Annotated in this window: 107 protein-coding genes and 1 tRNA gene (1 of these 108 cut by a window edge); 73 read left to right on the plus strand and 35 right to left on the minus strand. The window is 66.7% G+C overall.

Features of this window, described 5'->3' with window-relative positions; all coding sequences use genetic code 11:
• Window positions 1–458: 458 nt before the first annotated feature.
• Complete coding sequence (locus DIE15_RS23980; protein WP_057926866.1) at window positions 459–1,616, minus strand: porin; 1,158 nt, start codon at window positions 1,614–1,616, stop codon at window positions 459–461.
• Between the two features lie 277 nt (window positions 1,617–1,893).
• Between DIE15_RS23980 and coq7 the strand changes: the two genes are divergently transcribed.
• From coq7 to lpxC, 18 genes are all read left to right on the plus strand, one after another.
• The gene (coq7, locus tag DIE15_RS23985) at window positions 1,894–2,520 is read left to right on the plus strand and encodes a 2-polyprenyl-3-methyl-6-methoxy-1,4-benzoquinone monooxygenase (protein ID WP_057926865.1); all 627 of its coding nucleotides are present in this window, start codon (window positions 1,894–1,896) and stop codon (window positions 2,518–2,520) included.
• A 386-nt stretch (window positions 2,521–2,906) separates the two neighbouring features.
• Window positions 2,907–3,335, plus strand: coding sequence for a division/cell wall cluster transcriptional repressor MraZ (mraZ, locus tag DIE15_RS23990; protein ID WP_006400450.1), 429 nt, complete (start codon window positions 2,907–2,909; stop codon window positions 3,333–3,335).
• Window positions 3,336–3,358: 23 nt separating this feature from the next.
• On the plus strand, window positions 3,359–4,300 hold the full coding sequence (rsmH, locus tag DIE15_RS23995) for a 16S rRNA (cytosine(1402)-N(4))-methyltransferase RsmH (protein ID WP_124834534.1): 942 nt from the start codon (window positions 3,359–3,361) through the stop codon (window positions 4,298–4,300).
• Window positions 4,297–4,638, plus strand: a complete 342-nt coding sequence (ftsL, locus tag DIE15_RS24000) for a cell division protein FtsL (protein WP_057926863.1) — start codon at window positions 4,297–4,299, stop codon at window positions 4,636–4,638. Before rsmH ends, ftsL begins: the two co-directional genes overlap by 4 nt.
• Window positions 4,635–6,482 (plus strand): penicillin-binding protein 2, encoded by a 1,848-nt coding sequence (locus DIE15_RS24005; RefSeq protein ID WP_057926862.1) that lies wholly within the window; start codon window positions 4,635–4,637, stop codon window positions 6,480–6,482. Before ftsL ends, DIE15_RS24005 begins: the two co-directional genes overlap by 4 nt.
• Window positions 6,479–8,017, plus strand: a complete 1,539-nt coding sequence (locus DIE15_RS24010) for a UDP-N-acetylmuramoyl-L-alanyl-D-glutamate--2,6-diaminopimelate ligase (protein WP_124834535.1) — start codon at window positions 6,479–6,481, stop codon at window positions 8,015–8,017. The genes DIE15_RS24005 and DIE15_RS24010 overlap by 4 nt, the downstream gene beginning before the upstream one ends.
• A complete protein-coding gene (gene murF / locus DIE15_RS24015; RefSeq protein ID WP_124834536.1) occupies window positions 8,014–9,420 on the plus strand; it encodes a UDP-N-acetylmuramoyl-tripeptide--D-alanyl-D-alanine ligase in 1,407 nt (468 codons plus the stop codon). Before DIE15_RS24010 ends, murF begins: the two co-directional genes overlap by 4 nt.
• A gap of 16 nt (window positions 9,421–9,436) precedes the next feature.
• The gene (gene mraY / locus DIE15_RS24020) at window positions 9,437–10,606 is read left to right on the plus strand and encodes a phospho-N-acetylmuramoyl-pentapeptide-transferase (protein WP_006752439.1); all 1,170 of its coding nucleotides are present in this window, start codon (window positions 9,437–9,439) and stop codon (window positions 10,604–10,606) included.
• A 28-nt stretch (window positions 10,607–10,634) separates the two neighbouring features.
• Entirely contained in the window at window positions 10,635–12,143 is a 1,509-nt protein-coding gene (gene murD / locus DIE15_RS24025; RefSeq protein WP_124834537.1) for a UDP-N-acetylmuramoyl-L-alanine--D-glutamate ligase, read from the plus strand.
• Entirely contained in the window at window positions 12,140–13,423 is a 1,284-nt protein-coding gene (gene ftsW, locus DIE15_RS24030; protein WP_124834538.1) for a putative lipid II flippase FtsW, read from the plus strand. The genes murD and ftsW overlap by 4 nt, the downstream gene beginning before the upstream one ends.
• On the plus strand, window positions 13,420–14,523 hold the full coding sequence (gene murG, locus DIE15_RS24035) for an undecaprenyldiphospho-muramoylpentapeptide beta-N-acetylglucosaminyltransferase (RefSeq protein WP_057926858.1): 1,104 nt from the start codon (window positions 13,420–13,422) through the stop codon (window positions 14,521–14,523). Before ftsW ends, murG begins: the two co-directional genes overlap by 4 nt.
• On the plus strand, window positions 14,520–15,917 hold the full coding sequence (murC, locus tag DIE15_RS24040) for a UDP-N-acetylmuramate--L-alanine ligase (RefSeq protein ID WP_124834539.1): 1,398 nt from the start codon (window positions 14,520–14,522) through the stop codon (window positions 15,915–15,917). The genes murG and murC overlap by 4 nt, the downstream gene beginning before the upstream one ends.
• 1 nt (window position 15,918) lies before the next feature.
• Complete coding sequence (locus DIE15_RS24045) at window positions 15,919–16,860, plus strand: D-alanine--D-alanine ligase (RefSeq protein ID WP_057926856.1); 942 nt, start codon at window positions 15,919–15,921, stop codon at window positions 16,858–16,860.
• Between the two features lie 19 nt (window positions 16,861–16,879).
• Complete coding sequence (locus DIE15_RS24050; RefSeq protein WP_057926855.1) at window positions 16,880–17,632, plus strand: cell division protein FtsQ/DivIB; 753 nt, start codon at window positions 16,880–16,882, stop codon at window positions 17,630–17,632.
• Window positions 17,633–17,658: 26 nt separating this feature from the next.
• Window positions 17,659–18,891, plus strand: coding sequence for a cell division protein FtsA (gene ftsA / locus DIE15_RS24055; protein WP_044844232.1), 1,233 nt, complete (start codon window positions 17,659–17,661; stop codon window positions 18,889–18,891).
• Window positions 18,892–19,002: 111 nt separating this feature from the next.
• On the plus strand, window positions 19,003–20,199 hold the full coding sequence (gene ftsZ, locus DIE15_RS24065) for a cell division protein FtsZ (protein ID WP_057926854.1): 1,197 nt from the start codon (window positions 19,003–19,005) through the stop codon (window positions 20,197–20,199).
• A gap of 200 nt (window positions 20,200–20,399) precedes the next feature.
• Window positions 20,400–20,906: a peroxiredoxin gene (locus DIE15_RS24070; RefSeq protein WP_057926853.1), complete on the plus strand. Its 507-nt coding sequence runs from the start codon at window positions 20,400–20,402 to the stop codon at window positions 20,904–20,906.
• A 240-nt stretch (window positions 20,907–21,146) separates the two neighbouring features.
• A complete protein-coding gene (gene lpxC, locus DIE15_RS24075; RefSeq protein ID WP_057926879.1) occupies window positions 21,147–22,064 on the plus strand; it encodes a UDP-3-O-acyl-N-acetylglucosamine deacetylase in 918 nt (305 codons plus the stop codon).
• Between the two features lie 76 nt (window positions 22,065–22,140).
• On the opposite strand, the gene DIE15_RS24080 is transcribed toward lpxC, so the two are convergent.
• Entirely contained in the window at window positions 22,141–22,620 is a 480-nt protein-coding gene (locus DIE15_RS24080; protein ID WP_057926852.1) for a DUF721 domain-containing protein, read from the minus strand.
• A 267-nt stretch (window positions 22,621–22,887) separates the two neighbouring features.
• Between DIE15_RS24080 and secA the strand changes: the two genes are divergently transcribed.
• From secA to DIE15_RS24100, 4 genes are all read left to right on the plus strand, one after another.
• Window positions 22,888–25,686 (plus strand): preprotein translocase subunit SecA, encoded by a 2,799-nt coding sequence (gene secA, locus DIE15_RS24085; protein ID WP_057926851.1) that lies wholly within the window; start codon window positions 22,888–22,890, stop codon window positions 25,684–25,686.
• A 143-nt stretch (window positions 25,687–25,829) separates the two neighbouring features.
• Window positions 25,830–27,071 (plus strand): bifunctional glutamate N-acetyltransferase/amino-acid acetyltransferase ArgJ, encoded by a 1,242-nt coding sequence (gene argJ, locus DIE15_RS24090; protein WP_057926850.1) that lies wholly within the window; start codon window positions 25,830–25,832, stop codon window positions 27,069–27,071.
• 19 nt (window positions 27,072–27,090) lie between these two features.
• Window positions 27,091–27,960 carry an ATP-binding protein gene (locus DIE15_RS24095; RefSeq protein ID WP_057926849.1) on the plus strand — a complete coding sequence of 290 codons (870 nt, stop codon included), beginning with the start codon at window positions 27,091–27,093 and terminating at the stop codon, window positions 27,958–27,960.
• Window positions 27,957–28,415, plus strand: a complete 459-nt coding sequence (locus DIE15_RS24100; RefSeq protein ID WP_124834540.1) for an NUDIX domain-containing protein — start codon at window positions 27,957–27,959, stop codon at window positions 28,413–28,415. The genes DIE15_RS24095 and DIE15_RS24100 overlap by 4 nt, the downstream gene beginning before the upstream one ends.
• A gap of 61 nt (window positions 28,416–28,476) precedes the next feature.
• Here DIE15_RS24100 and DIE15_RS24105 read toward each other — a convergent pair whose 3' ends face one another.
• From DIE15_RS24105 to DIE15_RS24145, 9 genes are all read right to left on the minus strand, one after another.
• Window positions 28,477–28,677 carry a DNA gyrase inhibitor YacG gene (locus DIE15_RS24105; protein ID WP_124500212.1) on the minus strand — a complete coding sequence of 67 codons (201 nt, stop codon included), beginning with the start codon at window positions 28,675–28,677 and terminating at the stop codon, window positions 28,477–28,479.
• Window positions 28,678–28,705: 28 nt separating this feature from the next.
• On the minus strand, window positions 28,706–29,461 hold the full coding sequence (gene zapD / locus DIE15_RS24110; protein ID WP_057926847.1) for a cell division protein ZapD: 756 nt from the start codon (window positions 29,459–29,461) through the stop codon (window positions 28,706–28,708).
• Between the two features lie 109 nt (window positions 29,462–29,570).
• Window positions 29,571–30,179, minus strand: coding sequence for a dephospho-CoA kinase (coaE, locus tag DIE15_RS24115; protein ID WP_124834541.1), 609 nt, complete (start codon window positions 30,177–30,179; stop codon window positions 29,571–29,573).
• Window positions 30,180–30,263: 84 nt separating this feature from the next.
• Window positions 30,264–31,175, minus strand: a complete 912-nt coding sequence (locus DIE15_RS24120) for an A24 family peptidase (RefSeq protein ID WP_124834542.1) — start codon at window positions 31,173–31,175, stop codon at window positions 30,264–30,266.
• Between the two features lie 45 nt (window positions 31,176–31,220).
• Window positions 31,221–32,435 carry a type II secretion system F family protein gene (locus DIE15_RS24125; RefSeq protein WP_124834543.1) on the minus strand — a complete coding sequence of 405 codons (1,215 nt, stop codon included), beginning with the start codon at window positions 32,433–32,435 and terminating at the stop codon, window positions 31,221–31,223.
• Window positions 32,432–33,709, minus strand: a complete 1,278-nt coding sequence (locus DIE15_RS24130; protein WP_124834544.1) for a GspE/PulE family protein — start codon at window positions 33,707–33,709, stop codon at window positions 32,432–32,434. The genes DIE15_RS24125 and DIE15_RS24130 overlap by 4 nt, the downstream gene beginning before the upstream one ends.
• 82 nt (window positions 33,710–33,791) lie before the next feature.
• Window positions 33,792–35,081 (minus strand): HlyC/CorC family transporter, encoded by a 1,290-nt coding sequence (locus DIE15_RS24135; RefSeq protein WP_082664715.1) that lies wholly within the window; start codon window positions 35,079–35,081, stop codon window positions 33,792–33,794.
• A gap of 150 nt (window positions 35,082–35,231) precedes the next feature.
• Window positions 35,232–35,308, minus strand: a tRNA-Pro gene (locus DIE15_RS24140).
• A 148-nt stretch (window positions 35,309–35,456) separates the two neighbouring features.
• A complete protein-coding gene (locus DIE15_RS24145; protein WP_006752232.1) occupies window positions 35,457–36,452 on the minus strand; it encodes a polyprenyl synthetase family protein in 996 nt (331 codons plus the stop codon).
• Between the two features lie 210 nt (window positions 36,453–36,662).
• Here DIE15_RS24145 and rplU point away from each other — a divergent pair, with 210 nt between their 5' ends.
• The 4 genes from rplU (at window position 36,663) to proB (ending at window position 39,769) form a co-directional block, all read left to right on the plus strand.
• A complete protein-coding gene (rplU, locus tag DIE15_RS24150; RefSeq protein WP_006025184.1) occupies window positions 36,663–36,974 on the plus strand; it encodes a 50S ribosomal protein L21 in 312 nt (103 codons plus the stop codon).
• Between the two features lie 24 nt (window positions 36,975–36,998).
• Window positions 36,999–37,262: a 50S ribosomal protein L27 gene (rpmA, locus tag DIE15_RS24155; RefSeq protein ID WP_006476999.1), complete on the plus strand. Its 264-nt coding sequence runs from the start codon at window positions 36,999–37,001 to the stop codon at window positions 37,260–37,262.
• A 186-nt stretch (window positions 37,263–37,448) separates the two neighbouring features.
• Window positions 37,449–38,561 carry an Obg family GTPase CgtA gene (gene cgtA, locus DIE15_RS24160; RefSeq protein WP_057926841.1) on the plus strand — a complete coding sequence of 371 codons (1,113 nt, stop codon included), beginning with the start codon at window positions 37,449–37,451 and terminating at the stop codon, window positions 38,559–38,561.
• Between the two features lie 89 nt (window positions 38,562–38,650).
• Window positions 38,651–39,769, plus strand: coding sequence for a glutamate 5-kinase (proB, locus tag DIE15_RS24165; RefSeq protein WP_057926840.1), 1,119 nt, complete (start codon window positions 38,651–38,653; stop codon window positions 39,767–39,769).
• A 110-nt stretch (window positions 39,770–39,879) separates the two neighbouring features.
• Here the strand turns inward: proB and DIE15_RS24170 are convergent, their stop codons facing one another.
• Both DIE15_RS24170 and DIE15_RS24175 read right to left on the minus strand, forming a co-directional pair.
• On the minus strand, window positions 39,880–40,488 hold the full coding sequence (locus DIE15_RS24170; RefSeq protein WP_057926839.1) for a CNP1-like family protein: 609 nt from the start codon (window positions 40,486–40,488) through the stop codon (window positions 39,880–39,882).
• Between the two features lie 13 nt (window positions 40,489–40,501).
• On the minus strand, window positions 40,502–41,149 hold the full coding sequence (locus DIE15_RS24175; RefSeq protein ID WP_057926838.1) for an RNA pyrophosphohydrolase: 648 nt from the start codon (window positions 41,147–41,149) through the stop codon (window positions 40,502–40,504).
• A 218-nt stretch (window positions 41,150–41,367) separates the two neighbouring features.
• Between DIE15_RS24175 and DIE15_RS24185 the strand changes: the two genes are divergently transcribed.
• A complete protein-coding gene (locus DIE15_RS24185) occupies window positions 41,368–43,104 on the plus strand; it encodes a proline--tRNA ligase (RefSeq protein ID WP_124834545.1) in 1,737 nt (578 codons plus the stop codon).
• Between the two features lie 21 nt (window positions 43,105–43,125).
• Complete coding sequence (locus DIE15_RS24190) at window positions 43,126–43,728, plus strand: MarC family protein (protein ID WP_012363042.1); 603 nt, start codon at window positions 43,126–43,128, stop codon at window positions 43,726–43,728.
• A gap of 77 nt (window positions 43,729–43,805) precedes the next feature.
• Here DIE15_RS24190 and DIE15_RS24195 read toward each other — a convergent pair whose 3' ends face one another.
• Both DIE15_RS24195 and ffh read right to left on the minus strand, forming a co-directional pair.
• Window positions 43,806–44,357 (minus strand): hypoxanthine-guanine phosphoribosyltransferase, encoded by a 552-nt coding sequence (locus tag DIE15_RS24195; RefSeq protein WP_057926836.1) that lies wholly within the window; start codon window positions 44,355–44,357, stop codon window positions 43,806–43,808.
• 94 nt (window positions 44,358–44,451) lie between these two features.
• Window positions 44,452–45,819 carry a signal recognition particle protein gene (ffh, locus tag DIE15_RS24200; protein WP_124834546.1) on the minus strand — a complete coding sequence of 456 codons (1,368 nt, stop codon included), beginning with the start codon at window positions 45,817–45,819 and terminating at the stop codon, window positions 44,452–44,454.
• Window positions 45,820–45,908: 89 nt separating this feature from the next.
• Between ffh and DIE15_RS24205 the strand changes: the two genes are divergently transcribed.
• The 7 genes from DIE15_RS24205 (at window position 45,909) to DIE15_RS24240 (ending at window position 53,844) form a co-directional block, all read left to right on the plus strand.
• The gene (locus DIE15_RS24205; RefSeq protein WP_057926834.1) at window positions 45,909–46,802 is read left to right on the plus strand and encodes an inner membrane protein YpjD; all 894 of its coding nucleotides are present in this window, start codon (window positions 45,909–45,911) and stop codon (window positions 46,800–46,802) included.
• 13 nt (window positions 46,803–46,815) lie between these two features.
• Window positions 46,816–47,118, plus strand: coding sequence for a PP0621 family protein (locus DIE15_RS24210; protein WP_124834547.1), 303 nt, complete (start codon window positions 46,816–46,818; stop codon window positions 47,116–47,118).
• Window positions 47,115–47,705, plus strand: a complete 591-nt coding sequence (gene ampD / locus DIE15_RS24215) for a 1,6-anhydro-N-acetylmuramyl-L-alanine amidase AmpD (protein ID WP_057926832.1) — start codon at window positions 47,115–47,117, stop codon at window positions 47,703–47,705. The genes DIE15_RS24210 and ampD overlap by 4 nt, the downstream gene beginning before the upstream one ends.
• Before the next feature lie 452 nt (window positions 47,706–48,157).
• Window positions 48,158–51,151, plus strand: a complete 2,994-nt coding sequence (locus DIE15_RS24220; protein WP_124834548.1) for a ribonucleoside-diphosphate reductase subunit alpha — start codon at window positions 48,158–48,160, stop codon at window positions 51,149–51,151.
• A gap of 363 nt (window positions 51,152–51,514) precedes the next feature.
• Window positions 51,515–52,726 (plus strand): ribonucleotide-diphosphate reductase subunit beta, encoded by a 1,212-nt coding sequence (locus DIE15_RS24230; RefSeq protein WP_057926830.1) that lies wholly within the window; start codon window positions 51,515–51,517, stop codon window positions 52,724–52,726.
• An 82-nt stretch (window positions 52,727–52,808) separates the two neighbouring features.
• Window positions 52,809–53,135 (plus strand): hypothetical protein, encoded by a 327-nt coding sequence (locus DIE15_RS24235; RefSeq protein WP_124834549.1) that lies wholly within the window; start codon window positions 52,809–52,811, stop codon window positions 53,133–53,135.
• A 28-nt stretch (window positions 53,136–53,163) separates the two neighbouring features.
• Complete coding sequence (locus DIE15_RS24240) at window positions 53,164–53,844, plus strand: histone H1-like DNA-binding protein (RefSeq protein WP_124834550.1); 681 nt, start codon at window positions 53,164–53,166, stop codon at window positions 53,842–53,844.
• Window positions 53,845–54,066: 222 nt separating this feature from the next.
• On the opposite strand, the gene DIE15_RS24245 is transcribed toward DIE15_RS24240, so the two are convergent.
• The 10 genes from DIE15_RS24245 to DIE15_RS24290 all read right to left on the minus strand — a co-directional run bounded on the left by DIE15_RS24245 (window position 54,067) and on the right by DIE15_RS24290 (window position 62,302).
• Window positions 54,067–54,540, minus strand: coding sequence for a glycine zipper 2TM domain-containing protein (locus tag DIE15_RS24245; RefSeq protein WP_057926828.1), 474 nt, complete (start codon window positions 54,538–54,540; stop codon window positions 54,067–54,069).
• A gap of 19 nt (window positions 54,541–54,559) precedes the next feature.
• Window positions 54,560–55,498, minus strand: a complete 939-nt coding sequence (locus DIE15_RS24250) for a carbohydrate kinase family protein (RefSeq protein ID WP_057926827.1) — start codon at window positions 55,496–55,498, stop codon at window positions 54,560–54,562.
• A 92-nt stretch (window positions 55,499–55,590) separates the two neighbouring features.
• Window positions 55,591–56,094: a thiol peroxidase gene (gene tpx / locus DIE15_RS24255; protein WP_057926826.1), complete on the minus strand. Its 504-nt coding sequence runs from the start codon at window positions 56,092–56,094 to the stop codon at window positions 55,591–55,593.
• Between the two features lie 72 nt (window positions 56,095–56,166).
• A complete protein-coding gene (locus DIE15_RS24260; protein ID WP_124834551.1) occupies window positions 56,167–57,513 on the minus strand; it encodes a DUF3426 domain-containing protein in 1,347 nt (448 codons plus the stop codon).
• 45 nt (window positions 57,514–57,558) lie between these two features.
• Window positions 57,559–58,461 (minus strand): 50S ribosomal protein L11 methyltransferase, encoded by a 903-nt coding sequence (gene prmA / locus DIE15_RS24265; RefSeq protein ID WP_057926824.1) that lies wholly within the window; start codon window positions 58,459–58,461, stop codon window positions 57,559–57,561.
• Between the two features lie 2 nt (window positions 58,462–58,463).
• Complete coding sequence (accC, locus tag DIE15_RS24270; protein ID WP_124834552.1) at window positions 58,464–59,831, minus strand: acetyl-CoA carboxylase biotin carboxylase subunit; 1,368 nt, start codon at window positions 59,829–59,831, stop codon at window positions 58,464–58,466.
• A gap of 85 nt (window positions 59,832–59,916) precedes the next feature.
• Window positions 59,917–60,384: an acetyl-CoA carboxylase biotin carboxyl carrier protein gene (accB, locus tag DIE15_RS24275; protein ID WP_057926822.1), complete on the minus strand. Its 468-nt coding sequence runs from the start codon at window positions 60,382–60,384 to the stop codon at window positions 59,917–59,919.
• A 64-nt stretch (window positions 60,385–60,448) separates the two neighbouring features.
• On the minus strand, window positions 60,449–60,901 hold the full coding sequence (aroQ, locus tag DIE15_RS24280) for a type II 3-dehydroquinate dehydratase (RefSeq protein ID WP_057926821.1): 453 nt from the start codon (window positions 60,899–60,901) through the stop codon (window positions 60,449–60,451).
• A gap of 194 nt (window positions 60,902–61,095) precedes the next feature.
• Complete coding sequence (locus tag DIE15_RS24285; protein WP_057926820.1) at window positions 61,096–61,650, minus strand: TlpA disulfide reductase family protein; 555 nt, start codon at window positions 61,648–61,650, stop codon at window positions 61,096–61,098.
• Between the two features lie 7 nt (window positions 61,651–61,657).
• Entirely contained in the window at window positions 61,658–62,302 is a 645-nt protein-coding gene (locus tag DIE15_RS24290) for a hypothetical protein (RefSeq protein ID WP_057926878.1), read from the minus strand.
• 233 nt (window positions 62,303–62,535) lie between these two features.
• Between DIE15_RS24290 and mpl the strand changes: the two genes are divergently transcribed.
• The 18 genes from mpl (at window position 62,536) to DIE15_RS24385 (ending at window position 82,467) form a co-directional block, all read left to right on the plus strand.
• Window positions 62,536–63,921: a UDP-N-acetylmuramate:L-alanyl-gamma-D-glutamyl-meso-diaminopimelate ligase gene (gene mpl / locus DIE15_RS24295; protein WP_124834553.1), complete on the plus strand. Its 1,386-nt coding sequence runs from the start codon at window positions 62,536–62,538 to the stop codon at window positions 63,919–63,921.
• The gene (locus DIE15_RS24300; RefSeq protein WP_124834554.1) at window positions 63,918–64,487 is read left to right on the plus strand and encodes a YqiA/YcfP family alpha/beta fold hydrolase; all 570 of its coding nucleotides are present in this window, start codon (window positions 63,918–63,920) and stop codon (window positions 64,485–64,487) included. The genes mpl and DIE15_RS24300 overlap by 4 nt, the downstream gene beginning before the upstream one ends.
• A gap of 81 nt (window positions 64,488–64,568) precedes the next feature.
• Window positions 64,569–66,659, plus strand: coding sequence for a ribonuclease catalytic domain-containing protein (locus tag DIE15_RS24305; protein WP_057926817.1), 2,091 nt, complete (start codon window positions 64,569–64,571; stop codon window positions 66,657–66,659).
• Entirely contained in the window at window positions 66,656–67,522 is an 867-nt protein-coding gene (gene aroE / locus DIE15_RS24310) for a shikimate dehydrogenase (RefSeq protein ID WP_124834555.1), read from the plus strand. Before DIE15_RS24305 ends, aroE begins: the two co-directional genes overlap by 4 nt.
• A 14-nt stretch (window positions 67,523–67,536) precedes the next feature.
• The gene (mtgA, locus tag DIE15_RS24315) at window positions 67,537–68,274 is read left to right on the plus strand and encodes a monofunctional biosynthetic peptidoglycan transglycosylase (protein WP_124834556.1); all 738 of its coding nucleotides are present in this window, start codon (window positions 67,537–67,539) and stop codon (window positions 68,272–68,274) included.
• A 427-nt stretch (window positions 68,275–68,701) separates the two neighbouring features.
• On the plus strand, window positions 68,702–70,312 hold the full coding sequence (locus DIE15_RS24320; protein ID WP_124834557.1) for a S10 family peptidase: 1,611 nt from the start codon (window positions 68,702–68,704) through the stop codon (window positions 70,310–70,312).
• A gap of 84 nt (window positions 70,313–70,396) precedes the next feature.
• Entirely contained in the window at window positions 70,397–70,801 is a 405-nt protein-coding gene (locus tag DIE15_RS24325) for a hypothetical protein (protein ID WP_057926813.1), read from the plus strand.
• Window positions 70,802–71,137: 336 nt separating this feature from the next.
• Entirely contained in the window at window positions 71,138–72,037 is a 900-nt protein-coding gene (locus tag DIE15_RS24335; RefSeq protein WP_124834559.1) for an IclR family transcriptional regulator, read from the plus strand.
• Window positions 72,034–73,059 carry a 2-dehydro-3-deoxygalactonokinase gene (locus DIE15_RS24340; RefSeq protein ID WP_124834560.1) on the plus strand — a complete coding sequence of 342 codons (1,026 nt, stop codon included), beginning with the start codon at window positions 72,034–72,036 and terminating at the stop codon, window positions 73,057–73,059. The genes DIE15_RS24335 and DIE15_RS24340 overlap by 4 nt, the downstream gene beginning before the upstream one ends.
• 22 nt (window positions 73,060–73,081) lie before the next feature.
• Window positions 73,082–73,759: a 2-dehydro-3-deoxy-6-phosphogalactonate aldolase gene (locus DIE15_RS24345; RefSeq protein WP_057926810.1), complete on the plus strand. Its 678-nt coding sequence runs from the start codon at window positions 73,082–73,084 to the stop codon at window positions 73,757–73,759.
• Window positions 73,759–74,538: an SDR family oxidoreductase gene (locus DIE15_RS24350; protein WP_124834561.1), complete on the plus strand. Its 780-nt coding sequence runs from the start codon at window positions 73,759–73,761 to the stop codon at window positions 74,536–74,538. Before DIE15_RS24345 ends, DIE15_RS24350 begins: the two co-directional genes overlap by 1 nt.
• A gap of 100 nt (window positions 74,539–74,638) precedes the next feature.
• Window positions 74,639–75,634, plus strand: a complete 996-nt coding sequence (locus DIE15_RS24355; RefSeq protein WP_057926876.1) for an arabinose ABC transporter substrate-binding protein — start codon at window positions 74,639–74,641, stop codon at window positions 75,632–75,634.
• Between the two features lie 67 nt (window positions 75,635–75,701).
• Window positions 75,702–77,213, plus strand: coding sequence for an L-arabinose ABC transporter ATP-binding protein AraG (gene araG, locus DIE15_RS24360; protein ID WP_124834562.1), 1,512 nt, complete (start codon window positions 75,702–75,704; stop codon window positions 77,211–77,213).
• A 90-nt stretch (window positions 77,214–77,303) separates the two neighbouring features.
• On the plus strand, window positions 77,304–78,320 hold the full coding sequence (gene araH, locus DIE15_RS24365) for an L-arabinose ABC transporter permease AraH (protein WP_057926808.1): 1,017 nt from the start codon (window positions 77,304–77,306) through the stop codon (window positions 78,318–78,320).
• A 23-nt stretch (window positions 78,321–78,343) separates the two neighbouring features.
• Complete coding sequence (locus DIE15_RS24370; RefSeq protein ID WP_124834563.1) at window positions 78,344–79,159, plus strand: SDR family NAD(P)-dependent oxidoreductase; 816 nt, start codon at window positions 78,344–78,346, stop codon at window positions 79,157–79,159.
• 74 nt (window positions 79,160–79,233) lie between these two features.
• Window positions 79,234–80,295, plus strand: a complete 1,062-nt coding sequence (locus DIE15_RS24375) for an aldose 1-epimerase (protein ID WP_124834564.1) — start codon at window positions 79,234–79,236, stop codon at window positions 80,293–80,295.
• 39 nt (window positions 80,296–80,334) lie between these two features.
• Window positions 80,335–81,162: an orotidine-5'-phosphate decarboxylase gene (pyrF, locus tag DIE15_RS24380; protein WP_047899773.1), complete on the plus strand. Its 828-nt coding sequence runs from the start codon at window positions 80,335–80,337 to the stop codon at window positions 81,160–81,162.
• 246 nt (window positions 81,163–81,408) lie between these two features.
• A complete protein-coding gene (locus tag DIE15_RS24385; RefSeq protein ID WP_124834565.1) occupies window positions 81,409–82,467 on the plus strand; it encodes a haloacid dehalogenase-like hydrolase in 1,059 nt (352 codons plus the stop codon).
• Window positions 82,468–82,515: 48 nt separating this feature from the next.
• Here DIE15_RS24385 and DIE15_RS24390 read toward each other — a convergent pair whose 3' ends face one another.
• Genes DIE15_RS24390 through thiL form a run of 3 tightly spaced genes read right to left on the minus strand, consistent with a single transcriptional unit; the run spans window position 82,516 to window position 84,582 of the window.
• Complete coding sequence (locus DIE15_RS24390) at window positions 82,516–83,016, minus strand: CinA family protein (protein ID WP_057926804.1); 501 nt, start codon at window positions 83,014–83,016, stop codon at window positions 82,516–82,518.
• Window positions 83,017–83,048: 32 nt separating this feature from the next.
• A complete protein-coding gene (locus DIE15_RS24395; RefSeq protein WP_057926803.1) occupies window positions 83,049–83,594 on the minus strand; it encodes a phosphatidylglycerophosphatase A in 546 nt (181 codons plus the stop codon).
• Window positions 83,584–84,582 (minus strand): thiamine-phosphate kinase, encoded by a 999-nt coding sequence (thiL, locus tag DIE15_RS24400; RefSeq protein ID WP_124834566.1) that lies wholly within the window; start codon window positions 84,580–84,582, stop codon window positions 83,584–83,586. Before thiL ends, DIE15_RS24395 begins: the two co-directional genes overlap by 11 nt.
• A gap of 179 nt (window positions 84,583–84,761) precedes the next feature.
• Between thiL and DIE15_RS24410 the strand changes: the two genes are divergently transcribed.
• From DIE15_RS24410 to DIE15_RS24420, 3 genes are all read left to right on the plus strand, one after another.
• Window positions 84,762–87,062: an NADP-dependent malic enzyme gene (locus DIE15_RS24410; RefSeq protein ID WP_057926801.1), complete on the plus strand. Its 2,301-nt coding sequence runs from the start codon at window positions 84,762–84,764 to the stop codon at window positions 87,060–87,062.
• Window positions 87,063–87,442: 380 nt separating this feature from the next.
• Window positions 87,443–87,874, plus strand: coding sequence for a ribonuclease (locus DIE15_RS24415; protein ID WP_057926800.1), 432 nt, complete (start codon window positions 87,443–87,445; stop codon window positions 87,872–87,874).
• 16 nt (window positions 87,875–87,890) lie between these two features.
• The gene (locus DIE15_RS24420) at window positions 87,891–88,454 is read left to right on the plus strand and encodes a barstar family protein (protein WP_057926875.1); all 564 of its coding nucleotides are present in this window, start codon (window positions 87,891–87,893) and stop codon (window positions 88,452–88,454) included.
• Between the two features lie 124 nt (window positions 88,455–88,578).
• On the opposite strand, the gene DIE15_RS24425 is transcribed toward DIE15_RS24420, so the two are convergent.
• From DIE15_RS24425 to speE, 3 genes are all read right to left on the minus strand, one after another.
• Complete coding sequence (locus DIE15_RS24425; protein WP_057926799.1) at window positions 88,579–89,346, minus strand: 16S rRNA (uracil(1498)-N(3))-methyltransferase; 768 nt, start codon at window positions 89,344–89,346, stop codon at window positions 88,579–88,581.
• A 17-nt stretch (window positions 89,347–89,363) separates the two neighbouring features.
• On the minus strand, window positions 89,364–89,780 hold the full coding sequence (locus DIE15_RS24430; protein ID WP_057926798.1) for a glyoxalase/bleomycin resistance/extradiol dioxygenase family protein: 417 nt from the start codon (window positions 89,778–89,780) through the stop codon (window positions 89,364–89,366).
• A 236-nt stretch (window positions 89,781–90,016) separates the two neighbouring features.
• Window positions 90,017–90,874 carry a polyamine aminopropyltransferase gene (speE, locus tag DIE15_RS24435; RefSeq protein ID WP_057926797.1) on the minus strand — a complete coding sequence of 286 codons (858 nt, stop codon included), beginning with the start codon at window positions 90,872–90,874 and terminating at the stop codon, window positions 90,017–90,019.
• 216 nt (window positions 90,875–91,090) lie between these two features.
• On the opposite strand from speE, the gene tkt reads away from it, so the two are divergent.
• Both tkt and gap read left to right on the plus strand, forming a co-directional pair.
• Window positions 91,091–93,163, plus strand: coding sequence for a transketolase (gene tkt / locus DIE15_RS24440; protein WP_124834567.1), 2,073 nt, complete (start codon window positions 91,091–91,093; stop codon window positions 93,161–93,163).
• Window positions 93,164–93,250: 87 nt separating this feature from the next.
• The gene (gene gap / locus DIE15_RS24445; RefSeq protein ID WP_006485712.1) at window positions 93,251–94,261 is read left to right on the plus strand and encodes a type I glyceraldehyde-3-phosphate dehydrogenase; all 1,011 of its coding nucleotides are present in this window, start codon (window positions 93,251–93,253) and stop codon (window positions 94,259–94,261) included.
• Between the two features lie 75 nt (window positions 94,262–94,336).
• On the opposite strand, the gene DIE15_RS24450 is transcribed toward gap, so the two are convergent.
• Window positions 94,337–95,227, minus strand: a complete 891-nt coding sequence (locus tag DIE15_RS24450; RefSeq protein WP_124834568.1) for a LysR family transcriptional regulator — start codon at window positions 95,225–95,227, stop codon at window positions 94,337–94,339.
• 151 nt (window positions 95,228–95,378) lie between these two features.
• Between DIE15_RS24450 and DIE15_RS24455 the strand changes: the two genes are divergently transcribed.
• The 4 genes from DIE15_RS24455 to DIE15_RS24470 all read left to right on the plus strand — a co-directional run bounded on the left by DIE15_RS24455 (window position 95,379) and on the right by DIE15_RS24470 (window position 99,852).
• On the plus strand, window positions 95,379–96,152 hold the full coding sequence (locus DIE15_RS24455) for an SDR family NAD(P)-dependent oxidoreductase (protein WP_057926874.1): 774 nt from the start codon (window positions 95,379–95,381) through the stop codon (window positions 96,150–96,152).
• 156 nt (window positions 96,153–96,308) lie between these two features.
• Complete coding sequence (locus DIE15_RS24460; RefSeq protein WP_057926794.1) at window positions 96,309–97,757, plus strand: MFS transporter; 1,449 nt, start codon at window positions 96,309–96,311, stop codon at window positions 97,755–97,757.
• Between the two features lie 69 nt (window positions 97,758–97,826).
• Entirely contained in the window at window positions 97,827–98,783 is a 957-nt protein-coding gene (locus tag DIE15_RS24465) for a 2-hydroxyacid dehydrogenase (RefSeq protein WP_124834569.1), read from the plus strand.
• A gap of 10 nt (window positions 98,784–98,793) precedes the next feature.
• Window positions 98,794–99,852 carry an L-idonate 5-dehydrogenase gene (locus tag DIE15_RS24470; RefSeq protein WP_124834570.1) on the plus strand — a complete coding sequence of 353 codons (1,059 nt, stop codon included), beginning with the start codon at window positions 98,794–98,796 and terminating at the stop codon, window positions 99,850–99,852.
• 93 nt (window positions 99,853–99,945) lie between these two features.
• Here DIE15_RS24470 and DIE15_RS24475 read toward each other — a convergent pair whose 3' ends face one another.
• Complete coding sequence (locus tag DIE15_RS24475) at window positions 99,946–101,145, minus strand: MFS transporter (protein ID WP_124834571.1); 1,200 nt, start codon at window positions 101,143–101,145, stop codon at window positions 99,946–99,948.
• Window positions 101,146–101,457: 312 nt separating this feature from the next.
• On the opposite strand from DIE15_RS24475, the gene cynR reads away from it, so the two are divergent.
• On the plus strand, window positions 101,458–102,348 hold the full coding sequence (cynR, locus tag DIE15_RS24485; RefSeq protein WP_124834572.1) for a transcriptional regulator CynR: 891 nt from the start codon (window positions 101,458–101,460) through the stop codon (window positions 102,346–102,348).
• A gap of 57 nt (window positions 102,349–102,405) precedes the next feature.
• Here the strand turns inward: cynR and DIE15_RS24490 are convergent, their stop codons facing one another.
• Window positions 102,406–103,128 carry a FadR/GntR family transcriptional regulator gene (locus DIE15_RS24490; RefSeq protein WP_173938496.1) on the minus strand — a complete coding sequence of 241 codons (723 nt, stop codon included), beginning with the start codon at window positions 103,126–103,128 and terminating at the stop codon, window positions 102,406–102,408.
• A gap of 213 nt (window positions 103,129–103,341) precedes the next feature.
• Between DIE15_RS24490 and DIE15_RS24495 the strand changes: the two genes are divergently transcribed.
• From DIE15_RS24495 to DIE15_RS24505, 3 genes are all read left to right on the plus strand, one after another.
• Window positions 103,342–104,661 carry a C4-dicarboxylate transporter DctA gene (locus tag DIE15_RS24495; protein WP_057926873.1) on the plus strand — a complete coding sequence of 440 codons (1,320 nt, stop codon included), beginning with the start codon at window positions 103,342–103,344 and terminating at the stop codon, window positions 104,659–104,661.
• 103 nt (window positions 104,662–104,764) lie between these two features.
• Window positions 104,765–105,772 (plus strand): allantoicase, encoded by a 1,008-nt coding sequence (alc, locus tag DIE15_RS24500; RefSeq protein ID WP_124834573.1) that lies wholly within the window; start codon window positions 104,765–104,767, stop codon window positions 105,770–105,772.
• Between the two features lie 14 nt (window positions 105,773–105,786).
• Window positions 105,787–106,311: an ureidoglycolate lyase gene (locus DIE15_RS24505; protein ID WP_124834574.1), complete on the plus strand. Its 525-nt coding sequence runs from the start codon at window positions 105,787–105,789 to the stop codon at window positions 106,309–106,311.
• A 260-nt stretch (window positions 106,312–106,571) separates the two neighbouring features.
• Here the strand turns inward: DIE15_RS24505 and fur are convergent, their stop codons facing one another.
• Window positions 106,572–107,000 (minus strand): ferric iron uptake transcriptional regulator, encoded by a 429-nt coding sequence (fur, locus tag DIE15_RS24510; RefSeq protein ID WP_011350926.1) that lies wholly within the window; start codon window positions 106,998–107,000, stop codon window positions 106,572–106,574.
• Window positions 107,001–107,142: 142 nt separating this feature from the next.
• On the opposite strand from fur, the gene DIE15_RS24515 reads away from it, so the two are divergent.
• The 7 genes from DIE15_RS24515 to holA all read left to right on the plus strand — a co-directional run.
• Entirely contained in the window at window positions 107,143–107,940 is a 798-nt protein-coding gene (locus DIE15_RS24515; protein WP_057926786.1) for an outer membrane protein assembly factor BamE, read from the plus strand.
• 65 nt (window positions 107,941–108,005) lie between these two features.
• Window positions 108,006–108,803 carry a 4-hydroxy-tetrahydrodipicolinate reductase gene (dapB, locus tag DIE15_RS24520; RefSeq protein ID WP_057926785.1) on the plus strand — a complete coding sequence of 266 codons (798 nt, stop codon included), beginning with the start codon at window positions 108,006–108,008 and terminating at the stop codon, window positions 108,801–108,803.
• Window positions 108,804–108,822: 19 nt separating this feature from the next.
• The gene (locus tag DIE15_RS24525; RefSeq protein WP_124834575.1) at window positions 108,823–109,491 is read left to right on the plus strand and encodes a MotA/TolQ/ExbB proton channel family protein; all 669 of its coding nucleotides are present in this window, start codon (window positions 108,823–108,825) and stop codon (window positions 109,489–109,491) included.
• A gap of 24 nt (window positions 109,492–109,515) precedes the next feature.
• Window positions 109,516–109,971: a biopolymer transporter ExbD gene (locus DIE15_RS24530; RefSeq protein WP_057926783.1), complete on the plus strand. Its 456-nt coding sequence runs from the start codon at window positions 109,516–109,518 to the stop codon at window positions 109,969–109,971.
• 276 nt (window positions 109,972–110,247) lie between these two features.
• Window positions 110,248–112,842 carry a leucine--tRNA ligase gene (leuS, locus tag DIE15_RS24535; RefSeq protein ID WP_057926782.1) on the plus strand — a complete coding sequence of 865 codons (2,595 nt, stop codon included), beginning with the start codon at window positions 110,248–110,250 and terminating at the stop codon, window positions 112,840–112,842.
• Between the two features lie 38 nt (window positions 112,843–112,880).
• Window positions 112,881–113,432 carry an LPS assembly lipoprotein LptE gene (gene lptE / locus DIE15_RS24540; RefSeq protein WP_057926781.1) on the plus strand — a complete coding sequence of 184 codons (552 nt, stop codon included), beginning with the start codon at window positions 112,881–112,883 and terminating at the stop codon, window positions 113,430–113,432.
• A gap of 18 nt (window positions 113,433–113,450) precedes the next feature.
• Window positions 113,451–113,464: the beginning of a DNA polymerase III subunit delta gene (gene holA, locus DIE15_RS24545; RefSeq protein ID WP_057926780.1), read on the plus strand. The gene runs 1,081 nt beyond the window's last position; only the first 14 of its 1,095 coding nucleotides appear in the window; its start codon is at window positions 113,451–113,453; the stop codon falls past the right edge of the window.

Raw genomic sequence — 113,464 nt, forward strand, 5'->3', positions numbered from 1 at the left:
CAAAAAACAGCACGTCAATGCTGTGGGCTTTTTGAGGTTTGCCCGGCGCGGCTCCCATCATGGGGCGGGATCTTTCCCATCCGCGACCCCGGATAGATTCGAGCAAGTCCACTTTAGGTCAACACTGCCTCGATTGCAAAAATCGGGCTGACCATAGATTTGTCTGGGATGCCGGCATCGGAGCTGCGGCGCACCGATTCGGCTATCGCCGGAACGACGCGGGTTCGACCGGGTGCGGTGCGGCTGACGGAGCGCCTCAGTCGAACTGCCCGCGTCGCATGGCGCGGCACCTCGATGAATGCCGCGGGCAGTCGGCAATCGCGTTGATCGGGCACCGCGAACGGTACGTTCCATGAATGCGGTGAGCGGCGACCATTCTGATCACCGCTTCCCAACCCCAAAAGGAAAAAGGCGCCCGAAGGCGCCTTCAATATGCTGCGGCTTGTCAGGCAAGCTGATTAGAACTTGTGACGGATGCCGACGCGCGCTGCGACCTGGTTGCTGGTGGTCGACGGGTCGAGGCCGTTGATCGAAGCGTGTGCCTGAACGACGTTGCCAGCCGAGTCGAGCGCGTTGCCCGATGCGTGCTGGTACACGCCGATCACGTAGACGTCCGTGCGCTTCGACAGGAAGTAGTCGACGCCCAGCGAGCCTTGATGGTACTTGGCTGCCGAGTTGCCGTCGATCTTGCTGCCTTGCGTGTAGTCATACGCGGCGCCGACGATCAGCGCCGGGGTCAGCTGATACTTGAAGTTGATTTCGCCGTTGTTGAACGTCGCGGTCTGGTCCACGAACGGACCAACCGAGAAGCCCTTGAACTTCGTGTTCGAGTACGTCGCGCCGATCGTCGCTGCGCCGAACGTATACGCGCCGCCCGCGCCGATGACCTGATACGTGTTCGCGCTGTTCGCATACGCGCCGTAGACCGGCGACGACACGGCCGTCGCGGCAGCCGACGCACCGGTGTTGAACATGCCGCCGAAGTTCGCCGGCGTGCGTGCGTTCAAGTAGCCGACACCCAGGACGAGCGGGCCGTTGTTGTAACCGGCGCCGAGCGACCAGACCTGGTTCTTCGAGAACTGGCCAGCCTGGCCACCGAAGCTGTACATGCCGCCGAACGTGAAGCCGCCGTAGCTCGGGCTCATGTACTTGACGGCGTTGTTCACACGGTACGCGTTGTTGAAGTTGTCGAGGTCGCCCGGGTGAGCGGCGATGTAGCCGCCCCACTGGTCGCCTGCCTCGAGCGGGCCGACGAAGTCGACGACGGAGTCGTACTGACGACCCAGCGTGACCGTACCGTACTGGCTGGACAGGCCGACGTAAGCCTGACGGCCGAACATCAGGCCACCCTGGCCGAGCTTGCCGGAGTTGACGTCAAAACCGTTCTCGAGCACGAAGATCGCCTTCAGGCCGCTGCCCAGATCTTCGGTGCCGCGCAGGCCGAAGCGGCTGCCTTGCATCACGCCGCTTGCCAGACCGTACAGGTGGCCGCCCTTGGCGTTGTTGTTGAAGATGAGGCCTTCATCGATGATGCCGTAAAGCGTCACGCTGCTTTGCGCGTGGGCTGCGCCAGCAAACGCGCCCAGCGCGACGAGCGCGAGAAGCGACTTTTTCATTAGCGGATCTCCAAGAATCACTGAATTTTTTTGGCGGGGCGGATAGTTATGTTGTGTCGACGGGCCCCATCAACTTCGCAAGAAGTCGGACGTAATGTAGCAAAGCCGATTTTTCCGACAAAGCGAAATGCCGTTGCTCAAGGTCACCATGTTTCCTTTATGCAACAATGGTTAAAATCACGGGTTAACCGCAATTTCCGCTGAATAATCAAGTCGGTTACGCAGTGGAGCACGTGCCTTTGCCGCCCGCGGCAGCACACGCAGCCAGGAGAACAGGATGGTGTTGGATGAACTGATCAGCGAATTCGATCGCGGCTTGCGATCGCTGACCGGCATTAGCCGGATGAGCCGCCCGGTGCCCGTGCCGGCGGAGCCGCCGACCGGCGAACTGACGCCCGCGGAGCGCACGCATGCCGCCGGGCTGATGCGGGTGAACCACGTCGGCGAGGTCTGCGCGCAGGCGCTTTATCAGGCGCAGAAGCTAACTGCGCGCTCGTCGTCGTCGAAGGCGATGTTCGAGGAGGCCGCGCGCGAGGAGGAGGATCATCTCGCATGGACCGCGCATCGGCTGAAGGAACTTGATTCGCGCCCGAGCCTGCTCAACCCGCTGTGGTACGCTGGCGCGCTCGCGATCGGCGTCGCGGCCGGTACGCTGGGCGACAAGGTCAGCCTCGGCTTCATGGCGGAGACGGAGCGTCAGGTCGAAAGCCACCTCGACGGGCATCTGTCCGAACTGCCGGCGACCGACACGGCGTCGCGCGCGATCGTCGAGCAGATGCGGCTCGACGAGGTGAAGCACGGCAAGGCCGCGACCGACGCCGGCGGGATGGAGTTGCCGCTGCCCGCGCGGATGCTGATGCGCGCCGCGTCGAAAGTCATGACGAGCACTGCGTACTATCTCTGACATTCGGGCCGGGGCGACGCACGACGCCGCCCTGGTTCGCCGTCCCGATACCGCCCGTTTTCTCCGCGTTTTCCCGCCCCCGAAAGCCCCGTCCGCACGCCAGTCTGGCCCGCCTTTCTCACGTATCACCTTCACAAGTTGCACTAGCTCATTCATTTATAACGTTTTTTGGAATGAGGGGCAGCATGAGCATGTGCGCGTAAGTCCTTGTTCTAACTAACAAAATTCGTCAAAAAACCGGGCCGCTCCCTTGACCGTGCCAAACCCTTCCTCTAAAGTGGGAGACAGTGTGAGAAAGTGTATTTTTGTGTGATTTGGCGGGCTATTCCGGCTAAATTCTTGATCGTTGAGCGGGTGCTTCGGTGCCCTGAACGGGAGAGCGGAAAGTGTTCCAAGGGGCGTCGGCGCTGACGCTCGATGCGAAAGGGCGGATGTCGGTGCCGGCTCGCTATCGCGAAGCGCTGCAAGGACAGGCAGAGGGACGGGTGACTGTGACCAAGCACCCGGACGGCTGCCTGTTGCTGTTTCCGCGCCCCGAATGGGAAGTATTTCGCGCCAAGATCGCCGCACTGCCGATGGATGCCCATTGGTGGCGGCGGATTTTTCTCGGCAATGCGATGGATGTCGATCTCGACAGCGCGGGCCGGATTCTCGTATCGCCCGAGCTGCGGATGGCGGCCGGACTGGAAAAGGAAGTCATGTTGTTGGGAATGGGTAGTCACTTCGAGCTGTGGGATTCGCAGACCTACATCGCGAAGGAGCAGGCAGCGATGGCGCAGGGCATGCCCGACGCGCTGAAGAACTTTACGTTCTGATTGCGGTGACGGAGACGCCCGCGATGGGAAATGAATTGCAGCATCGGACCGTGTTGCTGGACGAAGCGGTCGAGTCGCTCGTGACGCGGCCGGACGGCATCTATGTCGACGGCACATTCGGGCGGGGCGGTCATAGCCGTGCGGTACTCGCGCGGCTGGCGCAGGCCGGCCGGCTGATCGCGTTCGACAAGGATCCGAGGGCGATCGAGACAGCGCAGCGCATCGAGGATGCGCGCTTCTCGATCGTGCATGACAGCTTTGCATCGATGCGCGACGCGCTTGCGGCGCGCGGCATCGAGAAGGTGTCGGGTGTGTTGCTGGACCTGGGCGTGTCCTCGCCGCAGGTGGACGATCCGGCGCGCGGCTTCAGCTTTCGCGCCGATGGCCCGCTGGACATGCGAATGGATCCGACGCGTGGCGAGTCGGCGGCCGAGTGGCTCGCACGGGCTTCGGTGCAGGAATTGACGGAGGTGATACGAGATTATGGGGAAGAACGGTTTGCTTTTCAGATTGCAAAGGCGCTTGTTGCTCGCCGGGCAGAGTCCGACCGTCTTGGGCCTCTCGACACCACGGGCGAGCTTGCCCAAATCGTGGGTCACGTCGTCAAAACCCGTGAGAAGGGCAAGGATCCGGCAACCCGCACCTTTCAGGCTATACGGATTCACGTCAATCAAGAGCTTGCGGACCTGCAAGTCGTACTAGACGCTGCATTGTCGTTGCTGGAGCAAGGGGGGCGGCTGGTGGTCATCAGCTTTCATTCACTCGAGGACCGGATCGTCAAGCGATTCATGCAGGCGCACGCAAGTGCACCTGCGGTCGATCGTCGCCTGCCGATCCGTGCCGTCGACCTCCCGAGCCCACCGCTCAAGATAATCAGCCGTCAGTTTCCGAGCGAAGCGGAAGTCGTCGCGAATCCGCGCGCCCGGTCGGCCGTGATGCGCATCGCGGAGCGCGTCACGCCATGAGCCGCTTCAACATCTTCCTGCTGATCATCGTGATGGGCTGCGCGCTGTCGGTCGTCAACTCGACGAACCAGCAGCGCCAGATCTTCATTCAGCTGCAGCGCGCGCAGTCGCAGGAGCGTCAGCTCCAGCAGGACTACGCGCAGCTCCAATATCAGCAGAGCGCGCTGTCGAAAACCTCGCGCATCGAGCAACTCGCGAACGATTCGCTGAAGATGCAGCCGATCACGACCGGCCGTACCCAATACCTGACGCTGCCGCCGGGCGCCGTGAAGGCGATCGACGCGCCGATTCCCGCTTCGGCCGACGCGGCAGCCAAGGGCAACGGAGGCGCGCGATGAAGCCGTCGCAAAAGCGCCAGGACGTGAAATTCTCGTCGAGCCCCGTGCTCGGCGTGCATCTGCCGATGTGGCGCTCGAAACTCGTCGTGTTCATGCTGTTCATGGCGTTCGTCGCGCTCGCCGCACGGGCCTTCTGGATCCAGGGGCCAGGCAACGCGTTCTATCAGAAGCAGGGCGAAAGCCGCTATCAGCGCACGATCGAGCTGCCGGCCACGCGCGGCAAGATCCTCGACCGTAACGGGCTCGTGCTCGCGACGAGCCTGCCCGTGCGCGCGATCTGGGCGATTCCGGACGCGGTGCCGGACGATCTCGACACGAACAAGGTCAGCCAGCTCGGCAAGCTCCTCGGCATGACGCCGAAGGAACTGCGCGTGAAGCTGTCGGAAGACAAGGGTTTCGTCTACGTGAAGCGCCAGGTGCCGATCGACGTCGCGGACAAGGTCGCTGCGCTCGACATTCCCGGCATCTATCAGCGCAACGAGTACAAGCGCTTCTATCCGGAAGGCGAGATCACCGCGCACCTGATCGGCTTCACGAACGTCGAGGACGAAGGGCAGGAAGGTGTCGAGCTCGGCGACCAGAAGATGCTGTCCGGCACGTCCGGTGTGCGCCGCGTGATCAAGGATCGGATGGGGCACATCATCGAGGACGTCGCCGAACAGATCCCGCCGCACAACGGGACGGACGTCGACCTGTCGATCGACAGCAAGATCCAGTACATCGCGTATGCGAACCTGAAGGCTGCCGTCGAGAAGTTCAAGGCGAAGGCCGGCGCGGCGGTGGTCGTCGACGTGCGCACCGGCGAGGTGCTCGCGCTGGTCAACTATCCGACCTACAACCCGAACGACCGTACGCGCCTGACGGGCGAGCAGCTGCGCAACCGGATCCTCACCGACGTGTTCGAGCCGGGCTCGATCATGAAGCCGTTCACGGTGTCGCTCGCGCTCGACCTGCATCGCGTGACGCCGAACACCCTCGTCGAGACGGGCAACGGGCACTTCGTGCTCGACGGCGCGCCCATCACCGACGATGCGGGCTTCGGCACGCTGACGGTCGGCGGTGTGATCCAGAAGTCGAGCAACATCGGCGCGACGAAGATCGCGATGACGATGCGGCCCGAGGAAATGTGGAACATGTATACGAGCATCGGCCTCGGCCAGGCGCCGAAGGTCGGCTTCCCGGGCGCAGCGGCCGGTCGCTTGCGTCCGTGGAAGAGCTGGCGCCGCATCGAACAGGCGACGATGTCGTATGGCTATGGCCTGTCGGTGTCGCTGTTCCAGCTGGCGCGCGCGTACACCGCGATCGCGCACGACGGCGAGATGATGCCGGTCACCATTTTCAAGACCGACCCCAATCAGCAGATCACGGGCACGCAGGTATTCGCGCCGACCACCGCGCGTGAAGTGCGCACGATGCTCGAGACCGTGGTCGCGCCGGGCGGTACGTCGCCGGATGCGGCCGTGGCGGGGTATCGCGTCGGCGGCAAGAGCGGTACCGCGTACAAGCACGAAGGCCACGGCTACACGCGCAAGTACCGCGCGTCGTTCGTCGGGATGGCACCGATGCCGAACCCGCGCATCGTTGTCGCAGTGTCGGTCGACGAACCGACCGCCGGCAGCCACTTCGGCGGCCAGGTGTCGGGCCCCGTATTCTCGGCGATCGCGGGCGATACGCTGCGCGCGCTGAACGTGCCGCCGAACATGCCGATCAAGCAGCTCGTCGTGTCCGACGACGCACCGGGCGCGCCCGCTGCGACGGGGCCGCAAAAGCTGGCCGCAGGCGGCGGCGCGAAGCATATGATCGTATCCAGCACGACACGTAATTCACCAGGAGTTGTTCGATGAGCGCCGCTCGCAGTTCTCATCCGGCGCATCAGCAGATCGCAGCCGCGCTTGCGTGGCTGCGCCAGCATGTGGCCCCCGCGGCGCAACTGCATGCCGACACGCGCAGCCTTCAGGCGGGCGACGTGTTTCTCGGCTATGCGGTCGACGGGGCAGACAATCGCGCCTTCATTGCCGATGCCGTTGCACGTGGCGCGGCCGCCGTGCTGTATCAGCCGGAAGGCCTCGCGGCCGCGCCGGCCGTGCCCGTCGCACTCGCGGTGCCGGCGCTCGACCAGCTGGCCGGCGAGATCGCCAGCGGCTGGTACGGCGACCCGAGCGACAGCCTGCTCGCGGTCGGCGTGACCGGCACGAACGGCAAGACGTCGTGCACGCAATGGATCGCCGCCGCGCTGACGGCGCTGCACCAGCCGTGCGCGGTGATCGGCACGCTCGGCACCGGCATGCCGGGCCAACTGGTGCCCACGGGCTTCACGACACCGGATGCGCCGCAACTGCAGCGCAGCCTCGCGCAACTGCGCGACGCCGGCGCGAAGGCCGTCGCGATGGAAGTGTCGTCGCACGCGCTGCATCAGGGCCGCGTGAACGGCACGGCATTCGACATCGCCGTCTTCACGAACCTCACGCAGGATCACCTCGACTATCACGGCACGTTCGACGCGTACGAAGCCGCGAAGGTGAAGCTGTTCGCGTGGCGCGGCCTGCGCACGGCAGTCGTCAATCGCGACGACGCGGCCGGTCGCCGCCTGCTCGAGAAGCTGGCAGGCCGTGTGCGCACGATCGCATACGGGATCGGCGACGCGCAGGCGCCTGACGCCGACCGCGAACTGGTCGCGCTCGACGTGCGCGCGACCGCCATAGGCACGGCATTCCGCCTGCGCTCGTCGTGGGGCGACGCGGACGTCGAGGTCGGCACGCTCGGCGTGTTCAACGTCAGCAACCTGCTCGCGGTGCTCGGCTCGCTGCTCGCGGCCGACGTGCCGTTCGACGCGGCGGTCGCGGAAATCGCACGGCTCGAGTCCGTCAACGGCCGCATGCAGCGCCTTGGCGGCCGGCTGCAGAACGACGAACCGCTGGTCGTGATCGACTATGCGCACACGCCCGATGCGCTCGAGAAGACACTCGACGCGCTGCGCCCGATCGCGGCCGCGCGTGGCGGCCGGCTCGTCTGCATGTTCGGCTGCGGCGGCGATCGCGACACGACGAAGCGCCCGCTGATGGGCGCGATCGCCGAGCGGTTCGCCGACGAAGTCGTCGTCACGAGCGACAACCCGCGCAGCGAAGATCCGCAGCGCATCATCGACCAGGTCATCGCGGGCATGACCGCACCCGATCGCGCACGCCGCATCGAGGATCGCGCGAGCGCGATCCTGCAGGCCGTGCGCGGCGCCGCACGCGAGGATGTCGTCGTGCTGGCCGGCAAGGGGCACGAGGCAACGCAGGAAATCATGGGCAAGAAGCGCACGTTCTCCGATCAGGATCACGCACGGCTCGCGCTCGCGGCACGCGCGACGCACGGCAAGGGAGGCGGCGAATGACGATGCTCAGTCTCGGCGAAGCCGCCCGCCTGATTCCCGGTGCCACCGTCCACGGTGATCCGGACACGACGTTCGAGCGCGTGTCGACGGACAGCCGCACGGTCGGCACTGGCGACTTGTTCGTCGCGCTGAAGGGCGAGCGCTTCGACGCGCACGACTTCCTCGGCGACGTGGCCGCGCGCGGCGCAGCCGCGGCGCTCGTCGCGCACGTGCCGGCGGGGCTCGCGATGCCGGTTGTCGAGGGCGGCGAAACGCGTGCCGCGCTCGGCGCGCTCGCGCATGGGTGGCGCAAGCGCTTCGCGGTGCCGCTCGTCGCAGTGACGGGCAGCAATGGCAAGACGACCGTCAAGGAAATGATCGCGTCGATCTTTGCCGCGGCAGTCGGCGCCGACGCGCGACTGGCGACGGCCGGCAACCTGAACAACGACATCGGCGTGCCACTGACGCTGCTGCGCCTGTCGGGCGCGCATCGCGTCGCGGTGATCGAGCTCGGGATGAACCACCCGGGCGAGACCGAGATCCTCGCGCGCGTCGCGGCACCGACCGTCGCGCTCGTCAACAACGCGCAGCGCGAGCACCAGGAATTCATGGCGACGGTCGAAGCCGTTGCGCTCGAACACGCGGCCGTGATTCATGCGCTGACGCCGGACGGCGTCGCGGTGTTTCCGGCCGACGATGCGTACGCCGGCATCTGGCGCGTCGCGGCGACCGGCAACCGGATTCTCGATTTCGCGCTGCACGATGGCGAACGGCAGGTCGAAGCGCAGGTCACGGGCCGTCTGCACGGCGGCGAGCTCGCGATCGACACGCCGTCCGGCGCAGTGACGATGCGACTGCGCGCGCTTGGCGAGCACAACGCACGCAATGCATTGGCGGCTACGGCGGCGGCGCTCGCGGCCGGCATCGAGCTGGCTGCGATCAAGCAGGGCCTCGAATCGTTCGAGCCGGTCAAGGGTCGTCTGCAGGTCCGGCAGGCGGACGTCGGCAGTCTCGCGGGCGCGACGGTCGTCGACGACACCTACAACGCGAACCCCGACTCGATGCGCGCGGCGATCGACGTGCTGGCCGCGCAACCGGCACCGCGCGTGCTGGTGATCGGCGACATGGGCGAAGTCGGCGACGAAGGTCCGGCATTCCACCGCGAGATCGGTGCGTATGCGCGCGTGCGCGGCATCGATGCGCTGTTCGCGCTCGGCGATGCGTCGCGCGATGCATGCACGGCGTACGGCGACACGGCTCGCCATTTCGGCGACGTCGGTGCGCTGGTGACGGCGCTGCTCGCGGCGGGCTACGGCGCGCAGGCGACGGTGCTCGTGAAGGGCTCGCGGTACATGAAGATGGAGCGCGTGGTCGACGCGCTGACGAACCAACCCGCGGCGGGCACGGTGCCCGCCGCACACTGAGTAGAAGGAAGGAAGCATGCTGCTGGCGCTGGCGCAATGGCTGCAAGGAGACGCAAGCTTTTTGCGCTTGTTCACGTACCTGACGTTCCGTGCGGTGATGGCTACCATCACCGCGCTCGGGATCGGGCTCGTGTGCGGACCGTGGGTGATCCGCAAGCTGACGCAAATGAAGGTCGGTCAGGCCGTGCGCAAGGACGGCCCGCAGAGTCACCTCGTGAAGTCCGGCACGCCGACGATGGGCGGCGTGCTGATCCTGATCGGCATCGCGGTCGCGACGCTGCTGTGGGGTGACCTGACGAACCGTTTCATCTGGATCGTGATGCTCGTCACATTCGGCTTCGGCGTGATCGGCTGGGTCGATGACTATCGCAAGGTCGTCTACAAGGACCCGCGCGGGATGTCGTCGCGCGAAAAGTATTTCTGGCAGTCGGTGATCGGGCTTTTTGCGGCCGTCTACCTCGCATTCAGCGTGTCCGAGGCGAACAACGTGCGCGTGTTCGACCTGTTCATGGCGTGGGTGAGGAGCGGCCTGTCGATGGGGCTGCCCGCGCGGGCCGACCTGATGCTGCCGTTCCTGAAGTCGATCAGCTACCCGCTGGGCGTGTGGGGCTTCATCGTGCTGACCTACTTCGTGATCGTCGGCGCGAGCAACGCGGTGAACCTGACCGACGGTCTCGACGGCCTCGTGATCATGCCGGTCGTGCTGGTCGGCGGCTCGCTCGGGGTGTTCGCGTACGTGATGGGCAGTTCGGTCTATTCGAAATACCTGCTGTTCCCGCACATTCCGGGCGCGGGCGAACTGCTGATCTTCTGTTCCGCGATGGGCGGGGCAGGGCTCGCGTTCCTCTGGTACAACACGCACCCCGCGCAGGTGTTCATGGGCGACGTCGGCGCGCTGGCGCTGGGCGGCGCGCTTGGCACGGTCGCGGTGATCGTGCGCCAGGAAATCGTGCTGTTCATTATGGGCGGCATCTTCGTCGCGGAAACGCTGTCGGTGATGCTGCAGGTGTCATGGTTCAAGTACACGAAGAAGCGTTACGGCGAAGGGCGACGCCTGCTGAAGATGGCGCCGCTGCATCACCATTTCGAATTGTCTGGCTGGAAGGAAACGCAGGTGGTGGTGCGTTTCTGGATCATCACGCTGATGCTGTGTCTGTTCGGTCTGTCCACCCTCAAGTTGCGGTAAAGGAAAGGTAACAAGGATGTCTGGCGAGATGTTTGGAGATCGGCAGCGGCCGATGGTGCTCGTACTGGGGCTCGGTGAATCGGGTCTCGCGATCGCGCGGTGGTGCGCGAGGCACGGGTGCCGGCTGCGTATTGCCGATACCCGCGAGGCGCCGCCGAACCTTGCCGCGCTGCAGGCCGAAGGCATCGATGCGGAGTTCGTCGGCGGGCCGTTCACGCCCGCGCTGCTCGACGGCGGCGTCGAGATCGTCGGGCTGAGCCCCGGCCTGTCGCCGCTCGAACCGGCACTCGCGGCGCTGGTCGCGGCCGCGAACGAGCGCGCGATCGCGGTGTGGGGTGAACTGGAATTCTTCGCGCAGGCGCTGCGCGCGCTCGGCACGAGCGGCTACCAGCCGAAGGCGCTCGCGATCACCGGTACCAACGGCAAGACCACGACGACGAGCCTCACGGGCCTGCTGTGCCAGCGTTCGGGCAAGAAGGTCGCCGTCGCCGGCAACATCAGCCCGGCGATGCTCGATCGGCTCGCGGGCGCGATCGACGAGACGGCGCTGCCCGACGTCTGGGTGCTCGAACTGTCGAGCTTCCAGCTCGAGACGGCGCGCACGTTCGCGCCCGATGCGGCTGCGATTCTCAACATCACGCAGGATCACCTCGACTGGCACGGCAACTTCGACGCGTATGCGGCGGCGAAGGGCCGGATCTTCGGTGCGACGACGACGCGCGTGCTCAACCGCGACGATGCGGCCGTGATGAAGTTCGCGCCGGCGGCAGGCGCCGCGGATGCGGCACGCACGATCACGTTCGGCCTGAACGAGCCGACGCAGGACGGCGACTACGGCCTGTCGCGCGACAATGGCATCGCGTGGCTGGTCGAGGCGGTCGACCGCGACGCGCCGGACGAGACGACGAGCCGCAGGCGCAAGCGCGACGGCGCGCATACGCCCGACATCGCGCAGAAGCGCCTGATGCCGGCCGACGCGCTGCGAATCCGCGGGCTGCACAACGCGGCGAACGCGCTGGCCGCGTTCGCGCTCGCGCGTGCGATCGACCTGCCGGCCGCGCCGCTGCTGCACGCGCTGCGCGAATACCGCGGCGAAGCGCATCGCGTCGAAGTGATCGCGACGATCGACGACGTGGACTACGTCGACGACAGCAAGGGAACGAACGTCGGCGCGACGGTGGCCGCGCTCGATGGGCTTGCGCAGAAGATCGTGCTGATCGCGGGCGGCGACGGCAAGGGTCAGGATTTCGCGCCGCTCATCGCGCCCGTCGCGCGCTGGTGCCGCGCGGTGATGCTGATCGGCCGCGACGCGCCGGCGATTCGCGACACGCTCGCCGAAACCGGTGTGCCGCTCGCGGACCACGCGACGCTCGAAGATGCGGTGCGTGCCGCCGCCGATCTCGCCGAGCCGGGCGATGCGGTGCTGCTGTCGCCTGCCTGCGCGAGCCTCGACATGTTCCGGAACTACGCCCATCGCGCGGATGTGTTCCGCGCGGCGGTGGATGAAATCGCCATCGACAAAGGAGCGACGCCATGAGCTGGTCCGATCGCCTCGTCTCCCGTTTCAACGACCGGCGCGACACCGGCGGCAATGCCGCGGGCGGCCGCGTCTCGTCGGCCACGCGCGCCGCGACCGGCGGCCTCGCGAGCGTCGTCAACGGCGTGCGGCCGAGTCGCTCGCGGATGCTCGACTTCGACTACTCGCTGCTGTGGGTCGCCATCGCGCTGCTCGGGCTCGGCGTCGTGATGGTGTATTCGGCGTCGATCGCGATGCCTGATTCGCCGAAATACGCGTCGTATCACGACTACGCGTTCCTGATGCGCCACGTGATCTCGCTGGTCGTCGCGTTCATCGCGGCCGTGATCGCCTTCCGGGTGCCCGTGTCGACCTGGGACAAATACGCGCCGCATCTCTTCCTGATCGCGCTGGTCAGCCTCGTGATCGTGCTGATCCCGCACGTCGGCAAGGGCGTGAACGGTGCGCGCCGCTGGATTCCGCTCGGCATCACGAACATGCAGCCGTCGGAAATCATGAAGCTCGCGGTGACGATCTACGCAGCGAACTACACGGTGCGCAAACAGGAGTACATGCAGAGCTTCGCGAAGGGCTTCCTGCCGATGGCGTTCGCGGTCGGTCTCGTCGGCGCGCTGCTGCTGCTTGAGCCGGACATGGGCGCGTTCATGGTGGTCGCCGCGATCGCGATGGGCGTGCTGTTCCTCGGCGGCGTGAACGGCAAGCTGTTCGGCGGCCTGGTCGCGACGGCGGTCGGCACCTTCACGATGCTCGTGTGGCTGTCGCCGTGGCGTCGCGAGCGGATCTTCGCGTATCTCGATCCGTGGGACGAACGCTACGCGCAGGGCAAGGCGTACCAGCTCACACACTCGCTGATCGCGTTCGGCCGTGGTGAGTGGTTCGGCGTCGGCCTCGGCGGCAGCGTCGAGAAGTTGAACTACCTGCCCGAAGCCCATACCGACTTCATCCTCGCGGTGATCGGCGAGGAACTCGGCTTCGTCGGCGTGCTGGTGGTGATCCTGCTGTTCTACTGGATCGTGCGCCGCGCGTTCGAGATCGGCCGCCAGGCGCTCGCGCTCGACCGCACGTTCGCGGGCTTGATGGCCAAGGGCATCGGCATCTGGTTCGGGGCGCAGACCTTCATCAACATGGGCGTGAACCTCGGTTTGCTGCCGACCAAGGGCCTGACGCTGCCGCTCGTGAGCTATGGCGGCTCGGGCATCCTGCTGAACTGTGTTGCGCTCGCCGTACTGCTGCGGGTCGACTATGAAAATCGCGTGCTGATGCGGGGAGGGAAGGTATGACCGCGTCGCAACGCACGCTGATGGTGATGGCAGGCGGCACCGGGGGCCACGTGTTCCCGGGGCTCGCGGTCGCGCACCGGATGGAGGCGGCGGGCTGGCGCGTCGTATGGCTCGGCAATCCGGCCGGGATGGAAGCGACGCTCGTGCCGAAGCACGGCATTCCGATGGAATACGTGCGCTTCGGCGGACTGCGCGGCAAGGGCCTGAAGACCAAGCTGACGCTGCCGTTCAACCTGCTGCGCGCATGCTGGCAGAGCCTCGGCGCGCTGCGCCGCGTGCGGCCGGACGTCGTGCTCGGGATGGGCGGCTACATCACGTTCCCGGCGGGCGTGATGACCGCGCTGTCGGGCCGTCCGCTCGTGCTGCACGAACAGAATTCGATCGCCGGTCTCGCGAACAAGGTGCTCGCGAAATTCGCGAAGCGCGTGCTCGTCGCGTTCCCCGGCGCACTGCCGCACGCGGAATGGACCGGCAACCCGATTCGCGCGGAACTTGCGCGCACGGAAACACCCAAAGCACGCTATGCGTCGCGCAGCGGTCCGCTGAACGTGCTGGTGGTCGGCGGCAGCCTGGGCGCGGCCGCACTGAACGAAGTCGTGCCGCGTGCGCTGGCGCTGCTGGCGCCGGGCGAGCGCCCGCGCATCGTGCATCAGGCCGGCGCGAAGCACATCGACGCGCTGAAGGCGAATTACGAAGCGGCCGGTTTCTCGGGCGGCGACGACGTGCGGCTCGTGCCGTTCATCGACGACATGGCGACCGCGTACGCGGCGGCGGATCTCGTGATCTGCCGTTCCGGCGCGATGACGGTGTCGGAGATCGCGGCGGTGGGCGTGGCGGCACTGTTCGTGCCGTTCCCGTATGCAGTCGACGATCACCAGACGACCAACGCCGCATTCCTCGCCGATGCGGGCGCGGCGGTGCTGGTGCAACAACGCGACCTGTCGGCGGAATTGCTCGCCGACTGGCTGCACGGCCAGTCGCGGGCCTCGCTCGCGGACATGGCGGAGCGTTCGCGCTCGCTGGCAAAGCCCGAGGCTACCGACGAAGTCGCGCGCGTCTGCGCGAAGGTGGCTGGCGCGAACCTGGAAATACTGCAATGAAACACATCGTCAAACATATTCATTTCGTCGGGATCGGCGGCGCGGGCATGAGCGGCATCGCCGAAGTGCTCGTCAACCTCGGCTACGAGGTCAGCGGCTCGGACCTGTCGCGCAACGCGGTGACCGATCGTCTCGAGGCGCTCGGCGCGCGGATCGCGATCGGCCACGACGCGGCGAACATCGAGGGCGCGAACGCGGTCGTCGTGTCGACGGCCGTGCGCTCGGACAACCCCGAAGTGCTGGCCGCACGGCACCAGCGCGTGCCGATCGTGCAGCGCGCGGTGATGCTCGCTGAGCTGATGCGCCTGAAGCAGGGGATCGCGATTGCCGGCACGCACGGCAAGACCACGACGACGAGCCTCGTCGCGAGCGTGCTCGCGGCGGGCGGCCTCGATCCGACCTTCGTGATCGGCGGCCGGCTGATCAGCGCCGGCGCGAACGCGCGACTCGGCACGGGCGACTTCATCGTCGCCGAGGCCGACGAGTCGGACGCGTCGTTCCTGAACCTGTATCCGGTGATCGAAGTCATCACGAACATCGACGCCGACCACATGGACACCTACGGCCACGATTTCGCGCGGCTCAAGCAGGCGTTCATCGAATTCACGCAGCGCCTGCCGTTCTACGGCAGTGCGGTCGTGTGCGTCGACGATCCGAACGTGCGGCAGATCATCCCGTTCATCTCGAAGCCGGTCGTGCGCTACGGGCTGTCGCCGGACGCGCAGGTGCGCGCGGAAGACATCGACGCGCGAGACGGCCGCATGCACTTCACGGTGATCCGCGAAGGCCGCTCGCCGCTCGCGGTGGTGCTGAACCTGCCGGGCCTGCACAACGTGCAGAACGCGCTCGCGGCGATCGCGATCGCGAGCGATCTCGGCGTGTCGGACGACGCGATCCAACTGGCGCTGGCGGAATTCAACGGCGTCGGTAGGCGCTTCCAGCGCTACGGCGAGGTGCCGAGCGCGGACGGCGGCCAGTACACGCTGATCGACGATTACGGCCACCACCCGGTCGAGATGGCCGCCACGATCGCGGCCGCGCGCGGCGCGTTCCCGGGCCGCCGCCTCGTGCTGGCGTTCCAGCCGCACCGCTATACGCGCACGCGCGACTGCTTCGACGACTTCGTCAACGTGCTGTCGACGGTCGATGCGCTGGTGCTGACGGAAGTCTATGCCGCTGGCGAAGCGGCGATCGCGACGGCCAACGGCGACGCGCTGTCGCGTGCGCTGCGCGCGGTGGGGAAGGTTGACCCGGTGTTCGTCGCGACGGTCGACGACGTGCCGGACGCACTGGTCAGGGTCGCGCTGAGCGGCGACGTGGTGATCACGATGGGCGCGGGTTCGATCGGCGGCGTGCCGGCGAAGCTCGTGCAACACACACAACAGAAGGCATGACATGAGCGGGATCGATCCGAAACGTTTCGGCAAGGTGGCGGTGTTGTTCGGCGGCGAATCCGCCGAGCGCGAGGTGTCGCTCACCTCGGGCCGCCTCGTGCTGCAGGGCCTGCGCGACGCGGGCATCGACGCGCATCCGTTCGACCCGGCCGAGCGGCCGCTATCGGCGCTGAAGGATGAAGGCTTCGTGCGCGCGTTCAACGCGCTGCACGGCGGCTATGGCGAGAACGGCCAGATCCAGGGCGCGCTCGATTTCTACGGGATTCGCTACACGGGCAGCGGCGTGCTCGGTTCGGCGCTCGGCCTCGACAAGTTCCGCACGAAGCTTGTGTGGCAGCAGACGGGCGTGCCGACGCCGCCGTTCGAGACGGTGATGCGCGGCGACGACTACGCGGCGCGCGCGACGGACATCGTCGCGAAGCTCGGCCTGCCGCTGTTCGTGAAGCCGGCGAGCGAAGGCTCGAGCGTCGCGGTGCTGAAGGTGAAGACGGCCGACGCGTTGCCCGCCGCACTGTCGGAAGCCGCGACGCACGACAAGATCGTGATCGTCGAGAAGAGCATCGAAGGCGGCGGCGAATACACCGCGTGCATCGCCGGCGATCTCGACCTGCCGCTGATCAAGATCGTGCCGGCGGGCGAGTTCTACGACTACCACGCGAAGTACGTCGCCGACGATACGCAATACCTGATTCCGTGCGGGCTGCCGGCCGAGCAGGAAGCGGAGCTGAAGCGCATCGCGCGCCGCGCGTTCGACGTGCTCGGCTGCACCGACTGGGGCCGGGCCGACTTCATGCTCGACGCCGCCGGCAACGCGTATTTCCTGGAAGTGAACACGGCCCCCGGGATGACCGACCACTCGCTGCCGCCGAAGGCCGCGCGCTCGATCGGCATCGGCTATTCGGAGCTGGTCGTGAAGGTGCTGTCGCTTACGCTCAACGACTGACGCAGGAACGGAACGACGTATGTGGAACAACGTTCGCCAACTCAACCTTGCCGCCAGCGCGCTGTACGCGCTGCTGCTGCTCGTGTTGGCGGCGGCCGGCTGCTACTGGCTGATCCAGCGTCCGACGTTCGCGCTTCGCGAAATCCGGATCGACGGCGACACCGAGCACATCAACACGCCGACAGTGCGTGCGGGCGTGGTCGGCCGGCTGAAGGGCAATTTTTTCACGGTCGATCTCGACACGGCGCGCGCCGCGTTCGAGCAGATGCCGTGGGTGCGTCACGCGAGCGTGCGCCGGGTGTGGCCGAATGCGCTGGCTGTCACGCTCGAGGAGTACAAACCGCTCGGGACCTGGGGCAGTGCGCAGCTCGTGAGTGTCGACGGCGAGCTGTTCACCGCGAACCAGGGCGAACTCGATCAGGAACTGCCGGCGTTCGATGGCCCGGAGGGCAGTGCGAAGGAGGTCGTCACGCGGTATCGCGACTTCACGAACTGGTTTGCGCCGCTGAAGGCGGCGCCGGAGGAAGTGACGCTGTCGGCGCGCTACGCGTGGACGGTGAAGCTGTCGAACGGCATGCAGGTCGAGCTGGGCAAGGAGCGCACCAGCGAGACCCTGCATGACCGGAGCCAGCGCCTCGTCGCCGCATGGCCGGCCGTCACGGAGCGTTGGGGCAACGACATCGAGTACGCGGACCTGCGTTATCCGAACGGATTCGCGATTCGTGCGGCAGGCATGCGGTTCCTGACCGATACCGACAAGCGCAAGAAGTAACGAGAGATCACACGCAAGAGCACTTTATGAGCAAAGACTACAAGGATCTGCTGGTTTCCCTCGACATCGGCACGTCGAAGGTGGTGGCCATCGTCGCCGAGCTGAAGGGCGAAGGCCATTACGAGGTGATCGGCCTCGGCCAGAGCGAATCGAAGGGTCTGAAGAAGGGCGTGGTGGTCAACATCGAGGCCACCGTGCAGTCGATCCAGCGCGCGCTCGAGGAAGCCGAGCTGATGGCCGACTGCAAGATCACCAACGTGTTCACGGGGATTGCCGGTAGCCATATCCGCAGCTTCAACTCGAGCGGGATGGTTGCGATCAAGGACAAGGAAGTCACGCAGACCGACGTCGCGCGCGTGATCGAGACCGCGAAGGCGATCAACATCCCGACCGACCAGCAGGTGCTGCACATCCTCACGCAGGAATTCATCATCGACGGCCAGGAGGACGTGCGCGAGCCGATCGGGATGAGCGGCATCCGGCTGGAAGTGAAGGTGCACATCGTGACGGGCGCGGTCAGTGCCGCGCAGAACATCGTCAAGTGCGTGCGCCGCTGCGGGCTGGAAGTGAACGACCTGATCCTGCAGCCGCTCGCGTCGTCGCTGGCCGTGCTGACGGAAGACGAGAAGGATCTCGGCGTGGTGCTGGTCGACGTCGGCGGCGGCACGACCGACATCGCGATCTTCGCCGAAGGCGCGATCCGTCATACCGCGGTGATTCCGATCGCCGGCGACCAGATCACGAGCGACATCGCGATGGCGCTGCGCACGCCGACGCCGGACGCGGAAGACATCAAGGTCGGCTACGGCATTGCCAAGCAGGCGCTCGCCGACCCGGACGAGATGGTCGAAGTGCCGGGCCTCGGCGAACGCGGTCCGCGCACGCTGTCGCGCCAAGCGCTCGCCGCAGTGATCGAGCCGCGCGTCGAGGAACTGTTCTCGCTCGTGCAGCAGGTCGTGCGCGAGTCGGGTTACGAAGAACTGCTGAGCTCCGGCGTGGTCATTACCGGCGGGGCTTCGATGATGCCGGGCATGGTCGAGCTCGGCGAAGACATTTTCCTGAAACCGGTGCGCATCGGCGCGCCGGAATATGCAGGCGGCCTCGCCGACGTGGTGCGCAATCCGCGCTACTCGACGGCGATGGGCCTGCTCGTCGAAGGCAGTGCCCAGCGCATGCGTGGCCGCAAGGTCGCCGTGCAGTCCGGCAACGCGGGGCAGATCTTCTCGCGGATGAAGGAATGGTTCCTGAGCAACTTTTGACGAACCGAATCGAAATTCGCGCTGGTGCCGGCGGCTGGCGCGCGACAGGGGGTTGCCCGATCTCCTGCCGAATAACGGCCGAGTAGCTTTATTCTCTTGACGGAGGCAACAATGGAATTCGAAATGCTGGAAACCGAAACCAACGGCACCATCATCAAGGTGGTCGGCGTTGGCGGCGCTGGCGGCAATGCCGTCCAGCACATGATCAACCGCGGCGTGCAGGGCGTCGACTTCATCGTGATGAACACGGATGCACAGGCGCTGTCGCGTTCGCGCGCATCGTCGGTGATCCAGCTGGGCAACACGGGCCTGGGCGCCGGTGCGAAGCCGGAAATGGGCAAGGCGGCGGCGGAAGAGGCGCGTGAGCGCATCGCCGATGCACTGCGCGGCGCGCACATGGTGTTCATTACGGCCGGCATGGGCGGCGGCACGGGCACGGGCGCAGCGCCGGTGGTCGCGCAGATCGCGAAGGAGATGGGCATCCTGACGGTTGGCGTCGTCAGCAAGCCGTTCGAATTCGAAGGCGGCAAGCGGATGCGCGTCGCGGAAGCAGGTTCGCAGCAACTGGAGGATCACGTCGACTCGCTGATCGTCGTCCTGAACGACAAGCTGTTCGACGTGATGGGCGATGACGCCGAGATGGACAAGTGCTTCCAGTGCGCGGACGACGTGTTGAACAACGCGGTCGCAGGCATCGCCGAAATCATCAATGTCGATGGTCTCGTGAACGTCGACTTCGAAGACGTGAAGACGGTGATGGGCGAGCAGGGCAAGGCGATGATGGGCACGGCGACGGTTGCCGGCGTCGATCGCGCACGCCTCGCGGCGGAACAGGCCGTGGCGAGCCCGCTGCTCGAAGGCGTCGATCTGTCGGGCGCGCGCGGCGTGCTGGTCAACATCACGTCGAGCCGTTCGCTGCGCCTGTCGGAAACGCGCGAAGTGATGAACACGATCAAGAGCTACGCGGCGGAAGATGCGACGGTGATCTTCGGTGCGGTGTACGACGACGCGATGGGCGATGCACTGCGCGTGACGGTCGTGGCGACGGGCCTGGGCCGTGCGGCGAAGAAGCAGCAATCGGCTCCGATGACGCTGCTGCGCACGGGTACCGACAACCAGCCGGTCAGCGCGGTTTCGCACGGCTATGCGCAGCCGCAACACGTCAGCACGGCCGACTACGGCGCGCTCGATACGCCGGCGGTATGGCGCAACTCGCGCGAAACCGCGGCATCGCACGTGCAGGCGCTGCAGGAGAAGGGTGTCGACACGTACGACATCCCGGCTTTCCTGCGCAAGCAGGCTGACTGACGACGCACACACAGGCGAAGCCGCGGCGCAATCGCCGAGATTGCCGCGGTAACGTCGGCGTGACGGATGCCACGGACCACGACAGGCCGCGTCGGATGCGACGCCGGGCCGGGAGACGTGCCCTCTTCGCATGAGCGGAGCGGGATGGGACGTGCTGTCCGCAATACGCTGAAAAACCGTATCGCTATGAGGGACCAGCCATGATTCAAGTGGGCGACGCGCTGCCCGACGCGCAACTGTTCGAGTTCATCGACGACACGCGCGAAGGCTGCACGCTGGGGCCGAATGCCTACAGCGTGCGCGACCAGGTTGCAGGAAAGCGGGTGGTGATCTTCGGATTGCCGGGTGCTTTCACGCCGACCTGCTCGGCGCAGCATGTGCCGGGCTATGTCGAGCACGCCGAGCAACTGCGCTCGGCGGGCATCGACGAGCTCTGGTGCGTGTCCGTCAACGACGCATTCGTGATGGGCGCATGGGGACGTGATCTGCACACCGCGGGCAAGGTGCGCATGATGGCGGACGGCAGCGCTGCTTTCACTCATGCGCTGGGGCTGACGCAGGATTTGTCCGCGCGTGGCATGGGAATCCGTTCCCTGCGCTACGCGATGGTGGTCGACGACGGTGTGGTCAAGACGCTGGCCGTCGAAGCGCCGGGCAAGTTCGAAGTGAGCGATGCGGCGAGTGTGCTCGCGACGTTGACGTCCTGATTGTGCGGTGCGCCGTTGCCTGCCGGCAACGCTGCTCACCAGCCTCAGGTCAGTTGTAACACGGGTCGATGACCGGAAACGCCTCCGTTCCGGGCATCGGCCCGTCCCGTATCGATGCGGGTAAACAGTCGAAACAGATTGATACGCGGTTTCAAACAGCGTTGAATAGGGAATTACGCTATAATCCCACCTATCGAATATAGCTCCTGATTGATATTCTCAATCAAGATGAAGAACACCATGCTGAAGCAGCGCACCATCAAATCGATCGTGAAGACCGTGGGCATCGGTCTCCACTCGGGCCGCAAGGTCGAACTGACGCTCCGCCCGGCTGTGCCGGGCACGGGGATCGTATTCTCGCGTGTCGACCTGCCCACGCCCGTCGACATTCCGGCATCCGCGATGTCGATCGGCGACACGCGCCTCGCGTCGGTGCTGCAGAAGGATGGCGCGCGCGTGTCGACCGTCGAGCACCTGATGTCGGCGTGCGCCGGCCTCGGCATCGACAATCTCTATGTCGACGTGACGGCCGAGGAAATCCCGATCATGGACGGCAGTGCTGCGTCCTTCGTGTTCCTGATCCAGTCCGCCGGCATCGAGGAGCAGAACGCGCCGAAGCGCTTCATCAAGGTGAAGAAGCCGGTCGAAATCCGCGACGGCGACAAGTTCGCGCGTCTCGATCCGTTTTTCGGTTTCAAGCTGAAGTTCACGATCGACTTCCGTCACCCGGCCGTCGACAAGACCGGCCAGGAACTCGAGGTCGACTTCGCGAACACGTCGTACGTGCGCGAGATCGCGCGTGCGCGCACGTTCGGTTTTGCCCACGAAGTCGAAATGATGCGTGAGCTGGGCCTCGCACGTGGCGGCAGCATGGACAACGCGATCGTGCTCGACGAGTACCGGATCCTGAACAACGACGGACTGCGCTACGACGACGAGTTCGTGAAGCACAAGATGCTCGACGCGATCGGCGACCTGTACGTGGTCGGCCATCCGTTGCTGGCGTCGTACACGGCGTACAAGTCGGGTCACGGGCTGAACAACGCGCTGCTGCGCGAGCTGCTCGCGCATGAAGACGCGTACGAGATCGTCACGTTCGACGATCCGCAAGCTGCGCCGAGCGGCTTCGCGTTCGACACGCAGACAGCCTTCGCCTGATCGGCGTCCGGCACGAGCGATAAAAAAAGCGACCTTCGGGTCGCTTTTTTGTTGGGCAGCGCGGCCGGAAGCCCCTTCAGCGCGACGATTTCGCGCCGTGCCGCGCAGCCATACGCGCGAGCGCGGCCTGCAGCGGCGACGGCTCGAGGTGATCGGCGAGCTCGCGCAACGCGGTAGCGCCAACGGTCGTCATGCGCGCCTGCTTGACGTGCGGCGGCTCCGGCGCGTCCTTCGGCCGCACGCGCACGCGCAGCGCCGAGACCGGCCAGCCACGCTTCTGGAGATCGGCGAGCAGGCGCGGCTCGACCTGCCGCAGCCGGGCAGCGAGCGCATTGTGCGCGGCAAAGAGGGTCAGTGTACCGTCCTTGATGGAGCCCGGTTCGACATGACTGGCGAGATAGTCGGGCAGGAGCGCGGTGAGGTCGCGCTGCAGCGACGCAACCTGTTCGACACCGGCGCGCAGTGCCGCGAACGCGTCGGTGCGGTTGAGCACTTCGGACACGGGTTGCGGGCGATACGCGGGGAGCGGGCCGAAACGCTTGGAAAATCGGTTCATCGAGGCATTCTTCGGGCGTGCACGGGCGCAGACGTTGATGCCGATTGTACCCGCGCCGGCTCGCGCACGGGCGGCTTTCGGGCCGCGTGTCCGGTTGCCAGCGCGGGTTCGGCGCGCGGCGTGAGTCCAGCCGGGACACGGGCGCATGCTTTCCCGCGTGCTAAAATTCCTCGTTTGATTCCACTAATTCGCTAAGCCGCCGAGGCTCGGGCGTCGGGGCGCGCAACACGCGCCGGGCGCCGGTGCTGCGACGCAGGATCCGATCCGATGACAACCGGTTTTCTCCAGAAAATTTTTGGCAGCCGCAACCAGCGGCTCGTCAAGCAATATCAAAAGACCGTCGCGACGATCAATGCGCTCGAAACGCAGATCGAGAAGCTGACGGACGACCAGTTGCGCGGCAAGACGGATGAGTTCCGCCAGCGGATCGCGGGCGGCGAGTCGCTCGACAAGCTGCTGCCCGAGGCGTTCGCGGTCTGCCGGGAGGCGAGCCGCCGCGTGCTGAAGATGCGCCACTTCGACGTGCAGATGATCGGCGGCATGGTGCTCCACTACGGCAAGATCGCGGAGATGCGCACCGGCGAGGGCAAGACGCTCGTCGCGACGCTGCCCGTGTACCTGAATGCGCTGGCGGGTCGCGGCGTGCACGTCGTGACGGTCAACGACTACCTCGCGCAGCGCGACGCCGAATGGATGGCGCGCCTCTACAACTTCCTCGGTCTGTCGGTCGGCATCAACCTGTCCGGCATGGAGCACGATCAGAAGCAGCAGGCCTACGCGTCGGACATCACCTACGGTACGAACAACGAGTTCGGCTTCGACTACCTGCGCGACAACATGGTCTACGAGACCGACGCGCGCGTGCAGCGGGCACTGAACTTCGCGGTCGTCGACGAAGTCGACTCGATCCTGATCGACGAGGCGCGTACGCCGCTGATCATCTCGGGCCAGGCGGAAGATCACACCGAACTGTACGTGCGGATGAACGCGCTGCCGCCACTGCTCGAGCGCCAGATCGGCGAGGAGAAGGCCGACGGCACGGGCGTGGAGAAGCCGGGCGACTACACGCTGGACGAAAAATCGCGCCAGGTGTTCCTGACGGAGTCGGGCCACGAGAAGGCCGAGCGGCTGCTCGCCGAGTGGGGCCTGATCGGCGAGGGCGAGAGCCTGTATGCGCCGCAAAACATCACGCTGATGCACCACGTGTACGCGGCGCTGCGCGCCCACACGCTGTTCTACAAGGACCAGCACTACGTCGTGCAGAACGGCGAGGTGGTGATCGTCGACGAATTCACGGGCCGCCTGATGGCGGGCCGCCGCTGGTCCGATGGCCTCCACCAGGCGGTCGAGGCGAAGGAGCACGTGAAGATCCAGAGCGAGAACCAGACGCTCGCATCGATCACGTTCCAGAACTACTTCCGGATGTACGCGAAGCTCGCGGGCATGACGGGTACGGCGGACACCGAAGCGTACGAATTCAACGAAATCTACGGCCTCGAGACGGTCGTGATCCCGACCAACCGTCCGCCGAAGCGGATCGACAAGCAGGACCAGATCTACAAGACGGCCAAGGAGCGCTACGACGCGGTGATCCGCGACATTCGCGAGTGCTACGAGCGCGGTCAGCCGGTGCTGGTCGGCACGACGTCGATCGAGAACTCGGAACTGCTGTCGCACCTGCTGAAGCAGGCCGGGCTGCCGCACGAAGTGCTGAACGCGAAGCAGCACGAGCGTGAAGCCGCGATCGTCGCGGAAGCTGGTCGCCCGAACCGCATCACGATCGCGACCAACATGGCCGGCCGCGGTACCGACATCGTGCTCGGCGGCAACGCCGAGAAGCAGGCCGCGTTCATCGAAGCCGACGAAGCGATTCCGGCCGACGAAAAGGCCCGCCGCATCAAGCAGCTGCACGACGAGTGGGAAACGCTGCACGAACAGGTGAAGGCCGCAGGCGGCCTGCACATCATCGGCACCGAGCGTCACGAATCGCGCCGGATCGACAACCAGCTGCGCGGCCGTGCGGGCCGTCAGGGCGATCCAGGCTCGTCGCGCTTCTACCTGTCGCTCGATGATCCGCTGCTGCGCATCTTCGCGGGCGACCGCGTGCGCTCGATCATGGATCGTCTCAAGATGCCGGAAGGCGAGGCGATCGAGGCCGGCATCGTCACGCGTTCGATCGAATCCGCGCAGCGCAAGGTCGAAGCGCGCAACTTCGACATCCGCAAGCAGCTGCTCGAATACGACGACGTGTCGAACGACCAGCGCAAGGTGATCTATCAGCAGCGCAATGAACTGCTCGAAGCGCACGACATCACCGAGACGATCGCGGCGATGCGTCACGGCGTGATCACCGAAGTCGTCCGTCAGTTCGTGCCGGAAGGCAGCATCGAGGAACAGTGGGACGTGCCCGAGCTGGAGGAAGCGCTGCGCAACGACTGGCAGCTCGACCTCGCGATCCAGGAAATGGTGAACGAGTCGTCGTCGATCACGGCCGAGGAGATTCTCGAAGCCGTGACGACCGCCGCCGACGAGCAGTACGAGGCGAAGGTCGCGATGGTCGGCCGCGAATCGTTCAGCGCGTTCGAGCGTTCGGTCATGCTGCAGACGGTCGACCGCCTGTGGCGCGAGCACCTCGCGGCGCTTGACCACCTGCGCCAGGGTATCCACCTGCGCGGCTATGCGCAGAAGAACCCGAAGCAGGAGTACAAGCGCGAAGCGTTCGAGCTGTTCGCCGCGATGCTCGAGGCGATCAAGCAGGAAGTCACGCGCATCGTGATGAACGTGCAGATCCAGTCGCCCGAACAGCTCGAGGAAGCCGCCGAGCAGATCGAGGAGCGCAGCGGTCATCTCGAGAACGTCGAATACCAGCACGCCGACTACGCGGAATCCGGTGCGCCGGTGGCGAACGTTGCAGCCGCCACGGCGGCCGCCGCGACGGCCGACATGGTCGGTAGCGCGATGACCCACAGCGGCCCCGGCGGCGAAATGCCGAAGGTCGGCCGCAACGACCCGTGCCCGTGCGGCAGCGGCAAGAAGTACAAGCAATGTCACGGGAAGCTGTCATGATCGGCGGCGGCGCGCATTCGCGTGCCGCTTCGTTCGCAGCTTCGAGTCAGTGACGTGAGTTGCGGCGGCCCGCTCGTGCGGCCGCCGGTTCTTCCAATCGATGCCGGCGCGTGCCGGCATTTTCCATCCGGCAGGTGTGCCCCATGGCTGTCAATTTTCCGTCGATCGATCCCGCCCAACTGCATCCCGTCGCCGGCGTCACGCTCGGCTGGGCGGAAGCGAACATCCGCAAGCCGAATCGCAAGGACGTGCTGGTCATTTCCGTCGACGAAGGGGCGACGGTCGCCGGCGTATTCACCGAGAACCGCTTTTGCGCCGCACCCGTGATCGTGTGCCGCGAGCACCTGGCCAAGGTGCGTGCGGGCGGCGCGGGCATCCGCGCGCTCGTCGTGAATACGGGCAATGCGAACGCGGGCACCGGTGAGCCGGGCCTCGCGAACACCCGCGAAACCTGCGCGGAACTCGCACGCCTCGCAGACATCGACGCTGCACAGGTGCTGCCGTTCTCGACCGGCGTGATTCTCGAGCCGCTGCCGATCGACCGCCTGAAGGCAGGGCTGCCGGCTGCGCTCGCGAACCGCAAGGCCGCGAATTGGTACGACGCCGCGCAGGCGATCATGACGACCGACACGCTGCCGAAGGCCACGTCGCGTCAGGTGACGATCGACGGCCACACGGTCACGCTGACGGGTATCAGCAAGGGCGCGGGCATGATCAAGCCGAACATGGCGACGATGCTCGGCTTCCTCGCGTTCGATGCGAACGTCGCGCAGCCGGTGCTCGACACGCTCGTGAAGGAAGTGGCCGACCGCTCGTTCAACTGCATCACGATCGACGGCGATACGTCGACGAACGACTCGTTCATCCTGATCGCGTCGGGCAAGAGCACGCTGCCCGCGATCACGTCCACCGACTCGCCGGCCTATGCGGCGCTGCGCGACGCGGTCACGCAGGTCGCCCAGGTGCTGTCGCAACTGATCGTGCGCGACGGCGAAGGCGCGACGAAATTCATGACCGTGCAGGTCGAAGGCGGCAAGAGCGTCGCCGAGTGCCGCCAGATCGCATACGCGATCGGTCATTCGCCGCTGGTGAAGACGGCCTTCTACGCATCCGACCCCAACCTGGGCCGGATTCTCGCGGCGATCGGCTACGCAGGCGTCACCGATCTCGACGTCGGCAAGATCGATCTCTATCTCGACGACGTGCTCGTCGCCAAGGCGGGCGGTCGCAACCCGGCCTACCAGGAAGAGGACGGCCAGCGCGTGATGAAGCAGAGCGAAATCACGATCCGCGTGCTGCTCGGCCGCGGCGACGCGCAGGCTACCATCTGGACGTGCGACCTGTCGCACGATTACGTGAGCATCAACGCGGACTACCGCTCCTGATCGGGAGCGCTCGGACGACATGGACAAGCTCGAACAGTTTCTGACGCGTGCCGAAGCATTGCTCGGCCGCCTCGAGGGGATGCTGCCGCCCGCACCGGCGGCTGTCGACTGGAATGCCGCCACCGCGTTCCGCTGGCGCAAGCGCCAGGGGCGCGGTTATCTGCAGCCGGTGCCGGCAGCGTCGTCGATTACCCTCGGCGACCTGCACAACATCGACCGGCAGAAAGGGCTGATCGAACAGAACACGCGACAGTTCGTGCAGTGCAAGCCGGCGAACAACGTGCTGCTGACCGGTGCGCGCGGCACCGGCAAGTCGTCGCTGATCAAGGCGTGCCTGAATGCGTATGCGAAGGACGGGCTGCGCCTGATCGAAGTCGACAAGGACGACCTGCACGATCTCGGCGACATCGTCGAGCTGATCTCGCAGCGTCCTGAGCGGTTCATCGTGTTCTGCGACGACCTGTCGTTCGAGGAGGGCGAATCGGGCTACAAGGCGCTGAAAGTCGCGCTCGACGGCTCGATCGCCGCACAGTCCGACAACGTGTTGATCTACGCGACGTCGAACCGCCGCCATCTGCTGCCCGAGTACATGAGCGACAACGAGTCGTACAAGCATCTGCCGGACGGCGAGATCCACCCCGGTGAAGTCGTCGAGGAAAAGATCTCGCTGTCGGAGCGCTTCGGCCTGTGGGTCAGCTTCTACCCGTTCAAGCAGGACGACTATCTCGGCATCGTCGCGCACTGGCTGCGCCATTTCGGCTGCGCGGACGCCGAGATCGAGACGGCGCGCGGCGACGCGCTCGTCTGGGCGCTCGAGCGCGGTTCGCGTTCGGGGCGTGTCGCGTGGCAGTTCGCACGCGACTGGTCGGGCCGCAAGGAGCAGGCATGAGCATGGATTCCGCAGCGGGCGCCGTGCGCGCGCCTGACGGCCGCAAGGTGACGGAAGTCGCGGTCGGTGTGATGGTGCAGCCGGACGGCCCGGTCGGCGGCTGCCGCTACCTGCTCGCGCAGCGGCTGCAGGGCAAGCCGTACGAAGGCTACTGGGAATTCCCGGGTGGCAAGCTGGAAGCCGGCGAGAGCGTCGAGGACGCGCTGGCGCGCGAACTGCACGAGGAACTCGGCATCGTCGTCACGGCCAGCCACCGCTGGCATACGCTCGAGCACGATTATCCGCACGCGTATGTGCGGCTCTATTTCTGCAAGGTGACGGGCTGGACGGGCGAGCCGCACAGCAAGGAAGGGCAGGCGTTCGTGTGGCAGCAATTGCCGGTCGACGTCGCGCCGCTGTTGCCGGCGGCGCTGCCAGTGCTGGAACTGCTCGAGAAGGAAGCGGCGTCGCAATGACGCCGCGGCGGCCCGTCTGAAAAGCGGGCCATATCCGCGAACGGACGATGCCGCGTGCCGCTCAGCTGTCGTGGCGGCCGTCGGTGCCGTCTTCCTCCGACGACGGACCTTCGTCGGAGGATCCGCCGATCCGATACTTTTCTGCGGCCCATGCCCCGAGGTCGAGCTGCTTGCAGCGGGCCGAACAGAAGGGGCGGAACTTGTTTTCAGGCGTCCAGCGCACTTCTGCGCCGCACGAAGGACATTTCACAACAGTAGTCATACGAAAGCGTCGAGCCGGCGCACGGCCGTTACAGATTGCACAGGGTCAGATGGAACGGTACGTCGATGTCCACCGCGCGCGGCCGCACGTCGCCGTCCTGCATGGTGAACCGTACCCACAGCATGTACTTGTTGGCGCTCGCTTCGGGAATCACGCGCAGCTCAGGCGGCACGCGTACCTGCATCAGCTGGTAGGTGCGCCCCGACAGCATTTGCTGGTAGCTGCCCTGCATCGCCATCACCTTCGACGCCTGACCCGATTCGCGCGCGAGCCGCAGCACGATCGCCGCCGCGTCGCGCAGCGGCAGCAGCGGCATGATCCATTTCGCGATGTCCTGGCGCCGCTGTTCGGCGGGCCATTGCTGCCATGCATAGTATGACGGCAGGTCGAACTTGCACGTGCCGCCGGGAATCACCGCGCGGCTGCGAATGCTGGCGAGCCACTCGTTGTCGACCAGATGCTGCCCGGTCTTGCCCTGCATCTGCGCAAGATTGGCGAGCGTCTGCTCGATTTCGCCGAGGACGGCTTCGAGCGCATTCTGTTCGATGCCCGGATTGCCGCGAAAGGGAGCGAGCGTCTGGCGCTGACGTTCGAGCTCCTTCATCAGATCCGATTTCAGGTCCGCGCGGCCCGTGACCTCGGCGATTTCGAACAGCGTCGTCAGCGCGACGTGGTGTTCACGCGGGTCCTCCTGAGCCAAAAAGAACGCGAAGCGCTCGAACAGGTCTTCGAGGCGCAACAGCGTGCGAATTCGCTCGTTGAACGGATACTCGTAAAGAATCAAGCGCGCTCGCCTCTCGGGTAGGGATTGAAACAATGCAGGACATTCTAATGCTCACTCTCTACCCTAGCAACGCACCAATTTCGTACACCATCACGATCGCGCGCGGCGGTCAGTGCGCGGCGGCCGCAAATTCGAGATAGCGTTGGTGCAATGTATCGACCTGCGCGGCGAGTGCACCGGGTGTTGTCGCATCGTTGACGATCACGTCGTCGGCTGCCGCGAGACGCGCTTCACGCGTCGCCTGTCTTGCGATGATCGCTTCGACCTGTTCGCGCGTGAAATCATTGCGCCGCATCACACGTGCAATCTGCGTTTCGACCGGACAATCGACGACCAGCACGCGATCGCTTCGTGCCTTCCAGTTACCTGACTCCACGAGCAGCGGCACGACGAAGATCACGTACGGGCCCTGCGCTTCACGAGCCTCGCGATCGGTCTCCGCGCGGATCAGCGGATGCGTGATTGCTTCGAGGCGCCGGCGTGCGTCGTCGTCGCTGAAAATCAGTGCGCGCATCTTCGCGCGATCGAGCGAGCCGTCGGCCGCGACGAAGTCCGGTCCGAATGCGTGTTCGATCGCCGGCATCGCGAGACCGGCCGGTGCGGTGATACGGTGCGCGATCAGGTCGGTATCGACGAGCGATGCACCGCGTGCGGCGAACATATCGGCGACGGTCGTCTTGCCACTGCCGATGCCGCCGGTGAGTCCTATTGCAAACATGTGAGCCTCCGCCGGGTCGCCGCGGGGAAGCGAGTCGCTTCTCCACGACGCAGCGAACAAAGCGGACGCGGGCGGTGCGTCATGTCAGCCGCCGAGCGCCGAATAGAAAGGGGTACCGAAAAACAGCGTCGCGACGCCGCCTGCTGCGAGGAAAGGGCCGAACGGAATCGGCTCCTCGAAGCGCATGCGCCCGCGCCAGGTCGCGACGAGCCCGACGATCGCGCCCGTCACCGCGGCGAACAGCACGACCTGCGGCAGCGCGGCCCAGCCCATCCATGCGCCGAGCGCGGCGAGCAGCTTCAGGTCGCCGAAGCCGATGCCCTCGATGCCGCGCAGCCATTTGAACAGCCAGTAGATCGACCACAGGAACAGATAGCCAACCATCGCGCCGACCACGGCCGAGCGCAGCGACGTAAACGTGCTGCCGAGATTCAGTGCGAGCCCCGCCCACAGCAGCGGCAGCGTCATCGAATCGGGCAGGTAGCCGGTCCGGATATCGATCGCGCTCATCGCCAGCAGTGCGGTGCAAAGTCCGAACGCGGCGAGTGCGGCGGCGGTGGGGCCGAACGCGGCGAGCGACCCGGCGGCGAGCAGCGCACCGGCGAGCTCGACGAGCGGATAACGCATGCCGATCGCATGGCCGCACTGGCGGCAGTGCCCGCGCAACATCAGGTAGCTGACGAGCGGGATGTTCTCCCAAGCACGCAGCACGTGACCGCAGTGCGGACATGCGCTGCGCGGGCGCCACAGATCATAGTGCGGCGGATAGCCGTCGTCCGGCGCCGGGCTCGGGTTGCCGGTCGCTTCGGCGATTTCGGCCTGCCATGCGCGCTGCATCATCACCGGGATCCGGTGCACGACGACGTTGACGAAGCTGCCGACGCACAGACCGAGCGCGACGGCGAATGCATACTGCACCGCGGGCGGCAGCATCGCCAGCGCGAGCAACGTGCCTTCGGGCGAATCGAAAACGGTGGTCAGGGGCACGGGCGTCATGGGGCTCGGGTTCGGGCTTGAAAGGCGACAGAATCGGTTGCGATGCTACACCACGTTGCCCAGCTGAAGGATGGGCAGATACATCGCGATCACGAGGCCGCCGACGAGTGCGCCGAGCACGATCACGATCAGCGGCTCGCCGAGCGCGGCGAGCGCATCGAGGCGGGCGTCGAACTGACGCTCGCAGAGCGCGGCGATGTCGGCGAGCATCGTGTCGAGTGAGCCGGTTTCCTCGGCGACGGCGATCGGTTGCACGACGTCGTCCGGGAAGCAGCCCGCAGCGTGCATCGCATCGGCAAGACGTGCGCCGCGCAACACGCGCGTCGCGATCTGCACGGTGGCCTGTTCGAACACCGGGTGGCCCGCAGTGCGTTCGAGCGTGGCGAATGCATCGGCGAGCGGTACGCCGGCACCGAGCAGCGTGGCAAGCGAGCGGCACCAGCGCGCGGTCGCGAACCGCGTGAGCGCGCTGCCGACAAGCGGTGCGTTCAGCACGTGCCGCGCGACCGTATAGTTCAGCGATGGCGAGCGCCGCAGCGTGTGGCGTGCGGCGAGTCCCGCCACTGCGGCGCCGGCGACGAACGTTCCGCCCCAGGCCGATGTCGCGGAAGAAAGGGCAAGCAGCGCGCGGGTCGGTGCCGGCAGTGTCGCGCCGAAGCCGTCGAAGATTTGCTGGAACGTCGGCACGACCCATACCATTAGCGCGGCCGAGATCGCGAGCGCGAACACGATGACGGCGACCGGATAGGCGAGCGCGGCACGCAGCTTGCGCCATTGCGCGTCGGCGCGTTCACGGTGCTCCGCGACGCGGGTCAGCACGGTGTCGAGTGCGCCCGATGCTTCGCCTACCTCGATCAGTTGGCGATACAGCATGCCGAACTGCGCCGGATAGCGCGCAAGCGCGGTGGCGAAGCGCTGCCCGCCGACGATCTCGCGTGCGAGGCCTGCGGCGATGCGCGGCAGCCCGCCGCGCGTGCGGGTGCGGGCGAGCATCTCGAGCGATGGTGCAAGCGGCAGTCCGGCCTGCAGCAGGCTCGCGAGCTGGCGCGTGAAGCGCGTGACCTCCCGTGCGCCGACCGCAGGTGGCCGGGCTGTGCCGCGGATGTCAAGCGACAGCACTACGACGCCGTCGCGCGCGAGCGCGGCACGTGCGGCGGCTGCGTCGAATGCGATGACGTTCCCGCGGCACGGCGTGCCGTCGCGACGACGGCCGCGCCACGCGAAGCGGGTTTCGGGCGGCGGCATATGCATCGCGATCATGCGTCAGGCGTCGCGGACAGCGCTTCCGCGACGCTCGTCGTGCCGTCGCGAACGTGCGCGAGTGCCGCGTCGCGCAGACTGCGCACGCCTTCGTCCGCCGCGCATTGCGCCAGCGCAACGACGCTTGCGCGCGCGACGATGCGTTCGGCCATCTCGGACGAAACCGGCATGGTCTGGTGCAGGCCGATCCGGCCTCGATAGCCAATACCGTGACAGACGGCACAGCCGCGCGCGACGAACGGGCGCCATCCGGATGCCAGCGCTGCCGGATCGCAGCCCGCATCGCGTAGCGCGCGCGCCGGCGCGTCCGAGCGTACACGGCAGGTGACGCACAGACGCCGCACGAGACGTTGCGCGGTGACAAGGCGCAGCGCGGCTGCCAGGTTGTACGGCGCGACGCCGATGTCGAGCAGTCGCGCGACGGCTGCCGGCGCGTCGTTCGTGTGCAGCGTCGACAGCACGAGGTGCCCGGTCTGCGCGGCCTTGATCGCGACGTCGGCTGTCTCCGCATCGCGGATCTCGCCGACCATGATGACGTCCGGGTCCTGCCGCAGCAGCGCGCGCAGCGCAGTGGCGAAGGTGAGCCCGGCCTTCTCCGCCACGCCGACCTGGTTGATGCCGTCGAGCTGAATCTCGGCAGGATCCTCGACCGTGCATACGTTGTGCGCGTTGCGATCCAGCATCTGCAGCGCGCAGTAGAGCGACAGCGTCTTGCCGCTGCCAGTGGGGCCGGTGACGAGCACGAGACCGTGCGGCGCGCGTATTGCGGCCTCCATCGCCGCGGCCTGCCGCGCGTCGAAGCCGAGGCGCGTGAGCGTGAGATCGGGCGGCAGCGTTTCGAGGCGGCGCAGCACGAGCTTCTCGCCGAACAGCGTGGGCAGCGAGCTGACCCGGTAGTCGCCTCGCAGGCCGCCGTCGACCGCGATGCGCAGCCGGCCGTCCTGCGGAAGCCGGCGCTCGGCGATGTCCATGCGGGCGAGCACCTTGATTCGTGTCACGAGCGCGTCGCGCAGATGAGCAGGTGGCCGCGCGTGTTCATGCAGGACGCCGTCGATGCGCAGGCGGATGCGCCAGCCCGCTTCGAACGGCTCGACGTGGATGTCGGACGCATCGCGCACGCGGGCGGCGTGAAGCGTGTCGGTCAGCAGCCGTACGGCGGGCGAGTCGTCGAGTTGCGTCGCATCGAGCGAACGGGGTGTTTCAGCGGGCGATGCGTCGGTAGCGACGGGCGGCCGCTGCGTGCGCAGCGGCGCTCCGGGAGATGGGAAGTGCATGTGAGCCGGCGCTCGGCCGCCTGTTGATCGTGACCGGCAAATGGTCGCGTATCGCGAGTGGCGCCGACAGTCGGCCGTTCGGCTAGCGCGTTGTGGCGCGTGAGCGTGTGCTGCGTGGCTTGAAGAGCTTGACGGTACGCACGGCCTGGTCGTCGCTGCGCATGACCTCGAGCATCACGTCGCGGATTTTCAGGCACACGTCGCCTTCGGGAATTTCCTCGAGGATCTCGAGGATCAGGCCGTTCAGCGTCTTCGGTCCGTCGGTCGGCAGCTGCAGGTGCAGCCAGCGGTTCAGTTCGCGCAGCGGCGTGCTGGCGGCGACGATGCATTCACCGTTCTCGTCCCAGCCGCCCGTACGCTCGCCGCGCGGCATCGACGTCGTGAATTCGCCGATCAGCTCCTCGATGATGTCCTCGGGCGTGACGAGCCCCTCGAGTTCGCCGTACTCGTTGACGACGAGCGCCGTGCGCTGCCGGCTTTCCTGGAAATACTGGAGCTGCTGGACGACCGGCGTGCCCGATGGCACGTAGTACGGTTCGGCGAGCAGCACGCGCAACGTTTCGCGATCGAAATCCTGGTTGTGCAGCGCGGTGAGCGTCTTGCGGACGTGCAGCACGCCGAGCACCTTGTCGATGTCGCCTTCGTAGACGACCAGGCGGTTGTGATAGCAGGTCTCGAGCTGATGCAGGACGTCGTCGAGCGGCGCGTAGAAGTTGAGCGACTCGATCTGCCGGCGCGGCACCATCACGTCGTCGACCGTGATGTTCTCGAGGTCGAACAGGTTGAGCAGGATGCTGCGGTGCTTGGTCGGCATGAAACTGCTCGACTCGAGCACGATCGCGCGCAGTTCGTCGGCCGACATCCGTTGGTCGCGGCCCTTCTTCGTATTGATGCGCAGCGCCCAGAGCACGCCGTTCGCGAGCGCGTTGACGAACCAGACGACCGGCTTGAACACGCGCATCAGTGGCGCGATCACGAGACTCGCGGGCAGCGCGATGCGCTCGGGAAAGGTCGCGCCGACGATCTTCGGCGCGATTTCCGCGAACACGATGATCAGGAACGCGACGATGCCGGTTGCGATCGACAGTGCGAGGTTGTTACGGCCGAACGTGTGCAGTGCGAGCGACGTCGTCAGGACCGGGATGATCGTGTTGAACAGGTTGTTGCCGATCAGGATCACGCTGAGCAGCAGGTCGGTGCGCGTGAGGAGACCCTGCGTGGTTTTCGCGCCGAGCACGCCCTGGCCGGCGAGATGCTTCAGCCGATGGCGGTTGAGCGCCATCATCGCGGTCTCGGAAATGGAAAAGAAGCTGGAGCAGAGGAGAAGCAGGAAGACGGCGCCGATTTGCGCCCATAAGGGAATTTGGTCCACGCGTCAGAAGGGGCAGTGAAGGACAGGGATGAAGGGAATATAGCAGAGGCCGACGGCCGGGATGTGTCGTGCGTGGCACGAGGGTTCGTGAGACCGGGCGAAAAGAAGGCAAAAAAAAACCGTGCACACGGTGCACGGTTTTTTCAAATCTGGTCGGGGTGAGAGGATTCGAACCTCCGGCCTCTACGTCCCGAACGTAGCGCTCTACCAGGCTAAGCTACACCCCGATTTTTTGCTCTTCCAACTTCGCTTTCTTCGTGAAGATCGCTGCGTCGTCTCAAGCAAGAACGTAACTATAACGATGTTTTTTCGAAAAGGGAATACCTTGATGAAAAAATTTTTGGGGCAAGGTATCGCCTCTCGTTCGCGACGCGTTTACGACTGTCGCGACGTCGAGTACGAGCACAACGCGAGCAGGCTTTCCTTGTAGATCGAATCCGGGAACGCGGTGATCGCGGCAGCAGCGGCCTGTGCTTCCTGGCGTGCACATTCGAGCGTATGGTCGAGTGCGCCCGAACGCGTGATCGCGTCGAAAATCGTATCGAAGCGATCGGTGCCGCCTTGTTCGATCGCCTCGCGTGCGAGTGCCGACTGTTCAGGCGTGCCGCGTTCGATCAGATAGATGAGGGGCAGCGTCGGCTTGCCTTCGCGCAGGTCGTCGCCGGCGTTCTTGCCCATTGCTTCGGCCGTGCCCGCGTAGTCGAGCCAGTCGTCCATGATCTGGAACGCGGTGCCGATCCGGCGGCCGTATTCGGCCGCCGCGGCTTCGGTCGGCGCATCGGCGCCGGCGAGCACCGCGCCCAGGCGCGCCGATGCTTCGAACAGTTTCGCCGTCTTGTAGCGGATCACCTGCATGTAGCGCGTCTCGTCGACGTCCGCGTCGTGCATGTTCAGAAGCTGCAGCACTTCACCTTCGGAAATGATCGTCGTCGCTTCCGACAGGATTTCCATCACGCGCATCTTGCCGACGCCGACCATCATCTCGAACGAGCGCGAATAGAGGTAGTCGCCTACCAGCACGCTCGCTGCGTTGCCGAACAGCGCGTTGGCCGTCTGGCGGCCGCGCCGCAGTTCGGACTCGTCGACGACGTCGTCATGCAGCAGCGTGGCGGTGTGGATGAACTCGACGACGGCGGCCAGCACGTGCCGCTGGTGCGACGTCTCGCCGAGGGCGCCGGCGACGAGCAGCAGCAGGGCCGGACGCAGCCGCTTGCCGCCCGCGCCGATGATGTACTCGGCGATCTGGTTGATCAGCAGCACGTCGGACGCGAGGCTTTGCCGGATAACGCGATTCACCTGCTCCATGTCGCTGGTGATCGGAGCGAGCAGGTGGGCGGCGCTGAGGGTGGGGGAGGCGGTGGACGACGACATGATGATCGAAATGGGTGATGCGGCGGATTATAAGTCGAATCCGCGATATCCCGGTCTGTCGGACGTGCCTGCACGGTGATTTTGGCCGTCCGGCCGAGGCTCGCGCGCGGCAATCGCGGATCGGCTTTGACTTGGGTGCTAACCCCATGTATAATCACGTGTTTTCCGCGCGTGGTGTGCGGAAAAATTGGATCCAGAGTGAGGTTCTCAATGTACGCGGTCATAAAAACCGGCGGCAAGCAGTACAAGGTTGCCGTTGGCGAAAAACTCAAAGTAGAACAGATACCGGCTGACATTGACGCTGAAATCACGCTCGACCAGGTTCTCGCAGTGGGCGAAGGCGAATCGATTAAGTTCGGTACGCCGCTGGTCAGTGGGGCTTCCGTCAAGGCCACCGTTGTGTCGCACGGTCGTCATGCCAAGGTCACCATCTTCAAGATGCGTCGCCGGAAGCACTACCAAAAGCACGGCGGCCACCGCCAGAACTACACTGAGCTGCGCATCGACGCGATCAACGCGTAAGCGCCTCGGTAAAGGAGCAATCAGATGGCACACAAAAAGGCAGGCGGCTCTTCCCGGAACGGCCGCGACTCCGAGTCGAAACGTCTCGGCGTGAAAGTGTACGGCGGCCAGGCGATCAACGCTGGCGGCATCATCGTGCGTCAGCGCGGTACGCGCATGCACGCTGGCGAGAACGTCGGCATGGGCAAGGATCACACCCTGTTCGCGCTGGTCGACGGTCACGTCAAGTTCGCGACCAAGGGCGCGGACAAGAAGCATCTGGTCATCGTCGTCCCGGCGGCTGCCTAAGTTCAGGCACCCACGGGCTTCGTAGCCGAAAGGCCCCGCAGTCTTCGCGGGGCCTTTTTTTATTTGGCCGCCGCGCGCATGTGCGCGCCGGCGGCTGTCGCGAACGGCGGGCAATCGGCCGAACGGCAGATTGTTCAAGCGTGCCGGCGCGCGGCACAATAGCGGAAATACTGGTCGGAGTGACGAATGAAGTTCATTGACGAAGCACGAATCGAAGTCATCGCCGGCGACGGAGGCGATGGCAGCGCGTCGATGCGCCGCGAGAAGTTCGTTCCGTTTGGCGGGCCGGACGGCGGCGACGGCGGCCGGGGCGGCAACGTCTACGCGATCGCCGACCGCAACATCAACACGCTGATCGACTACCGTTACGCGAAGAAGCACCTGGCGCGCAACGGCGAAAACGGTCGCGGCTCGGATTGCTACGGCAAGGGCGGTGACGACGTCACGCTGCGCATGCCGGTCGGCACGGTCGTGACCGATATGGACACGGGCGAGCTGATCGCCGACCTGACCGAGCACGACCAGCAGGTGATGCTTGCGAAGGGTGGCGCCGGTGGTCTCGGCAACCTGCATTTCAAGTCGAGCACGAACCGCGCGCCGCGCCAGAAGACCGACGGCAAGCCCGGCGAACGGCGCATGCTGAGGCTTGAGCTGAAGGTGCTCGCCGACGTCGGCCTGCTCGGCATGCCGAACGCCGGCAAATCGACCTTCATCTCGTCGGTGTCGAACGCGAAGCCGAAGATCGCCGATTATCCGTTCACGACGCTCGCGCCGAACCTCGGCGTCGTGCGGGTCGGCCCGAGCAAGAGCTTCGTGATCGCCGACATCCCGGGGCTGATCGAGGGCGCAGCCGAAGGCGCGGGCCTCGGCCACCAGTTCCTGCGGCACCTGCAGCGCACCGGCGTGCTGCTGCATCTCGTCGATTTGGCCCCGTTCGACGAAAGCGTCGATCCGGTTGCGGAAGCGAAGGCGATCGTCGGCGAATTGCGCAAGTACGACGAGGCGCTCTATGAGAAGCCGCGCTGGCTCGTCCTCAACAAGCTCGACATGGTGCCGGAAGACGAGCGCGAGGCACGCGTCGCCGATTTCCTCGATCGTTTCGGCTGGGACGGCCCGGTGTTCGAGATTTCGGCGCTCACGGGCCAGGGCTGCGAAGCGCTGTGCTACGCGATCTACGATTACCTCGCCGAGCATTCGGACGCGCATCGCGCGGCGGAAGAGGAAGATCTGGCCGCGGACGTGCGGTTCCGCGATGCGCCGGCCGCCGATGGCGGCGCGACGCCCGGCGACGACGCCTGAGCGGGCCGAAATGCACCGGGCGTCGCGCCCGGTGCCGGAATTTAATCGCGCCCGGCCGGGCAGGCATCAGATACAGGAGACAGCGCACGATGCGTTCGATCATCGCGGATTCGAAGCGATTGGTGGTGAAGGTGGGCTCGAGCCTCGTGACCAACGACGGCAAGGGGCTCGATCATGCTGCAATCGGCCGCTGGGCGGCCCAGATCGCCGCGCTGCGCGCGCAGGGCAAGGAAGTGGTGCTCGTCAGTTCGGGCGCGATTGCCGAAGGGATGCAGCGGCTCGGCTGGAGCAAGCGTCCGCGCGAGATCGACGAGCTGCAGGCCGCCGCCGCGGTTGGCCAGATGGGGCTTGCGCAAGTCTATGAAAGCCGCTTTACCGAGCACGACATCCGCACCGCGCAGATCCTGCTCACGCATGCCGACCTTGCGGATCGCGAACGCTACCTGAACGCGCGCTCGACGCTGCTCACGCTACTGCGGCTCGGCGTCGTGCCGATCATCAACGAGAACGACACGGTTGTCACCGACGAAATCAAGTTCGGCGACAACGACACGCTCGGCGCGCTCGTCGCGAACCTGATCGAAGGCGATGCGCTGATCATCCTGACCGACCAGCCGGGGCTGTTCACCGCCGATCCGCGCAAGGATCCGAACGCGACGCTCGTCGCGGAAGCCAGTGCGGGGGCATCGGAGCTCGAGGCGATGGCGGGCGGCGCAGGCTCGAGCCTCGGCCGCGGCGGGATGCTGACGAAGATTCTCGCGGCGAAGCGTGCGGCGCACAGTGGCGCGAACACCGTGATCGCGAGTGGCCGCGAAGCCGACGTGCTGGTGCGGCTGGCGGCGGGCGAGGCGATCGGCACGCAGCTGATCGCGCGCACCGCGCGGATGGCCGCGCGCAAGCAATGGATGGCCGATCACCTGCAGGTTCGCGGGCACGTCGTGATCGATGCGGGTGCAGTCGAGAAGCTGACGGCCGGCGGCAAGAGCCTGCTGCCGATCGGCGTGATCGGCGTGCAGGGTGCGTTCGCGCGCGGCGAGGTGATCGCATGTGTCGGCCCCGACGGGCGTGAAGTGGCGCGCGGCCTCACGAACTACAGCAGTGCGGAAACGAAGCTGATTCACCGCAAGCCGAGCGGCGAGATCGAGACGGTGCTCGGCTATATGCTGGAGCCGGAGCTGATTCACCGCGACAACCTCGTGCTCGTATAACCGTTCGGCCAGACGTCGCGAGACAACAAAAAGCCCGCATTGCGCGGGCTTTTTGTTGTCTCGACTGGTGCGGGGCAGGGCCGGCCAGGCGGCCGGCCTGCGTTGCGCCGTCAGCGCAACTGGTTCATCGCGGTGCGATGGAATCGGATGTTCTCCAGGATCTGCTGGGTCGTGCCCTGCGGCATCTTGTTGGAGCAGAAGTAGTCCTGGTACAGCGCCGAGTGGTATGCATTGAGTTCGCCGTTCTCGATGCGACGCCAGTCGTTCTCGACCGTGCGGTCCCAGCCGTCGTGATCCGAATTCAGGCCTGCATACTGACGCCATTCGTAGGTGTCGCAGCGGATGCCTTCGTAATTCACGTTGCGCGCGCCGGCCGGGCTCGTGATGACGACTGCATAGCGCACGACGCCGTCGGTGCCGACCGCGAGCGATTTCGCATCGATGGAGAACTTGAGCGGCGTGTTTTGCGACACGTTGAACGGCAGCAGATCGCCGGCCTGCGGCAGCGGCGGCAGCGTGTCGACCGCGTTTTCCTTCCAGTTGCCTTGACGGTCCAGCAGATACACGAACGTGCTGTCATCCTTGTTGGTCGGCGCCTTCGAATTCGCGCAGCCGGCCAGCGTGGCCGCCGCGACGATCGAGGCGAGCGCGAGAGCAATCGCTTTCAATATGCATTCCTCGTAAAAAAAGGGCGCGACATCAAGGTCGCGCCCGGTCATGCAGTCCGACTTGTCATTTGCCGACGATCACGCGGGGCGGCATCTCGTCGAGCGTGCTCGCCTCCACTTCGATCTCCGAACACACTACCGTTGTGTCGACAATCGTCAGCGTCTGCTGGACTTGCGCACCGATGACGCGCGGATAGCGCGACGGACGCGGCCCACGCGGCTTGTCGGCTCGCTGCGCCGGGCGGCGCAGGAAGCGCGACAGTTCCGTCAGCGCCAACTGATAGACATCCCGCTTGAACTCGATCACCGCATCGAGCGGCACCCAGTACTCGTTCCAGCGCCACGCATCGAACTCCGGGTGGTCGGTCGCGCGCAAGCAAATGTCGCAATCGCGTCCGACCATCCGCAGCAGGAACCAGATCTGCTTCTGGCCGCGGTAATGGCCGCGTACTTCGCGTTTGATGAACTTGTCAGGCACCTCGTAACGCAACCAGTCGCGAGTGCGGCCGATTATCTTGACGTGTTCAGGGTGCAGGCCCGTTTCCTCGTGCAGCTCCCGGTACATCGCCTGCATGGGGGTCTCGCCGTACTTGATCCCACCTTGAGGAAACTGCCAGGAATGCTCGCGGAGCCGCTTGCCCCAAAACACCTCGTTGCGCGCGTTCAAGAGGATGATGCCGACGTTCGGGCGAAAGCCTTCACGATCCAGCATACAACCACCTTCGAATCCTTTAAAATTGCTTTGATTATAAACAGATAACGGGCGCTGCGCACCGTGACGGAGCGAATCCGCGCGGGGTACACCGGCTGAATTGTCCCTGATTTGTCTGCTAAGTCATCTGCGCCATCGTCGTTCGTCGCGCGCAGCTTTTTCACCTTGAAACTTTTTCGGGCGCCCCGCTTGGGGGCGCCGTATTTGGAACCGTCCGCATGAAAGCTTCCCGTTTCTTTATCGGCACCCTCAAAGAGGCACCGGCCGACGCAGAGATCGTCAGCCACAAGCTGATGGTGCGCGCCGGCATGATCCGTCGTGTCGCCGGCGGCATCTATAACTACCTGCCGGTCGGCCTGCGTTCGATTCGCAAGGTCGAGGCGATCGTGCGCGAGGAAATGAACCGGGCAGGCGCCATCGAGCTGCTGATGCCGGCCGTGCAGCCGGCGGAGCTGTGGCAGGAGTCGGGCCGCTGGGAACAGTACGGCCCCGAGCTGCTGCGCTTCAAGGACCGCAAGGACAACGACTTCGTGATCGGGCCGACGCACGAGGAAGTCGTCACCGATATCGCGCGCAACCAGATCAAGAGCTACCGGCAGATGCCGGTGAACTTCTACCAGATCCAGACGAAGTTCCGCGACGAGATCCGCCCGCGCTTCGGCGTGATGCGCGGCCGCGAATTCATCATGAAGGACGCGTATTCGTTCGACAAGGATGCGGCCGGCCTGAACGAGTCGTACCGCAAGATGTATGACGCGTACGTGCGCATCTTCACGCGCCTCGGCCTCGAGTTCCGTGCGGTCGCGGCCGACAGCGGCTCGATCGGCGGCAACTTCTCGCACGAGTTCCACGTGATCGCCGATACCGGCGAGGACGCGATCGCCTACTGCCCGACGTCCGACTTTGCGGCGAACATCGAAGCGGCCGAAGCGCTGCCGCTGATTGCCGAGCGCGCTGCGCCGGCCGAAGCGATGGAGAAGGTCGCGACACCCGGCAAGGCGAAGTGCGAAGCGGTCGCCGAACTGCTGGCGATCCCGCTCGAGCGCACGATCAAGTCGATCGTGCTCGCCACCGAGAACGAAGGCGCCGAGCCGACCATCTGGCTCGTGATGCTGCGCGGCGACCACGACCTGAACGAGATCAAGGTCTCGAAGCTGCCGGGGCTGAAGAACCACCGGTTCGCGACCGAGCAGGAAATCGTCGAATGGTTCGGCACGCCGCCGGGCTATCTCGGCCCGGTCGGCACGAAGAAGCCGGTGAAGGTGATCGCCGATCGCACGGTCGCGAACATGAGCGATTTCGTCGTCGGCGCGAACGAGGTCGACTATCACATCGCGGGCGTGAACTGGGGCCGCGACCTGCCGGAGCCGGAAGTCGCCGACGTGCGCAACGTGAAGAAGGGCGATCCGTCGCCGGACGGCAAGGGCGCGATCGACATCTGCCGCGGCATCGAAGTCGGCCACGTGTTCCAGCTTGGCACCAAGTATTCGGAAGCGTTGGGTGCGACGTTCCTCGATGAGTCGGGCAAGCCGCAGCCGATGCTGATGGGTTGCTACGGCGTCGGCGTCACGCGCATTCTCGGCGCGGCGATTGAACAGAACTTCGACGACAAGGGCATCATCTGGCCCGAGTCGATCGCACCGTTCGAGGTCGTGCTGTGCCCGATGGGCTACGATCGCAGCGACATGGTTCGCGAGGCCGCCGACAAGCTGTATGCGGAACTGACGGCCGCCGGCATCGACGTGATCCTCGACGATCGCGGCGAGCGCCCGGGGGTGATGTTCGCCGACTGGGAACTGATCGGCGTGCCGCATCGCCTGGTGATCGGCGAGCGCGGCCTGAAGGAAGGCAAGATCGAGTACCAGGGCCGCCGCGATGCCGAGGCGACGCTGCTGCCGGCCGACGCGGCCGCGGCGACGGTGACGGAGAAGATCCGCGCCGCGCTCGCGCACTAAGCGCCGCGACCGGGGGACACGGTGGAATACACCTTCCTGTCGGCCACCGTGCTCCTCGTGCTGATCACGGATCCGCTCGGCAACATCCCGCTGTTCATCACGGCGATGCGGGACGTGCCGCGCGAGCGGCGCGTGAAGCTGATCCTGCGTGAAGTGGGGATCGCGTTCGTGATCCTGCTGTTCTTCATGGTGGTCGGCGATCGCTTCCTGCGGATGATGAGCCTCACCGATCTGTCGTTGCGGCTCGGTGGCGGTATCGTGCTGTTCTTGATCGCGCTGCGGATGATCTTCCCGCATCCCGACGGCGCGCTCGGCAGCGATCCGCGCGCGGGTGGCGAGCCGTTCATCGTGCCGCTCGCGATTCCGGCGCTCGCCGGGCCGTCGGCGCTCGCGACGGTGATGCTGCTGACGTCGCAGGCGCCGGGCAAGATGTTCGAGTGGGTCGGTGCGCTGACGGTCACGATGATCGTCTGCGCGATCACGCTGGTGCTGGCCGAACGGATCCAGCAGTGGCTCGGCGAGCGGACCGTCGCGGCGTTCGAGCGGTTGATGGGCCTCGTGCTCGTCGCGATCTCGGTCGAGATGCTGCTGGCCGGCATTCGGGCGTTCGTGCACCAGCTGTAGCACGGGCGGCGTAGTCGACGAAAAAAAGCGGCGCTCCGGGAAACCGGAGCGCCGCTTTTTCTTATGGCGGGCGGGGGTCAGACGTTCGCGGTCAGCGCGCGGATCGTCGGCAGGTTGCGCCAGTAGCCCTTTGCGTCCATCCCGCAGCCGAACACGTAGCGGTCCGGCACCGCGAAGCCGCAGAAGTCGGGATGCAGCGGTTTCGCCTTCGTGAGCGTCTTCTCGCACAGCACGGCGGACATGAAGCGCTTCGCGCCCATGTCGAGGATGCGGTCGCGGATCGCGGCCATCGTCTCGCCTTCGTCGAGGATGTCGTCGAGCACGAGCACGATCCGGTCCTTCACCGATTCGCGCGGCGCGACGCGCCAGTGCATCTCCGGGCTGCCCTGCGTCGTGTTGCGATAGCGGGTCAGGTGGATGTAGTCGAATTCCAGCGGGAAATCGAGATGCGGTAGCAGCATCCCGGTAAACACCGCGGCGCCGCCCATCACCGAGAGAACGAGCGGGAACGCATCGCCGATCTCGGCGCGGATCGCGTCGGCCATCCTGGAGATCGACGCGTTGACGGCATCTGCCGAGACGATCTCTTCGGAGTGGTCGAAAATGTGGAGGGCTTCTTCGCGGTTCATGTGTTCTGGCGAGCAGTCGGTATACAAATAAGGATGAAGCAGAACGGCAGGCGCGCGCTACGGCAAAAACCCGCGCGCCGGCCGACGGGCGGAATCAGCGCATGCCGGGCATCATGCCCTTCAGGCCACGCATCATCTTCTGCATGTTGCCGCCCTTCAGTTTCTTCATCATCGTACGCATCTGGTCGTACTGGTTCAGCATCCGGTTGACTTCCTGTACCGGCACGCCCGCACCGGCTGCAATGCGGCGCTTGCGCGTCGCCTTGATGATTTCGGGTTTCGCGCGCTCGGCGGGCGTCATCGAGCTGATGATCCCTTCCATCCGGCGGATCTGCTTCTCGGCCTGACCCATGTCGGCGCCGGCCGCGGCCTGCTGGAACTGCGCGGGCAGCTTGTCCATCAGCGACGACAGGCCGCCCATGTTCTTCATCTGCGAGATCTGCGCGCGGAAATCGTTCAGGTCGAAGTCGCCGCCTTTCTTGACCTTGTCGGCAAGCTTCTGCGCGGCCTGCACGTCGACGCCGCGCTGCGCTTCCTCGACGAGCGCGAGGATGTCGCCCATGCCGAGGATCCGGTTCGCCATCCGGTCAGGGTGGAACACCTCAAGGCCGTCGAGCTTTTCGGCGACGCCGACGAACTTGATCGGCTTGCCCGTGACGTGTCGCACCGACAACGCGGCACCGCCGCGCGAATCGCCGTCGAGCTTGGTCAGCACGACGCCGGTCAGCGGCAGCGTGTCGTTGAACGCCTTCGCGGTATTGACCGCGTCCTGGCCGAGCATCGCGTCGACGACGAACAGCGTTTCGGCCGGCTTCAGCGTGCCGTGCAGCGCGGCGATTTCCTGCATCATCACCTCGTCGATGCCGAGGCGGCCGGCCGTGTCGACGATCAGCACGTCATGGTAGTGGCGCTTCGCCCAGTCGACGGCGGCGACCGCGATGTCGACGGGCTTCTGGTCCGGCGTCGACGGGAAGAAGTCGGCGCCGACCTGTTCGGTCACCGTTTTCAACTGCATGATCGCGGCCGGGCGATACACGTCGCACGACACCGTCAGCACCTTCTTCTTGTACTTCTCGCGCAGCAGCTTCGCGAGCTTGCCGACGGTCGTGGTCTTGCCGGCGCCCTGCAGGCCGGCCATCAGGATCACGGCAGGCGGGGTGACCGCAAGGTTCAGCTCGGCGGCCTTGCCTTCGTAGTCGCCGCCGATCACGGCGGTCAGTTCCTTCTGGACCACGCCGACGAGCGCCTGACCCGGCGACAGGCTGCTGATCACTTCCTCGCCGAGCGCCTTTTCCTTGACCTTGGCGATGAATTCGCGGACGACGGGCAGTGCGACGTCGGCCTCCAGCAGCGCGAGACGCACCTCGCGGAGCATCTCCTGGGTGTTCGCCTCGGTAAGCCGGGCCTCGCCGCGCAGCGTCTTGACGACGCGCGCCATCCGTTGAGTGAGATTGTCGAGCATGGGGAGCGATGGACAGTGGGGCCCGAAGGCGCAACGGAACCGAACAAAGGGAGCCGTCGCGGGGAGGGGGCCTAGTGTAAACTTCGAACATGGATATTGTACTGTATGCCCTCACCGCATTCCTGTACGGCGGCCTTGCCGTCGCAGGCTGGCGCACGCACCGCCAGGGCGCGACGCCGCTCGTCGCGAGCGTGCCGGCCGTGCCGGTTCCGGCGTCCGCCGCGTCGGGGATGAGCTCGGCCGGCCGCGCGCTGCTGTTCGCGGCGCTCGTCGCGCACGGCGTGCTGCTGCACATGACGATCTTCCCGCACGACGCGATGATCTTCGGGTTCGCGTTCGCGCTGTCCGCGATGTTCTGGCTCGGCGCCGGCATCTACTGGATCGAGAGCTTCTTCTTCCCGCTCGACAGCCTGCGCCTTCTCGTGCTGCCGCTTGCGTGCGGCGCGTCGCTGCTGCCGCTCGTGTTCGGTGGCGTGCGGGTGCTGCCTTATGCCGCAGCACCGCTGTTCAAGATGCACTTCCTGATCGCGAACATCGCATACGGCCTCTTTGCGATCGCCGCGCTGCACGCAGTCCTGATGCTGATGGTCGAGCGGCGCCTGCAATCGCTGAGAAGCGGCGGGCGCGACGGTTCGACCGGCTGGATCGCGAGCTGGCTCGAAACGCTGCCGCCGCTGCTCACGCTCGAGAAGCTGCTGTTCCGCCTGATCGGCGCCGGCTTCGTGCTGCTCACGCTGACGCTCGCGTCGGGGATCCTGTTCAGCGAGCAGGTCGATGCACGCGCGCTGCGGCTCGATCACAAGACCGTGTTCGCGGTGCTGTCGTGGCTGATGTTCGGCGGCCTGCTGGTGGCCCGCAAGACGTCGGGCTGGCGCGGGCGCGGCGCCGCGCGCTGGGTGCTCGTGTCGTTTGCCGCGCTGCTGTTCGCGTATGTCGGCAGCCGGTTCGTTTTCGAGGTGCTGCTGCACCGCTCCGTGGTTTGAACGCAGGTTTCCGATGCGACAGATTCTTCTCCTGATTCTTCTTTTCTTCGCGGGTTCGTGGCTCGCGCGCAAGCTGCGCCAGGCCCAGGAGCATGCGCAGGCGCGCACCGGCCGCGGTGGCGGCTACGACGGCGGTGCCGGTACGGCACGCCCGAACGGCGACGCGCGCTCGCTGCCCGAGCCGATGGTGCGCTGCGCCGAATGCGGTGTGCATGCGCCGAAGGGCGACGCCGTCGCAGTGGGCGGCGAATACTTCTGCAGCACTGAGCACGCGCAGCGCCACGGCGCACGCGCGAGCGGCCACGACGCCCGATGAGCGACGCAGCGCTGCTGTCGGTCGATGCACGCGGCTGGGTGCGCGAAGCGCGTCATGCACCGTCGCCGAATTTCGAGGCGCGACCTGCCGGCGCGGTGCCGACGCTCGTCGTCGTCCACAACATCAGCTTGCCGCCCGGCGAGTTTGGCGGCGACGCGATCGAATCGCTGTTCCTGAACCGTCTCGATTGCGATGCGCACCCCTATTACCAGAGCCACCTGCGCGGCGTGCGCGTGTCCGCGCACTTCCTGATCCGCCGCGACGGCGAACTCGTGCAGTTCGTGTCGTGCGACGAGCGCGCGTGGCATGCGGGCGCGTCCGAGTTCTTCGGCCGGACACGCTGCAACGACTTCTCGATCGGCATCGAGCTCGAAGGCGCGGACGATGTGCCGTTCGACGACGCGCAGTATGCGATGCTCGCCGCGCTCTCCCGCGCGCTCGCCGCACGCTATCCGGTCGACGCATTTGCTGGGCACTCGGACGTCGCGCCGGGCCGCAAGACCGACCCGGGCCCGCACTTCGATTGGCAACGCTTCGCGAGCGATGCCGGTTTTTCCGCCGAATACTTTCCGTTCCGTCAGCACTGATCGCGGGGTTTTTTGACCGGGGAAAGTTTTTTCTCCGACCAATGCCTTGTCGTGTCTGCGCGTGAGCGATGTCAAGACCTCCATCGCAAATTAACCGTTTGGACGTCCTCCGAATGTCCACTATACTTGGTGCCAGTTGAGCGGTTCTGTACTAGATATAGTGTGTGTCGCAGGGGAAACCCGAGCGGCACCGGCCGGCGGGCAACGCCGGCGGACAGGGTTCTCAGGGCGGCGCGCCAGGCCGGGCGGTCCGGGCGTCGCGATCAAGCGCAGCGAACTTCGACGGGGCAGGGGACACATGACGAAGCACACGACCGGATCGGTTGTCGCGCATCGACCGAACCGGCTTCCCCGACGCATCGCTCGCCTCTTACCGCTCGCGCACCTTATTGCGCAGCGTTCGTTTTAATCCGCGGTTCTCTCCGCACCATCCAACACCAGGAGCTTTGCACATGCAAACCACCGACAACGCGACGTCCCAGTACGAGAGCGCCTCGAGCCGTCCGCTCGGCGGGACCGAACAGGGCGCGCAGGCGCTCGCGCCGCAGGCCACGTTCGCCGACTACAAGGTGATCCGACGCAACGGCAGCGTGGTGTCGTTCGAGCCTTCGAAGATCGCGATTGCGGTGACCAAGGCTTTCCTGGCCGTCAACGGCGGGCAGGGCGCGGCATCGGCGCGCGTACGCGAACTCGTCGAGCAACTGACGCACAACGTCGTTCGCGCGCTCGTGCGCAGCCGTCCGAACGGCGGTACGTTCCATATCGAAGACATTCAGGACCAGGTCGAACTCGCGCTGATGCGCGGCGGCGAGCACAACGTCGCGCGCGCGTACGTGCTGTATCGCGAGAAGCGCCACCTCGAGCGCCAGCATGCGGGCGAGGAAGCAGCGGCAGCGGGCGGCGAGGCGAGCACCGGCATCAACGTCGTCGACAACGGCGTCACGCGCCCGCTCGACATGAACGCGCTGCGTGCGCTGATCGTGTCGGCATGCGACGGCCTCGGCGCTGCGGTTAACCCTGACCCGATCGTCGCGGAAACGGTGAAGAACCTGTACGACGGCGTGCCGATGAGCCAGGTCTACGACTCGGCGATCCTCGCTGCGCGCACGATGATCGAAAAGGATCCGGCGTACAGCCAGGTCACGGCCCGCATCCTGCTGCACACGATCCGCCGCGAGATCCTCGGCGAGGAAGTGGTCCAGGCCGAGATGTCGACCCGCTACGCGGAATACTTCCCGCAGTTCCTGAAGCGCGGCGTCGACGCCGGCCTGCTCGACGACAAGCTGCTGCAGTTCGACCTGAAGCGTCTCGGCGACGCGCTCGACGCGAATCGCGACCTGCAGTTCGGCTACCTCGGCCTGCAGACGCTGTACGACCGCTACTTCCTGCACGTCGACGGTTCCCGCATCGAAATGCCGCAGGCATTCTTCATGCGCGTCGCGATGGGCCTGTCGCTGAACGAGATCGACCGCGAAACGCGCGCGATCGAGTTCTACAACGTGCTGTCGAGCTTCGACTTCATGAGCTCGACGCCGACGCTGTTCAACTCGGGCACCCATCGCTCGCAGCTGTCGTCGTGCTACCTGACGACGGTCGCGGACGACCTCGACGGCATCTATGAAGCGCTGAAGGAAAACGCGCTGCTGTCGAAGTTCGCCGGCGGTCTCGGCAACGACTGGACGCGCGTGCGTGCGCTCGGCTCGCATATCAAGGGCACGAACGGCAAGTCGCAAGGCGTGGTCCCGTTCCTGAAGGTGGTCAACGACACGGCCGTCGCGGTCAACCAGGGCGGCAAGCGCAAGGGCGCGGTGTGCGCGTACCTCGAATCGTGGCACCTCGACATCGAGGAATTCCTCGAGCTGCGCAAGAACACCGGCGACGATCGCCGCCGTACGCACGACATGAACACGGCGAACTGGATTCCCGACCTGTTCATGAAGCGCGTGATGGAAGGCGCCGACTGGACGCTGTTCTCGCCGTCGACCTGCCCGGACCTGCACGACAAGTTCGGCGCGGAGTTCGAAGCGGCTTACACGGCTTACGAAGACAAGGTCGCGCGCGGCGAGATCAAGCTGTTCAAGAAGATCCCGGCGCAGCAGCTCTGGCGCAAGATGCTCGGCATGCTGTTCGAAACGGGCCACCCGTGGATCACGTTCAAGGATCCGTGCAACGTGCGCTCGCCGCAGCAGCACGTCGGCGTCGTCCACTCGTCGAACCTGTGCACGGAAATCACGCTGAACACGAGCGACACCGAAATCGCGGTGTGCAACCTGGGCTCGGTGAACCTCGTCGCCCACCTGGTGAAGCAGGCCGACGGCAGCTACGCGCTCGACCACGACAAGCTGAAGCGCACGATCAGCGTCGCGATGCGCATGCTCGACAACGTGATCGACATCAACTACTACGCGGTGCCGAAGGCGCGTAACTCGAACCTGAAGCACCGCCCGGTCGGCATGGGCATCATGGGCTTCCAGGACTGCCTGCACCTGCTGCGCACGCCGTACGCGTCGGAAGCGGCGGTCGAGTTCGCCGACCGTTCGATGGAAGCGGTCTGCTACTACGCGTACTACGCGTCGACCGAGCTGGCCGAGGAACGCGGCCGCTACTCGAGCTACCGCGGCTCGCTGTGGGATCGCGGCATCCTCCCGCAGGACACGCTGAAGCTGCTGACGGAAGCGCGCGGCGGCTACGTCGAGGTCGACACGTCGGCGTCGCTCGACTGGACGACGCTGCGTTCGCGGATCGCCTCGCACGGCATGCGCAACTCGAACTGCGTCGCGATCGCGCCGACGGCGACGATCTCGAACATCATCGGCGTGTCGGCGTGCATCGAGCCGACCTTCCAGAACCTGTACGTGAAGTCGAACCTGTCGGGCGAATTCACGGTGGTCAACGAGTACCTCGTTCGCGACCTGAAGGAGCGCGGCCTGTGGGACGAAGTGATGGTGGCCGACCTGAAGTACTTCGACGGCATGCTGTCGCGCATCGACCGCATCCCGGCCGACCTGCGCGCGATCTACGCGACCGCGTTCGAGGTCGACCCGACGTGGCTGGTCGAAGCGGCATCGCGTCGCCAGAAGTGGATCGACCAGGCGCAGTCGCTGAACATCTACATGGGCGGCGCGTCGGGCAAGAAGCTCGACGAGGTCTACAAGCTCGCATGGCTGCGCGGTCTGAAGACGACCTACTACCTGCGCACGATGGCGGCGACGCACGTCGAGAAGTCGACGGTCGCACATGGCGCGCTGAACGCAGTGCCGACGAGCGGTGGCTCGAGCAGCGGCGGCGCGCAAGGCGCGGCAGGCGGCTTCGGTGCGGCAGGCGGCGATGCATCGTCGGGCGCGGTCAATGCGGCACCGGCGCTGGCGCCGGTCGAAGCAGACGGTCCGGTGTGCACGATGCGTCCGGGCGATCCGGGCTTCGACGAGTGCGAAGCCTGCCAGTAACACGGCGCGCATGACCTGAAGAAGGTTCGGGCGGCGTGCACGACAACCGATCGAGGTTGAAGTGTGCGCCGCTCTCTACTAAAAAAATGATAAGGAATCTGTAACGCGCCACTTGCGTTGCAGGCAGTGACAAGCGATCGAAACATCCCCGACGACGTCGCGTTTCGATCAGCGTTCGATGCGTCGAGCGCACCTCGCGATACATGTGCGACACGCGTCGCGCGCCGCATGAACGACGATGCGTTGCTCAAAGTGTTGTATCGAGGTCGCAACGCGAATCGAAAAAAGGATTTTTCGTGAGCGAGCCCTTTTATCGCTCAGGAAAAGATGGTACAAACCGTTCTAAATTGATGGTGAGAATTTATGCTCAACTGGGATGACGAGAAGACTGCCGTAACCCCCGCGAGCGGAGCGCAGCAAAACGCGATGCGCACCTCCGCAGGGATGGCTGTCGGAATGCAGGCGGCAGCGCCTGCCGCCCATCAGGTCCGCGACATTTTCGAAGGCGATCTTGCGGTGCCGCCGCAAGCATCGGCTGTTCCCGCTGGCGGTTCGGAAACGCGGGTCAATGTCGCCGACAAGCGCATCATCAACGGCCAGACTGACGTCAATCAGCTGGTGCCGTTCAAGTACAAGTGGGCGTGGGAAAAGTATCTGGCGGGTTGCGCGAACCACTGGATGCCGCAGGAAATCAACATGTCCCGCGACATCGCACTGTGGAAGGACCCGAACGGTCTGACCGAGGACGAGCGCCGCATCGTCAAGCGCAACCTCGGTTTCTTCGTGACGGCCGATTCGCTCGCCGCGAACAACATCGTGCTCGGCACGTACCGCCACATCACGGCGCCCGAGTGCCGGCAGTTCCTGCTGCGCCAGGCGTTCGAAGAGGCGATCCACACGCACGCGTATCAATACATTGTCGAATCGCTCGGTCTCGACGAAGGCGAGATCTTCAACGCGTACCACGAGGTCACGTCGATCCGCGCGAAGGACGAATTCCTGATCCCGTTCATCCACACGCTGACCGACCCGGCCTTCAAGACCGGTACGCTCGAAGCGGATCAGAAGCTGCTGAAGTCGCTGATCGTGTTCGCCTGCATCATGGAAGGCCTGTTCTTCTATGTCGGCTTCACGCAGATTCTCGCGCTCGGCCGCCAGAACAAGATGACGGGTGCTGCAGAGCAATATCAGTACATCCTGCGCGACGAATCGATGCACTGCAATTTCGGCATCGACCTGATCAACCAGATCAAGCTCGAGAACCCGCATCTCTGGACCGCGGAATTCCGCGCCGAGATCCGCGAGCTGTTCAAGCAGGCTGTCGAACTCGAATACCGCTACGCCGAGGACACGATGCCGCGCGGCGTGCTGGGTCTGAACGCGTCGATGTTCAAGAGCTATCTGCGCTTCATCAGCAACCGCCGTTGCCAGCAGATCGGCCTCGACCCGCTGTTCCCGAACGAGGAAAACCCGTTCCCGTGGATGAGCGAGATGATCGACCTGAAGAAGGAGCGCAACTTCTTCGAGACGCGAGTGATCGAGTATCAGACGGGCGGCGCGCTGTCCTGGGAATAACCCGCAGCAGCGAACCCGTCACATGATGGAGCAGCCGGCGGCCTCTCGGCCCCGGCCCAAGGTTTAGGAGCAAGAACGCCTGATGCAAAGCATGCCCGGTGCCTTAACGGCCCAACGACATGATCGGCACTTTGCGAACCCTTCAGTGGGATGGGCAAACTTCCCTCCGGAAAAAGCGGACGGCCGTGTGGCGGTCCGCTTGATCAAGCGATTAGGGGTAGCGGTGCGAGGTGCGCCGGCTACCGACTTGATTTGGCGCGCGAGGCCATGGGGTCTCGCGCGCCATACCGTATTCATTAGCGTAAGCGCGTGGTATCCGCGTACGCCGATGAATAGCCCGCTTCGAAGCGCACGTCCTGAACAGCGTCCGCGGGAAGCGGGTTTTGACGAAGGGTGTAGTTTGAACTGACTCTCATCTGAACCTGAAGGAGAACAACATGGCTACTGCCAAGAAAAAACCGGCTGCTAAGAAGGTCGCTGCCAAGAAGACCGTAGCGAAGAAGGCTGCAGCCCCGGCGAAGAAAGCCGCTGCAGTGAAGAAAGTTGCTGCGAAGAAGGTCGCGGTGAAGAAGGTTGCCGCGAAGAAGGCAGCACCGGCGAAGAAGGCCGCAGCGAAGAAGGTCGCGGCAAAGAAGGTCGCGGCAAAGAAGGTCGCAACGAAGAAGGTTGCAGCCAAGAAGGTCGCTGCGAAGAAAGTCGCGGTGAAGAAGGTTGCCGCGAAGAAGGCAGCACCGGCGAAGAAGGCCGCAGCGAAGAAGGTTGCCGCCAAGAAGGTCGCGGTGAAGAAGGTTGCTGCGAAGAAGGCCGCGCCGGCGAAGAAGGCTGCTGCGAAGAAGGCCGCGCCTGCGAAGAAGGCTGCTGCCAAGAAGGCTGCGCCTGCGAAGAAGGCCGCTGCGAAGAAGGCTGCGCCCGCCAAGAAGGCTGCCCCTGCGAAGAAGGTTGCCGCACCGAAGGCTGCTGCACCGGCGAAGAAGGCTGCTGCTCCGAAGAAGGCCGTCGTGAAGAAGGCTGCACCGGCAACCACCGCGTCGACCGCATCGGTCGCGCCGGCATCGGGCGTGAAGACCGCGCTCAACCCGGCAGCGGCATGGCCGTTCCCGACCGGCAGCCGTCCGTAATCGCGGCTGACCAGTACTACCCGGACACTCACGCGGTGTCCGCGGGTTGAGTAGCGCTACTCAATCGATCCCGCTATCTGGCTCAGGTGGCGGGATTTTTTTCGTCCGTATTCATCGTAGCGCCCACCGTCGGCCGGCAACGAATTGCGGACGAAAAAAAACGCATGTGCAGCTTCGCACATGCGTTCGACCGCGGCTTGCGCCGCATGCTGAGGATGCTCGTTAGTGCGTGACGCGCGTGACGCCGCCGCTCGACAGCAGTCGCACACGTTCGCCGGCGCGGAACATTTCGCCGCTTGCCGCCTGCGTGATCGAGCGCAGGTCGCCGTTGTCGAGGCGCACGGTGATTTCGACACCGTTCGCCGTGCTGAGATTTTCGCCGACCGCGTTGCCCGCGACCGCGCCGACGAGACCGCCTGCGATGGCCGTCAGGATCGACCCCTTGCCGCCGCCGATCGCGCTGCCCGCGACTGCGCCGAGCGCACCGCCGCCGAGCGTGCCGATGGCGCTGCCGCCGCCGTCGGACTGGATGCGCACCGCGCGGACGCTTTCGACCGTGCCCATGCGGACGGTCTGTTCGCGCTGCGCCTGGCCGACGCTATAGACATCCGCCGAGCCCGGCGCCGTGAAGCAGCCGGCGAGCGTCAGCGTGGCCGTCAGCATCGCCGCGAACGTGAGGGTTTTCTTGGTCAACATCTTTGCTCTCCCGCAATATTCATTTGAGACTGTAACCGAAGGCAGCCTCGAAGCGCACGTCGATTTCGGCGCGCGTCAATGCGTAGGTCTGGGGCCCCTGGTGGGCGATCTTGATCGAGCCCATCAGGCTCGCGAGGCGGCCCGTGGTTGCCCAGTCGAGACCGTTCTCGATGCCGTACAGCAGGCCGCCCCGGAAGGCGTCGCCGCAACCGGTCGGATCGACGACACGCTCTGCTTGCACGACCGGAATATGTTCTTCGCCGTTTTTGTGAAGAATGGTGGAGCCGTGCTCGCCGCGCGTGATGATCAACGCCTGAACCCGGCTGGCGATTTCCTGTTCGGACCAGCCCGTCTTGTCGCTGACGAGCTTGCCCTCGTAGTCGTTGACCGCGACGAAGGTCGCGAGTTCAATGATGCGGCGCAGCGTCGCACCGTCGAACAGCGGCAGGCCCTGGCCCGGATCGAAGATGAACGGGATGCCGGCCTTCGCGAATTGCTCGGCATGCTGGACCATCCCGTCGAAGCCGTCCGGCGCGACGATGCCGAGCTTCACGCCCGGCACTTCGTCCGCACGGTTCAGGTGCGACTCCATCATCGCGCCTGGGTGGAATGCGGTGATCTGGTTGTTCTCGAGATCGGTCGTGATCATCGCCTGCGCGGTGTGCGTTTCGGGCACCACGCGCACATTGGCTTTCGACAGGCCGAGGCTGTCGAGACGCTCGAGATAGCGGTCGGCGTCGTTCGCGCCGACCGTCGCCATGATGCGCGCGTCGCCGCCGAGCATGTGCAGCGCGTAAGCGATGTTCCCCGCGCAACCGCCGAATTCGCGACGCATCGTCGGCACGAGGAAGCTCACGTTCAGAAGGTGAACCTGGTCGGGCAGGATGTGCTCGCGAAACCGGCCTTCGAAGGTCATGATGTTGTCGTAGGCGAGCGAGCCGCAAATCAGCGTAGTCAAGGCGTGCGTTCCTGTAGAGAGCAAAAGGAGGCGGCCGCCCGGCCGGTGCGCAGACCGTCGGGCCTCGCGCGGCAGGGCCGGGCGGCTGCGGATTACTTCAGTGCGGCGAGCGCTGCGTCGTAGTTCGGCTCGTCCTTGATCTCGCCGACGAGTTGCGCGTGGATCACCTTGTCCTGCGCGTCGAGCACGACGACTGCGCGGGCCGTCAGGCCGTCCAGCGGGCCGCTCGTCACGTCGACGCCGTACGCGTTCGCGAATGCGCGGCCGCCGCGGAACGTCGAAGCCGTCACGACGTTCGCGAGGCCTTCGGTCGTGCAGAAGCGCGTGGCGGCGAACGGCAGGTCGCCGGACACGACGACCACGACCGTGTTGTCGAGCGACGACGCGGCTTCGTTGAACTTGCGGGTCGACGTCGCGCAGGTCGGCGTGTCGAGGCTCGGGACGATGTTCAGCACCTTGCGCTTGCCGGCGAAGCTGGCGAGCGACAGATCGGCGAGATCCTTGCCGACCAGCTTGAAGTCGGGGGCTTGCGAGCCGACGGCCGGGAACGTGCCGGCGAGATCGATCGGGTTGCCACCCAGCGTAACTTTGCTCATGTTCGTGCTCCGAAATAGCGCGCCGCTGCGGCGCGCGGGTTGAGACGGCGCGCATGCGCGCGCCGCGGGGCGTCACGGATAGAAGATCTGGACGCGGAAATTCGAGGCGGGCGTGCCGTTCGTGTCGAGACGCACGATCATCGTTTGTGTCGTGCCGGGCGGCAGCCCGGCGTCGATCGGCGTGCCCGGGCGCACGTAGTCGCGCGGCGCGAGCACGCGGCGCACGGTCACGTGATTCGTGTCGTCGAGCAGCGTCAGCTCGAGCGACGGGTAGGCGAGCGCGACGCGATAACGGTTCGTCAGCGGCACCTTCAGCTCCAGCACGCGCGGGCCGTCGAGCTGGCGCAGGTCGGCCGCGTCGAGCCGCAGGCCGTCGATCGCGCGCGGCGGCGTGACCGTGCAGCCGAGCGGCGCGCACGCTTGCCGGAACCAGACCTGCGTGACGGGCCAGTAGATCATCACGGGTTCGCGCTGCCACCACGCAAGCTGCGCGACGAGCAGCACCGCGAGCGCGGCGGCGACGAGGCCGCCGAAAAAGCCGCCGAGCATCCCGTGCCGCTGTGGCGCACGCGACTCGCGCGTCACGGCGAAGTGCGTGCGGTCGTCGTCGGTCAGTGCGGCGGGGAAGGTGGCGGCCGGTTGGACGTCCGGTTCGCTGGCGGCCGCGGTCGGTGCGGGCGCGTGCTCGCCGGAGTTGCTGCCGGGTCCACGTTCGGATTCGGCTGCGGCTTGCGCCGGCCTGAATGCGAAGCGCGGTTCACGCGGCGCGTGTTCATCGTCGGGCACCGCGAAGCGCGCGTTGCCAACCGGTTCGACGGGCTCCGCTGCGGCTTGTTCGGCCGACGGCGTGTGCGCGACGAAGCGCGGTTCGCGCAGGTCGGGCTCGACAGTCGGCGCGGCCAGCGACGTGTCCGATGCGTCGGTTTCGTGCGGCGTTCCGTCCGGTTCGGCCGGTGGCGCAACCGCGGCGTGCAGCTCGGCAGGGACGGAGGCGATCGGTGCGGGCGTGCCGGACAGATGAATGACACCGGCTTCAGTGGCCGGCAGCGCGAGCGGCACCAGCGGCTCGGCGCGTACGGTCTGCCCGGTGTGCTGCAGCGCCGGGTCGACGCCGGCATCGAGCCACGGCGCCCACATGTCCCAGCCTTCCGGCTTGTAGTCCGTGTCGGATGCCGACCCGACCGGTGCGTCGGCGAAGAGCCGCGCGGGCGTGGCGTCGTGTTGCGGGGTGGCGGCGGCCGGCTCGGCCGGCTCGGCCGGCGCCGCTTCGGTCAGCGCCGGCTCGGGCACGAGCGACTGCGACGCGTTGAAGACCTGCTGGCAGTGTCCGCAGCGCACGAGCCCGTCATGCAGCGAGAGCTGTTCCTGCTGCAGCCGGAAGACGGTTTCGCAATGAGGGCAGCGCGTCGCAAGAAGCATGTCGAGCCGGGCGGCCTGCTGGCCAGAGTGAAGGACAGCGCTATTCTAATGGCTTTCCCGCCGGGTTCCGGCGAGGCATACCCAACCTTCGTGTTCGCGCCAGACCGAGATGTCGACGTAGCGCGCATAGACGGCCGCGACTTCGTCCGCCTGGCGCGCGAGCACGCCCGACAGCGCGATGTGCCCGCCCGGTTTCACCTTCGATGCGAGCATCGACGCCATCAGCTTCAGTGGGTTCGACAGGATGTTCGCGACGACGATGTCGAATTCGCCGGCCGGACACGCGTCGGGCAGCCCGTACGTGACTGCCGCGTGGTTACGTTCGCTGTTCTGCCGCGCCGATTCCACCGCCTGCGGGTCGATATCGATGCCGACTACGGGGTTCGCCCCGCATTTCTGCGCGAGGATCGCGAGAATGCCCGAGCCGCAGCCGTAGTCGAGCACCGACTGGCCGGGCTTCACCGACTGTTCGAGCCATTCCATGCACAGGCGCGTGGTCGGGTGGCTGCCGGTGCCGAAGGCGAGGCCGGGGTCGAGTTCGAGGATCAGTGCATCGGGGTCGGGCGCGTCGTGCCACGACGGCACGACCCAGATCCGCTCGCCGATCGGAATCGGCTCGAATTGCGACTGCGTGAGCCGCACCCAGTCCTGTTCCTCGACTTCGCGCACGTCGAACTTCGGTGTCTCGGCGACGCCGATTTCGTTCGCGGCCGCCGCGAGCAGCACGGCCGGCTCGTGATCGGGCGACAGCAGCGCGATCACGCGCGAGTGCTGCCACGCGGTGCGCTCCGGAACCAGGCCGGGCTCGCCGAAGAGCGGCTGTTCATCGGGCGTGTCGGCGTCGGCGTCCTCGACAGACACCGACAGCGCGCCGAGTTCGAGCAGTGCGTCGGACAGCGCCTCCGCATGCTCACGGGCCAGTTCTACGACGAGTTCGCGGTAGCTCATGCTTACGCTTCTTCCGGTGCGACCTGCTGCTTCTGGGCGAGCCGGTTTTCGAGATAGTGGATGCTGGTGCCGCCTTCGACGAACTTCGAGTCGATCATCAGCTCGCGGTGCAGCGGGATGTTGGTCTGGATGCCTTCGACGACCATTTCCGACAGCGCGATGCGCATCCGGCGGATCGCCTGGTCGCGCGTCGCGCCGTAGGTGATCAGCTTGCCGATCATCGAATCATAGTTCGGCGGCACGAAATAGCCATTGTAGGCGTGCGAGTCGACGCGCACGCCAGGGCCGCCCGGCGTATGCCACGACGTGATCCGGCCCGGCGACGGCGTGAACTTGAACGGATCTTCCGCGTTGATCCGGCATTCGATCGCATGTCCGCGGAACTGGATGTCGCGCTGGCGCAGCGCGAGCTTCTCGCCGGCTGCGATGCGGATCTGTTCCTGCACGATGTCGACGCCCGTGATCATCTCCGACACCGGGTGCTCGACCTGCACGCGCGTGTTCATCTCGATGAAGTAGAACTCGTTGTTCTCGTACAGGAATTCGAACGTGCCCGCGCCGAGGTAGCCCATCTTCTTGCACGCGTCCGCGCAGCGGTCGCCGATGCGCTCGATCAGGCGACGCGGAATGCCGGGCGCCGGCGCTTCCTCGATCACCTTCTGGTGACGGCGCTGCATCGAGCAGTCGCGCTCGCCGAGCCAGATCGCGTTCTTGTGCGCGTCCGACAGCACCTGGATTTCGATGTGGCGCGGGTTCTCGAGGAACTTCTCCATGTACACCTGCGGGTTGCCGAACGCACGGCCGGCTTCCTCGCGGGTCATGTTGACCGCGTTGACGAGCGCGGCCTCGGTGTGCACGACGCGCATCCCGCGCCCGCCGCCGCCGCCCGCTGCCTTGATGATGACCGGATAGCCGATCGCGCGCGCAATCTTCACGATCTCCTTCGGATCTTCCGGCAACGTGCCTTCCGAACCCGGCACGCACGGCACGCCGGTCTTGATCATGGTCTGCTTCGCGGTGACCTTGTCGCCCATCAGGCGGATCGTTTCCGGACGTGGGCCGATGAACGTGAAGCCCGACTGCTCGACGCGTTCCGCGAAGTCGGCGTTCTCCGACAGGAAGCCGTAGCCGGGGTGGATCGCCTCGGCATCGGTGACTTCCGCGGCGCTGATCAGCGCCGGCATGTTCAGGTAGCTCAGGTTCGACGGGGCCGGGCCGATACAGACGGCTTCGTCCGCGAGGCGCACGTACTTGGCTTCCTTGTCGGCTTCCGAGTAGACGACCACCGTCTTGACGCCGAGCTCGCGGCACGCACGCTGGATGCGCAGCGCGATTTCACCGCGGTTGGCAATGAGGATTTTTTCAAACATAGCGAGTATTCGTCTCTTCGAGGGGCGCGCGAACGGCGCCTGGCGAGCATCGGCGGCGCGCGGCCGGCTGGGCCGCGCAGCGGGCTTAGCCGATCACGAAAAGCGGCTGGCCGTATTCGACGGCCTGGCCGTTCTCGACGAGGATTTCCTTGATCACGCCGGCCTTGTCCGACTCGATCTCATTGAGCAGCTTCATCGCTTCGATGATGCAGATGGTCTGGCCTTCCTTGACCGTGTCACCGACCTGGGTGAACGGGTCCGCGCCCGGCGACGGCGCGCGATAGAACGTGCCGACCATTGGCGAGGTCACGACGTGACCTTGCGGCACGGCCGGTGCGGCAGCGCCTGCTGCGGCCGGCGCGCCGTCGGCCGGCAGCGCGACCGACGGGGCCGGTGCGCTGACCTGCGGGGCAAATCCAGCCGTCGGCTGCACGTAGACCGGCGGTGCGTTCTTGACGATGCGCACCTTACCTTCGCCTTCCGTCACTTCCAGCTCGGAGATGCCGGATTCGGAGACGAGGTCGATCAGAGTTTTCAGCTTACGAAGATCCATCGGGAATTCCCCTTTCAATACGTGAAAGCGCCGGTGGGACCGGCGCTGAATCTAGATCGCGAAATCAGCCGCGCGACGTGCCTTGCAGCTTGTCCAGCGCGTACTCGAGCGCGTACAGATAACCTTTCCAGCCGAGCCCGCAGATCACGCCTTCGGCCTGGTCGGAAAAGTAGGAGTGATGCCTGAACGCTTCGCGGCGGTGCACGTTCGACAGATGAACCTCGACGAACGGGATGCCGACGCCGGCAATCGCGTCCCGAATCGCGACGCTCGTGTGCGTATACGCGGCGGGATTGATCAGGATGAAATCGGTCTGTTCCTCCCGCGCGGCCTGGATGCGGTCGACGAGCGCACCTTCATGGTTGCTCTGGAACGACGACAGTTCGGCGCCGGCTTCCTGCGCCCGTGCGGCAAGCGCCTGATCGATCTGGGCGAGCGTAACGCGGCCGTACACCTCCGGTTCCCGGGTGCCGAGAAGGTTCAGGTTGGGGCCGTGCAGCACCAGCAATCGTGTCATGGTCGCTTCTATTTCTGCGGAATTGCGCGAACTTTAGCGCTATTTAGAGAAATTTGTCTAGTTTTGCCGAACGGCTGGGCGCGCGGGACCTGCAAGAATTACCGGCGCACTGGCAAAGTATCGGCGAATTCACGTGAATTTGCGGCGATCGACGCACAAATCGCCGCCAACGTGCGGGCGGCCGTTCAGGACGATCACAACGCGTCGAGGGTCTTTTTCAGGTCGGCCGGTTGGATTTGTCCTAATTTTGTCTCGCGAATCTTGCCGGTTTCGTCGATGACGACCGTAAACGGCAGCGCGCCGGCCGTATTTCCGAAATTACGGGCCAGATCGGCGCCCGCATAACCGCTGATGAAAACCGGATAGTCGACCTTCACCTTCTGAAGAAAGTTCTTCACGTTCTGGTCGGAATCGACGCCGATTCCGATGAAGCGGATGCCTTTCTGCTTGTATTGATGCGACAGCGCGACGAGTTCCGGCATCTCTTCGACGCACGGGCCGCACCACGACGCCCAGAAATTGACCACGACCTTCTGGCCCTTGAAGGACGCGAGCGACGCCGGCTTGCCGTCGATGCCGGTCAGCGACGCGGCCCACAGCTGGTCGACCGGGTTGCCCTGCGCGGCGGGCGCCGCGACGGCGACGCCGTCATCGGCGCTGCCGCCGCGGAACCAATGGCCAGCGGCAATCCCGCCGGCGACGGCGGCCGCCGCGACCACCGCGAGCGCCAACATGCGTTTCATCATCATCGTTGAATCATTCCGGTTCGGAAGGAGCGTTGCCGGCTTCGAGCAGCGCGTGCAAGGCGGCGGCGTCTGCGCGCGCGACCCGGCCGCGCGCGTCGGCCTTGACCGCGCCGCGCAGGTCGTCGCTCGCGTAGAGCGCGACGTGAATGCCGATCGCGTCCACGTCGCGCCGCGGGCGCCACAGGAAACTGAGCGTCTCGACGTCCGCGCGACCGGCGAAATGCCGCGTCTCGGACACGTCGTACTGAACGTTCTGGTTCAGCAGGTAGATCGCGACGTCCTTCGGGTTGTCGGTGAATATCTGCAAATGGATGTCCGAATGCGCGTTCGCGGTGCCGTTCAGCACCGCGCCCGTCACATAAGGATTGAACTCCGCGAGCCGGCGCATCCAGTCGAGTGCGATCTCGCGCAGGCGGCGCAGTTCGTCCGGCTGCGTGTCGCTCTGGAACAGGGCGAGGTACTCGCGCAGTTCTTCCTCGATCAGGTCGTTATCCGGCAGCCATTCTCCGGCAACGCGCGTATCGCCGAACAACTGGCGCGCGGCCTTGCGTTTCGCGCTGGCGTAATCGAGGCCGTCCTCCGCGATCAGGCGGGCGGCGGACTGGGCGATTTCCTCGCGGGCGCGCCGCGGGTCGACAAGGGGTTTGCGAGACATGATCCGGCAATCATACTCGATCGCCGTCACGCCCGAACGCCGTGTGGCTGCGTGCCGCCCGCCGCGCCGGCCGGCATCCGGATCCATCGTTCGGGCCGCCGGGCAGGGCGGACCGTCAGTTACAATGACGGTCTTTGTGTCGCGGCGAAAGTCGTTGGCCGGGCGGCCTGTCCGGCGTGCCGCAGACCATCTTTCCGAATCGACGGCGCCCGGCGGCGCGAAAGCATTCATCTATGCACATCCACATTCTTGGCATCTGCGGCACCTTCATGGGCGGTCTTGCCGTGCTCGCGCGCGAGGCGGGCCACACGGTGACGGGTTGCGACGCGGGCGTCTATCCGCCGATGAGCACGCAGCTCGAGGCGCAGGGCATCACGCTGATCGAGGGCTACGGCGCCGAGCAGATCGACCTGAAGCCCGACCTGTTCGTGATCGGCAACGTCGTCACGCGCGGCAATCCGCTGATGGAAGTGATCCTCGATCGCGGTCTGCCGTACGTGTCCGGTCCGCAATGGCTCGGCGAGCACGTGCTGGCGGGCAAGTGGGTGCTGGCGGTCGCGGGCACGCACGGCAAGACGACCACGTCGTCGATGCTCGCGTGGCTGTTGGAAGATGCCGGCCTGAACCCGGGCTTCCTGATCGGCGGCGTGCCGCTGAACTTCGGCGTGTCGGCGCGGCTGACCGATTCGAGCTTCTTCGTGATCGAGGCCGACGAATACGACACGGCGTTCTTCGACAAACGTTCGAAGTTCGTCCACTATCGGCCGCGTACCGCGGTGCTCAACAATCTCGAATTCGATCACGCCGACATCTTCCCGGATCTCGCTGCGATCGAAACGCAATTCCACCATCTCGTGCGCACCGTGCCGGGCGTCGGGCGGATCGTGACCAACGGCCGTTCGGATGCGCTGGAGCGCGTGCTCGCGCGCGGCTGCTGGAGCGAGGTCGAGCGCTTCGGCGTCGACGGCGGCTGGCAGGCGCTGCCGGCCGAGGACGGCGTGCCGGTCGACGAGCGGTTCGCGGTGTATTCGAAGGCCGAGCGCGTCGGTGAAGTCGCGTGGCAGGTGCAGGGCGACCACAACCGGATGAACGCGCTCGCGGCGATCGCCGCCGCGCGCCACGTCGGCGTGCCGCCGGCGCAGGCGGCCGAATCCCTCGCATCGTTCCGCAACGTGAAGCGGCGCATGGAAGTGCGCGGCAGCGTCGACGGCGTGACCGTCTACGACGACTTCGCGCACCATCCGACCGCGATCGAGACCACGATTGCCGGCCTTCGTGCGCGCATCGGTCGTCAAAACTCCCGCATTCTGGCCGTGCTCGAGCCGCGCTCGAACACAATGAAGCTCGGCGTGATGAAGGCGCAACTGCCGGCAAGCCTTGCCGACGCCAATCTGGTGTTCGGCTATGGCGCGCCGACCGGGCGCGACGCGCTCGGCTGGAACCTCGGCGACGCGCTCGCGCCGCTCGGCGACAAAGCTCGCGCGTTCGACGATCTCCATCTGCTGGTGAAGTCGGTCGTCGAGGCCGCGCGCCCGGGCGACCACGTGCTCGTGATGAGCAACGGCGGCTTCGGCGGCGTGCACCAGAAGCTGCTCGACGCGCTCGGGAGCCGCGCGTGATCCTGTACCTGCACGGGTTCCGGTCGTCGCCGGAGTCGCAGAAGTCGCGGCTGCTCGCCGCGCGCATGGCCGCGCTCGGCCGCACGCACGAGTGGCGCTGCCCGTCGCTGTCGGTGTCGCCGCTCGAGGCGATCGCCGTCGCGCAAGCCGAGGTGGCCGATGCGCACGACGTGACGGTGATCGGCAGCTCGCTCGGCGGCTACTACGCGACCTGGCTCGCCGAGCAGCACGGCTGGAAGGCCGTGCTGCTGAATCCGGCGATCGTGCCGCAGCGCGATCTCGAGCAGCACCTGGGCGAACAGCCGTTGTGGCATGGCGGCGGCTCGATCGTCGTCGAACGCCATCACCTGCAGGAGCTCGATGCGCTGCGCGTGCCGGCGATTTCGCTGCCCGAACGCTACTATCTGTTCGCAGCGACGGGCGACGAAGTGCTGGACTACCGCGAGATGCTCGCCCATTACCCGGGCGCGAAAACGCGCGTGATCGAAGGCAGCGATCACGGGATCAGCGAATTTGCCGACTATGTCGACGACGTTCTCGCCTTTTGCGACGACAAAACGTCATGAACCCGGCGTCATGCCGATTGAATTCCCATCATCATGCGGCGCCGCCGATGCGGTGCCCGGCAGTCTGAACGAGAGTACTGAGTGAACGTTTTCTTCGAGGAATCGGGCAGTTTCAAGGCGGGCAGCGTGCTGTCGCGCCAGGGCGACGCGTTTCAGGTCGAGTTGCCCGGCGGGCGGCGAGCGAAAGTGCGCGCAAAAGACGTGCTGATCGAATTCGAGAAGCCGGCCGCGAGCGAACTGATGCAGGAAGCCGACACGGCCGCGCAGCAGATCGACCTGGATTTTCTGTGGGAATGCGCGCCGGCCGATGAATTCGCGTACACGGCGCTGGCCGCGGAATACTTCGGCGCGACCTACGGCCCGGTCGAGCGTGCGGCGCTGGTGCTGCGGCTGCACGGCTCGCCCGTCTACTTTCGCCGCAAGGGGCGCGGCCAGTATCAGCGCGCGCCGGAAGAGCAGCTCAAGATGGCGCTCGCGTCGCTCGAGCGCAAGCGCCAGCAGGCGCTCGTCCAGGCGCAGTATGAAGAGGAACTGAAGGCCGGCAAGCTGCCGGAAGCGTTCGCGGGCAAGGTGCTCGGGCTGTTGACGCGGCCGGACAAGAACGCGATCGAATACAAGGCGATGGAAGCGGCGGCCGGCGCGCGCGGCGTGTCGCCGGCGCGGCTGATGCTCGACTGCGGCGGCATCGCGTCGCCGCGTGCGCTGCACGAGGCGCGTTTTCTCGCGGAATTCTTCCCGCACGGCACGGGCTTCCCGGCCGTCACGGTCGGCGCGCTGCCGGACGACCTGCCGCGCGCGGACGTCGAGGCGTTCTCGATCGACGACGTCACGACGACCGAAATCGACGACGCGTTCTCGGTCGAGCACCTGTCCGACGGTCGCGTGCGGATCGGCGTGCACATCGCGGCGCCCGCGCTCGGCGTCGTGCGCGGCGACGCGGTCGACACGATCGCGCGCACGCGCCTGTCGACCGTCTACATGCCGGGCGACAAGATCACGATGCTGCCGGACGACGTCGTAGACGTGTTCACGCTGAAGGAGGGGGACTACCGCCCGGCGCTGTCGCTGTACATCATCGTCAACCGCGACACGCAGGAAATCGTCGCGAACGAGACGCGCGCCGAGCTCGTGTTCGTGAAGAACAACCTGCGCCACAACCACCTCGACGAGCTCGTCAACGAAGAGACGCTCGCGGCCGGCACCGGCGACTACCCGCACAAGGACGACATCGCCGTGCTGTGGCCACTCGCGCAGGCGCTGTTCGAGAAGCGCCAGGTCGCGCGCGCGGGCTATGGCCTGAAGCGCGAAGTGCAGCGCAACACCGACTACAACTTCTACGTCGAAGGCGAGCACGTGACGATCACGCCGCGTCGCCGCGGGTCGCCGCTCGACCTGATCGTGTCGGAGCTCGCGATCCTCGCGAACTCGACGTGGGGTGCGTTCCTGCACGATCACACGGTGCCGGGCATCTACCGTTCGCAGCGCGGCTTCGGCGCGCCGGGCCCGAAGCGCACGCGGATGCAGACGTCGGCCGCGCCGCACGAAGGCCTCGGCGTCGCGCAATATGCATGGAGCACGTCGCCACTGCGCCGCTACGTCGACCTCGTGAACCAGTGGCAGCTGCTCGCATGCGTGCAGCACGGCGTCACCGCGAAGCTCGCCGCGCCGTTCAAGCCGAAGGACGCCGATCTGTACGCGGTCGTGCAGGGCTTCGACGATACCTACACGGCCTACGCCGACTACCAGCGCCGGATGGAGTACTTCTGGTGCCTGCGCTGGCTCGCGCAGGAGCAGAAGAAGCAGGTGGTCGCGAGCGTCGTGAAGGGCGATCTCGTGCGTCTCGAGGAAATTCCGCTGCTGCTGCACGTGCCGGGGCTCGGCGTGCATGCGCGCGGCACGCGCGTGCTGCTCGACGTGATGTCGCTCGACGAGCTGACGATCGAGGCATCGGTGCGGCTCTTGAACGTGCTCGACGCGCCGACCGTGACGAGCGGCGATGCGGCGGACGACGAGGAAGAGGCCGAAGGCGGCGAAGACACGCTGGTCGATGCGGAAGATGCATCGGCGGAAAGCGAGGCCGAAGCGCTGGCCGAATCGGACGGCGCGGCGGTCGGTGGCGGCGACGCCGCGACCGGCAACGGCCAGGAAAGCGAAGAGGGGCGCGCATCGTGAACGCAAACGCGTCGACGAGCGGCGCCGACCGCTACGTGGTATTCGGCAATCCGGTGGCGCACAGCAAGTCGCCGTTCATCCACGCGCAGTTCGCTGCGCAAACGGGCGAGGCGATCGTCTACGAGCACCGGCTCGCGCCGGTCGACGGCTTCGAGGCCGCCGTGCGCGCGTTCGTCGCCGAAGGTGGTCGCGGCGCGAACGTGACGGTGCCGTTCAAGCTCGACGCGCATGCGCTCGCCGACACGCTGTCGCCGCGCGCGGCGGCGGCGGGCGCGGTAAACACGCTGCGCATCGACGCCGACGGCAGCATCTACGGGGACAACACCGACGGCGTTGGCCTCGTGCGCGACATCGAACTGAATCTCGGCGTGTCGCTCGCGGGCGCGCGCATCCTGCTGCTCGGTGCGGGCGGCGCGGCGCGTGGCGTGGTGCTGCCGATGCTCGAGCGCGCACCGCTGTCGATCACGATCGTGAACCGCACCGCGAGCAAGGCCGAGGCGCTCGTCGGCCAGTTCACGCAGGCCGCGCACGATGCGGGCTGCGTGCTGTCGGGCGGCGGCCCTGACGCCGTTCGCGCGGAACCGTACGACGTGATCGTCAACGCGACGGCCGGCAGCCTCGACGCGGCGCTGCCGGAGTGCGACGCGGCCGCGTTCGGCGCGGGCACGCTTGCGTACGACATGATGTACGGCGCGCAGCCGACCGTGTTCATGCAGCATGCGGCGTCGCTCGGCGCGCGCACGGCCGACGGGCTCGGGATGCTGGTCGAGCAGGCGGCCGAATCGTTCTTCATCTGGCGCGGCGTGCGGCCGGACGGCGCACCGGTGCTGGCCGCGCTGCGCCAGGCGCTCGCGGTGGCCTGACCGGAGCGCGGCAGGTGGTGGCGGTCAGCGGCACGCAGCGCACGCGCACGGTCAGCCCGACCCGCTGGATCGTCTATGCGGGTTCGGTGTTCGCGGGCGCGTGGCTCGCGACGCAGCTGTTCTACCTCGTGCAGATCGCGCTGTGGTCGTTCGTCAATCCCGGTTCGACCGCGTTCATGCGTACCGATGCGTGGTGGCTGTCGCACGACAAGCCGCCCGCGCAGATTCAGCACCAGTGGGTGCCGTACGACCAGATCTCGCGCAACCTGAAGCGCGCGCTGATCGCGTCGGAGGATTCGACCTTCGCGACCAACAACGGCTACGACGTCGACGCGATCCTGCAGGCGTGGGAGAAGAACAAGGCGCGCGGCAAGATCGTCGCGGGCGGCTCGACGATCACGCAGCAGCTCGCGCGCAATCTGTTCCTGTCGCGCGAGAAGAGCTACATCCGCAAGGGGCAGGAGCTGATCATCACGTGGATGCTCGAGACGGTGCTCGACAAGGAGCGGATCTTCGAGATCTACCTGAATTCGGTCGAATGGGGCCGCGGCGTGTACGGTGCCGAGGCCGCCGCCCGCTATTACTACAGAATCCCCGCGAGCCGGCTCGGCGCGTGGCAGTCGGCGCGCCTTGCGGTGATGTTGCCGAAGCCGCGCTGGTTCGACGCGCACCGCGGCTCGGCCTACCAGGCGCAGCGCGCGGCCGTGATTGCCCGCCGGATGGGTGCGGCCGAGCTGCCTCAGTCGCAGTGAGCGGCGCGATCGCGCCGTCGCATCGTCCGTTCCGTCGTCGGCGCGTCATTGGTGCGCCGCAGCGCATTCGTGTCGCCCGCATTTCGGGTCGCATCCATTAGACGAAATCGTCTATTTCGCTTTACTGAGCAATGCCTGTGGGCGTGCGATTCTGTTTGACGTCATGGCACGAAATCCGCGGAATTTTAGTATTTCCCGGTAAACGCACGAGCCTCTGAAAGGCAGCTGAAAAGCGATGGTTCGCGAAACGAAGCATTCCTGAAAGGTGTGCACTGCACCGGCCGTCGCTCAAATATTTCCAAATTTTTCAAAGCCGACCCGCTCGCGTATATTGGCCAGCGCCTCGGCTTATCGGCCGCAATCGAGGCGGGGGGCGGCTTATCCGGCTGCTCGACACACAAAAACATTCGAGAGAAGGAAAGCAACGATGCCAGCGAGCAAAGCGAAGCTGTTGTTGGGGGTTGTGTTCTCTTCGCTGATTCTGACGGCCTGCAACGACGACGTGACGTCGTCCGCCGCGGCAGGCGCCGACAATTCAGCCGATCCCGCCGCTCAGGTGGACAGGCCGTACAACGATCCCAACAGCTATTCGTCGAGCGCGACCGCGTCGCTCGACGCGTCCGCCGCGGTCGAAAAGGCCGCCGTCACCCATCACCAGATCACGCTGAACGGCCAGACGATCCGTTACACGGCCACCGCTGGCCACCTCGTCGCGCGCAATCCGCAGACGGGTGCGCCCGAAGCATCGTTCTTCTACGTCGCATACACCGCCGACAACCAGCCCGCGGCGAAGCGGCCCGTCACGTTCCTGTACAACGGCGGCCCCGGTTCCGCATCGGTGTGGCTGCATCTCGGCTCGTTCGGTCCGAAGCGGATCCAGACGGGCGACCCGAACGCGAACACGTCGACGTTCCCGTTCGTCGACAACGCGGAAAGCCTGCTCGATACGACCGACCTCGTGTTCGTCGATGCGATCGGCACCGGCTTCTCGGAAGCGATCGCGCCGAACACGAACCAGACGTTCTGGGGCGTCGACCAGGACGGCGGCGCGTTCCGCGACTTCGTGATGCGCTACCTCGCCGTGAACCAGCGCAACGATTCGCCGAAATACCTGTTCGGCGAGTCGTACGGCACGCCTCGCACCGACGTGCTCACGAACCTGCTCGAGACGGCCGGCGTGAAGCTCGCCGGCATCGTGCTGCAGTCGTCGATCCTGAACTACAACGCGAACTGCGACATGGCGAGCGACTATGTCGGCAACTCGAACAACGGCGCGAGCCCGGTGAGCTGCGCGGGCTTCGTGCCGTCCTACGGCACGGTCGGCGCGTACTACCAGCTCGACAATCCGAATCCGTCGAATCTGCCGCAGTACGCGGACCAGATGCGCCTGCTGACGGCCGGCAGCTACGCGCCCGCCGTGAACGCCTATCTCGCGAGCCACACGCCGCCGCCGCCGCCGCTCGTCACGACGATGGTGAATTCGACCGGCGTGAAGCAGTCGCTGTGGAATGCCGACTTCAACGTGGTCCCGACCTTCTTCGACAACAGCTTCCAGGTGTCGCTGATCCCGGGCACGCTGATCGGCCGCTACGACGCGCGCGTGAACGTGCCGTCGTCGAGCCCGCTCGCCGCGGACGGCGACCCGTCGAGCACGTTCATCACGAAGCCGTTCACCGACACGATCGGCAGCTATCTGCCGAACGTCCTGAAGTACAGCGCGCAGTCCGCGTATTCGGTCAGCAGCGATGCGATCCGGACCTGGGACTGGTCGCACGACGGCCTCGCGATGCCCGACACGATTCCCGATCTCGCCGCGGCGCTGACGCTGAATCCGTCGCTGAAGGTGCTGTCGCTGAACGGGTATCACGACATCGCGACGCCGTTCTACCAGACCGAGCTCGACCTCGCGCGGCTCGGATCGCAACCGAACCTGACGATCAAGGACTATCAGGGTGGACACATGGTCTATCTCGACGATACGTCGCGTCCGCAGGAGAAAGCCGACCTCGTGACTTTCTACAACGCGGCCGCGCATTGATGCGATGGGCGGATCTGGCGACGCGCGCCCGTGGCGGCGCCGTTCGCCGGCCGTCGACGACCTCATTCCAGACTGGAGCCTGACATGAAGAAACGTTTCATCGTCGTTGCCGCGGCGCTCGCATGCGCCGGCGTTGCAGCATCCGCATCGGTGTCCGCGTTCGCGCAGGCGAGCGACGCCGCCACGCCGGCGCGCGCGCGCCAGGCGCAGCTCGGCGATCCGTACGTGCCGCCGGCCGCGCGCAAGCCGACCGCCGGCACGCAGACGACCGGCGCCGCGCTGCACGCGCAGGTGGTGCGCAAGCTCGCGCGGCAGTTCGGCGCGGCCGATACGCAGAACAGCGGCTCGATCACCGAAGCGCAGGCGCGCGCAGCCGGCCTCGGCTATGTCGCGAATCACTTCCGGCAGATCGACGCGAGCGGTAGCGGCCGCGTGTCGTTCGCCGACGTGCAGCGCTACATGCAGGCGCGCAGCACGAACCAGCAGTAAGCGCGGCGCGCCTGGATAACCGGGGGCGGAACCCGCGACGCGCCGGGTTCCGCCCCCGCGCGCATGGCGCGGCCGTTTGGCGCCTTCCGCTCGCTTTCTCATTATCTGGACAACGCATTCAAATATTGGAGACGAGTGCGTGCGCTCCTACAATCCGAAGCACATCGACAGCTTCGGACCCACGCATCGCGCGGCGCCCGACGCACACGGAGACACATTCCATGAAGTTCGCCGGGCGCTTTCCTCGGTGCATCGACTGCCGCATTGCCGCGACGCCCGACCTCGTTCCGGCCTCGCGACCGCGGCTTCACCGATTCCGTTGAAGAAGCCTGTTCCATGACCAAGATGCCCGATTCCCTTGCTCTCGACGCCCGGCGCGCGACGCCGGACGATGCGCCGCTGACCGACAGCATCGGCGCGACCAGCACGCCGCTCGACCTCGCCGCGCAGCAGGCCGGCACGCAGACGCTGTTGCGCGGCCTCGCGATCCTCGAAGCGATCGCGAACGGCGCACGCGACATGCGTGCGATCGGTGCCGCGCTCGGCACGACGCGCAGCACGACGCACCGTCTCGTCAGCAGCCTCGTGCAGGCGCGCTATCTGCGCCAGGTGCAGGGCGGCTACCTGCTCGGCCCGAAGCTGATCGAGCTCGGCACGATCGCGCTCGAGCAGATGCCGCTCACCGCGGTTGCGCGGCCGCACCTCGAAGCGCTCGCGGAAGCGACGCTCGACACGATTCACCTCGGCGTGCGCGACGGCGACGACGTGCTGTACATCGACAAGATTCCCGGCACGCGCGGCCTCGAGATGCGTTCGCGCGTCGGCCACCGGATGCCGCTCGCGTCGACCGGTATCGGCAAGGCGATGATGCTGGACCTCGATCCGGACCGGTGGCACTCGCTGTTCGAGGCCGCGCGGCGCGCGCTGGCCGGCGTCAATTTCAAGCCGGACAACCGGCCCGAGACGAGCGGGTTCCTGCAGCGCATGGCGCATTACGCGGCCGGCGGCTACACGTTCGACCTCGAGGAAAACGAGGCGTCGATCCGCTGCGTGGCTGCACCGATCCGCGACGCGTCGGGCGCGATCGTCGCGGCCGTGTCGGTCGCGAGCACGATTCCGTACATGCCGCACGACCGGATGGACGAACTGATTCCGCTCGTGCAGCGCGAAGCGCGAGCCATTTCCGCGGAACTGGGCTGGAGCCCGCCGCAGGGTACCCGCAGGATCAAACGATGACCAATTCGACCCGGACCGCTCCGGACGCCAGTTCCGCCGCACCGTCGCTGATCGCGCTCGACTGGGGCACGACGTCGCTGCGCGCGTATCTGTTCGACGCGCACGGCGCGCTGCTCGACACGCGCAGCCGCGCGGCGGGCGTGATGCACGTGCCGGCCGGCGGCGCGCACGCATTCGACGTCGTGTTCGAGGAAGCGTGCGGCGACTGGCTCGACCGCGCGCCGGGCGTGCCGGTGCTGGCAGCCGGAATGGTCGGCAGCGCGCAGGGCTGGCGCGAGGCGCCGTACGTCGCGGTGCCGGCCGGCGCCGACGCGCTCGTCGCGGGCCTCGTCACGGTGACGACGGCGCGCGGCACGACGGTGTCGATCGTGCCGGGCGTGATCGCGACGGGCGAATTGCCCGATGTGATGCGCGGCGAAGAAACGCAGATATTCGGCGCACTCGCGAACGATCCCATGCTTGATGCCGATCGTTCAGGGGTACTGATCGGCTTGCCGGGCACGCATGCGAAATGGGCATGGGTGAAGGACGGGCTCATCGAGCGCTTCCAGACCTTCATGACGGGCGAGTTGTTCGCGGCGCTGCGCGACCACACGATCCTCGGCCGCACGATGCGCGCGAGCGCGACGCCCGACCGCGCGGCATTCGCGCGCGGCGTCGCGGTGGCGCGCGGCGCGCAGCGCGCGGGGCTGCTCGCGACGATCTTCAGCACGCGCACGCTGGGCCTGACCGACCGGCTCGCACCCGATGCACAGGGCGACTACCTGTCCGGCTTGCTGATTGGCCATGAGCTCAACGCGCTCGACGCGATGCTCGCGGAGCGCGGCGTTGCGCTCGCGAACCAGCCGCTGCTGCTGATCGGCGACGACGGGCTGTGCGCGCGCTATGTCGACGCGCTGCACGTGTTCGGCTGCACGCATGCGCGCGTCGTCGCGCAGGCGACCGAGCGCGGCCTGTGGCGGATCGCATCGCGCGCCGGACTCGTCCGCGCGGACGGCGAACCCGTCTGCGCCGATCAATGAACCGATTGAAGAGGAACCATCGATGCCGTCCGACCTTACGCTGCCCGCACCGTACACGCCGCATCCCGCACTGACGCGCGCGTTCGACGCGTGTCCGCTGATCGCGATCATGCGCGGCATCACGCCTGCCGAAGCGGCCGACCACGGCCTTGCGCTGCATGAAGCGGGCTTCCGGATCGTCGAGGTGCCGCTCAATTCGCCCGATCCGTTCGACAGCATCGCGGCGCTGCGCCGTGCGTTGCCGGACGACATGATCGTCGGCGCGGGCACCGTGCTGCGCGCCGAACTTGTCGACCGCGTGCAGGACGCCGGCGGCACGCTGATCGTGATGCCGCACAGCGACGCGGCCGTGATCCGCCGCGCGCGCGAGCGCGGGCTCGCGAGCGCACCGGGCGTCGCGACGCCGACCGAGGCGTTCGCCGCACTCGCGAACGGCGCCGACGTGCTGAAGATGTTCCCGGCCGAGCAGCTCGGCGTGCCCATCGTGAAGGCGTGGCGCGCGGTGATCGACCGCGCGGTGCCGCTGATTCCGGTCGGCGGAATTTCGCCGGACAACATGCAGCCGTTCCTCGCGGCCGGCGCCAATGGCTTCGGACTCGGCTCGGCGCTGTACCGGCCCGGCCAGTCGGCGGACGCGACCGCGGCGAACGCGCGCGCGTTCCAGGCCGGCTTGCGCGCGGCGCGCAGCGGAGCGGCGTGATGGGACGCCTCGCAGGCAAGGTCGCGATGGTGACGGGCGCGGGCCGCGGGATCGGCGCCGCGATCGCGCATGCGTTCGTGCGCGAGGGCGCGGCCGTCGCGCTCGTCGATCTCGACTTCCCGCAAGCGCAGCGCACGGCGGCCGCGATCGCCGACGACATCGACGGCGCGCGCGTGCTCGCGCTGCATGCGGACGTCGCGCGGCAGGACTCGGTGCGCGACGCGCTTGCGCAGACCGAAGCCGCATTCGGCCCGCTCGACGTGCTCGTGAACAACGCCGGCATCAACGTGTTCGCCGATCCGTTGACGATGACGGACGACGACTGGCGCCGCTGCTTCGCGGTCGACCTCGACGGCGTGTGGCACGGCTGCCGCGCGGCGCTGGAAGGGATGGTCGAGCGCGGGCGCGGCAGCATCGTGAACATCGCGTCGACGCATGCGTTCCGGATCATCCCGGGCTGCTTTCCGTACCCGGTCGCGAAACATGGCGTGCTGGGCCTCACACGTGCGCTCGGGATCGAATACGCGGCGCGCAACGTGCGTGTGAACGCGATCGCGCCCGGCTATATCGAGACGCAGCTCACGCGCGACTGGTGGGATGCGCAGGCCGACCCGGCCGCGGCGCGCGAGCAGACGCTCGCGCTGCAGCCGATGAAGCGGATCGGCAAACCGGAGGAAGTCGCGATGACGGCCGTGTTCCTCGCATCCGACGAGGCGCCGTTCATCAATGCCGCGTGCATCACCGTCGACGGCGGGCGCGCGGCGCTGTACCACGACTGACGCAACGATTCGACAGACCGCACGTGCGACGGCCGCGCGCACGCTGCGTCGAAACCAACAAGCGGCTGTACCGTTCGATGAAGACAAGGAGACACTGGAGATGAAACGCAGAACGTTCGTAACGCTGGCCGCCGCGGCCGCGGTGGTGATGGGGAGCCCGGTGGCGCACGCGGCCGATCCGGTCAAGATCGGCTTCCTCGTGAAGCAGCCGGAAGAGCCGTGGTTCCAGGACGAGTGGAAGTTCGCGGAGATGGCGGCGAAGGACAAGGGCTTCACGCTCGTGAAGATCGGCGCGCCGTCGGGCGAGAAGGTGATGAGCGCGATCGACAACCTGTCCGCGCAGAAGGCGCAGGGCTTCATCATCTGCACACCCGACGTGAAGCTCGGGCCGGGCATCGTCGCGAAGGCGAAGTCGCACAACCTGAAGATGATGACGGTCGACGACCGCCTCGTCGACGGTGCGGGCAAGCCGATCGAGTCGGTGCCGCACATGGGGATTTCCGCGTACAACATCGGCAAGCAGGTCGGCGACGGCATCGCGGCCGAGATCAAGAAGCGCGGCTGGAACATGAAGGACGTCGGCGCGATCGACATCACGTACGAGCAGCTGCCGACCGCGCATGACCGCACGAGCGGCGCGACCGACGCGCTGGTGGCGGCGGGCTTTCCGAAGGCGAATGTGATTGCGGCGCCGCAGGCGAAGACCGACACCGAGAACGCGTTCAACGCGGCGAACATCGCGCTCACCAAGAACCCGCAGTTCAAGCACTGGGTTGCGTACGGCCTGAACGACGAGGCGGTGCTCGGCGCGGTGCGCGCGGCCGAAGGGCGCGGCTTCAAGGCGGACAACATGATCGGCATCGGCATCGGCGGTTCCGAATCGGCGCTCAACGAATTCAAGAAACCGCAGCCGACGGGCTTCTACGGCACCGTGATCATCAGCCCGAAGCGCCACGGCGAGGAAACCTCGGACCTGATGTACGCGTGGATCACGCAGGGCAAGGCACCGCCGGCGCTGACGCTGACGACGGGCATGCTGGCGACGCGCGACAACGTGTCGAAGGTGCGCGAGGAGATGGGGCTCGCCTCGAAGTAAGCGGCTTGCCGGCCGCCGCGGCGATGCGGCAGCCGGCGATCGATGGATCTGCAAGTGGGGAGACGACGTGTCAGCGGCACTGCGTTTTGACAATATCGGCAAGGTATTTCCCGGCGTGCGCGCACTCGACGGCATCTCGTTCGACGTGCATGCGGGCGAGGTGCATGGCCTGATGGGCGAGAACGGCGCGGGCAAGTCGACGCTGCTGAAGATTCTCGGCGGCGAATACCAGCCCGATGCGGGCAGCGTGCTGGTCGACGGCCAGCCCGTGCATTTCTCGAGTGCGGCTGCGTCGATCGCGGCCGGCATTGCAGTGATTCACCAGGAGCTGCAGTACGTGCCCGACCTGACGGTCGCGGAAAACCTGCTGCTCGGCCGCCTGCCGAACGCGCTCGGCTGGGTGAGGAAGGGCGAGGCGAAGCGCCACGTGCGCGAGCGGCTCGCCGCGATGGGCGTCGATCTCGATCCCGATGCGAAGCTCGGGCGGCTGTCGATCGCGCAGCGGCAGATGGTCGAGATCTGCAAGGCGCTGATGCGCAACGCGCGCGTGATCGCGCTCGACGAACCGACGAGCTCGCTGTCGCATCGCGAGACCGAGGTGCTGTTCAAGCTCGTCGACGACCTGCGCGCGCAGGGCCGCGCGCTGATCTACATCTCGCACCGGATGGACGAGATCTACCGGCTGTGCGATGCGTGCACGATCTTCCGCGACGGGCGCAAGATCGCGTCGCACGAATCGCTCGCCGACGTGCCGCGCGAGCGGCTGGTTGCCGAGATGGTCGGGCGCGAGATTTCGGACATCTACCATTACGCGCCACGCGCGCTCGGCAACGTGCGGTTTTCGGCCGAAGGCGTCGACGGCCCGGCGCTGCGCGAACCGGCGAGCTTCTCCGTGCGCGCGGGCGAGATCGTCGGGTTCTTCGGTCTCGTCGGCGCGGGGCGCAGCGAACTGATGCGTCTCGTGTACGGCGCGGACCGCCGGCGCGCGGGCGAGCTGACGCTCGACGGCAAGCGCATCGACGTGAAACGCACCGGCGACGCGATCCGCCACGGCATCGTGCTGTGCCCGGAGGATCGCAAGGAAGAAGGGATCATCGCGATGGCGTCGGTCGCGGAGAACATCAACATCAGCTGCCGCCGTCATTCGCTGCGCGCCGGGCTCTTCATCGACCGCAAGACCGAAAGCGCAACGGCCGACTGCTTCATCCAGCGGCTGAAGATCAAGACGCCGAATCGTCGGCAGAAGATCCGCTTCCTGTCGGGCGGCAACCAGCAGAAGGCGATCCTGTCGCGCTGGCTCGCGGAGCCCGACCTGAAGGTCGTGATCCTCGACGAGCCGACGCGCGGCATCGACGTTGGCGCGAAGCACGAGATCTACGACGTGATCTACCGGCTCGCGGAGCGCGGCTGCGCAATCGTGATGGTGTCGTCGGAGCTGCCGGAAGTGCTCGGCGTGTCCGATCGCATCGTCGTGATGCGCGAAGGCCGCATCGCGGGCGAGCTGCCGCGCGAGCAGGCGAACGAGCATGCGGTGCTGAGCCTCGCGCTGCCGCAGACGAGCGTCGTCGAGGCGGCCTGACGGAGTGTCAGGTCGCCGCGGGCGACGCACGATATTCGAATCGATCACGCGCGGCGCGGGCCGCGCGATGCAGGAGCAGGAGACACAACCATGCAAGTCAGGGAAAACCTCGCCAGCGCAGCCGTGAAGCCGTCGGCCGACGCGCTGGTTCCACAGCAGAGCGATCGCCAGAAGTGGTGGCAGCACCTCACCGAATACAGCCTGATCGCGATCTTCGCGGTGATGTTCATCACGATGTCGCTGACGGTCGATCATTTCTTCTCGATCGACAACATGCTTGGCCTCGCGCTGTCGATCTCGCAGATCGGGATGGTCGCGTGCACGATGATGTTCTGTCTGGCCTCGCGCGACTTCGACCTGTCGATCGGCTCGACCGTCGCGTTCTCCGGCGTGCTGTGCGCGATGGTGCTGAACGCGACCGACAACACGTTCGTCGCGATCGTCGCGGCGGTCGCGGCCGGTGCGGCGATCGGGTTCGTGAACGGCGCGGTGATCGCGTACCTGCGCATCAACGCGCTGATCACGACGCTCGCGACGATGGAAATCGTGCGCGGGCTCGGCTTCATCGTGTCGAAGGGGCAGGCGGTCGGCGTGTCGTCGGATACGTTCATCGCGCTCGGCGGGCTGTCGCTGTTCGGCGTATCGCTGCCGATCTGGGTCACGCTCATGTGCTTCATCGTGTTCGGCGTGCTGCTGAACCAGACCGTGTACGGCCGCAACACGCTCGCGATCGGCGGCAACCCCGAGGCATCGCGCCTGGCGGGGATCAACGTCGAACGCACGCGCGTGTACATCTTCCTGATCCAGGGCGCGGTGACGGCGCTCGCCGGCGTGATCCTCGCGTCGCGCATCACGTCGGGCCAGCCGAACGCCGCGCAGGGTTTCGAGCTGAACGTGATCTCCGCATGCGTGCTCGGCGGCGTGTCGCTGATGGGCGGCCGCGCGACGATCTCGGGCGTCGTGATCGGCGTGCTGATCATGGGCACCGTCGAGAACGTGATGAACCTGCTGAACATCGACGCGTTCTACCAGTACCTGGTGCGCGGCGCGATCCTGCTCGCGGCCGTGCTGCTCGACCAGCTGAAGAACCGCGGCGTACGCGACTGACCGATTTCACGGAGACGATTCGCATGACCATCGACACTTCCGCGCAGGACCCGCGCGCCGCGAGCGACGCGCGCTATGCGCGCTACCCGAGCCTCGAGGATCGCGCGGTGCTGATCACGGGCGGCGCGACCGGCATCGGCGCAGCGTTCGTCGAGCACTTCGCGCGACAGGGCGCGCGCGTCGCGTTCGTCGATCTCGACGCGCACGCGGGCCAGGCACTCGCGGAAAGCCTCGCGCAGAGGCCGGACGTACGCCACGCGCCGCTGTTCCTGCCGTGCGACCTGACCGACATCGACGCGCTGCGCCATGCGATCGACGCGATCCGCGCGCGGATCGGCGCGATCGCGGTGCTCGTGAACAACGCGGCCAACGACGCGCGCCACGCGATCGGCGACGTGACACCCGCGTCGTTCGACGCGGGCATCGCGGTGAACCTGCGCCACCAGTTCTTCGCCGCGCAGGCGGTGATCGACGACATGAAGCAGCGCGGCGACGGCGCGATCATCAACCTCGGCTCGATCAGCTGGATGCTGAAGAACGGCGGCTATCCCGTCTACGTGATGGCGAAGGCGGCCGTGCAGGGGCTCACGCGCGGCCTCGCGCGCGATCTCGGCCCGTTCGGGATCCGCGTGAATTCGCTCGTGCCCGGCTGGGTGATGACGGACAAGCAACGCAGGCTGTGGCTCGACGACGCGGGCCGTGCGGCGATCAAGGCCGGCCAGTGCATCGACGCCGAGCTGCTGCCGGACGATCTCGCGCGCATGGCGCTGTTCCTCGCGGCCGACGACAGCCGGATGATCACCGCGCAGGACGTGGTGGTCGACGGCGGCTGGGCCTGATTGCCGGGGAACGTGTTCGCGCGGCATCGCGCGACGACCCGTATCGATTCATCGACGAAGGAAAGGAGCTCATCATGACCGCCACGTCCTCGCGCGCATCGTCGTCCACGAGCCAGTCGCGCCGCGCGCGCCTGGCTGCCGCCGCGCAGCCGGTCAGCGCCGGCCCGCAGACTGCCGCGCTCGCGCAGGGCATCGGCGCCGCGCATGCGGCGGCCGTCATGCTGTCGAACGCGTCGCTGCGGCTCGACGTGCTGCCGCACCTCGGCGGCGGCATCGCGCGCTTCGACTGGCGCGGCGACGACGGCGCACTGGTGCCGGTGTTCCGCCGCTGCGAGCAACCGGAAACGGCGACCGATCCGAACGCGCTCGCGTGCTATCCGCTGCTGCCGTATTCGAACCGGATCGGCAACGGCCGCTTCGAATGCGATGGGCGCAGCATCGCCGTGCCGCGCAATCGCCGCGACGAGCCGCTGCCGATTCACGGCGACGGCTGGCTCGCGCCGTGGCAGGTGGACGACGCGACCGACACGACGCTGCAACTGTCGCTCGATCGAGCGAGCGGCGCGCCCTATGCGTTCCACGCGATCCAGTCGTTCGCACTCGACGACACGACGCTGTCGATCGCGCTGACGATCGAGAATGCGGGGCGCGCACGGCTGCCGTTCGGTCTCGGCGTGCATCCGTTCGTGGTGCGCGACAACGTGACCGAGCTGGCCGCGGCCGCGGGCGGGCTGTGGCTGTCGGGTGCCGATTTCCTGCCGGTGCGGCACGTGAGCGTGCCGCCGGCCTGGCAGTTTGGCGTCGCCTATCCGCTACCGGCGACGCTCGTCAATCACGCGTTCACCGGCTGGGGCGGTCACGCGACGGTGAGCTGGCCGCGTCGCGGGCTGTCGCTGACGGTGGCGGCGGACGCCGATGCTTACGTGCTGTATACGCCGCCCGGCGAGGATTTCTTCTGCTTCGAGCCGGTCGATCATCCGATCAATGCGGTGAACCTGCCGGGCGGCGCGGCCGCGCACGGGATGACGCTGCTCGCGCCGGGCGAGCGGCTCACGCGGCGTTTCGCGTTCACCGTCGAGCGGACCGATACGCGCGTCGATGCGGCCGCGCGCGAGGGACGCCGGCGACGCGGGTAAAATACGCGGTCTACCAACGGTTTGCCGCGAGTATCCGCCATGTCTTCCCCGCTTACTTTCATCGAATCGCTGCGCGCCGCGTGGCAGCGCACGAATTCGCTGCTGTGCGTCGGCCTCGATCCCGAGCCGTCGCGCTTCCCCGTGCAGTTCGACGGCCAGCCCGACGCGATCTTCGAATTCTGCCGGCAGATCGTCGACGCGACCGCGCAGTATGCGAGCGCGTTCAAGCCGCAGATCGCCTACTTCGCCGCGCATCGCGCGGAGGATCAGCTCGAGCGCCTGATCGCGCACATCCACCTCCAGCATCCGGGCCTGCCCGTGATCCTCGACGCGAAGCGCGGCGACATCGGCAGCACCGCCGAGCAGTACGCGCGCGAAGCGTTCGAGCGCTACCGCGCGGACGCGGTCACGGTGAACCCGTACATGGGCTACGACTCGGTCGAGCCATACTTCGAGCATGAAGGCAAGGGCGTGATCGTGCTGTGCCGCACGTCGAACCCGGGCGGCTCGGACCTGCAGTTCCTCGACACGAACGGCCGGCCGCTGTACCAGGTCGTGGCCGATCTCGCGGCGAACAAGTGGAATGCGAAGAACGGCCAGCTCGGCCTCGTGGTCGGCGCGACGTTCCCGAAGGAAATCGAGATCGTGCGCGGGATCGTCGGCGACATGCCGCTGCTGATTCCCGGCATCGGCGCGCAGGGCGGCGACGTGCAGGCGACCGTCAACGCGGGCCGCACGGCAGACGGCACCGGGATGATGATCAACTCGTCGCGCGCGATCCTGTACGCGAGCAACGGCGAGGATTTCGCCGAAGCCGCGGCGCTCGCCGCACAGAAAACCCGCGACACGATCAACGCGCATCGCTGATTGCGGACGGCACGGGGCGCCCGCACGGGCGGCCCGCTCCGGCAGGCCCGTGCCCGCGGGCACGGGCCGCGTTCTCCGCTGTTCCCCTCCGCCTTCGTCTTCCGCTCGTTCCTGATTCCGTCCCGCTGCATTGGCGCACGCGAACAACTTCCCGTCGCTTGCGTACCGCATGCCGGCGCAGTAATCGCGCGATGCTGCCGCTTGTCATCGATCCGTAATCAAAATGTCAAGAAAGGGAGCGACGCCATGACCAAGCTGTCCCGCCGTTTTCTGAGCGCGCTTGCCGCGTCGTTGTGCATGTCGTTCGTCCACGCGGCGGACCTGTCGCACTGGCCGGCGGGCAGCGCGAAGGCGCTGAATGCGATGATCGCCGCGCATGCGCACCGCGGCGACTATGCGGTATTCGACGCCGACAACACGACCTACCGCTACGATCTCGAGGAATCGCTGCTGCCGTATCTCGAGAACCGCGGCGTGCTCACGCGCGACTCGCTCGATCCGTCGCTGAAGCTGATCCCGTTCAAGGATTCCGCCGACTACAAGGAATCGCTGACAAGCTACTACTACCGGCTCTGCGAGATCGACGATCTCGTCTGCTACCCGTGGATCGCGCAGGCGTTCGCGGGGCTGTCGCTCGCGGAGCTCAAGCGTCACGTCGACGCGATGCTCGCCGACGGGAAGCCCGTGCCGATCCGCTACTGGCACGGTGACAAGGTCGTCGACGGCGCCGCGAATCCGCCGCGCTTCTTCCGCGGGATGCAGGAGCTGTACAACGCGCTGCGCGAGAACGGGATCGAGGTCTACGTGATGACGGCAGCGCACGAGGAACTCGCGCGGCTCGTGCTGTCCGATCCGAAATACGGCTACAACGTGAAGCCGCAGAACGTGATCGGCGTGACGACGCTGCTGCGCAATCCGGCGACGGGCGCGCTGACGACGTCGCGGCTGCAGATCAAGGCCGGCAAGTACGACGAGGCCGCGAACCGCAACCTCGTGATCACGCCGTTCCTGATGAACCCGATGACGTGGTACGAAGGCAAGCTCGGCTCGATCGTCGGCTGGATCGACCAGTGGAAGAAGCCGGTGCTCGTCGCGGGCGACACGCCGATGTCCGACGGCTACATGCTGCTGAATGCGACCGACGTCGCGCGCGGCGGCGTGCGCGTGTGGGTCGACAAGAAGGACAAGCAGATGGCGCAGATCCGCGCGTGGTCGGACGAATCGGCCGCGAAGCAGAAGGCGCTCGGTCTGCCGGTGACGGCGGACAAGAACTGGATCGTCGTGAAACCCGACGCGATCCAGTAAGCAGTGCGGGGCGCCGGCCGCTCCTGCCTCGGCCGTCGCGCGGGCGAATCAGCCTTCGCGCTCGTCGAGCAGCTTCAGCAGCCCGCGCAGCGCATGCGCGGCCGCTTGCGTGCGGATCTGCTCGCGATCGCCCTTGAACACGAGCGTCTCGACGTCGGTATGCAGCCGGTTGCTCCACGCGAACGACACGGTGCCGACCGGCTTCTTCTCGCTGCCGCCCGCCGGGCCTGCGATGCCGGTGACGGACAGCGCGACCTGCGCGCGGCTGTTGCGCAGCGCGCCTTCGGCCATCGCGCGCGCGACCGGCTCGCTGACGGCGCCGTGTTTGTCGATCAGGTCGGGCGGCACGCCGATCATCTCGCTCTTGGCCTGGTTCGAATAGGTGACGAAGCCGCGCTCGAACCACTGGCTGCTGCCGGAGATGTCGGTGATCGCGGCGGCGATCATGCCGCCCGTGCAGGATTCGGCGGTGGCGAGCGACAGGTGCTCGTCACGCAGCTTGTTGCCTGCGCGGATCGCAAGCTGGTGGACGACGGAATCGGTTGGCATGCGCGTCGGGAAACGGGAGTCGGGAAAAGCGGTCAGCCGACGACGGAGCGCCACAGGGCGATCACGAGCAGGGTCATGAACGCGGCGATCAGGTCGTCGATCATGATGCCGAGCCCGCCTTTCATGCGACGGTCGAAATAGCGGATCGGCGGCGGCTTGAGCATGTCGAAGAAGCGGAATACGACGAACGCCCATAGCTGGCCGATGAAGGTCGCGGGCGTGACGAACAGCATCACGAGCCAGATCGCGACGATTTCGTCCCAGACGACGGCACCCGGATCGGTCGTGCCCATCTTGCGCGCGGTGAAGCCGGTGATCCACGTGCCGGCGACGAATCCGACCGCGATCAGCGCCCACCATTCGGGCACCGTCAGGTAGCGGTTCAGCACGACGAACGTGAGCCACCCGAACAGCGAGCCGAACGTGCCGGGCATGAACGGCGCGAGGCCGCTGCCGAAACCGAGCGACACGATGTGCGCAGGGTGCGACAGCATGAAGCGCGCGGTGGCGCGCCGCGGCACGTTCCGGGCGGCGCCGTGCGCGGCCGCGGTTTGCGCGGTCGTCGGGTCAGTCTGCATGGAAGTGGTCGAAACCGTGCAACGTGAGAGTCAGGGGTGCACCGGCGGCATCGCGCCACGCGATCGCGGGCTGCTCCGACGGCGAGGACAACGCGTGTATTGTACCGATTCGCGTGACCCGCACGCCGGCGCTCGCGCCGGCTGCGTCGACCGCGGTGCGGGCCGCGGCCGGTGCGGTGAAGCACAGTTCGTAGTCGTCGCCGCCGGCCAGCGTGCAGCGTCGCTGCACGTCGGGCGGCAGCGTCGCGAGCGCGGCCGAGCGCGGCACCGCGTCCGCGTCGATTTCGGCACGCACGTTCGAGCAGGTCAGGATGTGCCGAAGATCGCCGGCGAGGCCGTCCGAGATGTCGAGCGCCGCGTGCGCAACGCCGGCGAGCGCGAGCCCGAGCGCGATGCGCGGCTCGGGACGCTCGAGCGCCTGCCGGAACGCGGCAGCTTCAGCCGCGCCGGCGCTCCATTCGCCGCGCGTCACCCCGAGCCCCGCACGGGCGTCGCCGAGCGTGCCCGACACCCATACGTCGTCGCCGTCGCGCGCGGCATCGCGCCGCAGCGCCGCATCCGGCGCCACTTCGCCGAACACGGTCACGCACAGGTTCAGCGGCCCGCTCGTCGTGTCGCCGCCGATCAGCTCGCAGCCGAACCGCTCGGCGAGCGCGAACAGCCCGTTGCTGAACGCCTCGAGCCACGCGGCATCGGCACGCGGCAGCGCGCATGCAAGCGTGAACGCACGCGGCTCGGCGCCCATCGCCGCGAGATCCGACAGATTGACCGCGAGGGTCTTGTGGCCGAGCGCGTCGGGCGCGACATCGGGGAAGAAGTGGCGGCCCTCGACCAGCATGTCCGTCGAAATGGCCAGCAATTTCCCGGATCGAGGCGCGATCAGCGCGCAATCGTCACCGATGCCGAGCGTCGACGCACGCGCTCCCCGGGCCGCGCGGCGCGCGAAGAAGCGATCGATCAGCGAAAACTCGGACAAGGCGGCTGGCACGGCGGACGGACCCGGAAGCGGTGAAAGGGAACGGCATTGTACGCAGCGAACGGCACTGTTCCTGCGCCGTTCGGTACATTTTTGTCGCGGCTGCTGCACCCGAATCGCCGGTCTGATGGCCTTCGATTGGCGCTACAATGCCGTCGAACAGTCATTCTAATCCGCCCGCCACGAGACACATGTCGACCCAAGCCTCCTCCAAAGCCAAGCTCCGCGAAGCCGCTCTCGACTATCACGAATTCCCGACGCCCGGGAAGATCGCGATCGCCCCGACCAAGCAGATGATCAACCAGCGCGACCTCGCGCTCGCGTATTCGCCGGGCGTCGCGTATGCGTGCGAGGAGATCGTCGAGAACCCGCTGAACGCCGCGCGCTTCACCGCGCGCAGCAACCTGGTCGGCGTCGTCACGAACGGCACCGCGGTGCTCGGGCTCGGCAACATCGGCCCGCTCGCGTCGAAGCCGGTGATGGAAGGCAAGGCCGTACTGTTCAAGAAGTTCGCCGGCATCGACGTGTTCGACATCGAACTGAACGAGTCGGACCCGCACAAGCTGGTCGACGTGATCGCCGCGCTGGAGCCGACCTTCGGCGGGATCAACCTGGAAGACATCAAGGCGCCGGACTGCTTCATCGTCGAGCGCGAGGCGCGCAAGCGGATGAAGATCCCGGTGTTCCACGACGACCAGCACGGCACCGCGATCGTCGTGGCCGCGGCCGTCACGAACGGCCTGAAGGTCGTCGGCAAGGACATCAAGAAGGTCAAGCTGGTCGCGTCCGGCGCGGGCGCGGCGGCACTCGCGTGCCTGGACCTGCTGGTCGACATCGGCCTGCCGCTCGAGAACATCACGGTGACCGACCTGGCCGGCGTGGTCTACAAGGGCCGCGCCGAGCTGATGGATCCGGACAAGGAGCGTTTCGCCCGCGAAACCGAAGCCCGCACGCTGGCCGAGGTGATCGACGGCGCGGACATCTTCCTCGGCCTGTCGGCTGCCGGCGTGCTGAAGCAGGAGATGGTGAAGGGCATGGCGGAGCGCCCGCTGATCCTCGCGCTCGCGAACCCGACGCCGGAAATCCTGCCGGAACTGGCGCTCGAAGTGCGCCCGGATGCCGTGCTGGCCACGGGCCGCACCGACTATCCGAACCAGGTCAACAACGTCCTGTGCTTCCCGTTCATCTTCCGCGGCGCGCTCGACGTCGGCGCGACGACGATCACGCGTGAAATGGAAATCGCGGCCGTCAACGCGATCGCCGAGCTCGCGCAGCACGAGCAGAGCGACATCGTCGCGACCGCCTACGGGATCCAGGACCTGTCGTTCGGGCCCGACTACCTGATTCCGAAGCCGTTCGATCCGCGCCTGATCGTCAAGATCGCGCCGGCCGTCGCCCAAGCCGCGATGGACGGTGGCGTCGCGACGCGCCCGATCGAGGACATGGACGCGTACAAGCAGCACCTGCAGCAGTTCGTGTACCACAGCGGCACGACGATGAAGCCGATCTTCCAGATCGCGCGCGCCGCGGCGGAAGAGAAGAAGCGCGTCGTGTTCGCGGAAGGCGAAGAAGAACGCGTGTTGCGCGCCGTTCAGATCATCGTCGACGAGAAGCTCGCGAAGCCGATCCTGATCGGCCGTCCGTCGGTGATCGAGCACCGTATCCAGCGCTACGGCCTGCGCCTCACGCCGGGCACCGATTTCACGGTCGTCAACACCGAGCACGACGAGCGCTATCGCGACTTCTGGCAGACGTACTACAAGATGATGGCGCGCAAGGGCATCAGCGAGCAGCTGGCTCGCGTCGAGATGCGCCGCCGCACGACGCTGATCGGCTCGATGCTGGTGAAGAAGGGCGAAGCCGACGGGATGATCTGCGGCACGATCAGCACGACGCACCGCCACCTGCACTTCATCGACCAGGTGATCGGCAAGCGAGCCGGCTGCAGCGTGTACGCGGCGATGAACGGCCTCGTGCTGCCGGGCCGCCAGATCTTCCTGGTCGACACGCATGTGAACGTCGATCCGACCCCGGAGCAACTCGCCGAGATCACGATCATGGCGGCGGAAGAAGTGCGCCGGTTCGGCATCGAGCCGAAGGTCGCGCTGCTGTCGCACTCGAATTTCGGCACGAGCAACGCACCTTCGGCGAAGAAGATGCGCGATACGCTCGCGATCCTGCAGGAACGTGCGCCGGAGCTGAAGGTCGATGGCGAAATGCATGGCGACGTCGCGCTCGACGCGGCGCTGCGCAAGGAAATCCTGCCGGAATCGACGCTGGAAGGCGAAGCGAACCTGCTGATCCTGCCGAACATCGACGCCGCGAACATCGCGTACAACCTGCTGAAGACGGCCGCCGGCAACAACATCGCGATCGGGCCGATCCTGCTGGGCGCAGCCCAGCCGGTACACGTGCTGACCGAATCGGCGACCGTTCGCCGCATCGTCAACATGGCGGCGCTGCTGGTCGCCGACGTGAACGCCACGCGCTGAGCCAAAACGAACGCGCCAGGCCGGTCGAACCGGCGTGGCGCGTCGGGCGAAATTGTAAACAAAAGCAAAAAAGGGGCGTGCCCGCAATGGGCACGCCGCGGGTAGGGCGCAAACGCGCTTCCCTCAAGCAACATCAGCATCTCTCTCCACTCAGCATAGCCGGCATGGCAAGGAGGCAGGGTCTTGCCATGGCAGAGATGCCGCTCGCATTTTATCCTATGTAAGATAAATGTAGTGTTGTTTCGGTAAAAAATGCGCAATTCTGGGAATCACGGGGCTTTCGATTCCCAAACGAACATTGATTCGCGCGGACAATAGCGCTACGCTAACGCCTTTGGTTGGTCGTCAACTACTTGATTTAACAGCGGGAACCCTGGTTCATGGCACGCAAGTGGCTCCGCAACGGCGCGCTCGCGTCCGTCTTCGCGATGTTCGCGATGGGTATCGTCGGTACACCGACGGGCAGTCTGGTTTCCGCCGCTTACGCACGGCAGGCCGTCTCGGCCGACATGGCCGTCGGCGGGGTCGATACGATCCCGACCGCTCGTCTGCCGCGCGAGGCCGTGACCACGCTTGGCCTGATCGGCGCCGGTGGCCCCTATCCGTACGAGAAAGACGGTGTCGTCTTCGGCAACCGCGAGCGGATCCTGCCGAAGGCGAAGCGCGGCTTCTACCACGAGTACACGGTGCCGACGCCGCGCGCACGCAATCGCGGCGCGCGCCGGATTGTCTGTGGCGGGCCCTTGCGCCGGGTCGACAACTGTTATTACACGGACGACCACTACAACAGTTTTAAACGTATTGTTGAATGACTTCGGGATGAACGGCATGAGCGACTCCATCTACGCGCACGACACGGCGGCGGCGGAACTGTTCGCGGCCGGCGACGGCAATCTGTTTCAGCGCGTGATGCAACTACACGCGGCGGCACAGGCCGGCGGCGCGCCGGAGCAACAGGAAGCTGCGCCCGGGCTTTCATCGAACGAGGAGCCTATGAGCCTTTTCACGACCGTGCGACCCAACCTCGTGCAGTCGATCCGCGCGTTCCGCGTGCAGGATCTCGCCGACGAAGCCGGCCGGCTCGGCCAGCATTTCCTGTATGCGTATTGCGGCGCCGCGCAGTCGAAGCAGGAAGTGATGGAGACGATCGCGACGTCGTTCCTGTTTCCGAAGCATTTCGGCAAGAACTACGACGCGCTGTACGACTGCCTGACCGACCTCGTCGCGAAGGCCGGTGCGCAGCCCGGTTTCGTGATCGTCCTCGAAGGGCTGCCGATCGCGCAGAAATTCGACAAGGAAGGGCGCGAGACGCTGCTCGACGTGTTCCGCGAAGCCGCCGAGTTTTGGGCCGAGCGCAAGGTCGCGTTCCGCGTGTTCTACTCGTTCGCGTAAGTCTGTATCCATCGGCCGCCCACCTGCGGCCGATCTGCCGAAAAGCCCGCGTCGAGCGGGCTTTTTTGCGTGTGCGAGAACGCGGACGGGCCGTGCTCCTCCGTGGCCCGGCACGATCTGCTCGTCACCACCCGCCCCAGCGTGCCGCGAGGGCGGCGAGCACGGCCGCACCGGCCGTCTCGGTGCGCAGCACGCGCGGGCCGAGCGACAATGCGGTGAACCCGTGTGCGCGGGCCGCGTTTTCCTCGTCCGGCGACAGCCCGCCCTCCGGCCCGATCAGCAGCGTGACCGCTGCCGCGGGCGGTGCGTCGGGCAGCGACGCGAACGGGATGCTCGCGCGCGGCGACAGCAGCAGCCGCAGCTCGCCGTCGGCCGGCGCGGCCGGCAGCGTATCGAGCCACGCGCCAAAGCCCCGTACCGCCGCGACATCGGGCACGCGGTTGCGCCCGCATTGTTCGCACGACGCACGCACGACGCCGCGCCAGTGCGCGACGCGCTTGTCCGCGCGCTCGCCCGACAGTTTCACGACGCCGCGCGCGGTCGACAGCGGCACGACCGCCGCGACGCCGAGCTCGACGGCCTTCTCGATCACCCAGTCCATCTTGTCGCCGCCGGCGATGCCTTGCGCGAGCGTCACGCGATAGGGCGGCTCGGCCTCGGCCGGGTCGAACGCTTCGATCTGCGCGAGCGCGGTGCGCTTGTCGATCTCGACGAGCCGCGCGCGGTACTGGCCGCCGTTGCCGTCGAACAGCGCGAGCGCGTCGCCGGGCTGCAGCCGCAGCACTTGCGCGTGACGCGCGACGTCGGCCGGCAGCGTGAGCGTCGCATCGGCGTGCAGCGCCGCTTCGACGAAAAAGCGCGGCACGGCCGCGGTGGTGGTGGCTTCATTCATGCTTGATGCGGCTCCGTTCATGCGCCCAGGCGACACCCGAGTGCCCAGCGATAGCCGTCGAGATCCTCGATCTGCGCGAAGCGGTCGCCCCAGAACTGGTCTTGCGGCGCGGTCAGCGACTTCGCGCCCGCGTCGAGCGCGCGCTGCCAGGTCGCGTCGACGTCGTCGACATACAGATAGAACGACTGCGGGGCAGTTGCGTGCGCACTCTTCGGCGTGAGGGCGATCGAGCCGAACGCGCCTTCGGGCGCGAACATCACGATCAGCTGCCCTCGGTAGGTCATCTCGACGTGCATGATCGCGCCGTCCTCGTCGTGGACGTCGCGCAGCTCGAAGCCGAATGCGGTCTGGAAGAACTCGATGGCCGCCTGCGCATTGCGCACGGCCAGATAAGGCGTCAACCAAGGCACGTTGGCCGGACGTGGATCGGTCATGAAATCTCCTGTCGGACAGTGGTGGTGCTTTAGCGCCTGCCCTGTTCCGATGCTTTGCGCTCGAACAGTATTGGCGCTTGGGCGGCTGCTCCGGTCATATGCGTTGCGATCCCGCGGATAGTGGCGCCCGGTGCGGTTCCGCCGCGGGCCGCTGTATCGTTGCGGGCCTGCGCGTCGCAGGTCGAGCGCGGGAGAAAGCGCGACCAACCCACGCAACGCTGCGTTCGCCCGGAAGCTCAGCGGCGAACGCCCAGTGTATCGCGCAGCGCGCGCGGCAGGGCAAAGAGGGCCGCATGAAGTCGCGCATCGTAGTAGCGCAGGCCTTGCACGCGGCGCGCGGCGAGGCGTTCGTCGACGTCGTGCGCGAACAGCGAGGCCGCATCGAGCGTATCGCTCGCGATCGCCATCAGCCACTGGGAGCCGTACAGCGGCACGTGCGCGGACAGCGGGTCGACGACCGTGAAGCTCGCGCGCAGGTCGTCGAGCAGCGCGGCGATGCGCGCCGTGTGGAACACCGGCGAGCCGAGATGCATCGAGATCGCGCCGCAGGGCGTGAGGATCCGCTTGAGCCGCGCGTAGAATTCGCGCGTATAGAGGCCGGCCGCCGGCGAATCGGGCGGCGTGAGGTCGAACACGACGAGATCGAAATGCTCGACGGTCGACGTGACGAAATGCGCGGCGTCGCCAATCACGACCTCGACGCGCGGGTCGTCGAGCGCACCCTGGTGCACATCGTCGAGATAGCGGCGCGCCATGCCGACCACTTCGTCGTCGAGCTCCGCGACGACGATCCGCTCGATGCACGCATGCTTGAGCAACTGGCGCGCGGCGCCGCCGTCGCCGCCGCCGAGCACGAGCGCCTTCCTCGGGTACGGATGCGCGAGCGCGGCCGGGTGCGTCATGCACTCGTGGTACACGTATTCGTCGCCGACCGACGTCATTGGCCGGCCGTCGAGCGTAAACAGGCGGCCGAGCTGCGGGGTTTCCCAGACCTCGATGTGCTGGTGCGGCGATGCGACGTGCGCGAGCCGACGTGCGTTCGGGAAGCCGTACGCGGCGTCGGGCGTGGGATGGAAGAGTAGGGTCGTGCTCACGGGCGGGCCGCTCGGGGCGGGCAGTTCCGACGTCTGAATTATAGGAGGCGCGCGGGTCCGCGGAAATGCGTGCCGGAACACCGTGCGCCGACAAGGGAAATGTCAGCCCATCTGTTAAAATGACGAGCTTTGCAGCCCCGTCCGTAGGCTCCGTCCGCTTCGCGTCCGTCAGGCGCCGCACCGCGCGCCGGGAACGATTGACGCTCGAGCTTCCGGATGCCGCCGTGCCCCCGTTTCCTCGACTCGTTCTCCGGACTCGACATGACGACTTCGTCTCCCGCCTCCACCACCCTGATGGCCAACGCGATCCGTGCGCTCGCGATGGATGCCGTCCAGCAAGCGAACTCCGGCCACCCCGGCATGCCGATGGGCATGGCCGAAATCGGCGTCGCGCTTTGGTCGCGCCATCTGAAGCACAACCCGACGAACCCGCACTGGGCGGATCGCGACCGCTTCGTGCTGTCGAACGGCCATGGCTCGATGCTGCTGTACTCGCTGCTGCACCTGACCGGCTACGACCTGCCGATGGAAGAGCTGAAGAACTTCCGCCAGCTGCACTCGAAGACGCCGGGCCACCCGGAATACGGCATCACGCCGGGCGTCGAGACGACCACCGGCCCGCTCGGCCAGGGTCTCGCGAACGCGGTCGGCATGGCGCTCGGCGAAGCGCTGATGGCCGACGAGTTCAACCGTGACGGCGCGAAGATCGTCGATCACCACACGTACGTGTTCCTCGGCGACGGCTGCCTGATGGAAGGCATCTCGCACGAAGCCTGCTCGCTTGCGGGCACGCTGAAGCTGAACAAGCTGATCGCGCTGTACGACGACAACGGCATCTCGATCGACGGCGACGTCGTGAACTGGTTCCACGACGACACCCCGAAGCGCTTCGAGGCGTACGGCTGGAACGTGATCCCGAACGTGAACGGCCACGACGTCGACGCGGTCGACGCGGCGATCGCGAAGGCGAAGCTGTCGGACAAGCCGACGCTGATCTGCTGCAAGACGGTGATCGGCCAGGGCGCGGCGACCAAGGCCGGCGGCCACGACGTGCACGGCGCGGCGCTCGGCGCGGAAGAAATCGCGAAGACGCGCGAAGCGCTCGGCTGGAAGTGGGAGCCGTTCGTGATTCCGCAGGAAGTCTATGCGGCATGGGACGCGAAGGAAGCCGGCAAGCGTGCTGAAACCGAATGGGACGCGACGTTCGCGCAATATCGCGCCAAGTTCCCGGCAGAAGCGGCTGAATTCGAGCGCCGGATGGCCAACCAGCTGCCGGCCGACTGGGCCGAGAAGGCCGCGGCGATCGTCGCCGGCGCGAACGAGCGCGCCGAGACGGTCGCGACCCGCAAGGCGTCGCAGCAGGCGATCGAAGGGCTGGCCGCCGCACTGCCGGAACTGCTCGGCGGCTCGGCCGACCTGACCGGTTCGAACCTGACCAACTGGAAGGCGTCGAAGGCGGTGCGCGCGAATCCGGAAGGCGCGGGCGTGCTGCTCGGCAACCACATCAACTACGGCGTGCGCGAATTCGGCATGAGCGCCGCGATCAACGGCCTCGCGCTGCACGGCGGCCACAAGCCGTTCGGCGGCACGTTCCTGACGTTCTCCGACTACAGCCGCAACGCGCTGCGCGTGGCCGCGCTGATGAAGGTGCCGTCGATCTTCGTGTTCACGCACGATTCGATCGGCCTCGGCGAAGACGGCCCGACGCACCAGTCGATCGAGCACGTGTCGAGCCTGCGCTTGATCCCGAACCACGACGTATGGCGTCCGGCCGACACGGTCGAGACGGCCGTCGCATGGACGCACGCGGTGGCTGCCGACCGTCCGTCGAGCCTGATCTTCAGCCGCCAGAACCTCGCGTTCAACCCGCGCACCGACGCGCAGATCGCGAACATCGAGAAGGGCGGCTACGTGCTGAAGGACTGGGACGAAGAGATCGTCGCGCGCAAGATCATCCTGATCGCGACGGGCTCGGAAGTCGAACTCGCGATGAAGGCCGTCGAGCCGCTCGCGCAGCAGGGCATCGCGGCCCGCGTCGTGTCGATGCCGTCGACCAACGTGTTCGACCGCCAGGACGCCGAATACCGCGAACGCGTACTGCCGCACGGCGTGCGCCGCGTCGCGATCGAAGCGGGCGTGACCGCGTTCTGGCACAAGTACGTCGGCCTCGAAGGCGGCGTCGTCGGGATCGACACGTTCGGCGAATCGGCGCCGGCCGGCGTGCTGTTCAAGTACTTCGGCTTCACCGTCGAGCACGTCGTCGAGACCGCGAAGGCCGTGCTGGCCTAAAAGCATTCGCGACGCGCGCCACCCCTCGCGCGCGTCGCACCGTGAAGCTGCACGAATCGAATTTTTTCAGCCATCAGGAGATAAACCATGACGATCCGCGTCGCAATCAACGGCTACGGCCGTATCGGCCGCAACACGCTGCGCGCGTTCTATGAAAACGGCAAGAAGCACGATCTCGAGATCGTCGCGATCAACGACCTGGGCGATGCGAAGACCAACGCACACCTGACCCAGTACGACACCGCGCACGGCAAGTTCCCGGGCGAAGTGTCGGTCGACGGCGATTACCTCGTCGTGAACGGCGACAAGATCCGCGTGCTGGCCAACCGCAACCCGGCAGAACTGCCGTGGGGCGAACTCGGCGTCGACGTCGTGATGGAATGCACGGGCTTCTTCACGACGAAGGAAAAGGCGAGCGCGCACCTGAAGGGCGGCGCGAAGAAGGTGATCATCTCGGCGCCGGGCGGCAAGGATGTCGACGCGACGATCGTCTACGGCGTGAACCACGACGTGCTGAAGGCCGAGCACACCGTCATCTCGAACGCATCGTGCACGACGAACTGCCTCGCGCCGCTCGTCAAGCCGCTGAACGACAAGATCGGCCTCGAAACCGGCCTGATGACGACGATCCACGCGTACACGAACGACCAGGTGCTGACGGACGTCTACCACGAAGACCTGCGTCGCGCGCGTTCGGCCACGCACAGCCAGATCCCGACGAAGACGGGTGCCGCATCGGCCGTCGGCCTGGTGCTGCCGGAACTGAACGGCAAGCTCGACGGTTACGCGATCCGCGTCCCGACGATCAACGTGTCGATCGTCGACCTGTCGTTCATCGCGAAGCGCGATACGACGGTCGAGGAAGTCAACGCGATCATGAAGGAAGCATCGGAAGGCGCGCTGAAGGGTATCCTCGGCTACAACGACGCACCGCTGGTGTCGATCGACTTCAACCACAACCCGGCTTCGTCGACGTTCGACGCCACGCTGACCAAGGTGTCGGGCCGCCTCGTCAAGGTGTCGAGCTGGTACGACAACGAGTGGGGTTTCTCGAACCGCATGCTGGATACGGCAGTCGCATTCGCGAACGCGAAGTAATCCCGTACGTGGCGCGGCTGCCGCAAGGCGGCCCGCGCGGCGAACGAACCCGGCCCGATTCTGCGGCCGGGTTTTTTATTGCCCGGCGTTCGCCGTCGTGTGTTCGAGCGCGTCGACGAACGCGCGCTTCAGCGGGCTGTCGAGGTCGGTCCACGCGAGCCCGATGCCGGTGCGGTGGCCGGCCAGGTCGAGCGGCCGTGCGAGCACGTTCGGCGGCAGTGCGCTCGCGGCTTCCGACGGGATCAGCCCGATACCCATCCCGGCCGCGACGAGCGCGAGCATCGTCGTGAACTCCCCGAACTCCTGCGCGATCTCGAGCGTCGTGCCCGCGCGGCTCAGCGCGAGCAGCATGTCATCGTGAAAGCCGGGCGCGTAGCGGCGCGCGAGCACGAACGCGGGCTGGTCGCGCAAAGCGTCCGGCGCGATCGTGGCGTGCGCGGCGAGCGGATGGTCGAGCGGCAGTGCGACGACGAAACCTTCCTCGAGCACCACGCGCGTGTCGATGCCCGCATACGCGGCCGGCAGCCGGATCATCCCGAAATCGATGCGCCGGTCGCGCAGCGCGGCGACCTGATCGGGCGTCGGCAAATCCTTCAGTTCGACCGTGATCAGCGGATAGCGCTCGCGCATCGTGCGCAGCACGGCCGGCAGCAGCGCCGGCAGCACCGACGACACGAACGCGATGCGCAGCGTGCCGATCTCGCCGCGGCTCGACAGTCGCGCCATCTGCTCCGCGCGCGCGGCCTGCTGCAGCGTGGCGCGCGCCTCGGGCAGGAACACGCGCCCCGTATCGCTCAGTTCGACCTTGTGCCGGTCGCGCTCGAACAGGCGCGCGCCGAGCTCTTCCTCGAGTGCCTTGATCTGCATGCTCAGTGCGGGCTGCACGATGAACAGGCGCTGCGCTGCGCGCCCGAAATGCAGTTCTTCCGCGAGCGTGACGAAGGCGCGCAATTGCTTGAGTTCCATGGGCGGCGGGCAGGTGAGAGCGGTAATCAGGTTTCATGATAACCGGATCAAAAAAGATCATTGGCGCGGCGCCCGGCTGGCAGCCGAAGATACCTTCAACGCGAGACCGGCCGCGATGGGCCGCCGGCTCGACTGGCACGAGGAGACACGCATGAACAACGCGCTTGACCGGTTCCGCCTCGACGGCCGCCGCGCACTGATTACCGGTTCCGGACGCGGGATCGGGCTGACGCTCGCCCGCGGGCTCGCCGAAGCGGGGGCGGCGATCGTCATCAACGATCGCAATGAAGAGAAGGCCGCAACGCTCGTGCGGCACCTGCGCGAGGAAGGCTTCACGGCCGATTACGCGGTATTCGATGTCGCCGAGCATGCGCAGGTGCGCGCGGCGATCGACGATTTCGAGGCGCGCGCCGGCGCGATCGACATCCTCGTGAACAATGCGGGCATCCAGCGCCGCGCACCGCTCGACGCGTTCGAACCCGACGACTGGCATGCTCTGATGCGCGTGAACCTCGACGGCGTGTTCAACGTCGCGCAGGCCGTCGCGCGGCACATGATCGCGCGCGGCCGCGGGAAGATCATCAACATCTGCTCGGTGCAGAGCGAGCTCGCGCGGCCGACGATCGCGCCATACGCGGCGACCAAGGGCGCGGTGCGGATGCTGACGAAAGGGATGTGCGCCGACTGGGCGCGCCACGGCATCCAGGCGAACGGCCTCGCGCCCGGCTATTTCGAAACCGAACTCAACCGCGCGCTGGTCGATGATGCGGCGTTCTCCGACTGGCTGTGCAAGCGCACGCCGGCCGGTCGCTGGGGGCGCGTGGACGAGCTGTGCGGCGCGGCGATCTTCCTCGCGTCGGCCGCATCCGATTTCGTGAACGGCCAGACGCTGTTCGTCGACGGTGGCTTGACCAGCGCCGTTTGAGCGGCGGCGCGCCCGCGTAGTGCGCGGCGCGCCGTTGCGCCGGCTTCGGCCGGCATCCGAAGTCCCAGAAGAGCCCGCCGCACGAGCGGGCCGATGTCCCGGTCGCGCGATACGCAGCCGGGTTCCGGAACGGAAGGCAGGAGACAGGAGACAACGATGGATCGCATTTCCCCGCCGCCCGCGCGGCACGATGCAGGGTCCGGCGCGCCGGGCGAGACCGTCGAGCGCCGCGGCGTCGACCCGAAGCAGCTCAACCGCGCGGCATGGACCTGCTCGCTCGGCAGCGCGCTCGAATACTACGATTTCGCGTTGTACACGCTCGCGTCGGCGCTGGTGTTCGGGCCGCTGTTCTTTCCGGCGCAGACCGCCGAGATGCGGCTGATCGCGAGCTTCGGCACTTACTTCGTCGGCTTCGCGGTGCGCCCGCTCGGCGGCGTCGTGTTCGGCGTGCTCGGCGACCGGATCGGCCGCAAGTTCGTGCTGACCGCAACGGTGCTGCTGATGGGTGTCGCGAGCACGCTGATCGGCGTGCTGCCGACCTTCGCGACGGCCGGCTACTGGGCGCCCGCGCTGCTGATCCTGCTGCGCATCCTGCAGGGCCTGGGCGCAGGCGCGGAGCAGGCCGGCGCCGCGGTGCTGATGACCGAATACGCGCCGCCGGGCAAGCGCGGCTTCTATGCGTCGCTGCCGTTCCTGGGCATCCAGCTCGGCACGGTGCTCGCGGCGGCCGTCTATTTCCTGCTGCTCGCAAACATCGATCGGGTCACCGACGGCTGGGGCTGGCGCGTGCCGTTCCTGTTCAGCGCGGTGATCGTCGCGGTCGGGATCTACATGCGCGTGCGGCTGCACGAGTCGCCCACCTTCGTGCGGCTCGAGAAGCGCGCGCAGGTCCTGGCGAATCCGCTGAAGAGCGCCGTGCAGCATTCGAAGCGCACGCTGCTGATCGGCATCGGCCTGCGGATGGCCGAAAACGGCGGCTCGTCGATCTACCAGGCGCTCGCCGTCAGCTATCTCGCCGGCGTGATCGGGATGAAGGGGCCGATCGGCGCGCTCGCGCTGGTGTGCGCGGCGACCGTCGGCGCGTGCACGGTGCCGCTGGCGGGCCGGCTGAGCGATCGCTTCGGCCGCGTGCGCGTGTACCGCACGTTCGCGTGGCTGCAACTCGCGCTCGCGTTCCCGGTGTGGTGGATCTTCAGCCAGGGGAACGTGGTCGCGAGCGTCATCGCGATCTCTGTCGCGCAGGGCTTCGCGAACTGGGGGATGCTCGGCGCGCAGGCCGCGCTGCTGCCCGAACTGTTCGGCTCACGCCATCGCTACATGGGCGTGTCGTTCTCGCGCGAAGTGTCGGCCGTGCTCGCGGGCGGGATCGCCCCGCTCATCGGCGCGACGATCATCGCGACCGTGATCGCGCTGCACGGCGGCGACCACACGGCCGGCGTGCGCGCCTGGGTGCCGATTGCCGCGTACCTGGTGCTGCTGACGCTGATCACGCTGTTCACGACGTCACGCATGCCGGAACCGCTGAACCGCGATCTCGACGATCCGCTCGACGCCGCGCAGGCGCAACCGGCCGCTGACGCAGAACCGCTTGCACGGCATGCATGAACGGGCCGGGCGGCCGACGCGGCCCGGCACGCATTCGAATTCCAACGCTTTTCGACAGGAGCAGCGCAGATGGCGCACGAATCGACCCAGCGGCCCGAACTGCTGATGACGGGCCCCTACCAGCCGTGGGACGACGCATGGCTGTCGACCGGCTATGACGTTCACCGGCTGTGGGAGGCCGCCGGCCGCGCGGCGTTCCTCGCCGAACACGGCGCCGGCGTGCGCGCGATCGCGACGCGCGGCGACCTCGGTGCCGATGCCACGCTGATTGCCGCGCTGCCCCAGCTCGAGATCATCTCGTGCTACGGCGTCGGCACCGATGCGATCGATCTGGCGGCAGCCCGCGAGCGCGGGATCCGCGTGACCAACACCCCCGACGTGCTGACCGGCGACGTTGCCGATCTTGGTGTCGGGCTTACGCTCGCATTGCTGCGTCGGATCGGCGCCGGCGACGCGTACGTGCGCTCCGGTGCGTGGTCAGGCGGCGACATGCCGCTCGTCACGCGCCTGTACGGCAAGCGCGTCGGCATCGTCGGCTTCGGCCGGATCGGTTCGACGCTCGCGCGCCGGCTGTCGGGCTTCGACGTCGAACTCGGCTACTTCGACGTCGCGCCGCGTGCGGACAGCCAGCACCGCTTCTTCGGCCGCCTGACCGAGCTGGCCGGCTGGTGCGACGTGCTGATCGTCACGCTTGCGGGCGGCGCGTCGACCCGCCATCTCGTCGATGCGGCCGTGCTCGACGCGCTGGGCTCGCGCGGCTATCTCGTGAACGTGTCGCGCGGCACGACCGTCGACGAGCCCGCGCTGCTCGATGCGCTCGAACGTGGCGTGATCGCCGGCGCGGCGCTCGACGTGTTCTGGAACGAGCCGCGCATCGACCCGCGTTTCCTCGCGTTGCAGAACGTGCTGCTGCAGCCGCATCATGCGAGCGGCACCGTCGAGACGCGCCAGGCGATGGGCTGGCTCGTGCGCGACAACCTCGCTGCGCACTTTGCCGGCGAGCCGTTGCTCACGCCGGTCGTCTGAGGAGGATGTCATGCGTATGCGCTGCATGTGTCTCGTGATCCACGGGCCGAACGACCTGCGGCTCGAAGAGCAGGACGCGGGCGAGATCGGCCCGGGGCAGGTGCGCGTCGATGTCGCGATGGGCGGCATCTGCGGCTCCGACCTGCATTACTTCCGGCATGGCGGCTTCGGCGCGATCCGGCTGCAGCAGCCGATGGTGCTCGGCCATGAAGTGGCCGGTACGGTCGCGGCGGTCGCGCCGGACGTGACGTCGGTGCAGGTCGGCGATCGCGTGGCGGTGAATCCGAGCCGCCCGTGCGGCGCGTGCCGCTATTGCCTCGAAGGACTGCCGAACCAGTGTCTCGACATGCGCTTCTACGGCAGCGCGATGCGCATGCCGCACGTGCAGGGCGCGTTTCGCAACGCGCTCGTGTGCGACGCCGCGCAGTGCGTGAAGGTGGCGGACCATGTGCCGCTGTCGCTCGCGGCGCTCGCCGAGCCGTTCGCGGTCGGGCTGCATGCGGTATCGCGCGCAGGCCCGCTGATCGGCAGGCGCGTGCTCGTGTCGGGGTGCGGGCCGATCGGCGTGCTGGCGGTCGCGGCGGCGCGCGTGCACGGTGCGGCGGAGATCGTGGCGACCGACGTGGTCGATGCGCCGCTCGAGGTCGCCCGCGCGCTCGGCGCCGACCGCACGATCAACGCGATGACGGACACCGGCTGGGTCGCGCGCTACGGCGCCGACAAGGGCACGTTCGACGTGATGATCGAGTGTTCGGGCAATGCGCGCGCGCTGCGTGACGGTCTCGACGTGATGCGGCCGCGCGGCATCGTCGTGCAGCTCGGGCTCGGCGGCGACGTCAGCCTGCCGCAGAACGTCGTGGTCGCGAAGGAGCTGTCGATCTGCGGCTCGTTCCGCTTCCATGCGGAATTCGCGCTCGCGGTGCAGCTGATCAATACGGCGCGCGTCGACCTGCGTCCGGCCGTGACGGGTGTGTTCCCGATGCGCGATGCGAACCGCGCGTTCGAATTGGCCGGCGACCGGCAGCGCGCGATGAAGGTGCTGATCGATTTCGCGAGCGAGGGGGCGTGATCGTGCGCTGATGCCGCGCGATTGCGCCGACGTAAAAAAGGCACGCCCGCGGGTCGCGGAGCGTGCCTTTTCAATTGATGGCGCGGGAGCGGCTTATTGCGTGACCTGGCGCACGCCCACGCGCTGCGATGCGAGCCACAGCGCGATCAGCACGCCGGACAGTGCCGCGCCCGCGATGCACACGCCGCGCCAGCCGTCGATGCCGTATGCGACGCTCGCCGCGAACGATCCGAGCGCACCGCCGATGAAGTAGCTCGTCAGGTAGATCGTCGTCACGCGGCTGCGCGCGTTGCCGGCGAGCGCGTAGATCACGCTCTGGTTCGAGATGTGCATGCCCTGCACGCCGACGTCGAGCAGCAGGATCCCCGCGATCAGCGCGACGAGCGAATGCGCGCCGGCCGCGATCAGCGCGAACGAGGCGAGCACGGCTGCCGCGAACAGGCCGGTCGCCGCGTTGCCGTGGCCGCGATCGACGAGCCGGCCGGCCGACGTCGCCGCGAGCGCGCCCACCGCGCCGACGATCCCGAACAGGCCGATCTGTCCTTCGGAATAGCTGTACGGCGGCTGGCTCAACAGGAACGTGAGACCGGTCCACAGCAGGCTGAAGCATGCGAACACGAGTGCGCCGTATGTGGAGCGCAGTGCGATCAGCGGCTGCGCGCGCACCAGCGCGACGAGCGACTTCATCAGCGCCGCGTAGTCGAGCCGCGCGTGGCGGCGATCCTTCGGCAGCTTCACCGCGAGCACGCCGGTCAGTGCGAGGATCATCGCCGCGGCGATCCCGTACACCGCACGCCAGCCGAATCCGTCGGCGATCGCACCGGCCGCGACGCGCGCGAGCAGGATGCCGAGCAGCAGCCCGCTCATCACGGTGCCGACCGCGCGGCCGCGCGTGCGCGCATGGGCGAGCGATGCGGCGAACGGCACGAGCAGCTGCGTCGAGCATGTGACGAAGCCGAGCGCGATGTTCGCGACGACGAACATCGTGAAGTTCGTGCTGAGCGCGACGGCCACCAGCGCGACGACGTTGAGCACGAGCAGCCGCACGATCAGCGTGTGGCGGTTGACCGCGTCGCCGAGCGGGACGATCAGCAGCAGGCTCGCCGCATAGCCGAGCTGCGTCAGCGTGACGAGATAGCCGAGCTCGGCGGGCGGGCGGCCGAAGCTGTGTGCGATCGCCGCGAGCAGCGGCTGCGCGTAATAGATGTTGCCGATGACAATGCCGCACGCGCAGGCGAACAGCAGCGTCATCGCGCGGGTCAGGGGAGGATGGTTGTCGTGATGCGGTTCCATGGTCGCGAAAAACAGCGGCGCCGGCCGGCGGCACGGGCCGTCGGCTGCGCAGGGTTGCGGAAATCGGGGCCGGCGTCAACGGATCGGCGATGGTCCGATGCGCGCCGGGCGGAGCGTGGCCGGCGCCCGGATGGGGCGGCGGCGCATCGTCGTGCGGCGGGCGGGGGCAGGGCGGGCCCGGGCGTGCCGCTCCGGTGCGGCGGCCAGGCGCCGTGCGCGGGAGCGGAAGTGCGTATGATGCGGGAATCGAATCATAGCGTCCAAGACTGGATCCTTATGGTATCCATTGGTGTAACCAATACCTGAGCCGCGATGCTACTCCGCCACATCCGCTATTTCCTGGCCGTCGCCGAGCAGCGCAGCTTCACGCGTGCGGCCGACGCGCTGCACGTGTCGCAGCCGACGCTGTCGCAGCAGGTCCGCCAGCTCGAGGACATGCTCGGCGTGCAATTGTTCGACCGCTCGGGCCGCACGGTGCGGCTCACCGAATTCGGCGAAGTCTATGCGTGCCACGCGCGCGCGGCGCTGCACGAGCTCGACACCGGGCAGCGTGCGTTGCACGACGTCGCCGATCTCGGCAGCGGTTCGCTGCGGCTCGCGATGATGCCGACCTTCGCGGCCTACCTGAGCGGCTCGCTGATCGACGCGTTCCATGCGGATTTCCCGAACGTCGCGCTGACGATCGACGCGATGCCGCAGGAGCGCATCGAGGCGCTGCTCGCCGACGACCGGCTCGATGCAGGCTTCGCGTTCGTGCCGCCGCGCGCGCCGGACATCGACGCGCTGCCGCTGTGGGAAGAACCGCTCGCGCTCGTGACGGGCCGCACGCACCGGCTCGCGCATCGCCGCCGCGCGCTGAGCCCGTCCGAACTCGCCGGCGAGCCGCTGGTGTTGCTGAGCCGCGCGTTCGCGACGCGCGAAAGCATCGACCGGTATTTCATCGAGCAGGGCGCGCAGCCGAAGGTCGCGATCGAGACGAATATGGTCAGCGCGGTGCTGGAACTCGTGCGCTGCGGGCGGCTGGCCACGGTGCTGCCGGACGCGGTCGCGCGCGAGAGCGGCGACTTGTGCGCGCTGGAGCTCGATCCGCCGCTGCCGTCGCGCACGGCAGCGCTGCTCACGCGCAAGGGCGCATACCGCAGCGTCGCGGCACGCGCGTTCATCGAACGCGCGCTCGCGTATCGCGATCCTTCGGGGGGATGACCGGTACGACCGGAGAACGGCTGCGGCGCCGGCCGCGACCGCCGGCCGACGGCTGCGTCAGACGCCGGGCGTCGGGAAGAAGATGCCCGCGCGCTGTGCGGCGTTCGCGATGTGCGTCTCGATCGCGATACCGGCCGCTGCCGCATCGCGGGCGATCAGCGCGTCGACGATCGCGCGATGCTCGTGCCATGTCGACAGCAGCAGCTCGCGCCGATAGAACGGCATGCGCTGGCTTTCCTTCATGATGTCGGCGCTGCTGCGCAGCACCGACTCGATCGCCGCGTTGCCCGCGAGATGGATGATTCGCATGTGGAAGTCGAAGTCGAGCCGCGACGCTTCGTCGAGCGCGCTCTCGGTCAGCGCGACGTGGAGGTCGGCGAGGTTGTCCTCGAACCACGCGATGTCGTCGTCGGTGACGACATGCGCGGCCATGCGTGCGGCGAACCCTTCGAGCGCATAGCGCATCTGGTACGTGTCGGGCGGCGACGACTGCTCGGCGAACTGCCATGGATGGGCGGCTGCCGCCTGCGCGCTTTCGACATATACGCCCTTGCCGGCGCGGATGCGCAGCATCCCGAGCGCCTCGAGCGTGGAGAGCGCCTCGCGCAGCGACGCGCGGCTGATTTCCAGCTCCTCGGAGAGCTGGCGCTGGGCCGGCAGCAGGCTGCCGACCGGATACACGCCTGCCTCGATCCGGTCGCGGATCGTCGCGATGGCGGCGTCGGTCACGGTGTGCGGAACGTTTTTCATGATGTGAACGATGGCCGGTCTGACCGGCATTGTAATCCGCACGCGCACGGTGCATGAGCGGCCTACGGGAAAGCCACGATCGCCCCCTGTTTTCGTGCATCGCAAGTCGGTGCGAAGAGGCGGGAAATCCCTATTTGATTCGTCCTTGACGCCACTATATCGGCTTCCTACTATCCACCATAACATCACTGGTCTTACCAGTATGAACAGACGAAACTGCAACCGTTGGATCGGGAGAGCGCCGTGTCGAAATTCCTCAACTCACTGTTTGGCCGGGTAGTCGTCGCACTTATCCTGGGGGTCGCGCTCGGCGCGTTCTTCCCGCATTTCGCCGAGTCGCTGCGACCGCTCGGCGACGGCTTTCTGAAACTCATCAAGATGGTCATCGGCCCGATCGTGTTCTGCGTCGTGGTCAGCGGGATGGCCAATGCGGGCGACCTGAAGAAGGTCGGCCGGGTCGGCCTGAAGGCCGTCGTCTACTTCGAGATCATGACGACGCTTGCGCTCGGCATCGGTCTGGTACTCGCGTGGCTCACGCGCCCGGGCGTCGGGATGAACATCGACCTGCGCTCGCTCGACGCGGCCTCGCTCGCGTCGTACGCGAAAAACGCCGAAAGCCTGAAGGACACGGCCGGCTACCTGATGAAGATCATCCCCGAGACCGCGATCGACGCGTTCGCGAAGGGCGACATCCTGCAGATCCTCGTGTTCGCGGTGCTGTTCGGCTCCGCGCTGTCGCTGCTTGGCGACAAGGCGCAGCGCGTGAACAGCCTGATCGAGGAGCTGTCGCACGTGTTCTTCCGCATCATCGGCTTCATCATCAAGCTCGCACCGCTCGGCGTGCTCGGCGCGATCGCGTTCACGACCGGCAAGTACGGCGTCGCGTCGCTCAAGCAGCTCGGCTACCTCGTCGCGGTGTTCTACCTGAGCTGCTTCGTGTTCGTCACGGTCGTGCTCGGCGCGGTGATGCGTCTCGCGGGCTTCTCGGTGTTCAAGCTGATCCGCTACCTGCGCGAGGAACTGTCGATCGTGCTCGGCACGGCATCGTCGGACGCGGTGCTGCCGCAGGTGATGAGCAAGCTGGAATACATGGGCATCAAGGATTCGACGGTCGGCCTCGTGATCCCGACCGGCTATTCGTTCAACCTCGACGGCTTCTCGATCTACCTGACGCTCGCCGTGCTGTTCATCGCGCAAGCCACCAACACGCCGCTGTCCACGCATGACCTGATCGTCGTGCTGCTCGTGTCGCTCGTCACGTCGAAGGGCGCGCACGGGATTCCGGGCTCGGCGATCGTGATCCTCGCGGCGACGCTGTCGGCAATTCCCGCGATTCCGGTGCTTGGCCTCGTGCTGATCCTGCCGGTCGACTGGTTTGTCGGCATTGCCCGCGCGGTGACCAACCTGATCGGCAACTGCGTCGCGACGGTGGTCGTCGCGGTGTGGGAGAACGACATCGACCGGGCCCGCGCGAAGCGCGTGCTGAACCGCGAACTGCGCTACGTGGCCGACGCGCAAGGCAACGCCGCACCGGTCGCGGGCGACCAGGCCCACGCGCTCTGAGCACACCCCCGCGCGGAGCGGCCTCCCCGACTGCGCCGCGCGAACGAATTTCCTGAGGCAGGCGCGCCGAAGCGCCGGCCCTTCTCAAGATAATGGAGACGACATGGCAGCTCCCATCCTCGACCCGAACGCGCCGGCCTTCACGCGGCGCTACATGAACCTCGCCGATCCGCGCCTGGGCGCGCGGGCGCTCTTCGCCAGCGACGAATTCTTCGCGCCGAAGGAGCGCATGCTGAATCCCGAGCCAGCCGTCTTCATTCCCGGCAAGTATGACGATCACGGCAAGTGGATGGACGGCTGGGAGACGCGCCGCAAGCGCACCACCGGCCACGACTTCTGCGTGGTGCGGCTCGCGCGGCCGGGCGTGATTTACGGCGTCGATCTCGATACGAGCCACTTCACCGGCAACTTCCCGCCGGCTGCGTCGATCGAGGCCTGCGCGGTGGACGGCGACACGCCGTCGGACGACACCGAATGGCGCACGATCGTCCCCGCGACGACGCTGCAGGGCAATTCGCATCACTACGTGAGCGTCGACGATGCGCAGCCGGTCACGCACCTGCGCGTGAACCTGTACCCGGACGGCGGGCTCGCGCGGCTGCGCGTGTACGGCCAGCCGCAGCGCGACTGGCGCCACGTGCCGGCCGGCGAGCTCGTCGACCTCGCGGCGATCGAGAACGGCGGCTACCTGGTGGCCGCGAACAACCAGCACTTCGGCCCGGCCTCGCAGATGCTGATGCCGGGGCGCGGCGCGAACATGGGCGACGGCTGGGAAACGCGGCGCCGCCGCGAGCCCGGCAACGACTGGGCGATCGTCGCGCTGGCGCGGCCGGGCATCATCCGGCGCGTCGAGGTCGATACGGCGTTCTTCAAGGGCAACTTCCCCGATCGCTGCTCGCTGCAGGCCGCGCGGGTCGCGGGCGGCACCGACGATTCGCTCGTCACGCAGGCGATGTTCTGGGCCGAACTGCTCGGCGAGCAGAAGCTGCAGATGGACCACGTGCATACGTTCGACCAGCTCGCGGCCCTCGGCCCCGTCACGCACGTGCGCTTCAACATCTTCCCGGACGGCGGCGTATCGCGCCTGCGTCTGTGGGGCGAGCCGGCTTGAAGGAGGGCACCGGCATGAGCGGACCACACATCCTGCGCGTCGAGCGCCTGACCCGCGACGCGTTCGCGCCGTTCGGCGACGTGATCGCGCTCGAAGGCGCGCGGCACTTCCCGATCAACGGCGGCACGACCGAGCGCTTCCACGATCTCGCGACGATCGATGTCTGCGCGGACGGCGGCCGGCCGCTCGTCAGCGTGTTTCGCGCGCAGCCGCGCGCGCTGCCGGTCGCGATCACGCTGATGGAGCGTCATCCGCACGGCAGCCAGGCGTTCATCCCGCTGGCGGCCGTGTCGCGCTACGCGATCGTCGTCGCGCCGGCCGGCGAATTCCGGCCCGATGCGATGCGCGCGTTCCTGGCCGAAGGCTGGCAGGGCGTGAACTACGCGAAGGGGGTCTGGCACCATCCGCTGCTCGCGCTCGATGCGGTCAGCGATTTCGTGATCGTCGACCGCGGCGGCCCGCAGCCGAACTGCGACGAGATTCCGCTCGACGATGCGTGGGCGCTCGAGTTCGAGCCGGCATGCGCGAGCGCGGCCTGACGCGCGACGAAGGCGGCATCAGGCATCGGGCACCAGGCATCAGGCATCAGGCATCGGGCATCGGGCATCGGGCATCGGGCGTCGGGCGTCGAGGGTCGCGCGGCGGCAGCACGGCTCGCCGCCGCCGCATGATTGATTGAAAGCGTTCCCGGACCGGCCCGCGCGCGACGCGCGGGCCGTTTTCATTCCTGTCCCGAAAACAACGCGGCCCGGACGGCGAAATGCCGGCCGGGCCGTCGCGCATGCGCGCAGGATGCGGATCAGTGCTTGCGGTGCGGGCAGTTCTCGGTCGTGCAGGAACCGTACATCGCGAGCGAGTGTTCCTGGAGCCGGAAGCCGCGCTCCTTCGCGATCGCCTGCTGGCGGCCTTCGATCTCGGCATCGAAGAATTCCTCGACGCGGCCGCAATCGAGGCAGACGAGGTGATCGTGGTGCGAACCTTCGTTCAGTTCGAACACGGCCTTGCCGGATTCGAAGTTGCTGCGCGTGAGCAGGCCGGCCTGCTCGAACTGCGTCAGCACGCGGTAAACGGTGGCGAGCCCGATGTCGAGCTGCTCGTTGAGCAGGTTCCGGTAGACGTCTTCGGCCGTCAGGTGACGCACCGGGCTCTGCTGGAAGATCTCGAGAATCTTGAGGCGCGGTAGGGTGGCCTTTAGCCCGATATTCTTGAGATCCGTCGGATTGGTCATGGCTAGGCATCCCTAGAGTACAATGCAGGGCTTCAATGTTACCGGCTTTTCGCCGTTCCAGAAACACGCGCGGCCTGCGACGCGGGCCAGCACGGTGACGGAAATGTTCCCGGAATCTCTTTCGCACTTTCAGAGGAGTCGCATGCGGAGTGCCATCATCGCTGCCGCCGCCGTTGCCGCGCTGGCTGGTTGTTCGTCGTACGACAGCGTGACGCAGCGCATCGCGCAGAGCATCACGCCCTATCGGATCACTGTCGTGCAGGGCAACTTCGTGTCGCAGGAGAAGGCCGCGCAGTTGCAGGCCGGGATGACGCGCGAGCAGGTCCGCGCGTTGCTCGGCACGCCGCTGCTGGCCGACATGTTCCATGCCGACCGCTGGGATTACCTCTTTTACTTCAAGCGCGGCTCGACGTCCGTCGTCCAGCAGCGCGACCTCGTACTGACGTTCTCGGGCGATCGCCTCGCGAGCTGGACGGGTGCCGAGAACCTGCCGTCCGAACTCGACCTGCTGGCCGATATCGACGGCGACCGCGGCGGCAAGAAGGCGAAGGCCGCAGCCGCGGCGAAGAAGGCGTCGGAAGCCGCTGCCGCTGCGAGCGCCGCGCAGGCCGCCGCCGAGAGCCCGTCCGCCCAGCCGGCGTCCGGCGCGGCGGTCGATCAGGATGCGAACGCCCAGGCGGCGCGCGCGGCGAACCGCGCGACCAACCAGGTGTCGGGCCAGGGCGCGACCGCCCGCCGCTTCACGCCGTCCGCGCAGGCCTCGGGCGGCGCGCCGGTGCCGGGCGGCCAGCCGCCGGGCGCCGCACCGGCGATCCAGCCGCAGTTCCAGTTCCATCGTCCGCCGCCGCCGAACGCGTCGAACGAGGCGTCGCCCGTCGGCCCGCAAGGTTCCGACAACCTGCAGAACCAGCCGCTCACCGCGCCGGCCCAGTCGCAGTAAGCGGCCGGCGTGCGGAAACAGGGCGGCATGCGCCGCCCGCCTTTAGACCTGTCGTGTAGAAAGCCATGAAGATTGCGATTGCCGGTGCATCGGGCCGTATGGGCCGGATGCTGATCGAAGCCGTTCTCAACGATGCCGACGCGCAGCTCGTCGGTGCGCTCGACCGCGCCGATTCGCCGTTCCTCGGCCAGGACGCGGGCGCGTTTCTCGGCAAGGAAACCGGGATCAAGCTGACCGACGACCTCGATGCGGTGTTCGCGCAGGCCGATTACCTGATCGACTTCACGCGGCCGGAAGGCACGATCGCGCACGTCGCGGCCGCGCTGCGCCACGACGTCAAGCTCGTGATCGGCACGACCGGCTTCACCGCCGAGCAGAAGGCCGAGCTGCAGGCCGCGGCAGGCAAGATCGGCATCGTGTTCGCGGCGAACATGAGCGTCGGCGTGAACGTCACGCTGAAGCTGCTCGAATTCGCGGCGAAGCATTTCTCGCACGGCTACGACATCGAGATCATCGAGGCGCACCACCGTCACAAGGTCGACGCACCGTCGGGCACAGCGCTGATGATGGGCGAGGCCGTGGCCGGCGCGCTCGGGCGCTCGCTCGACGACTGCGCGGTGTACGGCCGCCAGGGCGTGACGGGCGAACGCGATCCGTCGACGATCGGCTTTGCGGCCGTGCGCGGCGGCGACATCGTCGGCGATCACACCGTGCTGTTCGCCGGGATCGGCGAACGGATCGAGATCACGCACAAGTCGTCGAGCCGCGTGTCGTACGCGCAGGGCGCGCTGCGTGCGGTCCGCTTCCTGTCGGCGCGCGGCGCCGGCCTGTTCGACATGCAGGACGTGCTCGGCCTGCGCTGACCCTCGCGGGGAAACTCCGATGGCGATTCCCACCGGCGTTGTCCACTACCTCGAAAGCGGCGATGCGATTACGCACGCCGTCGCCTATGTCCTGCTGGCGATGTCCGTCGCCAGCTGGTGCTTCCTCCTCATGAAAGCCTGGCTGCTGGTCCGCGCGAAGCGGCAGGGGCCGCGCGCGCTCGCCGCGTTCTGGCGCGCGGCGTCGCTCGACGCGGGCATCGCCGCGCTCGCCGGTGCCGATCGCGAGCGCGTGTTCGTGCCGCTCGCCGAAGCCGCGCGCGATGCGGCCGACGAACACGACCCGGCCGCGCTGGCCGCGCGCGTCGAGCGCAGCGAACGCGTGCTGCGCGCGCTGCGTCACGCGATGCTGCGCTCGCAGCGGCGTCTCGAATTCGGCCAGGTGCTGCTCGCGTCGATCGGCAGCACCGCGCCGTTCGTCGGGCTGCTCGGCACCGTATGGGGCATCTATCACGCGCTCGGCAGCATCGCCGCGAGCGGGCAGGCGCAGATCGAGAACGTCGCGGGGCCGGTCGGCGAGGCGCTGATCATGACCGCGTTCGGGCTCGTCGTCGCGATTCCCGCGGTGCTTGCCTACAACATCCTCGGGCGGCTCGTGCGTCAGCTCGCCGAGGAACTCGATGGCTTCGCGCGCGACCTGCACGTGTTCGTGTGCGCGCAGCCAGCCTGACGCGCCCGATCCGGAGGAGCGACCATGGCATTCGGCGGACTGGAGCACCACAAGACGTCCGCGCCGATGGCGGAGATCAACATGACGCCGCTGATTGACGTGATGCTCGTGCTGCTCGTCATCTTCATCATCACCGCGCCGCTGATGACGCACGCGATCCGGCTCGATCTGCCGAAGGTCGCGGCCAGCGCCGCGCGCGACACGCCGCAATCGGTCACGCTGTCGATCGACGACGCCGGCAAGCTGTACTGGGACGACACACCCGTCGCACTCGATGCGCTGCCGGCGCGGTTCCGGACCGCCGCCGCGAGCGCCGCGCCGCCCGAGCTGCGGCTGCGCGCATCGCGCGCAACCCGCTACGACGTGATCGCGCAGGTGATGGGTGCCGCGCAGGCCGCCGGCCTCACGCGGATCGGTTTCGTCACCGACATGCCGTCGGCGGGCGCCGCCGCGCCGGCCGCCGCAGGCGCGAAACCCTGACCTGCCGGCCGCCTGCGAGGCCCGCGCAGGCGAGAATGCGCCGCTGCCCGCGAGACCGGCCGTGCCGCCCGCCACGGACGGTATAATTGTTGTTTGCGCCCGGTTGGCAGGGTTTCGCCGGGTAACCTGGAGACCCTCCGGGTTACCCGGCGAATATCCGGAACCACGAGGCAGGCCCGAGAACCGTGAGCCTGCCGCCGCCGGGCTGCCCGATTTCGTCCACTTCCGCGTGCCCGCCTTGTGGCGCGCCGCTTAAAGCCTAGTCCGAACCACACCATGCACGAGAGATACGTACCCGCCGACGTCGAAGCCGCCGCCCAGGGCGACTGGCGCGCAGCCGATGCCTACAAGACGCAGGAAGATTCGCAGAAGCCGAAGTTCTACTGCGTGTCGATGCTGCCGTACCCGTCCGGCAAGCTGCACATGGGTCACGTGCGCAACTACACGATCAACGACGTGATGTACCGCTATCTGCGGATGAACGGCTACAACACGCTGATGCCGATGGGCTGGGACGCGTTCGGGATGCCGGCCGAGAACGCCGCGATGGCGAACGGCGTGCCGCCCGCGAAGTGGACCTACGACAACATCGACTACATGAAGGGCCAGATGCAGTCGATGGGCCTCGCGATCGACTGGTCGCGCGAGATCGCGACGTGCAAGCCCGACTACTACAAGTGGAACCAGTGGCTGTTCCTGAAGATGCTCGAGAAGGGCATCGCGTACAAGAAGACGGGCACCGTGAACTGGGACCCGGTCGACCAGACCGTGCTCGCGAACGAGCAGGTGATCGACGGCCGCGGCTGGCGCTCGGGCGCGCTCGTCGAGAAGCGCGAGATCCCGATGTACTACCTGCGCATCACGCAATACGCGGATGAGCTGCTGAACGATCTCGACGGCCTCGGCTGGCCCGAGCGCGTGAAGATCATGCAGCAGAACTGGATCGGCAAGAGCTTCGGCGTGAACTTCGGCTTCCCGTACGAACTCGACGGCGAGAAGAAGCTGCTGCGCGTGTTCACCACGCGTGCCGACACGATCATGGGCGTCACGTTCTGCGCGATCGCGGCCGAGCATCCGCTCGCCACGCGCCTCGCGCAGGACAAGCCGGAACTGCTCGCGTTCATCGACGAATGCAAGCGCGGCGGCGTCGCCGAGGCCGATGTCGCGACGATGGAGAAGAAGGGCGTCGCGACGGGCTTCACGGTGTCGCACCCGCTGACGGGCGAGCCGGTCGAGGTGTGGATCGGCAACTACGTGCTGATGAGCTATGGCGAAGGCGCGGTGATGGGCGTGCCCGCGCACGACGAGCGCGACTTCGCATTCGCGAAGAAATACAACCTGCCGATCAAGCAGGTGATCGCGGCCGAAGGCCAGACGTACTCGCTCGACGCATGGCAAGAGTGGTACGGCGACAAGGAAGTCGCGACCTGCATCAACAGTGGCAAGTACGACGGCCTCGCGTACGGCGCGGCGGTCGACGCGATCGCGGCCGACCTGAAGGCTGGCGGCTTCGGCGACAAGCAGGTCACGTGGCGCCTGCGCGACTGGGGCGTGTCGCGCCAGCGCTACTGGGGTACGCCGATCCCGATCATCCACTGCCCGTCGTGCGGCGACGTGCCGGTGCCGGAGCAGGACCTGCCGGTCGTGCTGCCGGAAGACCTCGTGCCGGACGGCTCGGGCAACCCGCTCGCGAAGTCGGAAGCGTTCCTGAACTGCGCGTGCCCGAAGTGCGGCGCGGCCGCGAAGCGCGAAACCGACACGATGGACACCTTCGTCGATTCGTCGTGGTACTTCTCGCGCTACACGGCGCCGGACGCCGAGACGATGGTCGACGCGCGCACCGATTACTGGATGCCGATGGATCAGTACATCGGCGGCATCGAGCATGCGATCCTGCACCTGCTGTATTCGCGCTTCTGGACCAAGGTGATGCGTGACCTCGGCCTCGTGAAGTTCGGCGAGCCGGCGAAGAACCTGCTCACGCAGGGGATGGTGCTGAACGAGACGTTCTACCGCGAAGACGCGGCGGGCAAGAAGACCTGGTACAACCCGGCCGACGTGACCGTGGCATTCGACGAAAAGGGCCGCCCGGTCGGCGCGACGCTGAACGCCGACGGCCAGCCGGTCGTGCTCGGCGGCATCGAGAAGATGTCGAAGTCGAAGAACAACGGCGTCGATCCGCAGGTGTTGATCGACCAGTACGGCGCCGATACCGCGCGCCTGTTCACGATGTTCGCCGCGCCGCCCGAGCAGCAGCTCGAGTGGTCGGGCGCGGGCGTCGAAGGCGCGAGCCGCTTCCTGCGCCGCGTATGGAGCTTCGGTGCGACGAACCGCGAAGCGCTCGCCGCGCGTGCGGGCTTCGATGCGGCCGCGCTCGGCGAAGCCGACAAGGCGCTGCGCCGGGAGATCTACAGCGTGCTGAAGCAGGCCGATTTCGACTATCAGCGCCTGCAGTACAACACGGTCGTGTCGGCCGCGATGAAGATGCTGAACGCGATCGACGGCGCGAAGGGCGCGACGCCCGGCGTGTTGCGCGAGACGTACAGCGTGCTGCTGCGCGTGCTGTACCCTGTCGTGCCACACGTCACGTTCGAGCTGTGGAAGGCGCTCGGCTATGCGGACGAATTCGGCCCGCTGCTCGACGCACCCTGGCCGAAGGTCGACGAGGCCGCGCTCGAGCAGGCCGAGATCGAACTCGTGCTGCAGGTGAACGGCAAGGTGCGCGGCGCGCTGAAGGTCGCGAAGGACGCGAGCCGCGAGGCGATCGAAGCCGCGGCGGTGGCCGACGAGGCGTTCGCGAAGTTCAGCGACGGCAAGCCGGCGAAGAAGATCGTCGTCGTGCCCGGCCGCCTCGTGAACATCGTCGTCTGACGGCCGTTGGCCGTCGGGCGCACACAGAAGGAGCGAAGGTGATCCGCAGATCGTTTTTGGTGCTCGTCGGCAGCGCGGTCGCGCTGTCGGCATGCGGTTTCCAGTTGCGCGGCCAGCAGGACTACGCGTTCAAGCGCCTGCTGATCGCCGGTGCGCCGGCGTCCGCCGAGGCGCGGCTCGTGCGCCTCGTCGAGGCCGGCAGCGACACGAAGATCGTCAAGTCGGCGGACGACGCCGACGCCGTGCTGCGCATGTGGGAATCGCGCGGGCAGAACACGCTGACGCTCAACAAGTACGGCTCCGCGCAGGAATATGCGCTCTTCTACACGCTGAACTACACGCTGACGAGCCGGGACGGCACCGTGCTGATCCCGCCGAGCGCGATCGCGTTGAACCGCGCGATGACGTACAGCGACCAGTACACCAACGCGAAGGCGCAGGAAGCCGACATCCTGTACGGCGACATGCAGAACGACGCGGTCGACCAGCTGATGCGGCGTCTCGCGATCGTCCATTCGCTGACGCCGGCCCCGGAGGATGTGGTGCCGGGCGTCGCGCCGGGCGCGCCGCTGCCGCCGCCGCCGCTCTGATCGCCGGCGCACGCACCGATGCAATTGCGACT

The sequence above is a fragment of the Burkholderia sp. Bp9031 genome, assembly GCF_003857965.1.
GTDB classification, from domain to species: Bacteria; Pseudomonadota; Gammaproteobacteria; order Burkholderiales; family Burkholderiaceae; genus Burkholderia; species Burkholderia ambifaria_A.

Excerpts from the sequence above, each read along its gene's own strand:
- DIE15_RS24235 (WP_124834549.1), top strand. The coding sequence starts at position 52,809 with ATGCAAAGCATGCCCGGTGCCTTAACGGCCCAACGACATGATCGGCAC.
- pyrF (WP_047899773.1), top strand. The coding sequence starts at position 80,335 with ATGTCTTCCCCGCTTACTTTCATCGAATCGCTGCGCGCCGCGTGGCAG.
- DIE15_RS24105 (WP_124500212.1), bottom strand. The coding sequence starts at position 28,677 with ATGACTACTGTTGTGAAATGTCCTTCGTGCGGCGCAGAAGTGCGCTGG.
- aroQ (WP_057926821.1), bottom strand. The coding sequence starts at position 60,901 with ATGACACGATTGCTGGTGCTGCACGGCCCCAACCTGAACCTTCTCGGC.
- DIE15_RS24430 (WP_057926798.1), bottom strand. The coding sequence starts at position 89,780 with ATGACCGATCCACGTCCGGCCAACGTGCCTTGGTTGACGCCTTATCTG.
- DIE15_RS24515 (WP_057926786.1), top strand. The coding sequence starts at position 107,143 with ATGCGGAGTGCCATCATCGCTGCCGCCGCCGTTGCCGCGCTGGCTGGT.
- DIE15_RS24195 (WP_057926836.1), bottom strand. The coding sequence starts at position 44,357 with ATGAACCGCGAAGAAGCCCTCCACATTTTCGACCACTCCGAAGAGATC.
- alc (WP_124834573.1), top strand. The coding sequence starts at position 104,765 with ATGGCAGCTCCCATCCTCGACCCGAACGCGCCGGCCTTCACGCGGCGC.
- argJ (WP_057926850.1), top strand. The coding sequence starts at position 25,830 with ATGGCTGTCAATTTTCCGTCGATCGATCCCGCCCAACTGCATCCCGTC.
- DIE15_RS24205 (WP_057926834.1), top strand. The coding sequence starts at position 45,909 with ATGGATATTGTACTGTATGCCCTCACCGCATTCCTGTACGGCGGCCTT.
- tkt (WP_124834567.1), top strand. The coding sequence starts at position 91,091 with ATGCCGCCGTGCCCCCGTTTCCTCGACTCGTTCTCCGGACTCGACATG.
- murF (WP_124834536.1), top strand. The coding sequence starts at position 8,014 with ATGACGATGCTCAGTCTCGGCGAAGCCGCCCGCCTGATTCCCGGTGCC.
- DIE15_RS24530 (WP_057926783.1), top strand. The coding sequence starts at position 109,516 with ATGGCATTCGGCGGACTGGAGCACCACAAGACGTCCGCGCCGATGGCG.
- DIE15_RS24385 (WP_124834565.1), top strand. The coding sequence starts at position 81,409 with ATGACCAAGCTGTCCCGCCGTTTTCTGAGCGCGCTTGCCGCGTCGTTG.
- DIE15_RS24010 (WP_124834535.1), top strand. The coding sequence starts at position 6,479 with ATGAGCGCCGCTCGCAGTTCTCATCCGGCGCATCAGCAGATCGCAGCC.
- DIE15_RS24175 (WP_057926838.1), bottom strand. The coding sequence starts at position 41,149 with ATGCTGGATCGTGAAGGCTTTCGCCCGAACGTCGGCATCATCCTCTTG.
- DIE15_RS24325 (WP_057926813.1), top strand. The coding sequence starts at position 70,397 with ATGAAGAAACGTTTCATCGTCGTTGCCGCGGCGCTCGCATGCGCCGGC.
- DIE15_RS24505 (WP_124834574.1), top strand. The coding sequence starts at position 105,787 with ATGAGCGGACCACACATCCTGCGCGTCGAGCGCCTGACCCGCGACGCG.
- DIE15_RS24370 (WP_124834563.1), top strand. The coding sequence starts at position 78,344 with ATGACCATCGACACTTCCGCGCAGGACCCGCGCGCCGCGAGCGACGCG.
- DIE15_RS24460 (WP_057926794.1), top strand. The coding sequence starts at position 96,309 with ATGGATCGCATTTCCCCGCCGCCCGCGCGGCACGATGCAGGGTCCGGC.
- DIE15_RS24420 (WP_057926875.1), top strand. The coding sequence starts at position 87,891 with ATGAGCGACTCCATCTACGCGCACGACACGGCGGCGGCGGAACTGTTC.
- DIE15_RS24390 (WP_057926804.1), bottom strand. The coding sequence starts at position 83,016 with ATGCCAACCGATTCCGTCGTCCACCAGCTTGCGATCCGCGCAGGCAAC.
- DIE15_RS24290 (WP_057926878.1), bottom strand. The coding sequence starts at position 62,302 with ATGTCTCGCAAACCCCTTGTCGACCCGCGGCGCGCCCGCGAGGAAATC.
- coq7 (WP_057926865.1), top strand. The coding sequence starts at position 1,894 with ATGGTGTTGGATGAACTGATCAGCGAATTCGATCGCGGCTTGCGATCG.
- DIE15_RS24070 (WP_057926853.1), top strand. The coding sequence starts at position 20,400 with ATGATTCAAGTGGGCGACGCGCTGCCCGACGCGCAACTGTTCGAGTTC.
- ffh (WP_124834546.1), bottom strand. The coding sequence starts at position 45,819 with ATGCTCGACAATCTCACTCAACGGATGGCGCGCGTCGTCAAGACGCTG.
- DIE15_RS24475 (WP_124834571.1), bottom strand. The coding sequence starts at position 101,145 with ATGGAACCGCATCACGACAACCATCCTCCCCTGACCCGCGCGATGACG.
- DIE15_RS24395 (WP_057926803.1), bottom strand. The coding sequence starts at position 83,594 with ATGCAGACTGACCCGACGACCGCGCAAACCGCGGCCGCGCACGGCGCC.
- DIE15_RS24220 (WP_124834548.1), top strand. The coding sequence starts at position 48,158 with ATGCAAACCACCGACAACGCGACGTCCCAGTACGAGAGCGCCTCGAGC.
- DIE15_RS24130 (WP_124834544.1), bottom strand. The coding sequence starts at position 33,709 with ATGCACTTCCCATCTCCCGGAGCGCCGCTGCGCACGCAGCGGCCGCCC.
- DIE15_RS24340 (WP_124834560.1), top strand. The coding sequence starts at position 72,034 with ATGACCAATTCGACCCGGACCGCTCCGGACGCCAGTTCCGCCGCACCG.
- DIE15_RS24120 (WP_124834542.1), bottom strand. The coding sequence starts at position 31,175 with ATGACGCCCGTGCCCCTGACCACCGTTTTCGATTCGCCCGAAGGCACG.
- DIE15_RS23980 (WP_057926866.1), bottom strand. The coding sequence starts at position 1,616 with ATGAAAAAGTCGCTTCTCGCGCTCGTCGCGCTGGGCGCGTTTGCTGGC.
- murC (WP_124834539.1), top strand. The coding sequence starts at position 14,520 with ATGAAACACATCGTCAAACATATTCATTTCGTCGGGATCGGCGGCGCG.
- DIE15_RS24095 (WP_057926849.1), top strand. The coding sequence starts at position 27,091 with ATGGACAAGCTCGAACAGTTTCTGACGCGTGCCGAAGCATTGCTCGGC.
- accC (WP_124834552.1), bottom strand. The coding sequence starts at position 59,831 with ATGTTTGAAAAAATCCTCATTGCCAACCGCGGTGAAATCGCGCTGCGC.
- lpxC (WP_057926879.1), top strand. The coding sequence starts at position 21,147 with ATGCTGAAGCAGCGCACCATCAAATCGATCGTGAAGACCGTGGGCATC.
- DIE15_RS24260 (WP_124834551.1), bottom strand. The coding sequence starts at position 57,513 with ATGCTTCTTGCGACGCGCTGCCCTCATTGCGAAACCGTCTTCCGGCTG.
- rplU (WP_006025184.1), top strand. The coding sequence starts at position 36,663 with ATGTACGCGGTCATAAAAACCGGCGGCAAGCAGTACAAGGTTGCCGTT.
- DIE15_RS24045 (WP_057926856.1), top strand. The coding sequence starts at position 15,919 with ATGAGCGGGATCGATCCGAAACGTTTCGGCAAGGTGGCGGTGTTGTTC.
- ftsL (WP_057926863.1), top strand. The coding sequence starts at position 4,297 with ATGAGCCGCTTCAACATCTTCCTGCTGATCATCGTGATGGGCTGCGCG.
- DIE15_RS24005 (WP_057926862.1), top strand. The coding sequence starts at position 4,635 with ATGAAGCCGTCGCAAAAGCGCCAGGACGTGAAATTCTCGTCGAGCCCC.
- DIE15_RS24470 (WP_124834570.1), top strand. The coding sequence starts at position 98,794 with ATGCGTATGCGCTGCATGTGTCTCGTGATCCACGGGCCGAACGACCTG.
- murG (WP_057926858.1), top strand. The coding sequence starts at position 13,420 with ATGACCGCGTCGCAACGCACGCTGATGGTGATGGCAGGCGGCACCGGG.
- gap (WP_006485712.1), top strand. The coding sequence starts at position 93,251 with ATGACGATCCGCGTCGCAATCAACGGCTACGGCCGTATCGGCCGCAAC.
- rpmA (WP_006476999.1), top strand. The coding sequence starts at position 36,999 with ATGGCACACAAAAAGGCAGGCGGCTCTTCCCGGAACGGCCGCGACTCC.
- coaE (WP_124834541.1), bottom strand. The coding sequence starts at position 30,179 with ATGTTTGCAATAGGACTCACCGGCGGCATCGGCAGTGGCAAGACGACC.
- secA (WP_057926851.1), top strand. The coding sequence starts at position 22,888 with ATGACAACCGGTTTTCTCCAGAAAATTTTTGGCAGCCGCAACCAGCGG.
- ftsW (WP_124834538.1), top strand. The coding sequence starts at position 12,140 with ATGAGCTGGTCCGATCGCCTCGTCTCCCGTTTCAACGACCGGCGCGAC.
- DIE15_RS24450 (WP_124834568.1), bottom strand. The coding sequence starts at position 95,227 with ATGGAACTCAAGCAATTGCGCGCCTTCGTCACGCTCGCGGAAGAACTG.
- accB (WP_057926822.1), bottom strand. The coding sequence starts at position 60,384 with ATGGATCTTCGTAAGCTGAAAACTCTGATCGACCTCGTCTCCGAATCC.
- cgtA (WP_057926841.1), top strand. The coding sequence starts at position 37,449 with ATGAAGTTCATTGACGAAGCACGAATCGAAGTCATCGCCGGCGACGGA.
- proB (WP_057926840.1), top strand. The coding sequence starts at position 38,651 with ATGCGTTCGATCATCGCGGATTCGAAGCGATTGGTGGTGAAGGTGGGC.
- DIE15_RS24320 (WP_124834557.1), top strand. The coding sequence starts at position 68,702 with ATGCCAGCGAGCAAAGCGAAGCTGTTGTTGGGGGTTGTGTTCTCTTCG.
- DIE15_RS24125 (WP_124834543.1), bottom strand. The coding sequence starts at position 32,435 with ATGATCGCGATGCATATGCCGCCGCCCGAAACCCGCTTCGCGTGGCGC.
- DIE15_RS24050 (WP_057926855.1), top strand. The coding sequence starts at position 16,880 with ATGTGGAACAACGTTCGCCAACTCAACCTTGCCGCCAGCGCGCTGTAC.
- mraY (WP_006752439.1), top strand. The coding sequence starts at position 9,437 with ATGCTGCTGGCGCTGGCGCAATGGCTGCAAGGAGACGCAAGCTTTTTG.
- leuS (WP_057926782.1), top strand. The coding sequence starts at position 110,248 with ATGCACGAGAGATACGTACCCGCCGACGTCGAAGCCGCCGCCCAGGGC.
- tpx (WP_057926826.1), bottom strand. The coding sequence starts at position 56,094 with ATGAGCAAAGTTACGCTGGGTGGCAACCCGATCGATCTCGCCGGCACG.
- rsmH (WP_124834534.1), top strand. The coding sequence starts at position 3,359 with ATGGGAAATGAATTGCAGCATCGGACCGTGTTGCTGGACGAAGCGGTC.
- DIE15_RS24170 (WP_057926839.1), bottom strand. The coding sequence starts at position 40,488 with ATGACCGGGCGCGACCTTGATGTCGCGCCCTTTTTTTACGAGGAATGC.
- DIE15_RS24525 (WP_124834575.1), top strand. The coding sequence starts at position 108,823 with ATGGCGATTCCCACCGGCGTTGTCCACTACCTCGAAAGCGGCGATGCG.
- DIE15_RS24240 (WP_124834550.1), top strand. The coding sequence starts at position 53,164 with ATGGCTACTGCCAAGAAAAAACCGGCTGCTAAGAAGGTCGCTGCCAAG.
- araH (WP_057926808.1), top strand. The coding sequence starts at position 77,304 with ATGCAAGTCAGGGAAAACCTCGCCAGCGCAGCCGTGAAGCCGTCGGCC.
- DIE15_RS24185 (WP_124834545.1), top strand. The coding sequence starts at position 41,368 with ATGAAAGCTTCCCGTTTCTTTATCGGCACCCTCAAAGAGGCACCGGCC.
- DIE15_RS24080 (WP_057926852.1), bottom strand. The coding sequence starts at position 22,620 with ATGAACCGATTTTCCAAGCGTTTCGGCCCGCTCCCCGCGTATCGCCCG.
- dapB (WP_057926785.1), top strand. The coding sequence starts at position 108,006 with ATGAAGATTGCGATTGCCGGTGCATCGGGCCGTATGGGCCGGATGCTG.
- ftsZ (WP_057926854.1), top strand. The coding sequence starts at position 19,003 with ATGGAATTCGAAATGCTGGAAACCGAAACCAACGGCACCATCATCAAG.
- DIE15_RS24350 (WP_124834561.1), top strand. The coding sequence starts at position 73,759 with ATGGGACGCCTCGCAGGCAAGGTCGCGATGGTGACGGGCGCGGGCCGC.
- ampD (WP_057926832.1), top strand. The coding sequence starts at position 47,115 with ATGAGCGACGCAGCGCTGCTGTCGGTCGATGCACGCGGCTGGGTGCGC.
- murD (WP_124834537.1), top strand. The coding sequence starts at position 10,635 with ATGTTTGGAGATCGGCAGCGGCCGATGGTGCTCGTACTGGGGCTCGGT.
- mpl (WP_124834553.1), top strand. The coding sequence starts at position 62,536 with ATGCACATCCACATTCTTGGCATCTGCGGCACCTTCATGGGCGGTCTT.
- DIE15_RS24100 (WP_124834540.1), top strand. The coding sequence starts at position 27,957 with ATGAGCATGGATTCCGCAGCGGGCGCCGTGCGCGCGCCTGACGGCCGC.
- ftsA (WP_044844232.1), top strand. The coding sequence starts at position 17,659 with ATGAGCAAAGACTACAAGGATCTGCTGGTTTCCCTCGACATCGGCACG.
- DIE15_RS24490 (WP_173938496.1), bottom strand. The coding sequence starts at position 103,128 with ATGCCGGTCAGACCGGCCATCGTTCACATCATGAAAAACGTTCCGCAC.
- DIE15_RS24285 (WP_057926820.1), bottom strand. The coding sequence starts at position 61,650 with ATGATGATGAAACGCATGTTGGCGCTCGCGGTGGTCGCGGCGGCCGCC.
- DIE15_RS24465 (WP_124834569.1), top strand. The coding sequence starts at position 97,827 with ATGGCGCACGAATCGACCCAGCGGCCCGAACTGCTGATGACGGGCCCC.
- fur (WP_011350926.1), bottom strand. The coding sequence starts at position 107,000 with ATGACCAATCCGACGGATCTCAAGAATATCGGGCTAAAGGCCACCCTA.
- DIE15_RS24145 (WP_006752232.1), bottom strand. The coding sequence starts at position 36,452 with ATGTCGTCGTCCACCGCCTCCCCCACCCTCAGCGCCGCCCACCTGCTC.
- DIE15_RS24230 (WP_057926830.1), top strand. The coding sequence starts at position 51,515 with ATGCTCAACTGGGATGACGAGAAGACTGCCGTAACCCCCGCGAGCGGA.
- DIE15_RS24375 (WP_124834564.1), top strand. The coding sequence starts at position 79,234 with ATGACCGCCACGTCCTCGCGCGCATCGTCGTCCACGAGCCAGTCGCGC.
- prmA (WP_057926824.1), bottom strand. The coding sequence starts at position 58,461 with ATGAGCTACCGCGAACTCGTCGTAGAACTGGCCCGTGAGCATGCGGAG.
- DIE15_RS24355 (WP_057926876.1), top strand. The coding sequence starts at position 74,639 with ATGAAACGCAGAACGTTCGTAACGCTGGCCGCCGCGGCCGCGGTGGTG.
- DIE15_RS24335 (WP_124834559.1), top strand. The coding sequence starts at position 71,138 with ATGACCAAGATGCCCGATTCCCTTGCTCTCGACGCCCGGCGCGCGACG.
- DIE15_RS24210 (WP_124834547.1), top strand. The coding sequence starts at position 46,816 with ATGCGACAGATTCTTCTCCTGATTCTTCTTTTCTTCGCGGGTTCGTGG.
- DIE15_RS24345 (WP_057926810.1), top strand. The coding sequence starts at position 73,082 with ATGCCGTCCGACCTTACGCTGCCCGCACCGTACACGCCGCATCCCGCA.
- DIE15_RS24410 (WP_057926801.1), top strand. The coding sequence starts at position 84,762 with ATGTCGACCCAAGCCTCCTCCAAAGCCAAGCTCCGCGAAGCCGCTCTC.
- cynR (WP_124834572.1), top strand. The coding sequence starts at position 101,458 with ATGCTACTCCGCCACATCCGCTATTTCCTGGCCGTCGCCGAGCAGCGC.
- DIE15_RS24455 (WP_057926874.1), top strand. The coding sequence starts at position 95,379 with ATGAACAACGCGCTTGACCGGTTCCGCCTCGACGGCCGCCGCGCACTG.
- DIE15_RS24245 (WP_057926828.1), bottom strand. The coding sequence starts at position 54,540 with ATGTTGACCAAGAAAACCCTCACGTTCGCGGCGATGCTGACGGCCACG.
- DIE15_RS24415 (WP_057926800.1), top strand. The coding sequence starts at position 87,443 with ATGGCACGCAAGTGGCTCCGCAACGGCGCGCTCGCGTCCGTCTTCGCG.
- DIE15_RS24425 (WP_057926799.1), bottom strand. The coding sequence starts at position 89,346 with ATGAATGAAGCCACCACCACCGCGGCCGTGCCGCGCTTTTTCGTCGAA.